Below are 113860 nucleotides of genomic sequence, written 5' to 3' on the forward strand. Positions count from 1 at the left end.
GGCAGACGCGCATCGCCGCTGCCGGACTGCGTCCAGCCAGCCGGCACCGGCGCCTCGGGACGCTCGTAGGCAGGCATGAGACTACAGCCAGACAGCACGGAAACCAGCAGCGCAGCCGCCAGGCTGCGGGAATGAAGCATTGTTGCGGGCATCATGCGCCCTCCTTGGGAGTGTGACCAATCTCGCGTGCGCCATGGTGCATGGCCGCGCGCTCCTCTGCCGACATGCCCTCCTCGGCTTCCGCCAGGATGCCGTCGACCGATTCAGCCGTAAAACCTGCCTCGGCCGCATGGGCCGCAAAACGCTCCTGCTGCCGCTTGCTGCCCTTGAAGATGGAGCGTACCACCACGAAGAATGTCGGCACGAAGAATACGGCCAATAGCGTGCCCACGATCATGCCGGACATCACTGCGGTGCCAATCTCGCGCTGGCTGGCCGAGCTGGCGCCGGTGGCCAGCACCAGCGGCAACACGCCCAGAATGAAAGCCAGCGAGGTCATCACGATCGGGCGGAAACGCAGGTGCGCCGCAGCCAGCGCCGCTTCCATCGGGCTCTTGCCCTGGGCCTGCAAGTCCTTGGCAAACTCCACGATCAGGATGGCGTTCTTCGCCGACAGGCCGATGATGGTCACCAGACCCACCTGGAAGTACACGTCATTGACCATGCCGCGCGCGCTCACGCCCAGCAGCACCCCCAGCACGCCCAGCGGCACCACCAGAATCACCGAGAACGGAATCGACCAGCTCTCGTATAGCGCAGCCAGGCACAGGAACACCGCCAGAATGGCAAAGCCGTACAGCAGCACCGCCTGGGCGCCGGCCATCTTTTCCTCGCGGGACTGGCCCGTCCACTCGAAACCGAAGCCCGGCGGCAGCTTGCTGGCCAGCATTTCCATTTCGGCCATGGCCTCGCCCGTGCTGTAGCCCGGAGCGGCGCTGCCGGCAATCCGCATGGCCGGGTAGCCGTTATAGCGGATGGACTGCATCGGGCCGGTAATCCAGCGCGTGGTCGCCACCGCCGACAGCGGCACGGCCTGGCCGCGGCTGTTGGTCACCGTGAGCTTGAGGATATCCTCGGGTTGCATGCGCGCGGCCGCCTCTGCCTGCACCACCACCCGCTGCATGCGGCCGGCGTTGGGGAAATCGTTCACATACTGCGAGCCCAGCGCCGTGCCGATGGCTGCGTTGATGGCGCCCACGCTCACGCCCTGCGCCAGCGCGCGTTCGCGGTCGATGTCCACCTGCAGCTGCTGTGCATCTTCCAGCCCGTCCGGACGCACGCCCGCCAGCACCTTGCTCTGCATCGCCATACCAAGCAGCTGATTGCGCGCCTGCATCAGCGCAGCGTGGCCGTTGTCGGCGCGGTCCTGCAGACGGAAGGTAAAGCCGGAAGCCGAACCCAGTTCCGGAATCGCTGGCGGCGTCACCGCAAACACGAAGGCATCACGGATCTGGCTGAGTGCGCCCATGGCACGACCGGCAATCGCTTCCGCGCCTGCCTTGCGCTCGGACCAGTCCTTGAGCGTGACGAAGGCCAGCGCCGCATTCTGCCCGCGACCGGCAAAGCTGAAGCCCAGCACGCTCACCATGGTCTTCACCTCCGGCTGCTTGAGCATGAAGCCTTCCACTTCCTGCATCACGTTGCGCGTACGCTCCTGCGTGGCACCCGGCGGCAACTGCACGTTCACGATCAGGTTGCCCTGATCCTCCTGCGGGAGGAAGCCCGTCGGCAGGCGCATGAACAGCAGCGCCACCACCGCAATCAGCACGGCATAAATCACCATCATCCGCCCGCTGCGGCGCAGCAGCCTGGCTACCCAGCCCTCGTAGCCCTTGGCGGTGCGCGCAAAGCGCTTGTTGAACCAGCCGAAAAAGCCCTTTCTCTCCTCATGGTGTCCGGCCGCCACCGGCTTCAGCAGCGTCGCGCACAGCGCAGGCGTCAGCGACAGCGCCAGGAACGCCGAGAATGCAATCGACACGGCCATCACCGCCGAGAACTGCCGGTAGATGTTGCCGATGGAGCCGGCAAAGAAGGCCAGCGGCACGAACACCGCGATCAGCACCACCGTCACGCCCACGATGGCGCCGGAAATCTGCGACATGGCCTTGCGCGTGGCCTGCAATGGCGGCAGGCCCTCGTGGCTCATGATGCGTTCCACGTTCTCCACCACCACGATGGCATCGTCCACTACGATACCGATCACCAGCACCATGCCGAACATGGTCAGCACGTTGATCGAGAAACCCATGGCGAGCAGCGCACCGAACGTGCCCAGCAGCGCCACCGGCACCACGATCGTCGGAATGATCGTATAGCGGATATTCTGCAGAAACAGGAGCATCACCAGAAACACCAGCGCCACGGCTTCGAGCAGGGTATGCACCACCTTGGTAATGGAAATCTCGATGAACTCCGAGCTGTCATACGGCACGGTCCAGCTCATGCCCTGGGGAAAGAAGCGCTGCAGTTCGGCCATGCGCTGCTTGACCGCCTTGGCCGATGCCAGCGCGTTGCCCGAGGGCGCCAGCTGCACGCCGATACCCACGGCAGCCTTGCCGTTCAGGCGCGCCGAGGTGGCGTACTGCTGCGACCCCAGTTCGATGCGGGCAACATCCTTCAGGCGCACCGCTGCACCATCTCCACTGGCACGCAGGATGATGTTGCCGAACTGCTCCGGCGTTGCCAGCTGGCCCGGTACCACCACCGTGGCACTCATGCTCACGCCCTCGATATTGGGCAGGTCGCCCAATGCGCCGGCAGACACCTGGGCGTTCTGCTCGCGGATGGCATTGGCCACGTCGGCCGTCCCCAGATTGAAGCCCTGCAGCTTGGCCGGATCCACCCAGATGCGCATGGCGCGTTCGGCACCGAACAGCTGCGCCTGGCCAATGCCGGGCAGACGCTGAATTTCGGGCAGCACGTTGCGTGCCGCATAGTCCGTCATGGCGTCCAGATGCGCGTTCGGATCGTTGGACGACAGCATCACGAACATCAGGAAGTTCGAGCGCGCCTTGTCCACGCGCACGCCGTTCTGCACCACCACCGAGGGCAGGCGCGGCTGCGCCCGGCTCAGGCGGTTCTGCACGTCCACCTGCGCCAGGTCGGCATTGGTGCCGGGCTCGAAACTGAGCGTCACCGAGCCCGTGCCGTCGGCCTGCGAGACCGACTCCATATACGCCAGACCCGGCGTCCCGTTCATTTCACGCTCGATCACGGACAGCACGCTGTCGTCCATGGTCTGGGCCGACGCCCCCGGATAGACGGTGTTGATGACGATGGTCGGCGGTGCTACCGCCGGATACTGCGCAATCGGCAGCTGCGTGATGGACAGTGCGCCCAGCACGATGATGAAAAGCGCAATCACCCACGCAAAAATGGGGCGGTCGATAAAGAACTTGGCCATGGTCTGTCGTCCCCGCTATCAGGAACGCGGAGCGCTGGCACCGGAGGCGGCACCAGCAGGCGCGGGAGCCGCACTGGCCCCGGCAGCCGGGCCGGAAGCCGCAGCACTGGCAACGCCGGAGGCCGTGCCCGCAGGCGCCGAGGCCGCGCCGGCCGGTGCAGCGGCACCCGGTGCCTGCCACGGCACCGCCTTCACCTTCTGCATGCCCGGGCGCAGCTTCATCACGCCATCGACAATCACCTGCTCACCCGGCTGCAGGCCGGACAGGATGATCCACTGGCTGCCCTGTGCCGGGCCGACCTTCACCGGGCGCGGACCAAAGCTGCCATCGGGCTTGACCACCAGCACCGTATCGCCGGCGTTGCCGCGCGTCACCGCCTGCTGCGGCAGCAGCATCACGTTGTCCATGCGCGCCTGCTCGATCTGCACGCGCACATACAGGCCCGGCAGCAGCAGGCCCTCGGGGTTGGGCACCTCGGCGCGCAGGTTCACCTGGCCGGTCGCCTGGTCCACCGTCACGTCGGTGAACAGCAGGCGCGCGCGGTGTGCGTACACGCTGCCATCCTCCAGCAGCACGTTCACCTCGGGATTGGCCCCCACGCCGGTGGCACCCGCCGCCGTGCGCAGCTTGAGCAGCTCGCTGGCGGACTGGGTGAAATTCACCACCATCGGATTGGTCTGCTGGATCACGGCCAGCTGGGTGCCCTCGGTGGCACTGACCATCGCCCCCTCGGTCACCAGCGCCTTGCCGATGCGGCCGGAAATCGGCGCCGTCACACGCGCGTAGCCCAGGTTGATATTGGCGGTACGCACCGCTGCCTGGGCCGCCTGCACTTCGGCACGCGAAGCCTTCTCGGCAGCCAGCGCATTGTCATATTCCTGCTTGCTGATTGCATTGGCCGCTGCCAGCGGGGCAAAGCGGCGCGCCTGGGCACTGGTCTGACCCAGCGATGCCTGGGCGCGCGCCAGGCTGGCGCGTGCACTCTGCAGCGCCGCCTGGTAGGGCGCACTGTCAATCTGGAACAGCGGTTGCCCCGCGTTCACCCAACCTCCTTCGGTAAACAGGCGACGCTGTACCACCCCGGTGGCACGCGCACGCACCTGCGCAATACGGAACGCTTCCAGGCGGCCCGGCAGCTCGGTCAACACCGGCTGACTACCCGGCTGCACCACCACCACGCCCACGGTGGGCGGCGGAGCGCCTGCGCCCTGCGGGCCCGCTGCAGCCGGATCATTTTTTCCACAGGCCACCAGCAGCAGCGCGCTGCCCAGCACCAGGGCGGGCACGCGCAGGCGCGCACCGTTGATGAATGTCGGTTGGTTCTTCTTCATGCTTGATCCGTATCGGTATCGAATTAGATGCTGCGAAAGCCGCCGAACGGCTTGCAGACGGTATTGCCCCTCCTGCTCCCGGAGGCCGCAACAAAATCCCGGTGGTATGTGCATTGTGCGTGCAAACCGCGGCAGGGCCGCAGAAAAACAACGCAAAAGGGGTCAGCATCTGACCCCGTCTTCTTCTGCACAATAGCGCCGGCAAATTATACATACACACTTGTATGTTTCTACTGCCTCAATGCTAAAATGCCCCTTTGCCAACCCCGGCAATTGTTGCCGTTCCCCCATTTTTCTGTACCGTGAAAAGAACCCGCGAGGAAGCCCTGCAGACCCGTCAGGCCCTGCTTGACGCCGCCTTGGAAGTATTCCATGCGCGCGGCGTGGCCCGCGCCTCGCTGGACGAAATCGCGCGGACCGCCGGCGTCACGCGCGGCGCGCTCTACTGGCACTTCCGCAACAAGGAAGACCTGTTCGACGCCCTGTGCCAGCTGCACTTCGCCGAAATCCGCGCCAAGCTCTTCTGCGAGGACGGCGCCATCAACCCGCAGGCCTGGAACATCCTGATCGACTCCTGCATCGCCTATTACCGGCGTCTGGCCGATGACCCTGCCTTGTGCAAGTTCGCCGCGGTGCTGCATCTCAAGTGCGAGGCCACCCCGGGCAACGAAGGCATTCTGCGCGTTCTGGCCAGCCATCGCGATATCTGGCGCCAGCACATGCGCAGCGCCATCCAGTCCGGCCAGCACCACGGCATGCTGCCGGCCGATCTGGATCCGGATCTGGCCCAGGCCGCCCTCATGTCCAGCCTGTTCGGCCTCACCGCGCTGTGGCTGTCCGAACCGCAGCGGCTCGACCTGCGCAACTGCGCCGAAACCCTGGTGCGCACCTGGGCCGGCATGTTGTCGCACAGCCCCCATTTGCGCCGTCCTCTCTGATATCCTCTGCTCCGGTTGCACACAAGGCGCGCCGCGGTACTACAATCCGCGCTCTGTTGCAGCCATCCGCGATAACGGCAAGGAGAGAGGTTTCATGAAACACACCATCACCACCCTGCAGAAGATGAAGGCAGAAGGCAACAAGATTGCCATGCTGACCTGCTACGACGCCAGCTTCGCCAGCCTGATGAGCCAGTGCGGCGTGGACATGCTGCTGGTGGGCGATTCGCTCGGCATGGTGGTGCAGGGTGCCGGCAGCACGCTGCCCGTCACCCTGGACGACATGGTCTACCACACGCGCTGCGTGGCGCGCGGCGCCGGCAATGCGCTGGTGCTGGCCGACCTGCCCTTCGGCAGCTACCAGCAGAGCAAGGAGCAGGCCTTTGCCAGCTCGGTCGCGCTGATGCAGGCCGGTGCCGAAATGGTCAAGCTCGAAGGCGGCGCCTTCATGGCTGAAACCATTGCCTTCCTGGTGGCGCGCGGCATTCCGGTGTGCGCGCATATCGGCCTCACGCCCCAGTCCGTCAACACCCTGGGCGGCTACCGCGTGCAGGGTCGCGACGACATCCAGGCCGCGCTGCTGCTGCAGGATGCCCGCATCCTGACCGAAGCCGGCGCGCACATGCTGCTGATGGAGATGGTGCCCGCCGCGCTGGCTGGCGAAGTCTCGCGCAGCATTGCCGTGCCCACCATCGGCATCGGCGCCGGCCCCGACACCGACGGCCAGGTGCTGGTGGTGCATGACATGCTGGATGTGTACCCCGGCAAGAAGGCCCGCTTCGTCAAGAACTTCATGGCCGAGGCTGGCACGATCCAGAACGCCGTGACACACTACGTGCAGCAGGTCAAGGCCGGCTCCTTCCCTGCACCCGAGCATTGCTACTGATCTGATCCCCACGGAGGTCTTTCATGCAGATCCTGACCACAGTCGCCGAGTTGCGCGCCTGGCGCAAGCAGGCTGGCCATGTCGCCTTTGTGCCCACCATGGGCAACCTGCATTCGGGCCACATTGCGCTCTGCCATGAAGCGCGCAAACAGGCCACGACCCAAGGCGGCCAGGTGATCGTCTCGATCTTCGTCAACCCGATCCAGTTCGGCCCCAACGAAGACCTGAGCAAGTACCCGCGCACCTTCGATGCCGACTGCGACAAGCTGCGCGCCGCCGGCGTCGATGCGGTGTTTCACCCCGGCGTGGAAGACCTGTACCCGCACGGGCCGCAGCAGTACTTCGTCGAGCCCCCCGAGCTGCAGAGCCGCCTGTGCGGCGAATTCCGGCCGGGGCACTTCCGCGGCGTGGCCACGGTGGTCACCAAACTGTTCAACCTGGTGCAGCCCGACGTGGCCATCTTCGGCAAGAAGGATTACCAGCAGCTCAAGGTGATCGAAGGCATGGTGCGCGACCTGAACATGCCGGTCGAGATTGTCGGCATCGACACCGAACGCGCCGAGGACGGACTGGCGCTCTCCTCGCGCAACGGCTACCTGAGCGAACGCGAACGCGCCGAAGCGCCGCAGTTGCGCCGCACGCTGGAGGGCATCCGTTCCGCCGTGGAAGGCGGCGAACGCAACTATGCTGCCCTCTGCGCCAACGCCAGCAGCATCCTGGATGCGCGTGGCTGGAAAACCGACTACATCGTCATCGCCAATCGCGGCGACCTGCTGCCCGCCACGGCGGACGACCGCGCGCTGGTGGTACTTGCCGCGTCACAACTGGGCCGCGCACGCCTGATCGACAACCTCGAGATCGACGCCTGAACCAGCACAAAAAAGGCGACTGCCTGAACCCTCCTCGACAGGAAGGGCTCAGGCAGTCGCCTTTTGCATGGGGTTTGGCCGCCGCTGGCAGCCGCGCCCATCAACCCTGGTGCGGACGCTTGCCGGGGTTCTTCTTGCTGCGGGTGTGGGAGCCGCGCTCCAGGCTGCTGCGCTGGCCAGCGCCAATCTTGACGCGGGGTGCGCCCGGCAGCGGCTTGGTGGCTTTGCGGTCGGCTTCGGTAACGATCTTGTTGCCCATGATGGAGTCCTGTCCTGAAATTATGTTGGTGTGAAACTTTCCATTTTACTGCATCAGGCAAGTTATCGCCATGCCTGCGCAAAAAACAGGCATGCATTGTTTCCGTCACCTCTTCGCGCGGCCTGTCACGCACAGGCGCTAGACTGGAGTCGGCCCATTCCATCCCAGCCCGCCATGACTCCTCTCCCTTCCGAAGCTGATCACGCCCTTGCCCTCGACGCCGAATGGCTTGCCGCTCTCGGCATCGGCAGCCTGCTGCCCCGCTCGCTCAGCCAGTGGGAGCCGCTGGTGCTCGAAGGCCTGGCCCGCTTCCTCAACGCCCTGCCCGCTGCCCGTATCGAGGCTCTGGTGCAGGCCCAGTTCCAGCTCGGCCTGGACGCTCCGCTGCCCGCACGCATCACCACCCTGCTGCTGCAATGCCCCACGCTGCACAAGCTGGGGCAGGTACTGGCACGGCAGAAGCACCTGCCGCAGGAGCTGCGCGACCAGTTGCGCCAGCTCGAGTCCACACCGGCGCGCACCGATGCCTCGGTAGTGGCCGCGCTGGTGCATGATCTCCGCACCCTGGTAGCCGGCTCTGCAACACCCGCTCCGGGCCTGCAGATCGATGCCGCTCCGCTGGCCGAAGGCAGCGTGGCCCTGGTGCTGCCCTTCCGCTGGCACGATGCAGACGGCGAGCAGCATGGCGTCTTCAAGGTGCTGCGCCCCGGCGTGGCCCGGCAGCTGGACGAAGAACTCTCCACCCTGCCCGCCATCGCGCAATTCCTGCAACAGCGCGGCGCAGAGCTGCAACTGCCTGCCCTCGATTACGCCGGCACGCTCGACAGCGTGGCCCGCCTGCTGCGCGAAGAAATCCAGCTCGAGCGCGAGCAAACCCACCTGCAGGCCGCGCATGCCTTCTACTCCCGCACGCCCGCCATCCATATTCCGCGCGTGCTGCCCTGGAGCACTTCCTGGGTCACGGCCATGGAGTGCATCCATGGCCAGCCGCTGGCCGAAGCGGACCTGCCTCCGCCCGAGCGCCAGCGCCTGGCCCGTATCGCCATCGATGCCCTGCTGGCACAGCCCTTCTGGTCTCCGGCAGACCCGAGCCTGTTCCATGGCGACCTGCATGGCGGCAACCTGATGCTCACCGAGCAGGGCCGGCTGGCCGTGCTGGACTGGGCCCTGATCGCCCCCATGCCCAAGTCCGCGCGCGAAGCCGTGGTGGCCGCCATGATCGGCGGCATCACGCTGGATGCTGCACAGGTACGCAGCGCCGTGGCACGCCTCGGCAACATCCCGCCGGACGACCCTGCCCTGATAGCGCATGTGGAGCAGGCCCTGAACCGTCTGGTGCGCCCCGCCACCGCCCAGGCTGCCTTCCCTTCACCTGCTGCACACCCTGTTGCGCCGCACCTGCGCTTCCCGCACGCGACTCTGCCGCATCTTGCGCTGTCGCCCTTCCCCGTTCCGCAACTGGCCGGTTTCGACTGGCTGCTCGGCCTGCTCGATCAGCTCGCACTCGACGGCCATATCCAGGTCGATCCCAGCCTGTCGCTGTTCCGCAAGACCTGGCTCTCGCTCGCCGGCGTGCTGGCGGACCTGGGCGGCGAAGTCTCGCCCGATCTGCCGCTGATCCAGCGCGGCCTGGCGCAACTGCTGGCCGAATGGCCGCGCCGCACGCTGGCCGGCCCGCGGGACGCCAGCGCGCTGGGCACCCATGTCTCCAATGCCCAGCTGGCCGGTGCGCTGATGTCCGCCAGCCTCAGCGGCTGGCAGTGGGCCTGGCGCACAGGAGCCCTGTTCTGGTCCGCCGCATCACCGCCATCGGATCAAGCGAGTACACCCACGCCCGCCGCTCCCCCTGACATCCGGACTTCCCCCTAAAGCCTTCCCATTCCCCTTCGCACCCCTGCCAGCCAAAAACCATGCTCTTTCGTGCGAATTGCCCTCTTTCGCAAAATCAGGATTTATTGATGAAAGCACTCCGATGACAGCAACCCGTCTGGAACATGATCTGCTCGGCGACCGCGAGGTCCCCGCTTCCGCCTACTACGGCGTCCACACCCTGCGCGCGCAGGAAAACTTCCAGATTTCAGGGGTCACGGTAGCCACCATGCCCGAACTGATCGTGGCGCTGGCTGCCGTCAAGGCCGCCGCTGCCAAGGCCAACAACGAACTCGGCCTGCTGCCCAAGAACCAGTGCGACGCCATCGTTGCCGCCTGCGCCGAAATCCGCAGCGGCGCGCTGCATGACCAGTTCGTGGTCGACGTGATCCAGGGCGGCGCCGGCACCTCCACCAACATGAACGCCAACGAGGTCGTCTGCAACCGCGCGCTCGAACTGATGGGCCACCAGCGCGGCGAATACCAGTACCTGCACCCCAACGAGCAGGTCAACATGGCGCAAAGCACCAACGACGTCTACCCCACCGCCATCCGCATTGCCACCTGCTTCGCCATCAAGAGCCTGCTGGCAGCCATGGCGCACCTGCGCGACACCTTCGCCGCAAAAGCGGAAGAATTCTCCGGCCTGCTCAAGATCGGCCGCACCCAGCTGCAGGATGCCGTGCCCATGACGCTGGGCCAGGAATTCTCCACCTACGCCGTCATGCTCGAGGAAGACATGGCGCGCCTGATCCGCGTCGAAGTGCTGGTTCGCGAAATCAACCTGGGCGCGACCGCCATCGGCACCGGCATCACGGCCCACCCCGAATACGCCGCCAAGGCCCTGCACCACCTGCGCGAGATCACCGGCCTGGACCTGTCCACCGCCCCCAACCTGATCGAGGCCACGCAGGACTGCGGCGACTTCGTGCAGCTCTCCGGCGTGCTCAAGCGCATCGCCGTCAAGATCTCCAAGATCTGCAACGACCTGCGCCTGCTCTCCAGCGGCCCGCGCGCCGGCTTCGGCGAGATCAACCTGCCGCCCATGCAGGCCGGCTCCTCCATCATGCCCGGCAAGGTCAACCCGGTGATCCCCGAAGTGGTCAACCAGGTCGCCTTCGAAGTGTTCGGCAACGACGTCACCGTCACCTTCGCGGCCGAGGGCGGCCAATTGCAGCTCAACGCTTTCGAGCCCGTCATCATGAACGCCCTGTCGCGCAGTCTCACGCTGCTCACCACCGGCTGCATGACGCTGGCCGACCGCTGCGTGGCCGGCATCACCGCCAACGAGGAACGCCTGCGCGAGAATATCGAGCGCTCCATCGCCCTGGTGACCGCACTCAACCCCATCATCGGCTACAAGCAGGCCACCGACATCGCCACCGAAGCCTTCACCCACGGCCGCAACGTGCGCGACATCGTGCTGCAGAAGCAGCTGATGTCCGAAGAGGAGCTGAACGAGGCGCTGCGCCACGAGATGCTCACGCAGCCGCGCGAATACGCGAAGAAGCTGGGCTGACACACCGACGCAGCGCCCAACAAGAAACCCGCGCTCGCAAGAGTCGCGGGTTTCCTGTTTTGGGCAGTTGCCGATTACTGGATCAGCGGCACACCCGTCTTGGACTGCACTTCCTCGAAGGTCACTTCCGGCGCCAGTTCCAGCACCTTCAGACCTTCCGGCGTCACGTCGAACACGCCCAGGTCGGTGATGATCATGTCCACCACGCCCACGCCGGTCAGCGGCAGCGTGCACTCGGGCAGGATCTTCAGGTCGGTAGTGCCGTCCTTCTTGCGCGCCACGTGCTCCATCAGCACGATCACACGCTTCACTCCGGCCACCAGGTCCATGGCGCCGCCCATGCCCTTGACCATCTTGCCCGGAATCATCCAGTTGGCCAGGTCACCCTTGGCCGTCACCTGCATGGCGCCCAGGATGGACAGGTTGATCTTGCCGCCACGAATCATGGCGAAAGACTGGTCGCTGCCGAAAATGGAAGAGCCCTTCAGCGTCGTCACGGTCTGCTTGCCGGCGTTGATCAGGTCGGCGTCCACCTCGTCTTCGGACGGGAACGGGCCGATGCCCAGCATGCCGTTCTCGCTCTGCAGCCACACTTCCTTGTCGTGCGGCACGTGGTTGGCCACCAGCGTGGGAATGCCGATACCGAGGTTCACATAGAAGCCGTCCTGCAGCTCCTGGGCTGCGCGCGCAGCCATTTGGTCTTGGGTCCAAGCCATGATGATGTCTCCTGAATTGCTTTACTTGTGATCGCGGATGGTGCGCTTCTCGATGCGCTTTTCGGGCGTGGGGTTGTGCACGATGCGGTGCACGTAGATGCCGGGCAGGTGCACGTCATCGGGAGCGATTTCGCCGTTGGCCACGATGCGCTCGACTTCCACGATGCAGATCTTGCCGGCGGTGGCAGCAGCCGGGTTGAAGTTGCGCGCCGTCAGGTTGAAACGGAGGTTGCCGCTGCGGTCGGCCACGTCGGCCTTGATCAGCGACACCTCGGGGAACAGGCCATGCTCCATCACATAGGTTTCACCGTTGAACTCGCGCAGTTCCTTGCCTTCGGCCACCAGCGTGCCCACGCCGGTCTTGGTGAAGAAGGCCGGGATGCCGGCGCCGCCCGCGCGCAGCTTCTCGGCCAGCGTGCCCTGCGGCGTAAATTCCAGTTCCAGTTCGCCGGCCAGGTACTGGCGCTCGAACTCCTTGTTCTCACCCACGTAGGAGGAGATCATCTTCTTGATCTGGCGCGTTTCCAGCAGCTTGCCCAGGCCAAAGCCGTCCACGCCGGCGTTGTTGGAGATGACGGTCAGATCCTTCACGCCGCTGGCGCACAGGGCGTCGATCAGCGCTTCGGGGATGCCGCACAGGCCGAAGCCGCCCACGGCCAGCAGCTGGCCATCCTTCACCACGCCCTTGAGCGCTTCTTCAGCGCTCGGATAAATCTTGTTCACGCTTGTCTCCTGATTTGAGTTGAGGTTTGGAAAGCATTACGATACTACGTATTGAACTACGTAGTATTGCGTAATGGACACCCCTGATCTGCCCCCGGCCAATGCCGACTACCGCTGGGCTTTCGAGCTGGCACCCATCGGGCTGATTCTGTCACGCGACCGTGTCATTGTCGATTGCAACCAGCAAGTGTGTACCCTGTTTGACACCGACCGCGAAACCCTGATCGGCCAGACCTTCGCCATCCTCTATCCGAGCGTGGACGAGTACCACCGCACCGGCGAACGCATCGCCCAGCCGCTGATGAAGCACGGCAGCTACCGCGACGAGCGCATCATGCGCCGCGTCGGCGGCCGCTGTGCCGGGCAGATGTTCTGGTGCCGTGTATCGGGCCGCGCGCTCGACCGGCTGCACCCGCACGCCGCCGGCATCTGGAGCTTCGAGGACATCGACAGCCGCCCGCCCCCTGCCGCGGAAGGCAGCACCCTCACCCCGCGTGAGCGCGAAGTGGCCAGCCAGCTGCTGCACGGCCTCACCTCCAAGGAAATCGGCCGCATCCTCGGCCTGAGTCACCGCACCGTGGAGATCCATCGCGCCAGCCTGATGCGCAAGTACTGCACCGCCACCACCGCCGCGCTGGTGCAGAAACTGCTGGCAGGCATGCCGTGAATGCCTGCACTCCGGTTGCTCGTTCTTGACCAAGGCAATTCCGGTCACACCTGCTGCCACCTGACACCAGGCGCCCCTTGGCATTGCCTGCCCCAAATTGACGTAAACGGCAAGTCGGGGAAGTCCTCCGCAAGCTCCTCCATCCCTGCGCCCTATGATCGGATTCCTCCGAAAGACAAAGACGCATGACCCCCGACCGCTACCCCCACCCTCCACTCGAGAACCTGCCCGAGGACATTCGCACCGCCATCCTCGCGGTGCAGGAAAAATCCGGTTTCGTCCCCAACGTGTTCCTGGCGCTGGCGCGCCGCCCGGCCGAATGGCGCGCCTTCTTCGCCTACCACGACGCCCTGATGGACCCTGCCAGCGTGGGCCGCAGCAGCAACCTGAGCAAGGGCGACCGCGAGATGATCGTCACCGTCACCAGCGCCGCCAACCAGTGCCTGTACTGCGTGGTGGCGCACGGCGCGCTGCTGCGCATCTTCGAGAAGAAGCCGCTGGTGGCCGACCAGGTCGCCGTCAACTATCGCAAGGCCGACATCACGCCGCGCCAGCGCGCCATCCTCGACTTTGCGATGAAGGTCTGCACCGCCTCGCATACCGTGGAAGACGCCGACTTCGACGCCCTGCATGCGCACGGCCTGGACGACGACGACATCTGGGACATCGCCGGCATCACGGCCTTCTTCGGCATGAGCAACCGTATCGCCAGCTTCGCCGGCATGATGCCCAACCCCGAGTTCTACCTGCTGGGCCGCACGCCGCGCAAGCCGAAGGCCGACGCCTGAGCCGGTGGCAGGCCCGCCGGGCCGTGCCTGGTAGCGCCCTCCCGGATTACGCCGGTTGCTGCTCCGGCAGTGCCTGGTTCAGGAGCTCCAGCACCCACTGCGGCAGGCGCACCGATTTCTGCGCCGCGTAGTTCACCCACACCATGGTGCAGCCGCCATCGGCCACGATCCTGCCGGGCTGGTCGGTGCGCTCCATGGTCATCCATACGTCGCATGAGCTGCGCCCCACGTTGCTGATGTACTGGCGGATCAGCAAATCGCCCGGGTACTCGACCTGGCTGAAGAAGTTGCAGAACACGTTGACCACCACCGGCCCCTCGCCGCCCTCCACCATGCTGCGACCGCCTTCGGTCAGCCAGCGCACGCGCGCCTCCTCGAAATAGCGGAAGTACACGGTGTTGTTGATATGGCCCAGCGCATCCATGTCTCCCCAGCGGATCGGCATGGTGGTGACGTGCACCGGTTTCTTGTCTTCAGGCAGCAGCAGTTTCATGGGAACTTCGTGATGAGAAAAGGAAATCGGAAAAGCCCGGCAATAGTTTACGTTAACGTAAACTGCAAAAAGGTTGCAGGCCAGCGACTGGATTTGTCCATTTTTGCAGCGCAACATCGGTCTTGCAGGCAATTCTCTCTACAATCAGATACAGCCATACTGCCCGTCGGGTTGTTTGCGCACGCCCGGTTTATTTCCGCAAGCGCCATTGTGCCCCAGGAGAGCCGTGTCGCGCAGGCATTTGCACTGCCCCGGCCTGCATCCGCAGCAGTACCCTTTCCTAGTGATCTGGAGACTATCCATGACCCCTCAACAAATCCTCGAACAGTACGGCCCGCGCGAATCCATGGAATACGACGTGGTGATCGTGGGCGGCGGCCCTGCCGGCCTGTCCACCGCCATCCGCCTGAAGCAGCTGGCTGCAGAAAAAGGCACCGACGTGTCCGTGGTCGTGCTCGAGAAAGGCTCCGAGCCCGGCGCGCACATCCTCTCCGGCGCCACCTTCGACCCGCGCGCCCTCAATGAACTGATCCCCGACTGGAAGGAAAAGGGCGCTCCGCTGAACCAGCCCGTGGTGGCCGACACCTTCCTGCAGCTCACCGAGAAGGGCGCCAGCCGCATGCCCAACTTCATGCTGCCCAAGTGCTTCGACAACCACGGCAACTACATCATCAGCCTGGCCGACCTCACCCGCTGGCTGGCCCAGCAGGCCGAAGCGCTGGAAGTGGAAATCTTCCCCGGCTTCGCCGCTGCCGAAGTGCTGTTCAACGAAGACGGCTCCGTCAAGGGCGTGGCCACCGGCAACATGGGCATCAACAAGGAAGGCGAGCCCACCGAGAACTTCCAGCTCGGCATGGAACTGCATGCCAAGTACACCATCTTCGCCGAAGGCTGCCGCGGCCACCTGGGCAAGCAGATGATCGAGCGCTTCAAGCTCGACGCCGGCAAGGATCCGCAGGCCTACGGCATCGGCATCAAGGAACTGTGGGAAGTCGATCCTTCCAAGCACGAACCGGGTCTGGTGCTGCACACCGCCGGCTGGCCGCTGGACGCCGACACCTACGGCGGCTCCTTCATGTACCACATGGCCGACAACAAGGTCATCGTCGGTTTCGTGGTCGGCCTGGACTACCAGAACCCCTGGCTGAGCCCGTTCGAGGAATTCCAGCGCTTCAAGACGCACCCCAACATCAAGTGGTACTTCACCGACAAGGACGGCAACGTCAACGCCAAGCGCCTCGAGTACGGCGCGCGCGCCATCACGGCCGGCGGCCTGCTGTCGCTGCCCAAATTCGTGTTCCCGGGTGCCGCCCTGGTGGGTGACGACGCCGGCTTCCTCAACGCCAGCCGCATCAAGGGCAGCCACGCCGCCATCAAGACCGGCGCCATGGCCGCCGAGGCTGCCTACGAGGCCATCACCTCCGGCCGCCAGCACGACGAACTGAGCGCCTACACCGCCGCCTTCGAGAACAGCTGGCTGTACGACGAACTGAACAAGTCGCGCAACTTCAAGTACTGGTTCCACAAGGGCCGTGACGTCGCCACCATCATGACCGGTATCGAGCAAAAGCTGTTCGGCGGCAACATGCCCTGGACCGTGCACCGCACGCACCCCGACCACGCCGCGCTCAAGCCGGCGGCCGAGTGCCCGAAGATCGACTATCCGAAACCGGACGGCAAGCTCACCTTCGACCGCCTGAGCAGCGTGTTCATTGCCAACGTCAGCCATGAGGAAAACCAGCCGGCCCACCTCACGCTGAAAGACCCGAGCGTGCCCGTCAACGTCAACCTGGCCAAGTATGCCGGCCCCGAGGCCCGCTACTGCCCGGCCGGCGTGTACGAGTTCGTCGAGGCCGAAGGCGGTGGCCAGCGCCTGCAGATCAATGCCGCCAACTGCGTGCACTGCAAGACCTGCGACATCAAGGACCCGACCCAGAACATCGTCTGGGTAACGCCGGAAGGCGGCGGCGGCCCGAACTACGGCAGCATGTAAGCGCCCCTGCGCAGCAAAGCCGGCTCCCGGAGCCGGCTTTGTTGTTTCTGGATGAGGGGCCTGCATGGCGGCGCATGCCCCCTGCTGCCCCCGCCACCTGCCAGTTCCACCTCTAGCGGGCCACGAGGGCTCTGGTCCTACGTCTGCGTCCGGCACGGGCCTGCGGCCCCGGCACGCCAGCTGCGCTCCAATGGGTATTCCCAAACAGACCCCAGGAGCAAACTCATGGCTGACATGGACCAACAACCGCGCGAAGACCTCAGCGGAGAAGCCGCCTGCAGGAAGATCCGCGAGCTCGCCAAGGATGCACGCATGTGCATGCTGGTCACCGACGTGACGGACTATCCCGGCGACGTGCGCCCGATGGCGATCCAGAAGGTGGAAGACGACGGCACGTTCTGGTTCCTGAGCTCGGGTGCCAGCGAGAAGAACGGCGACATCGCGCATGATGCGCGGGTGATCCTCACGATACAGAACGACGAGAAATACGAATATCTGGCCCTCTCCGGCGTGGCCTCGGTGCACACCGACCGTGTCACGATCGACAAATACTGGACCGATTACGCCAATGCCTGGTTCGATGGCAAGGACGATCCCCGTATCACCGTCATCTGCGTCAAGCCCGTCGATGGCCACTACTGGCAGACCCATTCGGGCAAGGTCATGTCCTTCATCAAGACGAGCCTGTCTGCCATCACCGGCAGCAAGACCAGCGATGGCGGTGTGGATGGGGATTTGAAGGTGTGAGAGAAATCTTTCGATTAATTAATTCTTAAGTATGATAAATTAAAAGCCGGAGCGGATATATCCGGCTTTTTCTCTTATTTTTTACTATTCAAATCTGTTGTCCATCCACTTGCCACCTGTATACGATATGTATACAATCCATCGTGATCCGCAGCCTCCTTCACAAAGGCCTTGAAGCCTTCTACCAAACTGGCAGCAAGGCAGGCATCCGTCCGGATCATGCCCGGCGTCTGCAGTTGCAGTTGACCTCGCTGGATCATGCCAGCAAACCCGAAGACATGGCCGTACCAGGCTGGAAGTTGCATGCTCTGAAAGGCTCGCTGGCCGGCCATTGGGCCATTACGGTCAATGGCAACTGGCGTCTGACCTTCCGCTTTGTGGGCCAGGACGTCGAACTGGTTGACTATCAGGACTACCATTGACAGGAGAAACAGCAATGGCCCGCATGCACAACCCCGCCCACCCCGGCGCCGTGCTGAAGGAATGGCTGGGGGATGTCAGCGTGACTCAGGCTGCGCTTCGTCTGGGCGTTACGCGCGCCTATCTGTCTCGTATCCTCAACGAGCACGCCGGCATCAGCGCCGACATGGCGCTGCGCCTGGAAGCCCTGCTCGGCACCAGCGCCGATATGTGGATCGGCATGCAGGGTGCCTATGATCTGTGGCAGGCCGAACAGAAGCCCCGACCCAAGATTGTGCCGTTGCATGCGGCTGTTCGGGCGCGTTAAGCCGCCAGTCAAGAGCCCTGCGCTTTCCCGGCCGTGGTGCGGGCAAGCCGGGGCACATTCCTCCCGACCGGCCTTGCCCTTTATAATTGGAATTTCCCACCACGCGGGTTCACTCACCCGCATCTGGCCATGACCACCAAATTCGTCTTCGTCACCGGCGGTGTCGTGTCTTCGCTCGGCAAAGGCATCGCCTCGGCGTCCCTGGCTGCCATTCTCGAATCGCGCGGCCTCAAAGTCACCCTTATCAAGCTCGATCCCTACATCAACGTCGACCCGGGCACCATGAGCCCATTCCAGCACGGCGAGGTGTTCGTCACCGACGACGGCGCCGAAACCGACCTCGACCTGGGCCACTATGAGCGTTTCATTGAAACGCGCATGAAGCAGAGCAACAACTTCACCACCGGCCGCATCTACCAGAGCGTGCTTGAGAAGGAACGCCGCGGCGACTATCTCGGCAAGACGGTGCAGGTGATTCCGCACGTCACCAACGAGATTCAGGAATACATCAAGCGCGGTGCCGGCATCGGCACGGCCGATGCGGTGGATGTGGCCATCGTTGAAATCGGCGGCACCGTGGGCGACATCGAATCCCTGCCCTTCCTGGAAGCCGTGCGCCAGCTGAGCCTGCGCCTGGGCCCCAACATGGCGGCGTTTGTCCATCTCACCTATCTGCCCTACATTGCGGCCGCCGGCGAGCTCAAGACCAAGCCGACCCAGCACACGGTGCAGAAGCTGCGCGAAATCGGCATCCAGCCCGACGCCCTGCTGTGCCGCGCCGACCGCAAGGTGCCGGAAGAGGAACGCGAGAAGATCAGCCTGTTCACCAACGTGCCCGAGTGGGGCGTGATCAGCATGTGGGACGTGGACACCATCTACAAGGTGCCGCGCATGCTGCATGAGCAGGGTCTGGACGGCCTGATCTGCGACAAGTTGCGCATCCACACCCAGCCGGCCAGCCTCAAGCGCTGGGACGATCTGGTGTACGAGTTGCAGCACCCGCAGCACACGGTGCAGGTGGCCATGGTTGGCAAATACGTGGATCTGTCGGACAGCTACAAGTCGCTCAACGAGGCGCTGCGCCATGCCGGCATGAAGAACCACACCAAGGTGGCAATCACCTACCTGGATTCCGAAACACTGACGCCCGCCAACGTGGCCGACCAGCTCAAGCCCTTCGACGCCATTCTGGTGCCGGGCGGCTTCGGCAAGCGCGGCGTGGAAGGCAAGATCGCCGCCGCCCGCTATGCCCGCGAGAACAAGGTGCCCTACCTCGGCATCTGCCTGGGCATGCAGGTGGCCACCATCGAATACGCCCGCCACATGGCCGGCCTGACGGATGCCAACAGTACCGAATTCGAGCCCCACTGCAAGCACCCGGTGATCGCCCTGATCGACGAGTGGCAGGACGCCGAAGGCAACATCCAGACGCGCCATGAAGGCAGCGACCTGGGCGGCACCATGCGCCTGGGCGCGCAGAGCTCCGACGTGGCCGGCGGCACGCTGGCACACAGCATCTACGGCGACGTGGTCACCGAGCGCCACCGCCACCGCTACGAGGCCAACACCCAGTATCTGGACCAGCTGCGCAAGGCTGGCCTGGTGATCTCCGCGCTGACGCAGCGCGAGCACCTGACCGAGATCGTCGAGCTGCCGCAGGACGTGCACCCCTGGTACATGGGCGTGCAGTTCCACCCGGAATTCAAGTCCACGCCGTGGGACGGCCACCCGCTGTTCAACGCCTACATCAAGGCCGCGCTGGAACACCAGCAGGCCGAGGCAACGGCTCCGGCCTGATCCGGCAACACCCGACCTTCCGCACGTTTGGAGCAGCCCCCTGACATGAAACTCTGCAATTTCGATATCGGCCTCGACCAGCCCCTGTTCCTCATCGCCGGCCCCTGCGTGGTCGAGAGCGAGCAGCTGCAGATGGACGTGGCCGGCCAGCTCAAGGAAATGACCGGCAAGCTGGGCATTCCCTTCATCTTCAAGAGCAGCTACGACAAGGCCAACCGCTCCAGCGGCGAGAGCTTCCGTGGTCCGGGCATGGTGGCCGGTCTGGAAATTCTGGCCAAAGTGAAGAAGGAGCTGGACGTGCCGGTGCTGACCGATGTGCACACCGAGACCGAGATCATGGCCGTGGCCGATGTGGTGGACGTGTTGCAGACGCCGGCCTTCCTGTGCCGCCAGACCGATTTCATCCGCGCCGTGGCGCAGTCGGGCAAGCCAGTCAATATCAAGAAGGGCCAGTTCCTCGCGCCGCACGACATGAAGAACGTGATCGACAAGGCGCGTGCGGCGGCGGCCGAAATGGGCCTGCCGACCGACAACTTCATGGCCTGCGAGCGCGGCGCCAGCTTCGGCTACAACAACCTGGTGAGCGACATGCGTTCGCTGGCCATCATGCGCGAGACCGGCGCTCCGGTGGTGTATGACGCCACGCACAGCGTGCAGCTGCCGGGCGGCCAGGGCACCTCCAGCGGCGGCATGCGCGAGATGGTGCCGGTGCTGGCCCGGGCTGCCGTGGCGGTCGGCATTGCCGGCCTGTTCATGGAAACCCACCCCAACCCCGCCTGCGCACTGAGCGACGGCCCCAACGCCGTGCCGCTGCAGCACATGCCCGAGCTGCTCGAGACGCTGCTCGAACTCGACCGCATCACCAAGAAAACTGCCGCCAGCCGCGGCCTGCTCGAAGAGCGCATCCAGCAATTCGGCTGAAGCCCTGTTTAACCATTAGAAAACCCTGCATTAAAAGGACCAACCCATGAGTGCAATCGTTGATATCGTCGGCCGCGAAGTTCTGGACAGCCGTGGCAACCCCACCGTCGAATGCGACGTGCTGCTGGAAAGCGGCGTGATGGGCCGTGCGGCCGTGCCGAGCGGCGCCTCCACCGGCAGCCGCGAGGCGATCGAGCTGCGTGACGGCGACAAGAGCCGCTACCTGGGCAAGGGCGTGCTCAAGGCCGTGGAGCACATCAACACCGAGATCAGCGAAGCCATCCTGGGTCTGGACGCCAGCGAGCAGGCCTTTCTGGACCGCACCCTGATCGAACTGGACGGCACCGACAACAAGAGCCGCCTGGGCGCCAACGCCATGTTGGCCGTGTCCATGGCCGTGGCCCGCGCCGCGGCCGAAGAAGCCGGCATCCCGCTGTACCGCTACTTCGGCGGCATGGGCGGCAAGGACCTGCCGGTGCCGATGATGAACGTCATCAACGGCGGCGCGCACGCCAACAACAACCTCGACCTGCAGGAGTTCATGATCATTCCGGTGGGCGCCCCCTCCTTCCGCGAAGCGCTGCGCTACGGCGCCGAAGTGTTCCACGCGCTGAAGAAGATCATCCACGACAAGGGCATGAGCATTGCCGTGGGCGACGAAGGCGGCTTTGCCCCCAACGTGGACAACCACGAAGCAGCCATCCAGCTGATTCTGCAAGCCATCTCCGACGCCGGCTATACCGCTGGCCAGGACATCGTGCTGGGTCTGGACTGCGCCAGCTCCGAGTTCTACAAGGACGGCAAGTACGTGCTCGAAGGCGAAGGCGGCGTGCAGCTGTCCGCTGAAGAGTGGGCCAATATGCTGGCCACCTGGTGCGACAAGTACCCCATCATCAGCATCGAGGACGGCATGGCCGAAGGCGACTGGGACGGCTGGAAGCTGCTGACCGAGAAGCTGGGCAAGAAGGTGCAACTGGTAGGCGACGACCTGTTCGTGACCAACACCAAGATCCTGCAGGAAGGCATCGAGAAGGACATCGCCAACTCCATCCTGATCAAGATCAACCAGATCGGCACCCTGACCGAGACCTTTGAAGCGATCGAGATGGCCAAGCGCGCCGGCTACACCGCCGTGATCAGCCACCGTTCGGGCGAGACCGAGGACAGCACCATTTCCGACATCGCCGTCGGCACCAACGCCGGCCAGATCAAGACCGGCTCTCTGAGCCGCTCCGACCGCATGGCCAAGTACAACCAGCTGCTGCGCATCGAGGAAGACCTGGGCGACGTGGCTGTGTACCCCGGCCGCAAGGCGTTCTACAATCTGCGCTGATCCGGCTTTAACTGAGGGCTTCCCATGCGCGCCATGCCTGTTTCCCGCGTCGTCACGGTGGTACTGCTGCTGTTGCTGGTCATGCTGCAGTACCAGATCTGGACCGGGCGCGGGAGCGTGCACCGGGTCGCCGTCATGAAGACCGAGCTGGAGCGCCAGCGCGAAGCCAATGCCCAGCTGGAACAGGACATCGCCCGCGTGAAGTCCGAGATTCAGGATCTCAAGGAAGGGGTCGCCACCGTCGAGGAAAAGGCCCGCTACGAGATGGGCATGGTCAAGCCCAACGAGGTGTTCGTGCAGATCGCGCATTGAGCTGCGCGCGTGCCTCGCGAGCCTGTGTCGGTGGTCGGCACAGGCTTTTTTTGTTGCTCTGATCGGGGCTCTGCGCGCCAGTGCTTGCGTGATACTCCCCAGAATATCCGGCAAGCCGTGAGCCCGCTCGCCAACATCGGTCAGTGCAAGGCGTCACTGCCCGGCGGCTGCGCCGCCGCCGGCTTGAACAGCTGCGCCACTTCCACCTTGTCGAACTGGTACTGCCGACCGCAGAATTCGCAGCCCACCTCGATCTGGCCCTGCTCGGCCACGATGGCATCGGCCTCTTCCTTGCCCAGATTGCGCAGCATGGCGGCCACGCGCTCGTGGCTGCAGGTGCATGCGAAGTGCGGCACCGGATCGCTGGAGGACGGCATGAAGCGCAGCAGCTTCTCGTCCCAGAACAGGCGATGCAGGATGGTGTCGATGTCCAGGCCGAGCAACTCGTCCGGCTGCAGGCTTTGCGCCAGGGTGACGATGCGGTTGTAGCTTTCGTCCGCCTCCTCGCGCGCCTCATCGGTCGGGGCTGCGGTGCTGCCGGCCAGGTTCGCTTCGCCTTCCAGCGGCAGACGCTGGATCAGGATGCCTGCCGCCACCTCTTCATTGGCGGCCAGCACCAGCGTGGTGTCGAGCTGCTCGCTCTGGCGCATGTAGTGCTGCAACACGTCGGCGGCATGCAGCAGCGGCGCGCCCTGCTCGTCCGCGAGCGGGACCACGCCCTGGTAGGCCTGCTGTCCCGGCAGGCGGTCCTTCGGATCCAGCGTAATCGCGCACTTGCCGGCACCGTGCTGGTTCACCAGTTGCACCAGGCCGGCACCGGGCGTCACTTCACCCACAATGGAAGCCGTGGCGCGCACGGCCAGGCTGGGCTGCACTTCGGCCACGGCCACCTTCACCGGGCCGTCACCCTGCATCTGCAGGATCAGGGCGCCATTGAACTTGATGTTGGACTGCATCAGCACGGCTGCGGCCGTCATCTCGCCCAGCAGCTGCACCACGGGTGCGGGATAGGGGCCGCTTTCGGTATTGGCAGCGCGGCGCTGCACGACTTCCTGCCAGGCATCGGTCAGGCGCACGGCCACGCCACGCACCGGCAGGCCGTCAAAAAGGAATTTCTGGATCTGGGACATGGGGACCGCCAATCAATCTCTGTGCCGCCCGGGCACACGGCAACCCGCCATCAGGCTGCCCAAAACCCGTAAATGAGGATCAGCCGATCTTCTTCAAGCCTTGTTTGTAGCGGCGTGCGTTGTCGATGTAGTGCTGCGCGCTGTAGCGCAGGCCCTCCATCTGCTCGGGCGTGAGCTGGCGCACCACCTTGGCCGGGCTGCCGATGATCATGCTGCCGTCGGGAAACTCCTTGCCCTCGGTCACCAGCGCACCGGCGCCGACCAGACAGTTGCGGCCGATTTTCGCGCCGTTGAGCACGATGGCGCCAATGCCGATCAGGCTTTCGTCGCCGATGCTGCAGCCGTGCAGCATCACCATGTGGCCTACGGTGACGTTGCGGCCGATGGTGAGCGGCACCCCTTCGTCGGTGTGCAGCACGCTGCCGTCCTGGATGTTGGTGCCGTCTCCGATGGTGATCGGGTCGTTGTCGCCACGCAGCGTGGTGTTGAACCAGATGCTGACGTTCTCGCCCAGGCGCACATCACCCATCACTTCGGCGTTGTCCGCCACCCAGGCGGAGTCGGCAATCTGCGGGGTCTTGTCATCGAGCTGGTAAATGGCCATGGTGTCTGTCTCCGGTCAAATCGTGGGCGGCGCGGGGCGCCTAGAATTCTGGGCATGAGTGTACGCCAAGCTGCCCGTTCTGCCCTGAGTCTGACCGATCCCGCTGCCAAGGTGCAGGCGGTGCTTGCGCTGTGGGCGCAGGCGGCATCGGGGGCGCTTTCCTTCGATCCTTCCGTCAGCGCCGACGTGCTTGCGCGCGCCGCGCCGAGTGACATCCCCGGCCGCCCCGCATTGCCGCAACTGGTGCATCCGCGCGAGGTGGCCCAGCGCAGCGTGCATACGCCGGAAGGCCGCGCTGCGCTGCTGCACGCCGTGGTGCACATCGAGTTCAATGCCATCAACCTGGCGCTGGATGCGGTGTGGCGCTTTGCCGGCATGCCGGAGCAGTTCTACCGCGACTGGCTGCAGGTAGCCCGCGAGGAGGCGGAGCACTTCACCATGCTGCACGAGCATCTGCGGCACATGGGCTGGAAATATGGCGATTTCGTGGCGCACGACGGGCTGTGGGCCATGTGCGAGAAGACGGCGGACGACATCGTGGCACGCATGGCGCTGGTGCCGCGCACGCTGGAGGCACGCGGTCTGGATGCCACGCCACTGATCCAGAAGCGCCTGCGCGCCATCGATGCAGAAGACGCCCAGACCACCGCCACCCTGCTCGACACCATTCTGCGCGACGAAATCGGCCATGTGGCCATCGGCAACCACTGGTACCGCTGGCTGTGCGAACGCGAACGGCTGGATGCGGTGCCGCACTACGGCGTGCTGGTGGAACGCTACGCCGCCCCGCGCCTGAAGCCGCCATTCAACGAGGCGGCGCGCAAGCAGGCCGGATTCAGCCAGGCCGAGCTCGATTACCTGCTGGGCATGGGGGTGTAGGCGAGCAAGGCAGGGCAGGCATCTTCCGTTGATGCACGAGGCACGCGCCCCTGCATCACATTGCGCTGATGGACGTCAGACCACCCGGCGCCACCACAAAGGCGATGGGCACAAATCCGTAACGGACGCAGGCACAATGGGGGCAGACACATCATCACCCTCAGGAGACCCCCCATGACCGACGCCCTGCTTTACGAACAGGACGGTGCCATCGTCACGCTGACGATGAACCGCCCCGATACGCGCAACCCGATTTCCGAACCGGAAATGATCGACGCCTTCGAAGGGGCCGTGCATCGCATCAACAGCGATGCCAGCGTGCGCGTGGTGATCCTGACCGGCGCCGGCAGCGCGTTCTCCTCGGGGGGCAACGTCAAGCACATGCGCGACCGCACCGGCATGTTCGGCGGCACGCCGGCACAGATCCGCAACGGCTACCGCCACGGCATCCAGCGCATTCCGCGCGCCATGTGGGAGCTGGAGGTTCCGGCCATCGCCGCGGTGAACGGCCCGGCCATTGGCGCCGGCTGCGACCTGACCTGCATGTGCGACATCCGCATCGCCTCCACCCGTGCCCAGTTTGCCGAGAGCTTTGCCAAGATCGGCATCATCCCCGGCGATGGCGGTGCCTGGCTGCTGCCGCGCGTGGTCGGCCTGTCGCGCGCCAGCGAGATGGCCTTTACCGGCGAGCCGATCGATGCACAAACGGCGCTGGCCTGGGGCCTGGTGTCGCGCGTGGTGGAGCCCGAGCAGTTGCTGGACAGCGCCCGCCAGCTGGCACAACGCATCGCCGTCAACCCGCCGCAGGCCGTGCGCATGAGCAAGCGCCTGCTGCGCGAAGGCCAGCACATGCGGCTGGACAGCCTGCTGGAACTGTCGGCCGCCATGCAGGCGCTGGCGCACCATACGCAGGATCATGCGGAAGCTGTGGCGGCACTGCTGGAAAAACGTCCCGGTACCTATTCTGGTTCATAAGCCCCGCTCGCGTTCCGCGTCGCACCTTGCTGCCGGTGCGTAGCCGCGCCCTTGCACTCCACCCCGGCAAGGGCGCCATCACTTCGTGCAACCTCGTGCAAAGGTCACTGCCTGTTCCGCTCAACCGCGCGGATGGTGCCTGGCCACCAGTTGCTTGAGCCGCTCGCGCGCCACATGGGTGTAGATGGTGGTGGTGCTGATGTCCGCATGGCCCAGCAGCATCTGCACGGCACGCAGGTCGGCGCCGTGGTTGAGCAGGTGCGTGGCAAAGGCGTGGCGCAAGGTGTGCGGCGACAGGGGCACGCGGATATCGGCCTGCAACGCATACTTGCGCACCAGATGCCAGAACATGGCCCGCGTCATCGCTTCACCCGGATGGGCGCCGCGCACGGTCACGAACACGGCGTCGGTCTGGTGGCCGCCAAGCAGCTCCGATCGCGCCTGCGCCAGGTAGCGCACCAGCCAGTCGTGCGCCACATCACCGAACGGCACCAGCCGCTCCTTGCTGCCCTTGCCGGTAATGCGCAACACACGGTCGTTCAGGCTGATGTGAAACAGCTTGAGCCCGACCAGCTCGCTTACGCGCAGGCCGCTGGCGTACAGCAGCTCCAGCATGGTGCGATCACGCAGGCCCAGCGCGGTGGATACATCCGGCGCCGCCAGCAATGCCTCCACCTGTGCCTCGCTCAGGCTCTTGGGCACGCGCAGCGGCTGCTTGGCCGCCTGCAGGCGCAGGGTTGGGTCCTGCGCAATGTGATGCTCGCGCACGGCCCAGCGGTAATAGCGTTTCAGCACCGTCAGCCGCCGGTTGGCCGTGGTGGCCTTGCTGCCGGTGGTGAACAGGTGACCCTGATACAGGTTGATGGCCGACTCGGAAACGCCATCCAGCGGGCAAGGCGGCGTTTGCTGCTGCAGCCATTGCGCAAACAGCGTCAGGTCGCGCCGGTAGGCCGCCAGCGTGTTGCTGGAGAGGCCGTCTTCCAGCCACAAACCGTCGATGAAGGCATCAACGGCGGCAGCGTCTTGCTCGGGCAGTGGAGAGGGTGCGGGGGTGGCGCGGGGCATCGCCGCATTATGCAGCCGGCAACTGCCGGGGCCGCCATGCGCCAACGCCTTCTCAGACACGGCACAGGGTGTCAGCCTGCCAAACGGTCACGCGGTGGCTCACAACACGCACAACGCACAACGCACAACGCACGCCATCATCCCTGCTGCAATGCCCATTGCACATGCTCGCGCACTGCAACATCAGGGTGCTGCGCGTGCCGGACCAAGGCATCCCGGATGACTGCCTTTTGCGCGTCCGGTGCCTGCCGCAGTGCATTGCCCAATGCCACGGCAATATTGCGCAGCCAGCGCGCATGGCCGATGCGCCGGATCGGGCTGCCTTCGGTGCGCTGAAGGAACTGCGCCTCGCTCCAGCCCCACAGCTCCAGCAATTGCGCCTGCCCCAGCCCGTGTCGTTCGTCAAAGTCCGGCAAGGCATTGCGCCGGGCAAACTTGTTCCAGGGGCACACCAGCTGGCAATCGTCACAGCCGTAGATGCGGTTGCCCAGCAGGGGACGCATCTCCTCGGGGATGCTGCCGGCATGCTCGATGGTCAGGTAGGAGATGCAGCGCCGCGCATCCAGCCGGTACGGTGCCACGATCGCGCCGGTGGGGCAGGCATCGATACAGGCCGTGCACTGACCGCAATGGGCCGGCTCCGGCTCGGTCAGCGGCAGCGGAAAATCCACGTAGATCTCGCCCAGGAAGAAGGTCGATCCCGCATCCCGGCTCAGCACCAGCGTGTGCTTGCCGCGCCAGCCCTGTCCGCTGCGGCTGGCCAGCTCCGCCTCCAGCACCGGTGCCGAATCGGTGAACACGCGATGGCCGAATGGCCCCACCAGCGCGGCAATCTGCTCGCTCAGCTTCTGCAACCGCGCCCGCACCACCTTGTGGTAGTCGCGCCCCCGGGCATAGACGGACACTACCGCCTCGCCGGGTTGCGTCAGGCGCTGCAGCTCACGCTCGCGCCAGTCCGTCTCGGTAGATGCCGGCAGGTAATCCATGCGCGCCGTGATCACGCGCACCGTGCCCGGCACCAGTTCCGCCGGCCGCGCGCGCCGCAGGCCGTGGCTGGCCATGTAGCCCATGCTGCCATGAAACCCAGCCTCCAGCCAGGCCCGCAAGCCCGCCTCGGCACTGGCCAGATCCACATCGGCCACCCCGATGCGGGCAAAACCCAGTGCCTCGGCCTGGCTGCGGATGGTGGACAATAGGGCTTCGGGACTCATGGCGTGGCAGTGTCGTGCAAAATGCGGCAAGCTGCGCGCACAAGGGCTTTCGCGCACACTCGCATACCAACAGGATGATTGTAAAAACCTTGCGCTGGGCCGACGAGGCCGCCACTTCCGCCTTCGCCACGCGACTGGCGCAGCATTGGCTGCAGCACCCGGCCAGCGCCGATCTGGTGATCCTGCTGCACGGCGACCTCGGCGCCGGCAAGACCACGCTGGTGCGCCACCTGCTGCGCGGCCTGGGCGTCACCGGCCGCATCAAGAGCCCGACCTATGCGGTGGTCGAACCCTATGTAACGCCCTGTGTGCAAGTGTGGCATTTTGATTTTTACCGCTTCAGCGACCCGCGGGAATGGGAAGATGCGGGGTTGCGCGACATCTTTGCCACGCCCGGGTTGAAACTGGTCGAATGGCCCGACAAGGCCGCCGGCATGCTGCCGCAGGCCGACTGGGTTCTGCGCCTGCAGACGCTGGGCGACGATGTGCGCGAAGTTGTCATCGAGGCGCCAACCGCCGCTGGCGCCGCTCTCTTGCAGGAAGTTTCATGATCCAACGCAGGCAGCTCGTCCAGATTACCGGCCTGGTGCTCGCAGGCGTGTCGCGCCTGGCCCAGGCCGCCAACCTGGTGGCCGTGCGCATCTGGCCCGCGCCCGAATACACGCGCATCACGCTCGAATCCGACCAGCCGCTCAAGTACACGCAGAACCCGGTCCAGGATCCGCCCCGCCTGGCAGTGGACATCACCGGCCTGACACTGAACCAGACCTTGCGCGATCTGGTCAGCAAGGTGCCTGCCGACGATCCCAACGTGGCACGCATCCGCGTCGGCCAGTACACGCCCGAGATCGTGCGCATCGTGATCGACCTGAAGCAGCCGATTTCGCCGCAGGTGTTCAGCCTGGCGCCGGTGGCCGCCTACAAGAACCGGCTGGTATTCGATCTCTACCCCAACCGCAAGCCGGTCGACACGCTGGAACAGCTGATCACCGAGCGCAGCCGCGAGGAGAGGGTCGCGCAGGCCGCCCCCCCTGCGCCGCCGACACCCGCTGTCCCCCCCCCGCCTTCGTCGGGGCGCGACGTGATTGCCGATTTCCTCGCCGGCCGCGGCCACCGTCAGGAACCGCCGCGCGTGGCCCAGGCCACCCCGCCGCGTCCGCGCCCTGCCGAACGCCCGGCGCCGGCACAGCCCCCCGCCCTGCGCACCGGGCGAAAGACCGACCGCCTGATCATCGTCGCGCTCGATCCCGGCCATGGTGGCGAAGACCCCGGTGCCATCGGCCCGAACGGTACACGCGAAAAGGATGTGGTGCTGCGCATCGCCCAGTTGCTGCGCGACCGCATCAACGGCAGCAGCGTCAACGGCAATCCGATGCGCGCCTTCCTCACGCGCGATGGCGACTATTTCGTGCCGCTGCATGTGCGCGTACAGAAGGCGCGCCGCGTGCAGGCCGACCTGTTCATCAGCATCCATGCCGATGCCTTCATCACGCCGCAGGCCAATGGCTCCAGCGTGTTTGCCCTGAGCAGCCGCGGTGCCAGCAGCAGCGCCGCACGCTGGCTGGCCAACAAGGAAAACGAGGCCGACCTGGTCGGCGGCCTGAACGTGCGCAGCCGCGACACCCTGGTGCAGCATGCGCTGCTCGACATGAGCACCACCGCCCAGATCCGCGACAGCCTGACGCTGGGCAGCGCCATGCTGGGCGAGATCGGCAAGATCAACCGCCTGCACAAGCCACGCGTGGAACAGGCCGGCTTTGCGGTGCTCAAGGCGCCGGACATTCCGAGCGTGCTGGTCGAAACCGCCTTTGTCAGCAACCCCGGCGAGGAAGCCAAGCTGCGCAGCCCTGCCTACCAGCGCTCCATGGCCGATTCGCTGATGCGCGGCATCCAGGGCTACTTCGCCCGCAATCCGCCGCTGGCCCGCAGCCGCGCGGTGTAAGATCGAGGCGCCTGCAACCCGGCGTTGGCGTTACCGGATGCGAGCGCCGCAACCATCCCTTCATGGCGCCCACCACAGCCCGGCACTCCACAGCAAGGCAAACACCAGTTGCAGATGCGCGGTGCGCGCCAGCAACTGATTGTGCCCGCGTGCCGGCGCCTGCCGGACGAAACGCCACATCAGCAGCGCAGCCAGCGGCAATGCCAGCAAGGCCAGCCAGGCTCCCTGCACATCCACCAGCGGCAACAGCAGAAAAGGCAGCACCAGCATGCCCACATACAGCCGGCGACTGCCCTGCAAGCCCAGGCGCACCGCCAGCGTGCGCTTGCCGGCGCGCGCGTCGCTGGCGGCATCGCGCGTGTTGTTCACCAGCATCACGGCCGAGGCAAACGCCCCCATCATGTGGCCCAGCATCCAGGCAGCACCGCTGAGCGTCCCGGTCTGGAGGAAATACGTGCCCAGCACGGCGGCCAGCCCGAAGAACACCCACACGAACACTTCGCCAAAGGCACTGTAGGCGATCGGCCAGGGCCCGGCGGTATACGCCCAGCCGCACAGCAACGCCACCAGCCCGAGCCAGACGATGGGCCAGCCCCCCACCGTGGCCAGCAGCACCCCGAACAGAAACGCCACCCCCAGCGCACCGAAACCGGCGCGCCGTACCTGCTCCGCACGCAGCCAGCCCATGGCCGTGGCGCGCTGCGGCCCGAGCCGGTCCGCGCCATCGGCCCCACGTTCGAAATCTCCCACGTCGTTGAGCAGATTGGTCCCGATCTGGATCAGCATGGCGGCCAGCAGGGTAAGCAGCGCCACGCCGGCCATCCAGCGCCCCCGCTCGCTCCAGGCCAGCGCACAGGCTGCCAGCACCGGGGCCACCGTCACTCCCAGGGTATGCGGGCGGGCAGCCAGTATCCAGGCGCGCCATGCCGGCGGCCGGGCACCGGACAATGCCTGTGCCGATGCCGGTGTCAGCGGCATGGAAGGGGAACCGGGCGAAGGAGAAGGAGTTCCAGAAGGAGGAGCCATAGGCCCATTGTAGGGAAGCTTGCTCCGCCTTCGTTCAACCCGGCTCAGCGCATGGCAAACAGCTCCTGATGGAAATTGGCATCCTGCAGCCCTCTGGCGCCCAGATCGGCCCGCAGGGCCTGACCAAAGCCCGCCGGCCCGCAAAACCAGAAGCTGGCCTGCTGCCATTGCGGCACGGCGGCACAGATGCGCTCGGCGTTGAGCCAGCCATCGCGCGCATCCACCAGCACATGCAGTTTCACGCCGGCAGCCTGCGCATCGGCCTGAAGCAGGGCAATCGCGTCCTCATCGTAATCCGCCGTGGTATGGAACAGGTCGATCGTCACCGGCCGCTCCCCGCGGTCACGCGCCAGCTGTTGCATGCGGGCAATGAATGGCGTGATGCCGATGCCTGCACCAATCCATATCTGGCGCGGCTTGTCGTCATCAAAAGTGAAGCAGCCATACGGCCCCTCCACCGTCACGGCATCCCCCTCGTGCAGCACCTGATGCAGCTGCGCCGTGTGATCGCCCAGTGCCTTGGTCACGAACACGATGGTCTGCTGCGCAGGATCCCAGGAAGAAGCGATGGTATAGGGATGGGCCGCGTCATGCGCTCCCTGCACGAAGGCAAACTGGCCGGCTGCATGCCCTTTCCAGCCCGGCTGCAGGCGAACATGGGTGCGCAGCACACGCAGCGGCTCGAAATAGCGCAGGGATTCGATGGTGCCATGCACCTTGCGCCCCGCACCCACGCGGCCCAGCAGCACCAGCACCGCAGAGACCACGCCAGCCACCAGCAGTACCGCCATGGCCCAGCCGACCGGCTGCGACCAGTAGTCATACTTGAGCAGCACGAACGTATGCCATGCCAGCACCAGATACGCAACGGCCAGCCACTTGTGCGTGCGTACAAACCAGTGATACGGAAAGCGCTTCACGAGGGCCAGCACCATCAGCACCAGCGCGGCATAGAAGGCCCACTCGCCCAGCGACTCGGCCAGCCCGCGTTGCGAGCGCAGCCATTGCTCCAGCGTCAGGATCTGATCCGGGCCGCCACGGTACTGCTGCCCGCCGCCGCTGCGCACCGGCCGCTCCAGCCAGCCCCAGCCCACCATCCACTTGGTGCCCTGCGCCCACCACCAGTGCAGCACGCTGGTCACCAGCGCCGTGATACCCAGCCACTTGTGCAAGCGGTACATCTTGTCGAGTCCGTCCAGCGGACGCTCCAGCCAACGGGGGCGGATCGCCAGCACCATGGACAGGCTCATGGCGCCAAAGGCGATCACGCCGCTGTACTGCATGAACACGGTACGGAAAGGAAAGTACCCCCACGGTTCGGGAAACAGCGTGTCTGCCATCAGCCACAAGCCGGTCAGCAGCACCAGGCTGCCCCACAACGCCATGCTTATCCGTTTCATTGCATGCATCCTTTTGTCTATGTTCTTGACTCTTCCAGTTTAGCCAAGCAGCATGAAGAGTTGCTGAAAAGCCTGATCGCGGGCCCATGGATTGGCAAAATACGGCTCTCGTGCTAAAACACGAACCATATATAAAATCAGGAGTTGCAATGACTAGCTGCAAACCTGCTTCACCTTTGTCAACGGCGGCGGCCAACGCTTTCCCCCGACGCGCCATGCTCCGTGGCAGCCTGGCGCTGCTTGCGGGCGCCAGTCTGCTGGCCGGCTGCGGTTCGGCGCCGCGCAGCACCCGCACCAGCCAGCGCCGCCGAACCGGAACTGGCGGCACGGGCGCGCTGCGCACCAGCACGCCGGAACTGGCGGTGGTCAACCCGGTGCAGATTGACGCCACCCTGCGCGAAGAGGCCGTGGCCCGCGCCATGCTGGCCGTGAACGTGCCTTACAGCTACGGGGGCAACACGCTCGAAGGCGGTTTCGACTGCAGCGGCCTGGTGCAGTACGTCTTCAGCGGCTTTGCCGGCCGCGCCCTGCCGCGCAGCACGGCCCAATGGGCACGCGCCAGCCTGCCGCGCGACGTCGGCCAGCTGCAGCGCGGCGACCTGGTGTTCTTCAATACGTCGGGAGCCTCGTTCTCGCACATGGGCATCTACATCGGCAACCGCCAGTTCATCCATGCCCCCTCCAGCGGCGGCGTGGTGCGCACCGACCGCATCGACAGCAGCTACTTTGCCCCGCGCTTCGATGGCGGGCGTACCGTTTTCCTGTAGGGCCGGCAGGGGCTGGCAAACACGAATTTGTAACAGCCCCCCTTGAAACCCGCGCCAACACCCTTATCATTAGCACTCGTCGCGGTCGAGTGCTAACAGCCCGACGCGCACGGGCGCCAGCGCTCTTGCCTGGCACCTCCGATTATTTTGCGCTTATCCGTTTTATCTTCCAAGGAGATTCCATGAACCTGCGTCCCCTGCACGATCGCGTGATCGTCAAGCGTCTGGAAAACGAAACCAAGACTGCCTCCGGCATCGTGATTCCCGATGCAGCCACCGAGAAGCCCGACCAGGGCGAAGTGCTGGCTGTCGGTCCCGGCAAACGCAACGACAAGGGCGAGCAAATGGCCCTGAACGTGAAAGTGGGCGACCGCGTGCTGTTCGGCAAGTACAGCGGCCAGTCCGTCAAGGTCAACGGCGAAGAACTGCTGGTGATGAAGGAAGACGACCTGTTCGCCGTGGTCGAGCAGTAATCCCCTTCCCCCGCACAACGCAACACTGAATATCTGGAGATTTTGAAAAATGGCAGCTAAAGACGTAGTTTTCGGCTCTGACGCCCGCGCCCGCATGGTCGAAGGCGTGAACATCCTGGCCAACGCAGTCAAGACCACCCTGGGCCCGAAAGGCCGCAACGTGGTGCTCGAGCGCTCCTTCGGCGCCCCCACCGTGACCAAGGACGGCGTGTCCGTGGCCAAGGAAATCGAGCTGAAGGACAAGCTGATGAACATGGGCGCCCAGATGGTCAAGGAAGTCGCTTCCAAGACCTCTGACAACGCCGGTGACGGCACCACCACCGCTACCGTGCTGGCCCAGGCCATCGTGCGCGAAGGCATGAAGTACGTGGCCGCCGGCATGAACCCGATGGACCTCAAGCGCGGCATCGACAAGGCTGTCGCCGCTCTGGTCGAGCAGCTCAAGGCCGCTTCCAAGCCCACCACCACCTCCAAGGAAATCGCCCAGGTCGGTTCCATCTCCGCCAACTCCGACGAATCCATCGGCCAGATCATCGCTGACGCCATGGACAAGGTCGGCAAGGAAGGCGTGATCACCGTGGAAGACGGCAAGTCCCTGCAGAACGAGCTGGACGTCGTCGAGGGCATGCAGTTCGACCGCGGCTACCTGTCTCCCTACTTCATCAACAACCCCGAGAAGCAGGTTGCCAACCTCGAGAACCCCTTCGTGCTGCTGTTCGACAAGAAGATCAGCAACATCCGCGACCTGCTGCCCGTGCTGGAAGCCGTGGCCAAGGCCGGCCGTCCGCTGCTGATCATCGCTGAAGACGTCGATGGCGAAGCGCTGGCTACCCTGGTGGTCAACACCATCCGCGGCATCCTGAAGGTCGTGGCCGTCAAGGCTCCGGGCTTCGGCGACCGTCGCAAGGCCATGCTGGAAGACATCGCCATCCTGACCGGCGGCAAGGTGATCGCCGAGGAAGTGGGCTTGTCCCTGGAGAAAGTCACGCTGGCCGACCTGGGCCAGGCCAAGACGATCGAAGTGGGCAAGGAAAACACCACCATCATCGACGGCGCCGGCGCTGCTGCCGACATCGAGGCACGCGTCAAGCAGATCCGCATCCAGATCGAAGAGGCGACCTCCGACTACGACCGCGAGAAGCTGCAGGAACGCGTGGCCAAGCTGGCTGGCGGCGTGGCCGTGATCAAGGTTGGCGCTGCCACCGAAGTCGAGATGAAGGAGAAGAAGGCCCGCGTGGAAGACGCCCTGCACGCTACCCGCGCTGCCGTGGAAGAAGGCATCGTGGCCGGTGGTGGCGTGGCTCTGCTGCGCGCCCGCGCTGCCGTGGGTACCGTCCAGACTGACAACCACGACCAGGATTCCGGCGTCAAGCTGGTGTTCAAGGCCATCGAGGCTCCGCTGCGCGAAATCGTGGCCAACGCCGGCGACGAGCCGAGCGTGGTGGTGAACAAGGTGCTGGAAGGCGAAGGCAATTTCGGCTTCAACGCTGCCAACCACACCTACGGCGACATGATCGAGATGGGTATCCTGGATCCCACCAAGGTGACCCGTACCGCCCTGCAGAACGCTGCATCCGTGGCCAGCCTGATGCTGACCACCGAGTGCATGGTTGCAGAAATGCCGAAGGAAGATGCACCGGCCATGCCTGACATGGGCGGCATGGGTGGCATGGGCGGCATGATGTAATCAGCCGCACAGGCTCGGGCAAGGTCTTGCGCCTTGCCCTCCCTGTCAAACGAAACCCGCAGAGCGCAAGCCCTGCGGGTTTTTTGTTGGCCGTTTCACGGCGTGTGGCTGCTACCCGGCGCTTTCCGGCACAGGGCGGGCCAGCACCTCCAGCGCATCCGTGAGCAAATCCACCCACTGGCTTTCATAGCGGATCCCGCCTCGCAGCACCACATGCTGCAGCGCGGCGCCACGCTCTGCCGGCGCCCCACCCGGAAAGTCCCGCGCTTCGATCTCCCGGTACTGCGCCAGCTTGTCCTGATGCAGGGCCAGATGCCGGCGGATTTCGTCTTCCAGCCCGGTCGGGCCCACAATGGCTTCGGCACGCAGGCGCACCAGCAGGGCATCGCGCAGCACCGTGGGCTCCTCGGGCAGCCTCAGCCAGTCCCGCAGGGCCTCGCGGCCGGCCGGCAGGATGCGGTAGGCGCGCTTGCGCCCGCGCGTCGGCTCCTCGGGCAGGGATTCGATCCAGCCGGCCTCTTCCAGCCGCGCCAGTTCCCGGTAGATCTGCTGATGGGATGCGTGCCAGAAATGACCGATGGAACGGTCGAAACGCGAAGCCAGATCCGACCCCGATGCGGGCCGTTCCAGCAAGGCCGTGAGCAATGCGTGTGGAAGCGACATGGGGCCCAGTGTACCGCCGCGCCCTCCTCGGGATAACCCGATGCATTCTTTATGCAACCAGTTGCATAATCGACCCATCCGCATCTGACACTGGACCGAGACCTCATGCAAAGCCCTGCCCCGCACTATCCCCACCTGCTCGCCCCGCTCGACCTGGGCTTTACCACCCTGCGCAACCGCGTGCTGATGGGCTCCATGCACGTCGGGCTGGAAGAAGTCGACAACGGTTTCGAGCGCATGGCCGCGTTCTACGCCGAACGCGCGCGCGGCGAGGCAGGCCTGATCGTCACCGGTGGCATCGCCCCCAACGAGCGCGCCCGCCCCATGCCGGGCGGCGCCATGCTCACCACCGAGGAAGAGGCGGAGCAGCACCGCATCGTCACCCGGGCCGTGCATGCCGAAGGCGGCAAGATTGCCATGCAGATCCTGCATTTCGGCCGCTATGCCTACCATCCGGACATGGTCGCGCCCAGCGCGCTCAAGAGCCCGATCACGCCTTTCACGCCGCACGCGCTCACCGGCGACGAGGTGGAGCAGACCATCGCCGACTTCGTCCGCTGCGCCGCACTGGCGCAGCACGCCGGTTACGACGGCGTGGAGATCATGGGCAGCGAGGGCTACCTCATCAACGAATTCATCGCCCTGCGCACCAACCAGCGCACCGACGAATGGGGCGGCAGCTACGCCAACCGCATCCGCTTCCCGGTGGAGATCGTGCGCCGCGTGCGCGAGCGCGTGGGCCCCAATTTCATCATCATCTACCGCCTGTCCATGCTGGATCTGGTGGAAGGCGGCTCCACGCTGGAAGAAGTGATCCAGCTGGCGCAGGCCGTCGAGGCCGCGGGCGCCACCATCATCAACACCGGCATTGGCTGGCACGAGGCCCGCATCCCCACCATCGCCACCAGCGTGCCGCGCGGGGCCTTTGCCTGGGTGACGCAGAAGCTCATGGGCCATGTCAAGGTGCCGCTGGTGGCCACCAACCGCATCAACACGCCGGAACTGGCCGAACAGTTGCTGGCCGACGGGGTGTGCAACATGGTGTCGATGGCGCGCCCCTTCCTGGCCGATGCGCAATTCGTGCAGAAGGCGCGTGCCAGCCGCGCCGCCGACATCAACACCTGCATCGGCTGCAACCAGGCCTGCCTGGATCACACCTTCGCCGGTAAGGTCACCTCCTGCCTCGTCAACCCGCGTGCCTGCCACGAGACGCTGCTCAAGGTCGAGCCGGCTGCCTCCCTCCGGCGCGTTGCCGTGGTCGGCGCCGGCCCGGCCGGGCTGGCCTTTGCCACCACCGCGGCCGAGCGCGGCCACCAGGTCACCCTGTTCGATGCGGCTGCCGAAATCGGCGGCCAGTTCAACATCGCCAAGAAGGTGCCGGGCAAGGAGGAGTTCCACGAAACCCTGCGCTACTTCGGCCGCCGCGTGGCCCAGACCGGCGTGCATCTGCGTCTGAACACCCGCGTGAGCGCCGCCGAGCTGCATGGCTTCGACGACGTGGTACTGGCCACCGGCATTCATCCGCGCAAGCCGGACATTCCCGGCATCGATCATCCCAAGGTACTGAGCTATCTGGACGTGCTGCGCGATGGCAAGCCCGTCGGACAGCGGGTGGCGGTGATCGGCGCGGGTGGCATCGGCTTTGATGTGAGCGAATACCTGGCCCATGGCGGCGCACACGCCGCAGACGCGGCCAGCGTACCCGCCGCGCCCTTCTATGCCGAATGGGGGGTGGATACCAGCTACGCCCGGGCCGGCGGAATCGCCGAGCCGCATCCCCCCGCCTCTCCCCGCCAGATCTGGCTGCTGCAGCGCAAGACCAGCAAGGTCGGCGACGGCCTCGGCAAGACCACCGGCTGGATCCACCGCGCCTCGCTCAAGAGCCGCCACGTGAAGATGGTGGCCGGTGCCAGCTACGAGCGCATCGACGATGCCGGCCTGCACATCACGGTCGACGGCCAGCCGCAGCTGCTGGAGGTAGACAACGTGGTGATCTGCGCCGGCCAGGAACCGCAGCGCGAACTGCTGGCAGCCTGCCTCGCCGTCGGCCAGCGCGTGCACCTGATCGGCGGCGCCGACGTGGCCGCCGAACTCGACGCCAAGCGCGCCATCAAGCAAGGCACCGAACTGGCTGCCTCCCTCGAAACCGCAACCCCGTTTACCGATCCGACCATGCCCACGACCCAGACCAACGACTTCTTTACCCTGAGCGTCCAGAACGCGGTGGCACACCTGCAATTCAACCGCCCGGACCGCCTCAACGCCATGAGCCTGCCGTTCTATCCGGCGCTGCGCGATGCGGTGCGTGCGCTGGACGCCGAAGGCCAGGTGCGCGCGATGGTGATCAGTTCCACTGGCAAGCACTTCTGCGCCGGCATGTCACTGGAGACCTTTGCCAGCAGTGAGGGGCACGCCTTTGCAGTCAACACGCCTCGCGAGCGGCAGCGCTTCCAGCACATGCTGGAGCAGCTCATGGACTGCTTCACTGCGCTCGAACAGGTGCGCTTTCCGGTCATCGCGGCCGTGCAGGGCGGCTGCATCGGCGCCGGTCTGGATCTGGTCGCCGCCTGCGACATCCGCGTCTGTACCGCGGATGCCTTCTTCGCCCTGCAGGAAACGCAGATCGGCATGGTGGCCGACCTGGGCGTGCTGCAACGCCTGCCCAAGATCATTCCCGAAGGCGTGGTGCGCCAGATGGCCTACACCAGCGAGCGCCTGCCCGCCGGACGCGCCCTGAGCGCCGGCCTGGTCAACGCCGTGCTGCCCGACACCGCCGAACTGATCCACCACGCGCTGACGCTGGCACAGAACATCGCCGCCAAGTCCCCCATGGCCGTGGCCGGCAGCAAGGCCGCCATCACCTACGCCCGCGATCACGGCACGGCAGAAGCGCTGCACCACATGGCGGTGCTGCAGAGCGCCTGCTTCGATCCCGCCGAAATGGCCGAGGCAATTACCGCCTGGCAAGGCAAGCGGGACGGGGAATTCGCGCCGCTGAAGAGCATCGTCCCGCTGCAGAACGCTGCGCCGGCCGCGGCAACACAGGCGCAAGCCGGCGCAAGTGCCACGGCCCAACCCGCAGCAACCGCCAAGGCGGCTGCCCCGGCCGCTCAGACTGGCCCCGGCCTTTCGGTCCAGTCGCTCGTCAAGGAACTGCTGGCCAATGCCCAGGCCCAGGCCGTGCTCGAGCAACACCTGCCCGGCTTTGCCCAGCACCCGCAACTGGCTATGGCCAAGGGCATGCCGCTGGTGACCGTGGCCAAGTTTTCAGGGGGCCTGATCACCGAGGAACTGCTGGCCCAGGTCGACACGGCGCTCAAGGCGCTGGGCTGAGCCTGACGCTGGCGGGGCGCTTCAGCGCGGCATCATCACGACGATGGCGCCCAGCGCCAGCAGTACGCCCAGCAGGTTCAGCTTGCTGAGCGGCTCGCGAAAGGCCATGGCCCCCACCAGCGTGCCCAGCACGATCACGCCCATGTTCATCGCCGAGAACACCAGCGCCGGATTGCCCGGCAGGCTCTGGTGCGCGCGGATGTAGGTGTAGATGTTGGCGAAATTGAGTGCGCCCAGCAGAATGCCGGTCAGCAGGTGCCCCAGGCCCCAGCGCGTCTTGTTCGCTGCCAGGTACAGCAGCATCAGCACGCCGGCCAGTACAAAGGCCGCCAGCAGTCCACCCGAGAAGGCCGCGCCCGCCTTGGCCATCTGCTTGAACAGCACGTCGATCACGCCATAGCCGAACAGCACCACCAACGGCCACAACCAGGTGCCGCCCTTGCCCGCCCCGCCTTTGGAGGGCTTCCACAGCAGACACAGGAGCGCCGCAAACGCCAGCCCCACGCCCAGCATTTTCTGTTCGGTGAGCTGCTCGCCAAAGATGAGAAAGGCCGACAGCAGCGGAATGATGAGCGACAGGCGCTGCGCCGCATCGGTCCGCACGATGCCCGCGGCATGCACCGACCTGGCCAGCGCCAGGAAAATCGTCGGCAGCAGCACACCGAGCGCCAGAAAGATCCCCACCGGCTGGCCCGGACTCATCAGCTTGCCCAGATCCGGCCTGAGCAGCACGACGCAGAGCGTGGACGCCACCACATAGTTCATGAAGATGGCCTGGCGTGCATCCAGCCCCCTGCTGCGCCCGGCCTTCAGCAAGACCCCCACGGACACGCTGCACACCACGCTCGTGCCCAGAAACATCAATCCAGTTGCCAGTGACATGGAAATCCCCCGAAATCATCTGCCGCGCATCCGGGGCATTCCGGATGCGCGACGCCTGCCCGGCATTATCAAAACAACCTGCCCCGAAACCGCCTTTCTGACGAAAAAATCGTTTTTCAGCGCCATTTGCGCGTTGCCGGTAAATGCCGCGTGTTGAGCAGCTGTTGAGCCAAAAATAAAGGCAGATGCGCACAACGTGCCGCATCTGCCTGCATCTTTGCTGCGCCGCCAGGTGACCGGAATCAAGCAGGCGGTGTCCTGCGGGCCCCGATCAGGCCAGCTTCATCTTCTTCGCTTCTTCCAGCAGTTCGTCGCGGAACTTGGGATGCGCGATGGCGATCAGCGCCTTCACGCGCTCGCGTGCGGTCTTGCCGCGCAGCTGGGCCACGCCATACTCGGTCACCACGTAGTTCACATCGTTCTTGCTGGTGGTCACGAAGGTACCGTTCGCCAGCGTGGGAGTGATGCGGGAAATGGTGTCGTTCTTGGCAGTAGACGGCGTCACGATGAAGGACTTGCCGCCCCTGGAACGGTTGGCCGCACGCACGAAGTCGGCTTGGCCGCCCGTGCCGGAGTAGGCGCGCCAGCCCTGGGATTCGGAGCCGCACTGGCCGGCAAAGTCGATCGCCATGGTGGCGTTGATGGAGATCAGGTCGTCGTTCTGGCCGGCCAGATACGGATCGTTGGTGAAGTCCACCGGATGCATTTCCATCATCGGGTTGCGATCCATGAACTTGTACAGCTTGTCCGAACCCAGCGCGAAGGTGGCCAGCATCTTGCCCGGCAGGTAGTTCTTTTTGCGGTTGGTTACCACGCCAGCTTCCACCAGCGTCATGATGCCGTCACCGATCATCTCGGTGTGCACGCCCAGATCCTTCTTGTGCGTGAGCTGCATCACCACGGCGTCCGGAATGGCACCGTAGCCGATCTGCAGCGTGGCACCGTCCGGGATCATGTCGGCCACGTATTTGCCGATGGCTTCCTGCACCGGGCCGATGGTGGGCAGGCCTACGGTGCTGACCGGAGTCTCGTCCTCGACGATGGCGGTCACGTCGGAAATGTGCACATGGCAGTTGCCATAGGAGAACGGCACGTTGGGGTTCACTTCAAACACCACCGCACGCGCCTTCCTGATGGCAGCCATGGTGTAGTCGGTGCCCAGGCTGACGGAGAAGTAGCCGTGGTTGTCCATGGGAGAGACCAGCGCAAACACCACGTCGGCGGGCATCTGGTTGTTCTCGTACAGCATGGGCATTTCGGAGAAATAGTTGGGGATGTAGTCCCCCCAGCCGCCGTCCACCGCGTTGCGCGTGTGGCCGCTCAGGAAGTAGGCCACGGGACGCACGTTCTCGGCGGTTTCCGGATCGAAATAGTCGAACTTGCGCACCGGCAGGATCTGCGACACCTTCACGTCGCGGAAGTTGCGGCGCTGCTCGGAAAGGGCCGTCATCAGGGCCGGAGGCTCGCCCACGCCAGTAGGCACCACCACCGTGTTTCCGTTGTGCACCAAGCCCACGGCATCGGCGGCAGACATGCGTTTTTCTTGGTATTGAGTCTGGAAAGACATTCTTGCTCCTGTGTTTCGTACGTGCTAGATCAGGGATTATCCTAGCCTGCTATCCTACTATGCAATCCTGGTGACGGGCGAATTCAGTAGCCCTGAAAGGGTAACGCTCATACAAAAAACCACGCGCGTACACAAGGCGTACGCGCGTGGCTGTCCGGGGGAAAAAGCCGCGTCAGGCGAGCTTGTTGGAACGGCGCCAGATGCCCATGGCCGCAGCATCCTTGATCAGCTGGTCACGGAAGTCCGGATGCGCGATGTTGATCAGCGCTTCGGCACGCTGCCAGGTCGACTTGCCCTTCATCTGGGCGTAGCCGAACTCGGTCACCACGTAGTGCACCAGCGAACGCGGGCAGGTCACGATGGAGCCGGGCGACAGTGTGGGCACGATGCGCGAAGCCATGGTGCCGTCCTTCTGCTTGTAGGTGGAGCCGATGCAGATCAGGCCCTTGCCACCTTCCGAGTTGAAGGCGCCCAGAATGAAGTCGAGCTGGCCACCGGTGCCGGAAATCTGGCGCGTACCGGAAGACTCGCTCGACACCTGCGTGAACAGGTCCACCTCGATGGCATTGTTGATCGCGAACACCTTCGGGTTGCGGCCGATCACGCAGGGATCGTTGGTGTAGTCCACCGGGTAGATGGCGGCTGCCGGGTTGTTGTCGAGGAAGTCGTACAGCTTCTGCGAACCCATGGCAAAGGTGTACACCATCTTGCCCTGGTCAATACCCTTGTTCTTGCCGGTGATGCGGCCGGCCTCGTACATGTCGACATAGGAGTCGGCCAGCATCTCGGTGTGCACGCCCAGGTCCTTCAGGTCGCTGTGCGCGATCATGGAGCCCACGATATTGGGCAGCGCGCCAATGCCCAACTGGATGGTGGCACCGTCCTCGAGCAGCTGCATCACGTGCTTGGCGATGCCCATGTCGGCCTCGCTGGCCTGGGTTTCGGGCAGCTGCACCAGCGGCGTGTTGGGGCCCTCGATCACCATGTCGATTTCGGAAATGTGGATGCCCTCGTCACGGCCACCCAGGCAGCGCGGCACCGTGGTGTTGACTTCCAGAATCGCCTTCTTCGCCTTGCGCAGATAATCCGGCGTCATCGAGCAGCTGGTCGAGAAGTTGAAGAAACCGTTGGCATCCATGGGAGTGACCTGGGCCACCGCCACGTCCGGGCTCTCGTACAGGCGCACTGCCTTCGGGCCCTGGTGGTAGGAGAAGGGAATGTAGCTTGCCAGGCCGCGCTCGGCGTACTTGCGGCCCAGACCGGAGAAGTGCCAGTCGTTCCAGATGAAGGATTCGCGGGCCGGATCAGCCTCGACGCAGGCCAGCGGCTTCAGGCGCGTGGTGGTGATCAGGTTCACATCCTGCAGTTCGCTGCAGCGTGCGGCCAGCGCCGCGTCGAATGCCTCGACGTTCTGCGCGAACTCGCCGACAAATACCGTGTCGCCCGACTTCACCACGGCGGCCGCCACTTCGGCGGAGACATGCTTTTGTTGATACAGATTTTGCTCGTTCATTCCCATGGTCAACCCCTCCATTACAACTAGTAGGATTTTACCATTGTCAATAGGGGAATTCGCCAGCAAAGCCGCACCGGCACACCATGAATCCCGGGGTGGTCATGCCCCGGGCACGGGACGCCCCCACACACTGGCTCCCCCGGTCGATTTGGCATAATCGCAAGATGCCGTGGACACTGCATGTCCGGCATCACCTCACAAGGAATTCCCCGTGCCCGCCTACCGTTCCAAGACTTCCACGCATGGCCGCAACATGGCCGGCGCCCGCGCCCTGTGGCGCGCCACCGGCATGACCGACGCCGACTTCGGCAAGCCGATCATCGCCATCGCCAACTCCTTCACCCAATTCGTTCCCGGCCACGTGCACCTGCACGACCTGGGCCAGTTGGTGGCACGCGAAATCGAGGCGGCCGGCGGCATCGCCAAGGAATTCAACACCATCGCCATCGACGACGGCATTGCCATGGGCCACAGCGGCATGCTGTACAGCCTGCCCAGCCGCGACCTGATCGCCGACAGCGTGGAATACATGGTCAACGCACATTGCGCCGACGCGCTGGTCTGCATCAGCAACTGCGACAAGATCACCCCCGGCATGCTGATGGCCGCCATGCGCCTGAACATCCCGACCATCTTTGTCTCCGGTGGTCCGATGGAAGCCGGCAAGGTCATCGCCATTGCCGACGGCAACAAGGTCGAACGCAAGCTGGACCTGATCGACGCCATGATCGAGGCCGGCGACAGCAGCGTCTCCGACGAGACCGTGGCCCAGGTCGAGCGCAGCGCCTGCCCCACCTGCGGCTCCTGCTCCGGCATGTTCACCGCCAACTCCATGAACTGCCTGACCGAGGCGCTGGGCCTGTCGCTGCCCGGCAATGGCTCGCTGGTGGCCACCCATGCGCAGCGCAAAGAGTTGTTCCTCGAAGCCGGCCGCGTCGCCGTGGAACTGGCGCGCCGCTACTACGAGCAGGATGACGCCAGCGTGCTGCCGCGCAGCATCGCCACCAAGGCCGCATTCGAGAACGCCATGAGCCTGGACATCGCCATGGGCGGCTCCACCAACACCATCCTGCACCTGCTAGCCGCCGCCAGCGAAGCCGGCGTGGACTTCAAGATGGCCGATGTCGACCGCCTGAGCCGCGTCGTTCCGTGCCTGTGCAAGGTGGCACCGGCCACACAGAAGTACCATATGGAAGATGTGCACCGCGCCGGCGGCGTGATGGCCATCCTGGGCGAACTGGACCGTGCCGGCCTGATGCAGACCGGCGTCAGCACGGTGCACGCACCCACGCTGAAGGACGCCCTGCAGCAGTGGGACGTGATGCAGACCGCCGAAGGCAGCGCGGCGCACCAGCGCTTTGTTGCGGCACCGGGCGGCATCCGCACCACGCAGGCCTTCAGCCAGAGCCGCGTCTACCCCAAACTGGACGTGGACCGTGCCGAAGGCTGCATCCGCGACAAGGAACACGCCTACTCGCTGGAAGGCGGGCTGGCCGTGCTGTTCGGCAACCTGGCCGAGCGCGGCTGCGTGGTCAAGACTGCCGGCGTCGATGAAAGCATCTGGAAGTTCAACGGCCGCGCCCGCGTGTTCGAAAGCCAGGACGCCGCGGTCGAAGCCATCCTGGGCGACCAGGTGGTGGCCGGCGACGTGGTGGTGATCCGCTACGAAGGCCCCAAGGGCGGCCCGGGCATGCAGGAAATGCTCTACCCCACCAGCTACCTCAAGTCCAAGCACCTGGGCAAGGCCTGCGCGCTGCTCACCGACGGCCGCTTCTCCGGCGGCACCTCGGGCCTGTCCATCGGCCACGCCTCGCCCGAAGCGGCCGAGGGCGGCACCATCGGCCTGGTGGAAGAAGGCGACACCATCGAGATCGACATCCCGAACCGCCGCATCCACCTGGCCGTGAGCGACGAGGTGCTGGCCCAGCGCCGCGCCGCCATGGAAGCCCGCGGCAAGCAGGCCTGGAAGCCGGTCAACCGCGACCGCACGGTGTCCGCCGCGCTGCGTGCATACGCCGCGATGACGACCAGCGCCGATACCGGTGCGGTGCGTGACGTGTCGCAAGTGGAGCGCTGAGCAACGCTCAAACCTATGAACCTGCAGGCGGCGGAGTGCCGCCTGCAGCTCCCTTCAAAACCTGACGATGCGCCCATCCGACTACGCGCGGCTGCTCCTGCTGGGCGCCATCTGGGGATTCAGCTTCCTGTTCATGCGCATGGTGGCGCCGGTCATCGGCGCCATCCCTACCGCGTTCTTCCGGGTGCTGTTTGCCTCGCTCGGACTCATCGTGATCCTGCTGGCCTTGCGCACGCGCTGGGATTTCCGGGGCAAGCTGCGCCAGACGCTGCTGCTGGGCGCCATCAACTCGGGCGTTCCCTTCCTGATGTACACCCTGGCGGCACGCCTGCTGCCGGCCGGGTATTCGGCCATCTTCAATGCCACCGCACCGCTCATGGGCGTGCTCATCGGCGCCCTGTTCTTCCATGAAGCTGCCACGGCGCGCAAGCTGATCGGGGTGACCGTGGGCCTGGCCGGCGTCACCCTGCTGACTGCGGTGGGGCCGGTTGCCATGGGCTGGCCGGAACTGCTGGGGGCACTGGCCTGCCTGGTCGCAACCAGCTGCTACGGGATTTCGGGCTTTCTCACCCAGCGCTGGATTCACGAGCGCGGTGGCCTCAACCCAAAACTGGTAGCCACGGGCAGCCAGTTCGGGGCCACCCTGCTGTTGCTGCCGTTCTTTGCGGCTTCCGCCACGCTCGCGCCACCGCCGAGCTGGGGCAACCCGTCACTCTGGCTGGCACTGGCCGCGCTGGGCCTGCTCTGCACCGCCTGGGCCTACATCCTCTTCTTCCGCCTGATGGAGAATATCGGCCCGGTACGCTCCCTCACTGTCACCTTTCTGGTACCCGCTTTCGGCGTCCTCTGGGGCGTCCTCTTCCTGGGCGAGCAGGTGTCCTGGGCGCATCTGGCGGGAGGCGGCATGATCGGCCTGGCCCTGTGGCTGGTGGTGTCGCATCCGGGGCAGAAAGCGGCACGCCCCTGACAAGCTGGCTGCGACCTTCCAGGGCGATTGCAGAAAAGACAAGGCCCACCGAAGTGGGCCTTGCAGGAATGCCGGAGGCAGTCAGTCAGTCAGTATCAGCTGTTGGGCTTCTTCAATGCCTGACCGTGCTCGTCACCGGCCTCGATGGAAGCAGTGTCGTCGGCAATGATGCTCAGGTCGCGCTTGCTGCGCTGCGCCGCGTTCGGGCGCTCGATCAGCCAGTACAGCGTCAGGCCGATCACCACGGCGTACACGGTGGCCTTGGCATCGGGCATGGCCAGCGTCACGGCCACGATACCGGCCACGCCGCGCTCGGCGGAGTTCTTCAGTTCTTCCATGCCCACCATGATGCAGATGTAGGCCGTCAGCACCAGCGTCAGCGACAGGGCAATCGGCAGCACGGGCTTGAACACCGACACCAGCGGCAGCATGAAGATGGCCAGCAGGCCGGTGATCCAGAAGGTACCGCCACCGGAATAGATGGAGTCCATCGCCTTGCGGCCCAGGGCGTAGCGCTCGGCCACGGTGGCGTGTGCCGCCGTCCACAGCGGGCCGGCCAGACCCGGCCACGGAGCCAGCAGGGCATGCAGGCCGTTGCGCAGCGCGGTCACGATGTGCACGCGGGTCACGTCCAGTTCGATCTTCTCGTCCTGGCGAAGGTGGTCCACGCGCTTGCACAGGGCAAAGCCGACCAGGATGTCACCGAAGGCGATCACGTAGGCGATGATGGCGGTGGGAATGGCCAGCAGGAACATGTCGGCGCTGGGCATGCCGGTGTTGTAGACGAGGTAGTTCATCATCAGCGCGAAGTTCGGCTCGGTGATGCCCCACTCGATGTCGGGCAGCGGGTACTCGCTCACCGCCCAGCCGATGCCCATGGCGATCAGCATGCCGGGGATCATGCCGAAGTTCGAGATCATCTTGGCGAAACGGTTGGTTTCGACGATGTGCTTGAACGACAGCGAGAACAGGATATAGGCCGACACGATGGAGCCGATCAACAGGGAGATCGGGGTTGCGTCGATGCGGCCGCCGGTCTTCAGCTCACCCATCATGGCGGCGATACCGGCACCGATGATGATGCCGGACTTCAGCGAGTTCGGAATCAGCGTCACCAGCTTGTTGCCCAGGCCGGTCAGGCCCAGCACCAGGAAGATGATGAACACTTCAAGCTGCAGCGCGAACATGGCGCGCACGGCCTCCGGGCCGGGTTCGAAGTTCTGCAGGTAGAGCAGCACGACCGGAATTGCCGGCGTGATCCAGCCCGGCACCAGCGGCACGCCCATCAGGGCCGGCAGCAGGTAGCCGACACCGGCCACCACACAGAAGGCCAGCGCCGCCTCGTACGGCATGGCCAGGTACTTCATCAGCAGCGGAATCATGCCGAGGCTGACGACAAACATGAACAGGCCCTGCACCATTTCGGGGAATTCCCAGCGGTAGTGGATGAAGGGCAATCGGATCTTGAAGGGGCCGGCTTTCCAGAACGGGTGTTCGGTGCCGTATTCGCGTTGAATGGCCATGGGTATCTAATTGTTAAAAGAGTGACAAACACAGGGTTTATACCAATTACTCAGCAAAAACACTGATAGGGTTTACCCTAGTGCGGTATTGCCATGGATTTGTCATCGATCTGTCGCAAGATACCATTGCTTACACCATTCTTACCGGATGCGACACAATCGGACTAGTCTGACAGCGCCCTCTTCTTTCTGCCGGCATACTGCGAAAGACCACCATCCCCAAGGAATTGTTCCCATGCTGATCGCTGCCCCCCAGCCCCTCTCCGCTGCGCCTCGCAGGCATTTTCTGGCAGCCGCCTGCCTGTCCGTGATGTTGGCTGCCTGCGGCGGCGGAGGTGGCGGCAGCGGTAGCAGCGAGCCCCCTGGCAACCTGGGAGACCTGCGTGACGCACAAGCCATCAACACGTTGACAGCAGCCAGCATTTCGCAGGCTGCAGCACAGCCGGACAGCTGGTTCAAAGGCCTTGCGGCACGCTACGATGTCAAGACCTATCGCCTGAATTACATTACCTCGGATGCTGCGGGACGCAAGCTGCTTGCCTCGGGGCTGCTGAGCGTACCGGTCAAACCGGACGGCGCATCCAGCCCCGTCCTCAGTTATCAGCATGCCACCATCTTCCGCAACGCCGAGGCGCCGTCGCAGAACGTGGTAGCGTCCGAACCGCCAGCGCAACTGGCCGCACAGGGCTATATCGTGGTCGCGGCAGATTACATCGGCTTTGGTTCTTCGTTCGGCACACAGCATCCCTACATGGAAGCCACTCCGACGGCACGCGCGGTGGTCGACATGCTGCAAGCCAGCCGCGCATGGCAATCGCAGAACCAGGTCCGGGACAACGGGCAGCTGTTCATGATGGGCTATTCCGAAGGCGGCTACGCCACCATGGCCGCCCACCGTCTGATCCAGCAGACCGGCGGGTCCATGCTGGGCAGCCTGAAGGCGGCGGTTCCGGGCGCTGGGCCGTATGATGTCAAGGCCGCACTGGACGGCCTGCTGGAGCAGACCGTGGCAAAGTACCCGGAGCTGCAAGGGATTGTCACCCCTGAAAACCTGAGCCAGCTCGGCGACACCACACGCAAGCGCCTGCGCCAGCTGATGGTGCTGGTGCTGCTGCACAACAATCAGGGGGATGTGGTGTTCCGTGTCGATGGCATCGACCGCTATCTGGCGGGGGACCTGGACGGCCTGGCCAGATACAACAGCGTGCACCTGGGCTGGGCGCCGACCGCGCCGGTCTACCTGTTCCACGGCAAGGATGACAAGACCGTGCCCTATGCAGCCTCCACCTCCGCACTGCAGGCACTGCGGCAGCAAGGGGCGACGGCCGTGTCACTCACCGATTGCACGGCCAGCCCTGCGGACCACCTCCCTTGCGTGCCGGAATACCTGCGCTTTGCCCTGGACAGGATGGGCGCGCTGGCGCAGAACCTTTAAGCACAGTCGGGCAGGGGATGCCTCAGGCCATCTCCAGCCAGATCGTGACCGGCCCGTCATTGACCAGGGCCACCTGCATGTCGGCCGCGAAAATCCCGGTGGCGACCTCGGGATGGAGCTTTCGGGCCTGCGCCACGGTGTAGTCATACAGCGCCTGCCCCAGCGCCGCAGGCGCTGCGCCGGTAAAACTGGGCCGGTTTCCCCCGCTGCAATCCGCAGCCAGCGTGAACTGGCTGACCAGCAGCAGTCCGCCCGCCGTGCTAGCGCCATCCAGATCCTGCACGCTGCGGTTCATCTTTCCCGCAGCATCGCTGAAAATCCGCAGTTTGAGGATCTTGGCCAGCAGCCGGTCGGCCACGGCCTCGGTATCCTGCGGTTCGGCGCACAGCAGCACCAGCAAGCCGGGGCCGATCTGCCCCGTCACGGCGCCATCGACCGTGACGCTGGCTTCACGCACCCGTTGCAGCAAGGCTTTCATGCGTCGGTGCCTTCCGCGGTCGTGGCACGCGCCAGCACGGCCTCGCGCAGCATGGGCAGGCCCTCCACGCCCCAGAACACCTCCGGAGTGCCGCCCTCCTCTTCCGGCAGCAGCACGCAGGTGGGCACGCCGAAAACGCCGTGCGCAATGGCCGCCTCGCCAATGGCGAACAATTCCTGCTTCACTTCCGAGTCAGCCGGATCCCGCACGGCCGGCAGGTCTCGCACCAACTCCTGCCACACTGCTTCGCGCAGGGCCGGATCATCGGCATCACGGCCGCCCTGCCAGATCGCATCGAACAGCGTTTCGCACACATGGCGGCCGGGCTGCCCCTGCGGGCTGGCGGCCAGCGCCATGCGCAACCAGGGGATGGACGAAAACGGATGGCTCGCCGGCAGGGCAAACTCCAGTCCCTGTTCGCGCGCCAGCCAGCCGGCATGGCGAAACAGCCATTCGCGCTTGGGCGGCAGGCTCACCGGAACGGGCGTGCCATGCGCTTTCAGCAGCGCTCCCAGCACCAGCGGCCGATACACCATCTGGTAGGGCAGACCAAACAGCGTGCGCGGCAAGGCATGGAAGGCCACATAGGCGTAGGGCGAGACGAAATCGAAATAAAAGTGGATGACAGGCATGGCGGCAGAACTCCTCAGCGTGGCACGGCGGCCTGGCTGCGCGCCATCAGCGCCTGCCAGATCGCTTTCTTCTCGTCCTCGTCCAGCACCGACCAGTGGGCGATTTCATCCAGCGTGCGCCAGCACCCGCGGCACTGGCCGCTGGCCGGATCGATCTGGCAGACGTTGATGCAGGGGGACGGGACTTGCGGCATGGCGAGCGCACAGGCGATGCGCTCCGCGAGCTTGCGGCTTTCTGCCGCCCGGTTGGATACGGAGGAACTGGGCATGGACGCATTATCCAGGCAAAAGAAAGGGCCACCCCGTGGCCCCCGGAAAGCTCCCGTACCCGCTCAGGCGCAAGCGGCCGACGCGCGCTTGGTCAGCAGCGCGCGCGCCACGCGCGAGCCGGACGGACGGCCCAGGAAGTCGCTGATCATCTGGCCGGCGTCAATCAGCTTGTCCAGGTCGATGCCGGTATCGATACCCATGCCGTGCAGCATGTAGACCACGTCCTCGGTCGCCACGTTGCCCGTGGCGCCCTTGGCGTAGGGGCAGCCGCCCAGGCCGGCCACAGATGTTTCATGCTGCCACACGCCCATCTGCACCGCAGCCAGCGTATTGGCCAGTGCCTGGCCGTAGGTGTCGTGGAAGTGGCCGCTGATCTGGTCCACGCTGAAGTGCTTGAGCGTAGCCTCGATGGCACGCTGCACCTTGAGCGGGGTGCCGACGCCGATGGTGTCGGCCACGGCCACCTGCTGCACGCCGATGTTCTTCAGCAGGCCGGCCAGGTATTCCACGCGCTCGGGCGCAATCTCGCCCTCGTAGGGGCAGCCCACGGTGCAGCTCATGGCGGCACGCACTTTCATGCCCGCCGCCAGCGCGGCCTCGACCACCGGAGCGAAACGCTCGATGCTCTCGGCGATGGAGCAGTTGATGTTCTTCTGGCTGAAGGCCTCGCTGGCCGCACCGAACACGGTCACTTCATCCGGCCGGGTCAGCACGGCTGCCTCATAGCCCTTCATGTTCGGCACCAGCACCGAGTAGACCACGCCCGGCTTGCGCTGGATCGCGTTCATCACCTCGGTGTTGTCGCCCATCTGCGGTACCCACTTGGGGCTGACGAAGCTGGTGGTTTCCAGCTTGGTCACGCCGGCATCCACCAGGCGATGGATCAGGTCCACCTTGATGTCGGTCGGCACGGTCTGCTTTTCGTTCTGCAGGCCGTCGCGCGGACCGAGTTCGATGATCTGGGCCTTGGTCGGCAGGGACATGCTCATCGTGCTGCTCCTTTACGCCGACTTCAGGGTCAGCAGTTCATCGCCGTCCTGCACCTGGTCGCCCGGGGCAAACAGCAGTTCGACCACTTCGCCATCGGCCGGTGCGGAGATAGTGTGCTCCATTTTCATGGCCTCCATCACCGCCAGCGGCTGGCCCTTGGTGACCTTGTCGCCGGCCTTGACGGCGAAGGACACCACCTTGCCCGGCATCGGCGCCGTCAGGCGGCCACCCTCGCCACCCTCGCCGGAGTGGAACAGGGAGTCGACCACGGTAATTTGACTGGAGCCACGCTGGCTGAACACGTTCAGTTCCTCGCCATCCAGCCAGGCCTGCAGCACCTGGCGGTCTTCGCCGTAGCGCACGTCCATGCGGCCGTCATCGCGCTCTTCCACGATCAGCGGGCCTTCGGTCAGGATTTCGGGGCGCAGCGTGCCGTCCGGCTTGCTGATCACGATGTAGTAGCTGCCGTCGTGCTCGTAGCGCAGGTCTGCCTGCAGCGGCTGGTCGCGGTACATCAGCTGGAACTGGCGGCTGAAACCGCCATAGGCGCGCCAGCCGTCGCGGCGGCTGAACGGGTCCTTGCCCTGCAGCTGCTTGTTCTCGTTGAAGATGCGGTGGCCGATGGCGGCTGCCACGCTCATGGGCATGCCCAGGCTGTCCTGGCCGAACAGCACGTCGGCTTCGCGCGGAATCAGCGCGGTATCGAGCCTGGCCTGGCTGAAGGACTCGGTGGCCAGGATCTGGCGCAGGAACTGCACGTTGGTGGTCAGACCGACGATACGCATATGCGCCAGCGCGCCGTCCAGGCGGGCCAGCGCCTGCTCGCGGTCGGCACCCCAGACGATCAGCTTGGCGATCATGGAGTCGTAGAACGGGCTGATGGCATCGCCTTCACGCACGCCGGAGTCCACGCGCGCGTCAGCACGTTCGAAGGTCACGCTCCATTCGGGCGTGCGGTACACCTTCAGCGTGCCGGTCACCGGCAGGAAGTTGTTCTCGGGATTCTCGGCGTTGATACGTGCCTCGATGGCGTGGCCCTTGATCTGCAGCTCTTCCTGCGTCTTGGGCAGTTTTTCGCCGGAGGCGACGCGCAGCTGCCACTCGACCAGGTCGGTGCCGGTGATGGCTTCGGTCACCGGGTGCTCCACCTGGAGGCGGGTGTTCATTTCCATGAAGTAGAACTTCATCTCTTCCGGCTTGTCGTAGCCACCCGGCTGCTCGACGATGAATTCCACCGTGCCGGCGCCCACGTAGTTCACCGCGCGGGCGGCGGCCACGGCGGCCTCGCCCATCTGCTTGCGCAGCTCGGGCGTCATGCCGGGAGCGGGCGCTTCTTCCAGCACCTTCTGGTGGCGGCGCTGCACGGAACAGTCACGCTCGAACAGGTACACGTAGTTGCCATGCGTATCGCCAAATACCTGGATCTCGATGTGGCGCGGACGCAGCACATATTTCTCGACCAGCACGGCGTCATCACCGAAGCTGTTGATGGCTTCGCGCTTGCAGGATTCGAGCGCAGCGGCGAAATCTTCGGCCTTCTCGACCAGACGCATGCCCTTGCCACCGCCACCGGCGCTGGCCTTGATCAGCACGGGGTAGCCGATGCGGTCGGCTTCCTTCTTCAGCAGTTCGGGATCCTGATCGGCACCGTGGTAGCCCGGCACCAGCGGCACGCCGGCCTGCTCCATCAGGCGCTTGGATTCGGCTTTCAGGCCCATGGCCAGAATGGCGGAGGCGGGCGGGCCGATGAACACCAGGCCGGCATCGGCACAGGCCTGGGCAAATTCCTCGTTCTCGCTCAGGAAACCATAGCCCGGGTGGATCGCCTGGGCGCCCTTGGCCTTGGCAGCATCGATGATGCGCTGCCATTGCAGGTAGCTGTCCTTGGGCGCGCTGCCCCCCACGTGCACGGCCTCGTTGCACAGCTGCACGTGCTTGGAGCGGGCATCGGCATCGGAATACACCGCCACCGTCTGCACGCCCATGCGGCGCGCCGTGGAAGCCACGCGGCAGGCAATTTCGCCGCGGTTGGCAATCAGGATTTTCTTGAACATCACAGTCTCCTTGGTATCTATTGTCGGGATCAAGCGGCCGTCAGGGTGACGGCGCCGGCTCCGCCCCGAACCATGTTTTCAAACGGCGAATGGCGGCGCGCAGAAAGCGCACCAGAAGAATCGTTACGAGCACCATCAGCACCACGGCCACCAGCAGCACCACGCCAAAGATGACGGGCTGGTTGACCGCAAGCCAGACGATGCCGACCACCAGCCCGTCCTCGAACAGGCTGGCCGCCACGTTGCTGAAAGGCTCGGGCGAAGTATTGATGGCAGCGCGCGTGGTGGTCTTGGCGGCCTGGCTGGTGGCAGCCAGGGTACCGCCCAGAATGGTGGCCACCAGCGTCATGGTGCCGCCATCGGCTCCGAACACGCTGCCGGCCAGCGCGGCGCCGGCGGGAATGCGGATCACGCTGTTGGCCAGATCCCAGACACTGTCCAGCCCCGGGATCTTGTCGGCAAAGAACTCCATGAACAGCATGAAGCCGCTGGCGGCGAGCACGACCGGACTTTGCAGCATGTGCATGCTCTCGGGCAGTGGCACCCAGCCCAACAGGCCGATCAGGCCGGTGATGAACACCACCGCGTACAAGCGGAAGCCGCTGGCCCAGCCAAGCGCGCCGGCCAGCGCCAGCATGCCTGCCATGTCCATGCGGCCAAGGGCCTGACCCGCGACATCTCCCGCTGCATGCCCCGCACCGCTCATGGCAACGCCGGCCTGCTGCAGGTAGGGCAGCAACTGCTGCCACCATTGCATGAGGGTTTCCGTCATGGCTTCCTCCTCCCGGACTCCGCAGCACGGCCCTGCGCCTGCTCTATGGGGAGCAGGGTCACAGCCGTGGAAATGCGGATGAAGTTCATGAGGATCTCAGGCATGGCAGCGCGGCAGGACGCTCAGTCCTTTTTCTCGAGCCAGGACGGCTTGCGCTTCTGCAGGAAGCTCTGCACGCCCTCGCGGCCCTCTTCGCTGGCACGGATGTCGGCAATGCCGGCCACCGTGTCTGCGATCAGTTCGGGGGTGATTTCCTGTTCGGCCACGTCCTGCACCAGCTGCTTGCAGGCCTTGACGGCCGCCGGACTGGCCATGCACAGGGCCTTGGCGATCTCTGCCACCTTGGCGTCGAGTTGCTCGGCCGTGACCAGTTCGTGCACGAAGCCGATGCGGTGCGCTTCCTTGGCATCAAAGCGTTCGGCCGTGAGGAAGTAGCGGTGCGAGGCGCGCGGGCCCATGGCACGGATCACGTAAGGGCTGATGGTGGCCGGGATCAGGCCGAGCTTGACTTCGCTCAGGCAGTAGTTGGCGGTGTCCACGCTGACCACCATGTCGCAGGCAGCCACCAGACCCATGCCGCCGGCATAGACGTCGCCCTGCACGCGGGCAATGGTCGGCTTGGGGCAGGTATAGATCACGCGCAGCATCTCGGCCAGCTTGCCCGCGTCGGCGAGGTTCTCGTCGCGCGTGTAGTCGGCCATGCGGCGCATCCAGTTCAGGTCGGCGCCGGCGCAAAAGGCCGGGCCTTCGGCCGCCAGTACCACGCAGCGCACGTCGGCGTTGTTGCCGATGTCGGTGAAAGCCTGGGTCAGCTCGGCGATGACTTCATCGTTGAAGGCATTGCGCACGTCCGGACGGCTCAGCGTGAGGGTGGCCACATGGCCTTCGATGGTGGTCACGAGTGCGGTCATGAATCAAACTCCGTCTTGTCGTTATGACTGGCTGCCGCGGCCGGTGCGCGCTGCACGCAGGCCGTGGCGATCCAGGAAGCTGGCCACGCGGGGCTGCCAGATTCCCGGAAAATGGGTAAACAGGGCATGGCCGTCGGCGCCCACGCGCCCCACGTCCACAAACTCGCCGGTGCCGCCGATGCGGCTGTAGGCGTCGAACCACTGCTTCGGTACAGTGGCACCGAAATAGCGGTCGTTGCTGGCATAGAGCCAGAGTGTCGGCACCCGCACGGCGGTGCCGAAACTGCGCAGCTGCTGCGCCAGCGGAAAGGTGGAACAGGGTTGGCCAGGGCGCAGCCTGGAATCACCTCCGGCTCCGCCAGACACATTCACCACCGCCTGCAGGCCAGCCGGCTTGCGCGCCGCAACTGCCAGCGCAACGATGCCGCCATAGGAGTGGCCCACCAGCACGGTGCGGTCCTGCGCTATCGCGGGGCGCTTGCGCACCGCCTCGAGCACGGCCAGAGTCTGGTCGGCCGCAGCCTGGAAGCCCGGGCCGAACTCGCGCCGCTCGCAGTTGCCGGAAGCCTCCACATCGCGCCCGCCGGTCACGCCGTAGCCGATGCGCGTAGGCACCGCCACCACGTAACCGCGCTTGACGAAGAAGTCGACCGCTGCCGAGAAGCGGGCCCGGCCCATGTCCGCCTTGGCCGCGCTGTCGGCCGGACGGCCGTGCAGGATGACGGCGACCGGTGCCACGCCCTTGCGCGCATCGTCGCGGAACAGCGAGGTGCGGACCAGCCGCGTTTCGCTCTGGCCGTAACGGTCCTGAACGGTGACCGGCACCTCCAGCCGCTCCTCCTGCAGGCGCGCCTGCGCACTGGCCGCCACGGCGGCCAGCGTTGCAAGAAGGAACAGCTTGCGCAGCACGGCCCGTCCTGCGTCTTACATGCGGAAGATACCGAACTTCGGCTCTTCGATCGGGGCGTTGTACGCTGCGCTCAGGCCCAGGGCCAGCATGCGGCGCGTGTCGGCCGGATCGATGATGCCGTCGTCCCACAGGCGAGCGGTAGCGTAGTAGGGGTGGCCCTGCTCTTCGTACTGCTGGCGGATCGGGGCCTTGAAGGCCTCCTCTTCCTCGGCAGACCAGGTGCCGCCCTTGGCCTCGATGCCATCACGGCGCACGGTAGCCAGCACACCAGCCGCCTGCTCGCCGCCCATCACGGAGATGCGGGCATTCGGCCACATCCACAGGAAGCGCGGGCTGTAGGCGCGGCCGCACATGCCGTAGTTGCCGGCGCCGAAGGAGCCGCCGATCACCACGGTGAACTTGGGCACGTTGGCAGTGGCCACCGCCGTCACCATCTTGGCGCCGTGGCGGGCAATGCCCTCGTTCTCGTACTTGCGGCCGACCATGAAGCCGGTAATGTTCTGCAGGAACACCAGCGGGATCTTGCGGTGGCAGCACAGCTCGATGAAATGGGCGCCCTTCTGTGCGCTCTCGCCGAACAGAATGCCGTTGTTGGCAATGATGCCGACCTTCATGCCCTCGATGCGGGCAAAGCCGCACACCAGCGTGGTGCCGAAGCGGGCCTTGAATTCGTCCAGTTCGGAGTCATCCACGATACGGGCAATCACTTCGCGCACGTCAAACGGTTTGCGCGTGTCGGTCGGGATGATGCCGTAGAGTTCCTTGGCGTCGTAGCGCGGCGGCTTGGGCTCGGCGTACTGCGGCAGGTCGGCTTTCTGGTGGTTCAGGTTGTCCACGATGCTGCGCGCCAGCGACAGCGCGTGCATGTCGTTCTGCGCCAGGTGGTCGGCCACGCCGGACAGGCGGGTGTGCACATCGCCACCGCCCAGGTCTTCGGCCGTCACCACCTCACCGGTGGCCGCCTTCACCAGCGGCGGGCCGCCCAGGAAAATCGTGCCCTGGTTCTTGACGATGATGGTCTCGTCGCTCATGGCCGGCACGTAGGCGCCACCGGCGGTGCATGACCCCATCACCACGGCGATCTGGGCGATGCCCTGGGCGCTCAGGTTGGCCTGGTTGTAGAAGATGCGGCCGAAGTGGTCGCGGTCCGGGAACACATCGTCCTGGTTGGGCAGGTTGGCACCGCCGCTGTCCACCAGATAGATACACGGCAGGTGGTTCTGCTGGGCGATTTCCTGCGCACGCAGGTGCTTCTTCACCGTCATCGGGTAGTAGGTGCCGCCCTTGACGGTGGCGTCGTTGCAGACGATCAGGCAGTCCACGCCGGAGACGCGGCCGATGCCGGTGATCACGCCCGCGCCGGGAGCGGAATCGCTGCCGTCACGGTCGGGGTACATGTTCATGGCGGCCAGCGGCGACAGTTCCAGGAAGGGCGTGCCGGGGTCGAGCAGCATCTCGACGCGCTGGCGCGGCAGCAGCTTGCCGCGGGCCACGTGCTTGTCACGGGCTGCCTCGGGGCCGCCCAGCGCCACGCGCTCGACGTGCTGGCGCAGGTCGTCCACAACGGCCTGCATGGCTGCAGCGTTGGCCTGGAATTCGGCCGAGCGCGCATTGAGTTTGGATTGGATAACGGGCATGGTGCAATCTCCTTGTGCGCAGGGCGCGCGCTGGCGCCCCGCTGACTTCTCGTATTCTGTGCGGCCGGCAACACAGCGCCGGCCTGGCCGATCAGGCCGTCTTGGCTTCGTGCAGGCCCAGCTCTTCCTTCATCGCGTCGCGAATCTTGAACTTCTGGATCTTGCCGGTGACCGTCATCGGGAATTCCTCGACGAAGCGCAGGTACTTGGGCACCTTGTAGTGGGCGATCTGGCCCTTGCAGAATTCGCGGATCTGCTCTTCGTCCAGCTTCTGGCCGGGCTTGGCGATGATCCACGCGCACAGCTCCTCGCCGTAGCGCTCGTCGGGCACGCCGACCACCTGCACGTCCTGCACCTTGGGATGGCGGTACAGGAATTCCTCGATCTCGCGCGGGTAGACGTTCTCGCCGCCGCGGATCACCATGTCCTTGATGCGGCCGACGATGTTGACGTAGCCCTGCTCGTCCATGGTGGCCAGGTCGCCGGTGTGCATCCAGCCTTCTTCGTCCACGGCTTCCTTGGTCTTGGCTTCATCGCCCCAGTAGCCGTGCATGACGGAGTAGCCGCGCGTGCACAATTCGCCGGAGGTGCCGCAGGCCACGGTCTCGCCGCTCTCGGGATCGACGATCTTCACTTCCAGATTGGGCTGCACCAGACCGACGGTGGAAACGCGGCGGTCCAGCGGGGTATCGACGCTGGACTGGCAGCTCACCGGGCTGGTTTCGGTCATGCCGTAGGCGATGGTGACCTGGCTCATGTGCATTTCGCTCACGACGCGCTTCATCACCTCGATCGGGCAGGGAGAACCGGCCATGATGCCGGTGCGCAGCGTGGACAGGTCGAAATCCTTGAATTGCGGGTGGTCCAGTTCGGCGATGAACATGGTGGGCACGCCATGCAGCGCCGTGCATTTCTCGTCCTGCACGGTCTGCAGCACCAGCAGCGGGTCGAACGCATCGTTGGGGTAGACCACGCAGGCGCCGTGCGTCATGCAGGCCAGGTTGCTCATCACCATGCCGAAGCAGTGGTACAGCGGCACCGGGCAGCACAGGCGGTCCTTGTCGGTCAGCTCGATGCACTCGCCGACGAACCAGCCGTTGTTCAGGATGTTGCGGTGCGTGAGCGTGGCGCCCTTGGGGAAGCCGGTGGTGCCGCTGGTGAACTGGATGTTGATCGGGTCGGTGTTCTTCAGCGTCTTCTGCACGGCCGCGACCTGCGGATCGAGCTGGTCGCCGGTGGCAATCCATTCGGAGAAGCGCTGCATGCCGGGGATCTCATCGCCCTGGCCGGCCACGTCGATCCAGACGATGCGGCGCAGCGAGGGCATGCGGGAAATGGCCAGCATGCCAGGGTGGCACTTGGGCAGTTCGGGCGCCAGTTCCTGCAGCATGCCGACATAGTTGCTGGTCTTGAAGCTGGGCATGACGATGATGGCCTTGCAGCCCACCTTGTTCACCGCATACTCCACCTCGGCCACACGGTAGGCCGGGTTGATGTTGACCAGCACCACGCCGATCTTGGCGGTAGCCACCTGCACCAGCAACCATTCGGCGTTGTTGTGCGACCAGATGCCGACGCGGTCGCCCTTCTGCAGGCCGCTCTTGAGCATGGCGCTGGCCAGTTGCGTGGCCTTGAGCTGGAGCTGGTGGTAGGTGTAGCGGATACCCTGGTGACGGCTCACCAGCACTTCGTGATCGGGATATTTGGCAACCACGCCATCAAAGTGATCGCCGATGGTGACTTCGAGCAGGGGCTTGTCGGTGTCACCCTTGTCATAGCTGTTGGGCAGCGGCGCGTTGGGGGATTGCACCACGTGGTGTTGCGGAATATCTTTGGCGTCCATCGTTGTCTCCTGAGGTTTTGACCAGTTGTTCAGTGCAGCGCCGATGACGCTCGTGCCCCATCCTGCACGCTGCACTCCTATGAAACTTGTCGAGCTCCGGGGGCACCGTCTTGTGTGCGGTACTTGCCGGCGCCGGGCATGGCTTCGCCCGGCGGCCCGTCTGCAGGTTGAACATACCCTGTCTTCTTGACGGTTAAATTACGTTGACGTAAACGTCAATACCGCGATTGTGCCAGCAAATCAGCGCCAGTGCAGCGCAACGTCATCGAGTTTTGCAACGACCTGCTGTGCGCCGGCAGACAGCAGTTGTTCCGGCGACACAACGGGATTACCCGGAAGGCACAGTCCGCACACCGTGGCACCGGCGGCCACGCCGGCACGCACGCCGGTGACGGTGTCCTCGATCACCAGGCATTGGTCCGGCGCGACCTGCAGCCGGTCCATGGCTGCCAGATAGACATCGGGATGGGGCTTGCTGCGCGGCATGTCGTGGCCGCTGAAGATCCGCCCATCAAACCAGGGCAGCAGGCCGGTGTGGGAGAGCTGCAGGCCGATCTTGTCGCGATCGGCGCCCGAAACGCAGGCGATCTGGCCACCCGTGAGCGCATGGGCCTGCCGCACCAGTTCGGCGGCGCCGGGAATGGCCTGCAGATGCGCGCGCAGGGCCACGTCGCGCCGCGCCCAGAAACTGTGCAGCCACTCGGTGGTGAAAGGCTGGCCGGTTTCCCGCTCAATGCGGGCTGCCTCGTCCTTCGTGGCCTTGCCGACGAAGAGCTGCATGCACTCCTGCAATGTCATGCGCCAGCCGCGTTCTTCCAGCATGTCGCGCAGCACGCCCATGGTAAGCGGCTCGCTGTCGACCAGCACGCCGTCGCAGTCGAACAGGACGGCAGCGAAACGGATGCGCGGGGGATTCACAGCATGTCTCCATCGACGTAATACCAGCGCAACACGCCCTGATCGTCTGCCTCTCGCACAAAACGGCTGCGCTCATGCAGGCGGATGGCGCGGCCCTGCAGGCGCGAACGGGCGACGAACTCGACCTCGGCATGGGTGGCATCGATGATGCGATGCTGGCGCACTTCCAGGCCCAGCCATTTCAGGCCGGGCTCGAAATCCAGCTCGGCGGGACGGGTGGAGGCATGCCAGGTGGCCAGCAGGTAGTCGGCACGCTGCTGCACGAAGGCGGTGTAGCGCGAGCGCATGAGGGATTCGGCATCGGGGGCCGGAGTGTTCCAGTCAGCCAAATAGCGCTGGCAACAGTCGCCGACTACCAACGCAGTTAGTTTTCCAGCATGACGCCCACATGGACATAGGAGTCGCTTTCCTTGATCTGTGCTCACTGAATTCCTATCGATCATGACCCTGGTCATTCAGCAGCACGTAGCTGCAGTTCAAATCGGCTCGGACGACCTGTGAGCAGCGTACACCCCACCACATCAACCTGTCCCATATAAACAAAATCGGAATGGTGCTTTTCACGATAGAAGAGATGAATCTCATCACCCTGCCGTTGAGCACACTGCATACGCTCTTCAGCGAAGTGATCGTTTGGCCCCTCCCAATGCAGCACCGCTCCTACCAAATAATCGCGGTACTGCTCAGACGAGCTCTGCTTATCTTGCGTGACAAACAGAATGATCTTGTTATCGCCCTTAGGAGTCACAACGCCACGCGCAATGGCCTGATAGCTTCGATAGCCCCAAAGGCTCGCTAACTCTTTACGCGAGTAATGCTGATTCGGAACGATTCTGGCAAACGACACCATTAGCTTTCCCCCTTGCAGGCATTCTATCGGTCACCACGCAAAGCCACCCGAAGCAAAGAGGGCACAGCGAAACTACACGCACAAAAAAAACCCTTCCACGTACAACGTGAAAGGGCTATCCCTCACGACGCAGAATGCTTACAGCGAACGCGTAATGATGATCTTCTGCACATCACTCGTGCCCTCGTAGATCTGGCACACGCGCACGTCGCGGTAGATACGCTCCACCGGGAAGTCGGCCGTCACGCCGTAACCACCCAGGGTCTGGATCGCCACGGAGCAGACCTTTTCGGCCGTTTCGCTGGCGAACAGCTTGGCCATGGCGGCTTCGCGCAGGCAGGGCTTGCCGGCGTCGCGCAGGCTGGCTGCATGCCAGATCAGCTGGCGTGCGGCCTCGAGCTGCGTGGCGCAGTCGGCCAGACGGAAGGCCACAGCCTGGTGCTCGATGATCGGCACGCCGAAGGCTTCACGCTCCTTGGCGTACTGCACGGCAAAGTCCAGCGCGCTGCGGGCCATGCCTACGCTCTGCGAGGCGATGCCGATGCGGCCGCCTTCCAGCGCGGACAGGGCAATCTTGTAGCCCTCGCCTTCCTGGCCGATCAGGTTCTCGGCGGGAATGCGGCAGTTGTCGAACAGAATCTGCGCCGTGTCGCTGCTGTGCTGGCCCAGCTTGTTCTCCAGGCTGGCCACTTTCCAGCCGGGGTTGTCGGTGCTCACCATGAAGGCGCTCAGGCCCTTCTTGCCGGCGTTCTTGTCGGTGACGGCAATCACCACGGCCGCCTGACCGTTCTTGCCGCTGGTGATGAACTGCTTGGTGCCGTTGATGACGTATTCGTCGCCTTCCTTCACCGCGGTGGTGCGGATGGCGGAAGCATCGGAGCCCACGTGCGGCTCGGTCAGGCAGAAGGCGCCGAGGATGTCGCCGCGGGCAGCGGGCACCAGCCATTGCTGCTTCTGCGCCTCGTTGCCGTACTTCATCAGGATGGCGTTGTAGGGGCAGTTGGTCACGGAGATGGCCGTGCTGGTGCCGCCGTCACCGGCCGCGATTTCTTCCAGCACCAGGGCCAGCGTGACATAGTCCAGACCGGCGCCGCCGTATTCTTCCGGCACGCAAATGCCATAGGCACCCAGCTCGGCCAGGCCCTTGTGCGCTTCCTTGGGGAAGCTGTGCTCCTTGTCCCACTTGGCGGCGTTCGGCCACAGCTGTTCCTGGGCAAAGGCGCGTACCGCTTCGCGGATCATCTCCTGGTCTTGTGTCAGTAGCATGGGGATTCCTTATTGATTTTTTGAAAACAAACGGTCGTGATGCCGAGGGCAGCCTGCATCACCATGTATCGTAAGCGACGCCATCGCGATGGACAAAATGTCCCGATGATGACAATGTGATTTGCGTCAAGTTCCGCCGCAGTGCGGCAGCACTGTCCTCTGCCGACAACGGGGCCGAGGGGCCGCCCATGTCGGTGCGGACCCAGCCCGGATCCAGGCAGACCATGGCCGCGCGCGGATAGCTGTGGCGCGCCGAAGCCACCGCCATGTTCAGCGCTGCCTTGCTCACGCGATACAGCCACCAATCGCTATCGGCGGCCTGCGTGATGTTGCCGAGCCCGCTGGAAATGAACCCGAACACGCCGCCCTGTCCGTTGCGCCCCGCCTCGACCAGGGGCGCCACCTGCGGGATCACCTGCATGGCACCCAGCACATTGGTGTGCATCACACGGTCGAAATCGTTTTGCGTGGGCGGGCTGGTGGCATCGGCGCGGTGGCCGACGCCAGCCACGTAGATGGCCACATCCACCGACTCGCCATCGAGCTGCCAGGCCAGGCCGCTGACGCTGGCCGGCTTGGCCACGTCCACGCGCAGGATCTGCTGCACACCCGCCTGGTGCAGGTGTTCGGCGCCGGCATCGCTGCGTGCCGTGGCAATGACACGGTCGCCGGCCGCCGCATACTGGCGCGCCAGTTCCAGGCCGATGCCGCGCGAGGCGCCGATGATGACGATGGTGGACATGGGAGGGCTCACGCAAGGCGGGCATGCCGCAGCATGCCCGCCCGTTCTGGTTCTGACCGGAATTACACCAGTTCCAGACAGACGGAAGTGCCTTCGCCGCCGCCGATGCACAGCGTGGCCAGGCCCTTCTTCAGGCCGCGCGCCTTCAGGGCGTGGATCAGCGTGACCATGATGCGGGCACCGGAAGCACCGATGGGGTGACCCAGGGCGCAGGCGCCGCCGTTGACGTTGACCTTGTCGTGCGGCACGTTCAGTTCCTTCATCAGGGCCATGGGCACCACGGCGAAGGCTTCGTTCACTTCCCACAGGTCCACATCCTCGACTTTCCAGCCGGCTTTTTCCAGGGCCTTCTGGCTGGAGTACACGGGAGCGGTGGTGAACCAGTTCGGTTCCTGCGCAAAGGTGGCCGAGCTGACGATGCGGGCCAGCGGCTTGCAGCCCAGTTCCTTGGCCTTGCTCTCGGTCATCAGCACGATGGCGGCAGCGCCGTCGTTGATGCTGGAGCTGGCGGCGGCGGTGATGGTGCCATCCTTCTTGAAGGCGGGCTTGAGCGTGGGGATCTTGTCGATCTTGATCTTGCCCGGACCTTCGTCGGTGTCGACCACGCGCTCGCCCTTGCGGTCGGCCACGGTCACGGCAGCGATCTCGTCCTTGAAGGCGCCGGCGGCGATGGCGTCCTGTGCGCGCTGCACGCTGGCCATGGCGAACTTGTCCTGGTCTTCACGGGTGAAGTTGTACTTCTCGGCGCACTCTTCGCCGAAGGTCCCCATGCTGCGGCCGGCTTCGTAGGCGTCTTCCAGGCCGTCCAGCATCATGTGGTCATACACCTTGTCGTGGCCGATGCGGTAGCCGCCACGGGCCTTCTTCAGCAGATAGGGGGCGTTGGTCATGCTTTCCATGCCGCCGGCCACCATGATGTCGGCGTTGCCGGCAGCGAGGGTGTCGGCCGCCATCATGACGGTCTTCATGGCGGAGCCGCACACCTTGTGCACGGTGACAGCGCCGGTGGACTTGGGCAGGCCGGCCTTGATCACGGCCTGGCGTGCGGGAGCCTGGCCCTGGCCAGCCATCAGCACGTTGCCGAAATACACTTCGTCGACCTGCTCGGGCTTGATGCCGGCCTGCTCGACAGCGGCCTTGATGGCCACGGCGCCCAGATCGCTCGCCGCCAGATTGGCGAAATCGCTCTGGAACGAGCCCATGGGGGTGCGCTTGGCGCCAACGATGACAATGGATTCAGCCATTTCAAGTTCTCCTGAGGTTAGGTTAACGGGTCTTGCGCTCGAAGCGCTTGTCTTGTTCATACGGGAACACGTCCAGCACTTCGCCGCGCTGGATGCGCTCCTTGTGCGCCTGCCAGAACTGCGAATCCAGCAGGTCGGCATGGTGTTTCATGAAAACCTCGCGCACGGCATCATTGCCGAGCAGGAAGGGACCGAAGGTTTCCGGAAACACGTCCTTGGGGCCGACGCTGTACCAGATTTCTCCGGACATTTCATCTTCCTCGTTGCGCGGTGCCGGCACCTTGCGGAAGTTGCAGTCGGTGATGTACTCAATCTCATCGTAGTCGTAGAAAACGACCTTGCCATGACGGGTGACGCCGAAGTTCTTCCAGAGCATGTCGCCAGGGAAGATGTTCGCAGCCACCAGATCCTTGATCGCATTGCCGTATTCGACCACCGCATGCTCCATCTGGTGACGCGAGCGACTGGTTTCCATGCCGGCGTCGAAGGCTTCCTGCAGGTACATGTTGAGCGGGATCATGCGGCGCTCAATGTAGATGTGCCTGAAAATCACCTCTTCCTCGCCATCGTCGTCGAGATCGGCGATTTCCATCTGGCTCGGGGCGAACTTGCGGATCTCCTCGATCAGGTCCTCGTCGAAGCGGTCACGCGGGAAGGCGATGTTGCGGAATTCGAGCGTGTCGGCCATGCGGCCGACACGGTCGTGGTGCTTCACCAGACGGTACTTGGACTCGATCAGCTCGCGCGTGGTTTCCTTCTGCGGCGGATAGTAGTCCTTGATGATCTTGAACACGTAGGGGAAGGACGGCAGGTCGAACACCAGCATCACCATGCCCTTGATGCCGGGGGCAATGCGGAAGTTGTCGGTGCTGTGCAGCAGGTGGAACAGGAAGTCGCGGTAGAACAGCGTCTTGCCCTGCTTGGCCAGCCCCAGTGCGTTGTAGATTTCGGCGCGCGGCATGCCGGGCATGAGGCTGCGCAGGAACTGCACGTAGGCGCTCGGCACTTCCATGTCGACCATGAAGTAGGCGCGCGAGAAGCTGAACAGCGCGCGCATGTCGTTCTCGCCGTGCAGCACGGCATCGATGTAGAGCTTGCCCTCGTGGTTGAACAGGATGGGCAGCGAGAACGCCACTTCGCGGTAGCTGTTGACGATCTTGCCCACCACGTAGGCACCCTTGTTGCGGTAGAACAGGCTGCTGAGCACCTGGATCTGGAAATTGGCACGCAGCTTGACGTCGCCGATCTGGTGCTTGAGCACCTCGACCACGCGGGTGATGTCACGCTCCAGGTCTTCGTAGGGAACGTGCAGGTTGTAGTCGGTGAGGATGGTGCGGATCGCGTCGTGCAGCTGCTCGAACTTGGGATAGTAGGCACGGAACGACGGGTGCAGCACGTCTTCCTGACACTCGATGTACTCGGTGCTGATGGCCGGCAGGATGAACAGGAAGTCGTTCCTGAAGTGGCTGTGGTGCAGGATGGTGGTGGTGACCGAGTTGAAGAAGGTTTCGGCCAGCTCGGGCTGGTGATGGTTCACCAGCAAGCCGATGTAGAACAGCTTGACCTGCTGCCACACATTCATGGGCAGCTCGTGGGCACGGAATTCGCGCTCGAGCCGCATGATGCATTCGTCCACCCGCAGGTCGTAGAACTCGATGCGGTCCCGCTGGGCGCGCTGTTGCGCGTGCCAGTCCTGCGTCTCGAAGCGGTGCTTGGCACGCCCCGATTCGGAACGGAACAGGCGATAGTGACGGTCGAAACCGTCCAGCATCGCCCTGGCAATTTCATACGCCTCAGGTGCGTCCAGTCGTTGGGGGAACATCGTGTCTCCGTGCATTTATGGTGGTTGTATTAACCTTCCATTATGCGCAGTATCGGCTGTCCCAGCTCTCCAGTGCCTGCTTGTAGACGGGCAGCAATTCATCATTGCCGCCACAGGTCATGCGCATGTCGTTCACCAGGCCGTCGCTGATGCCGTAGACCCAGCCGTGCAGGGTCACATCCTGGCCACGGCTCCAGGCATCCTTCATGACGGTGGTCTGCGCCACGTTGACCACCTGCTCGATGGCATTGAGTTCGCACAGCGCATCGAGCTTGCGCGCCTCGGGTACGCGCTGCATGCGCTTGAAGTGGCGGTCGGCCACGTCGCGCACATGGCGCAGCCAGTTGTCGGCCAGGCCCACGCGCAGGTCGAACAGCGCCGCCTTGACGCCGCCGCAGCCATAATGGCCCACCACCATCAGGTGCTTGACCTTGAGCTGGTCCACCGCGTACTGGATGGTGGACAGGCAGTTCAGATCGGTCGGAACCACCACGTTGGCCACGTTGCGATGCACGAACACCTCGCCCGGAGCCAGACCGGTGATCTGGTTGGCCGGCACGCGACTGTCGGAACAGCCGATCCACATGTATTCGGGATTCTGCTGTTCCATCAGGCCGGTGAAGAAGCCGGGACGCTTCTTTTCCATTTCGGCTGCCCACTGACGGTTGGCCTCGAACAGGTTTTCCAGCTTGTCGCGTGCGGGTAAGGTGGGGGTATCGTTCATCGCAGTCCGGTTCAGAGAAAAATGGCCGCAGTGCCTTGCAGCAGCTGCGCCATGAAGGGGGAAAAATTACATGGTTTCGGCGAACAGCTCGCGGCCGATCAGCATGCGGCGGATTTCGCTGGTGCCGGCGCCGATTTCGTACAGCTTGGCATCGCGCCACAGGCGACCCAGCGGGTATTCGTTGATGTAGCCGTTGCCGCCGAAGATCTGGATGCCGTCGCCGGCCATCTTGGTAGCCATCTCGGCCGTCCACAGGATGACGGAGGCGCAGTCCTTGCGCACCTGGCGGGCGTGGCCGCCACCTAGGGAATCCAGGTTCTTGCCGATGGTGTACAGGAAGGAACGGCCGGCCTGCAGCACGGTGTACATGTCTGCCACCTTGCCCTGGATCAGCTGGAATTCGCCGATGGACTGGCCGAACTGCTTGCGGTCGTGGATGTAGGGCACCACGTTGTCCATCACGGCCTGCATGATGCCGACCGGGCCGGCAGCCAGCACGGCACGCTCGTAGTCCAGACCGCTCATCAGCACCTTCACGCCACCGTTGAGTTCGCCCAGGATGTTCTCGGCCGGGACTTCCACGTCCTGGAACACCATCTCGCCGGTGTGGCTGCCGCGCATGCCCAGCTTGTCCAGCTTCTGGGCGGTGGAGAAGCCCTTCATGCCCTTCTCGACCACGAAGGCGGTGATGCCGCGCGCGCCCAGCTCGGGCTCGGTCTTGGCATAGACCACCATGGTGTCGGCGTCGGGGCCGTTGGTGATCCACATCTTGCTGCCGTTGAGCAGGTAGTAGCCGCCCTTGTCCTCGGCCTTGAGCTTCATGCTCACCACGTCGGAGCCGGCACCCGGCTCGGACATGGCCAGCGCACCGATGTGCTCGCCGCTGCACAGCTTGGGCAGGTATTTCTGCTTCTGTGCCTCGTTGCCGTTGCGCTTGATCTGGTTCACGCACAGGTTGGAGTGCGCGCCGTAGGACAGGCCGATGGAGGCGCTGGCGCGGCTGATTTCTTCCAGCGCGATCATGTGCGCCAGGTAGCCCATGTTGGTGCCGCCGTATTCTTCGGGCACGGTCATGCCCAGCACGCCCAGCTCGCCAAACTTCTGCCACAGGTCCATCGGGAACTGGTCGGTACGGTCGGCTTCGGCCGCGCGCGGGGCGATTTCAGCCTGGGCGAAGGTGTAGACGGCGTCGCGCAGTGCGTCGATGTCTTCGCCAAGCTGGAAGTTGAGTCCGGGCATGTTGCTCATGAAATGTCTCCTGTGGGTTCTCTATGGTTGGTAGGAATGATCCGGCAGATTATATGACGTTGACGTAAACGTCAATGACAACTTGCTGACAGCCGCACACTGCCCTGCAGCTTCGGTATATCACTTTTTGATGGCACGTTCGTTGCCGGCATTCATCATGCGATTGAGCAGCGTGCGGGCTTCCTTCTCGTGGGCCTTGACCTCCTCGAGGTTGGCCTGGATTTCTCCCAGCTGGATTTCGAGCTGGCGGCGGTGCGTGGCCAGGGTGTCGAGATACAGACGCATCTGCGGCAGCGTGTCGCGCGGGCTGTCGTACAGGTCGATGATCTGCTTGGCCTCGCTCAGGCTGAAGCCCAGGCGCTTGGCACGCAGCGTGAGCTTGAGTCGGGTCCGGTCGCGCGGGGTATAGACCCGCACACGGCGCCCTTCGCCGGTGCGCTGCGGCTGCAGCAGCCCCATGTCCTCATAGAAGCGGATGGCACGCGTGGTCAGGTCGAACTCCTTGGCCAGATCACTGATGGAATAGGTTACCCCTGTAGCCACGAACTGTCTCCCGAAGATGTGGGTGGGATGCCATACAAAAAGGCATGCTCACGATGTTGTTTTTGCATCGGATATTGTAGGGCCGCCGCTGCCCGCAGGGGAGAAAACAGGCGCCTGCGCTCTGCTACCGGTCTGCATGAAAGGCTTGCATTTAACTGAATTATTCAATGAATTCATCAGCTTATCATGCGGGCATTCGGCAAATCCACCACAAAATTGTTGCCATGGTGTCCAGATGCAGTTATTCTCGGCCGTCATGAAAAACACATTCCTTATCAAGAACAGGAGTGATGTGCTGCGTACCTTGTGCCTGGCCGCCGGCCTCGGCATGAGCAGCATGCTGCTGGGAACGGCCTGGGCACAGCCCGCCGAAGCCCTCTCCACTCCCCGGATTTCCGCCCGGCCGGCCGCTCCCGCCGGCGAGCCCTTCTCCTCCACCCCGCAGGCCGAGCCGGAGGTGTTTTCGGAAACAGCCCAGCCGGCAGTGGCCATGCCCGCCGCGCCCAGCTTCTCCCGGGATGCCCGCGTGGCCCAGGAAGGCAAGCGCAAGAGCCGTCGCAACAGCCAGCGCCCCGCCTATGCCGCGCCTGAAGTGGCCGACATCGGCCCAGGCATCGGCAAGCCGACCGAACTGCTGGCTGACGCCGAGGGCGCCTCGTTCCAGCAGGGCAAGGCTTCCTGGTATGGCGATCAGTTCCACAACCGCCTGACGGCCAATGGCGAGCGCTACAACATGAATGCCATGACGGCGGCGCACAAGACGCTGCCTTTCGGCACCATGGTGCTGGTGAAAAGCCCGGATACCGGCAAGTCGGTGATGGTGCGCATCAACGACCGTGGTCCCTACGTGCATGGCCGCATCATCGACCTGAGCCGCGCCGCAGCCACCAAGCTGGGCGTGAAGAACCACGGCGTGTACCGCGTGATGCTGTACAAGACGCGCAAGGACGGCAAGCTGCAGCGCATTGCGCAAGGCACGGAAAGCTGAGCCTTCCCGCCGCCCTCCCCGATCAAGCCCTGCCGATGCAGGGCTTTTTCGTGGGCCTTACGCCGCCAGCCACACCGGCAGGCGGCAGGCCTTGAGCTGCTGGCGCAGCAGGCGATAGTCGGGCAGGATGGATTCGACCAGTTGCCAGAAGCGCGCACTGTGGTTCATTTCTCGCAGGTGGCACAGCTCGTGCACCACCACGTAATCGATCAGCTCCGGGGCAAAGTGCAGCAGGCCCCAGTGCAGGCGAATGACGCCGCGTGCCGTGGCACTGCCCCAGCGCGTGCGGGCACTGCTGAGATGCAGCGACTGGCAGCGCACGCCCAGCAGGGGCGAGAAATGGTCGATGCGCTGCGCGAAATGCTCCAGCGCCTGCTCGCGGAACCAGCGCTGCACGCTGTGGCTGATTTGCCGGGGCTCGGTGCCCGGCGGCAGCGGCACCGCAAGTACCAGATCGGTACCGAGGGCCAGGTGCGCCGCCGGGCTCCGGCGCGGACGCGCGCCGGCAGGCTCTGTCAGGACCAGGGGCAAAGCGCCGCCCAGATAGGGCAGCAGCATGCCATGCTGCCAGTGCAGCACGTTCTGCTGGCGTGCGGGGTGCGAGGGATGGTGTTCGCGCAGCTTGCGCACGATCCAGGCGGCCTTGCGTTGCAGGATCAGTTCCACCTGGGCCAGCGGCAGGCCGCCCGGGGCGGTGACGACCAGCCCCTGGTCGGTGATGCGCATGCCCACGCTGCGCCGGCGTGCGCGTTGCAGCAGGTAGTGCACCATCTCGCCCTGCAGCAACAGCTGGCCGCTGGGCGCGGGATGCTGCAGCAGCGGAGGCGTCTGTGCGTCGGGCGACGCATGCAGCAGGGGCGAGGACAACACGGCGTGCCGCACGACAGGCAATGACGGCGCTCAGGCCGCCAGGGTGCCCTGTCCCGGAGGCACCTGGACCCCGGGATCCTCGGGCTGCGGCTCCTGCCCGATCAGGTAATGGGCAAAGGCCAGCAGGTCGGGATGCTTGATGGTGTGCTGCGGGAAGGCCTCGTCCAGCGGACGGTCCAGCCATTGCTCGCCCTCGCCGGTACACACCAGATGCGGGATGCAGCCGGCGGCAGCGGCCGCCTGCACATCGCGCAGGGCGTCACCCACACCGTGCACTTCGGACAGCTCCACCCCGTAGCGCTCGCCGATTTCCTGGAACAGGCCGGGCGCGGGCTTGCGGCAGTTGCAGGCTTCTTCCGGGCTGTGCGGGCAGAAGAACACGGCATCGATGCGCGCGCCCACGGCCGCCAGCTGCTTGTGCATGACGGCGTGGATGGCATGCAGCGTGGCCACGTCCATCACGCCGCGACCCACGGCCGGCTGGTTGCTGGCCACCACCACATGCCAGCCGCTGCGGTTGAGCAGCGCAATCGCCTCCAGCGCGCCGGGCACCGGCTCCCACTCCTCCGGTTCCTTGATGTAGCCCTCGCGGAAGACATTCAGCGTACCATCACGGTCGATGATGACAAGCTTGAGGTTGTTCTTGTTGCGACGGACCATGGCGTTTCTCCTGCTGGTGCGGCTACCGGCCTCAGACGGCCAGGCGGGCCAGATCCGCGACGCGGTTCATGGCATTGTGCAGCAGCTTGAGCAGGCCCTGACGGTTCATGCGCAACGCCGCATCTTCGGCGTTGACCATCACGTCGTCGAAGAAGGCATCCACCGGAGCGCGCAGCGCCGCCAGCGTCTGCAGGGAATCGGTGTAGCGGCCGGCGTCGAAGTGGGCATCAGCCTCGGGCACGATGCGGTTGACGGCGGCGAACAGGTCCTTCTCGGCCTGCTCCTGCAGCAGCATCTCGCTGACGTGGGCATCGACCACCTGGCCGGCATCGCCGGCTTTTTTCAGGATGTTGCCGATGCGCTTGTTGGCAGCGGCCAGCGCCTGCGCCTCGGGCAGCGCGGCGAAGGCACGCACGGCCTCGAGGCGACGCGGGATTTCGCCCCAGGGCGGACGCACGGCAACCACGGCATCGGCTTCCTGGGCCGTAAAGCCCAGATCGCGCAGGTAGCCGCTGATGCGCTCGTAGATAAAGGCCTGCAGTTGCTGGTTGCTGGTTTCGGCCTCGGGCAGCAGGGTGCCGAAAGTGCCGGCGGCGGCGGCCAGCAGGTCGTCCAGCTTGAGCGGCAACTGCTTCTCGATCAGGATGCGGATCACGCCCAGGGCGTGGCGACGCAGCGCGAAGGGATCCTTGTCGCCGGTGGGCAGATTGCCGATGCCGAACATGCCGACCAGGGTTTCGAGCTTGTCGGCCAGCGCCAGCACGGTGCCGGTGTGGTTGCGCGGCAGCGCATCGCCGGCGAAACGCGGCTTGTAGTGGTCCTCGATGGCGATGGCGACGCCGTCGCGCAGGCCTTCGTGGCGGGCGTAGTAGTTGCCCATGGTGCCCTGCAGCTCGGGGAACTCGCCCACCATGTCGGTCAGCAGGTCGGTCTTGGCCAGTTGCGCGGCTTGCTGTACCTTGCTGTCGAGCACGTCGTATTCGTCCTTGGCCTCGACCGTGTAGGGGTGCGTGGCCAGACGAAGCTGGTTGACGATGGCGTGGGCGATGCCGCGCACGCGCTCGCTGCGCTCGCCCTGCGTGCCCAGCTTGTTGTGGTACACGACCTTGGCCAGGCCGGGGATGCGGTCTTCCAGCTTCTTCTTGCGATCCTGATCGAAGAAGAACTTGGCATCGGCCAGGCGCGGGCGCACCACGCGCTCGTTGCCGCCGATGACGGCGCTGGCATCGTCCGGACGGATGTTGCTGACGACCAGGAACTGGTTGGTCAGCTTGCCTTCGGCATCCAGCAGCGGGAAGTATTTCTGGTTGGCCTTCATGGTCAGGATCAGGCATTCCTGCGGCACGTCGAGGAATTCCTTTTCGAATGCGCAGGTGAGCACGTGCGGGCGTTCGACCAGGGCGGTGACTTCGTCGAGCAGGGCTTCGTCGCTGATGGGGGCGCAGCCGCCGCCAATCCTGGCGGCCGCTGCACCGAGCTGGCTGGCGATCTCGGCCTTGCGCTCATCGAAGCTGGCGATGACGGCGCCCTGCTCGCGCAGCGTGGCGGCGTAGCTGTCGGCATCGGGAATCACGACCGGATCCACCTGCGCCTCGAAACGGTGACCGCGCGTGCTGTTGCCGGCACGCAGGCCCAGCGCCTTGACCGGCACCACGGTGCTGCCGTGCAAGGCCACCAGACCGTGCGCCGGGCGCACGAACTGCACGCTGCTCCAGCCGGGCAATTCGCAGTCGGTCTCGAGCTGATACGTCATCACCTTGGGGATCGGCAGTTTGGCGATGGCCTCTTCCAGCGCCTTCTGCAGGCCGGTGTCGAGGACGGCGCCGTCGACGATGCTGTCGTAGAACAGGGCTTCGGTCTTGCCGTCCTGCTGGCGCTTGAGCTGCGGCACCACGCTGGCGTCGGCACCGATGGCCTGCAGCTTCTTGAGCAGGGCCGGCGTGGGCTTGCCTTCCGCATCCAGGCCGACGCTGACCGGCATCAGCTTGAGCTGCACCGGCTTGTCGGCCGCCTTGGCGGCGACGCGCGTGATGTGGGCCGCCAGGCGGCGCGGGCTGGCAAACGGGGTGACGACGCTGTCGCCATTGGCCAGACCCTGCGCGCGCAGCGAGGCCAGCAGGGAATCGGCGAAGGATTCGCCCAGCTTTTTCAGGGCCTTGGGCGGCAGTTCTTCAACAAACAGTTCGACGAGAAGGTTGGGGGTAGTCATGGGGTTCTTTCTCAGGCGGCCTTCTTGTCCAGGGTCTTGTCGATTTGCGCGACCCATTCGCGCGGCGCCATCGGGAAACCGAGGCGTTCGCGGCTTTCGTAATAGGCCTGCGCTACGGCGCGCGCCAGGTTGCGGATGCGGCCGATGTAGGCGGCACGCTCGGTGACGCTGATGGCACCACGGGCATCCAGCAGGTTGAAGGTGTGCGCGGCCTTGAGCACCTGCTCGTAGGCCGGCAGTGCGAGTTGCTGCTCCATCAGGTACTTGGCCTGCTTCTCGTGCGCGGCAAAGGCGGTGAACAGGAAATCCGCATCGCTGTGCTCGAAGTTGTAGGTGGACTGCTCCACCTCGTTCTGGTGGTAGACGTCGCCGTAGCTGAGCGTGTCGGTCCACTTGAGGTTGTAGACGTTGTCCACGCCCTGCAGGTACATGGCCAGGCGCTCCAGGCCGTAGGTGATCTCGCCGGTGGCGGGCTTGCAGTCGATGCCGCCCACCTGCTGGAAGTAGGTGAACTGGGTGACTTCCATGCCGTTGAGCCAGACCTCCCATCCCAGACCCCAGGCGCCCAGCGTGGGGTTCTCCCAGTCGTCCTCGACGAAGCGAATGTCGTTCTTCTTCAGGTCGAAGCCGAGCGCTTCCAGGCTGCCCAGATAGAGCTCGAGGATATTGGACGGGGCCGGCTTGAGCACGACCTGGTACTGGTAGTAGTGCTGCAGGCGGTTGGGGTTGTTGCCATAGCGGCCGTCCTTGGGACGGCGGCTGGGCTGCACGTAGGCGGCCTTCCAGGGTTCGGGGCCGATAGCGCGCAGGAAGGTGGCGGTGTGGCTGGTGCCGGCGCCGACCTCCATGTCATAGGGTTGGAGCAGCGCGCAGCCCTGGGCGTCCCAGTATTGTTGCAGCTTGAGGATGATTTGTTGGAAGGTCAGCATTGCGTTCTAAACGTGCCCAAGCAGGGGCACTTTCTCCATTCTGCCCAACGAGGGGCGTTTTTCCCGGGACAGGAACTTCGCGCATTTGCCCAACCAGGGGCATTTCTTCTGCGGGACTCTATGGATTTTAAGGGGGATTCCCGGCAGCCAGCCTCCGCGCATGGCGAATGCTGCCGGAGAGCGCAGGCGGGTGGCGCCCTCCTCCGCGGCTCGCTGGTCAGCGCCTGCGCGTTCCCAGCAGCAGCACACCGGCCGCCAGCAGGCCCAGCAGCCACAGCGGCGCCAGCCCCAGACGCGCCGCCCACCAGGCAAAAGGCGTGACGCCTTCGCGCCCCTGTACCTCGCCGGCCAGCACGGCACGCTGCAGGCGCGGCAGTTCCTGCTGCACATGACCCGCATGGTCGATGATGGCGGTGGCGCCGGTATTGGTGGCACGCAGCATGGGCCGGCCCAGTTCGAGGGCGCGCATGCGGCTGATGTGGCGGTGCTGGTCGATCGCCACCGTGTCGCCGAACCAGGCGATGTTGCTGACGTTGACCAGCACGGTAGGCGCCACCCCGCCCTCGCCGAAGCTGGCGGCCAGTTCCTCGCCGAACAGGTCTTCGTAGCAGATGTTGGGCTGGATGCGCTGGTCCTGCCAGAGCAGGCGCGGCTGGCTGAGCGCGCCGCGCTGGAAGTTGCCCAGGGGCATCTGCATCAGGTCGACGAACCACTGAAAGCCAAAGGGGATGAATTCGCCGAAGGGCACCAGATGGTGCTTGGCGTAGCTGTATTCGGGCAGCGCCGCGGGGGGCAGCGCCAGTTCGGCCTGCCGGGTGCCGCCGATGGTGCGCACGCCACCGGGCGCCATGCCGACCACGGCATTGGCGTAGCCGGTGTCGGCATTGCCGGCCGGCATGCCCAGCAGCGCAGCCTGCCCGCCCTGGCCGAAGCGCTGCTGCAGCGCCTGCCAGTAGTCGGGCGGCAGTTGCTGGGGCAGCATGGGCAGTGCGGTTTCGGGGATCACCACCAGGTCGGAGCGGGAGGCGCCCAGCTGTTCGCCATACCACTGCAGCGCCACCAGTACGCCGCCGTTGGGCTGGAACTTCTCGTTCTGCGGGATGTTGCCCTGCAGCAGTTCCACGCGCAGCGGACGTTCGCCGGCGGCGCGCGTCAGGCCGGGATTGACCATCTGCTGCAGCACCAGCCCGAGGCCGACGGTGCCGAGTGCCAGCACCAGCGTGCCGCGCGGCGTGGCCGGGGTGGCGCGACGCGGCATGCGGCCGGTGCGCAGCTTCCACAGCATCTGCCCCAGCCCGGCAGCGAACCAGGCCGCGACGAAGCCGATGCCGTACACCCCCAGCCAGGGAGCAAAACCCGCCAGTGGGCCGTCGACGTGCGCATAGCCCGCAGCGCCCCACGGAAATCCGGTAAACAGCACGCCGCGGCACAGCTCTGCCAGCAGCCAGAGCGCCGCGAACAGCAGGCCGCCCCAGGGACGGAAGGGATGCGCGCTGCGCCAGGCGAGCCAGAGGCCGGCTGCCAGCGCGTAATACAGCGAGAGCCCGGCCGCCAGCAGCAGCACGGCGCCTCCGGCCAGCCAGGGCGGCATGCCGCCATAGGTGTGCATGGACACATACAGCCACCAGAAGGTGGCGCACAGCCAGGCCAGGGCAAACAGCCAGCCACGCAGAAAGCCCGCCCGGAAGGCGCGCCGACGCGAAGCACCGCCCGGCACGGGCTGGCCGATCAGCCAGACAGCGCCCGCCAGCGCCAGCAGCTGCAGCCACCACTGAGCCTGCCCGCTCCAGGGCCAGGCGACGCTGCCGGCATGCAGCATACCGGCCAGCATCAGCGAAGGCGCGAGCAGCCAGGCCCACAGGCCGGCTGCAGCCGATGTTGAAGGTTCTGCAGGCGCTGCCGGCGATGCAGTGGCAGCGCGCACGGCGCCTGCCTGGTTTTCAGGCTGCATCGGTCGCCACGGCCGGTGTGACCTTGAACCAGCGCACTGCCCCGTGCTGGGTGTGCATCACGATGAAGTTCAGGCCGGCCAGCGTGATGTATTCGCCGCGCTTGGGCACATGGCCCATTTCGTGCGCGATCACGCCGCCAATGGTGTCGAAGTTGTCGGCATCTTCCGGATCGCTGGTCTGCACCTCGACCTCGAAGTGCTCGTTGATGCGCTCGATCGGCGTGTCGCCGCTGACGCGGTAACTGCCATCGGCCAGCTTGAAGATGCTGCCCTCTTCCTCCGGCTCGTCGAACTCGTCGTCGATCTCGCCGACGATTTCTTCCAGGATGTCCTCGATGGTGAGCAGGCCGGCCAGACGGCCGAATTCGTCGATCACCATGGCCAAGTGGCTCCGCTTGGCGCGGAACTCGCGCAGCAGGTCGTTCAGGCCCTTGCTTTCGGGAATGAAGAGCGGCGTGCGCAGCAGCACGCGCAGGTTCAGTTCGGGGGCACGCTGCAGCTTGAGCAGGTCCTTGGCCATCAGCACGCCGATGATGTTGTCGCGCTCGCCCTCGTACACCGGGAAGCGCGAATGGGCGGTGGTGATGACGGTGCGCAGCAGCTCCTGGTAGCTCCAGTTGATGTCGAGCAGGTCCATGCGCTTGGCCGGCACCATCACGTCGCCCGCGGTGAGGTTGGCGATGCGGATCACGCCCTCGAGCATGATGCGGCTTTCGGCGCTGATGACCTGGTTGTGCTCGGCCTGGGACAGCGTGTTGTACAGCTCCTCGTGCGAATCGGGGCCCGGGTGCAGGAATTCGGCAATTTTTTGCAGCAGGCCGCGTTTGTCTTCGTGCCCTATGCCGGGCGCAGGCGATGATTCACTCACTGAGCTGTGCACCTATGGTGCGAAAGTTGCAATACATTCAAGCATACACAAAAAAAGGCCATCCCTGATGTCGGGATGGCCCTTGTCGCAAGCGGGCAGCAGACTGTCTGCCACGGCTGTGCAGGCGCGGCGCAAACGTGCTGCGCCCTGCGGATCAGCGCCCGTCCTGGGGACGGCTGGCGTTGGCGCCGGTGCGCAGATCGTGCAGGAAATCCAGGAAGGCCCAGAACTGGCGCACCTGCTGCTTGATGCGGTAGTCGGTACGGGCGACGCTGTCGTCGAGCAGTTCCTCGATGCGGGTGGCCACGGTGGCTTCGGGCAGCACCAGGTGCGCCTCGGATTCGGAGCCGCTGCGTTCGACGATGGCGCCGGCGTTGCGGGCGATCTTCAGCATTGCCTTGTTCTCGGACAGGGCATGGATGAACAGCAGGTGGGCGCCACGGTTGCGGCAGTGCAGGATGGCACGATCGAACAGTTGCTGGCCCAGGCCGCGGCCGCGTTCGGTCTTGTTTACCGAACCGCCGAATTCCGCGCACTCGCGATGCTGCGGATCTTCGGAATAGGCCAGGTGCGCCAGCGCCACCAGTTCCAGGTTGTTCTCGTAGACGCCGTACAGTTCATCGCGCGAGAAATCCAGGCTGTTCACGTAGCGCGTGATCTGCGCATCGTTGGCCATGTAGCCGAAGCGCAGGTAGCGGTCGCGCTCGTCCAGCGCCAGCAGATGGCGCAGGATGCGCTCGCGATGGCGCTCGGGTACTTCGCGGATGGGGGCATCGACGCGCAGCAGCGCCTTGTGCGCCGGCTTGTCGCCGGAGTTCTCGGTGGCGGTCAATTCTTCGGTCATCAGCATGGTCTATGCCTTTCTTCATGGTGGCTGCGCTGGCATGTGGGTTTCTGCCAACAATTGCCTGCACTGATGGGTGCAGCATGAAACTTCGGGCGCAGTATACGGGTTTTCCCTGATGCGATCCAGCACTTTGTTGCACCGCAGCAAATTTGCCGGGCCGGATGTAAAAAAACGTGATCTGTCAAGCACTTGGCGGCTTTTGGCGCTTGCTTTCCAGACCACAAGGCAGCCTCTTGATTACGGCTAACTTACATTTATAACAACAAGATGACAGTTGCGAAAGACGTGTTTTGCACGCCCCTACCCATGCTCGGGAAAACCCTCGATTTCTGCGCGGCAATGGCCGCAGACTCCCCCCTGCAACCGGCCCGCATGACCATCCGCCCCGATCAGAACGCACCAACAACAACGCCTGGAAGCCATAAGGCCATCCGGGCATGGAATCACGCAGGGCGGAGGTGCCGATGGCGCCCCCGCGCAGGCAGCCTCAGTTGCGCTCGGCGTACTGTTTCATCTTGATGGCGGCGGCCAACAGGGCCACGCCACCGAGGGCCTTGATCAGGCCGGAGTGCTGGGAATAGAACTCGCTCAGCTGCCGGCTGATTTCCGGACGCTGGGCCTGGGCCTCGTTCACCACGGATGTGACCTCGTCGGCAGACAGCTGGGCCACATCGGCGGCATCGACCTGGCTGGAGCCGGGCTTGAGCACCTTCTGCAGCACGCCTCCGGCCAGCGCCGTGGCGGCAGCCGGGCCCAGGGCCTGGATGATCTGGTTGATCAGGCCGGCCTGCTGCTGGTTGCTGGACTGGCCGAACATCTGGCCGACCAGGTTGCCGATGGAGGGGGTGTCCTTGGAGTCGAACGCCTCGCGCAGGCCTTGCGACAGCACGTCGGCCGGGGCCTGCTGCAGTTCGTCCACATGCTGGGGCTGCGGCTGGCTGTTCTGGCTGGCGGCATTGACAATCTGGGTGAGGGTATCGAGAAGGCCCATGGAGTGCTCCTTGTTGACTGTGGGGGATGCCTGCGGACCGGAAGCGGCCCGTGCTGTTGCATTATTTGCGCCGTTTCGTGGCAATTACAAGGCAGTCCGCCCGCTTGCTTATCAATGGTTACAACTGCGCGCGGGGCTGGCGGATTGACGGCGCGCAACCCCGGGCAAGGCCATCGGGGATGGTGAAGGGTCTTGCCGCCTTTCCCTGCGACAATAGCGGCCATGACTACTTCCGCCTTTGCACCGCTGTCCAACGACACCTTCCTGCGCGCCTGCCGCGGCCTTGCAACCGATTACACCCCGCTGTGGCTGATGCGCCAGGCCGGACGGTATCTGCCCGAATACCGCGAAACACGCGCCAAGGCAGGCAGTTTCATGGGCCTGGCTACCAATGTGGATTACGCCACGGAAGTGACGCTGCAGCCGCTGGAGCGCTTTCCGCTCGACGCCGCCATCCTGTTCAGCGACATCCTGACGGTGCCCGACGCCATGGGCCTGGGCCTGAGCTTCCAGCTGGGCGAAGGCCCGAAGTTCGAGCGCAATGTGCGCGACGAGGCTGCCGTGAATGCGCTGTCTGTGCCGGACATGGACAAGCTGCGCTATGTCTTTGATGCGGTGACCAGCATCCGCAAGGCGCTGAATGGCCGCGTGCCGCTGATCGGCTTCAGCGGCAGCCCCTGGACGCTGGCCTGCTATATGGTGGAAGGCGGCGGCAGCGATGACTACCGCGCCGTGAAGACGCTGATGTACAGCCGCCCCGATCTGATGCACCGCATCCTCTCGGTGAACGCCGACAGCGTGGCTGCCTACCTGAATGCCCAGATCGACGCCGGGGCGCAGGCCGTGATGGTGTTCGACAGCTGGGGCGGCGTGCTGGCCGATGGCGCCTTCCAGGCCTTCAGCCTGGCCTATACGCAGCGCGTGCTGGGTCAGCTCAAGCGCACCGGCCCGGACGGGCAGGACGTGCCGCGCATCGTGTTCACCAAGGGTGGCGGCCTGTGGCTGTCGCAAATGCAATCGCTGGATTGCGACGTGCTGGGCGTGGACTGGACCGTGAACCTGGGCGCCGCGCGCGAACTGCTCTGGAAGGATGGCAAGGGCAAGGGCCTGCAGGGCAACCTGGATCCCAATGTGCTGTTTGCGCCGCCCGAAGCGGTGCAGGCCGAGGCACGCAAGGTGCTGGACAGCTTCGGCAAGCCCCACCAGGGCGAAGGCCGCGGACCGACGCACATCTTCAACCTGGGCCATGGCATCAGCCAGTTCACGCCGCCGGAGCATGTTGCCGCGCTGGTAGAGACGGTGCACGGCCACTCCCGTGCCATGCGGCAGACCGCTATCTGATCCGGCTACCTGCCACACCCGCTACAGCCCCTTCCGGTTCCTGCCGGCAGGGGCTGTCTGCTTTGGTGTGCATGTACGGCCCGTGTTCCGCGCTACGGCTTGGCGGCCTCCCTTATACCGGGTTTTCGGGCCGTTCCACGCGGACTTGTACACATTTTTTTGCGGGCGGGAGGCAGCCCCGGCACTCCCTACCCGACTGTATGTCCGGGTTATGCAAGCGCACTCCATCCCCTTGATTTTATTCATGAATTCATAACCCGGCGATTTTTCCAAACAAGCTGCAAGCGCTTGATTTATCAAGGATAAGCCGGGTTGCGCACGGACTATGCACAAAGTTATCCACAGATTGCTGCACAACCCCGATATTCCCTGTGGTGACAAGTGCTTAGCGCCGGATGATGGTGGGAAGCTTCAGCAATCGCCCGGATCTTGCCCTTGACAGACCGGGAATTGGAAGGTCCGGAAACCCCTGAAATCTGGGGCTGTTCGGGCCCCTCACTGTTTACTTGTACACACCTTGCGTGGCAGTGCCCATGTTCCATCGGCAATTTTCAGGCCGCCCTGCAGAGTGCGGAAATCTTTCGCTAAACCGTTGATTTTGTTTGAATTCACGAAAATGCCTTATTTATGGGCAAGCTGTTGGAAGCCTTGCCCATCAAGGCTTTGGCGCATCCGTCCCAAAGCCATCCACAAAGTTATCCACAGTTCGTGTGGGCAGGAGATCATCCCCGCCAAAAGCCTTGTTTCATGCGGTTTCCAACAGGGCCCCCGCTGGAACCCGCATGCACGCTGGCTTGCAGCGCGGACCGGGCTGTAGGCCTTGTCTGACAAGGCTTGCAGCGGATGACTGGATGGAAAGACAGGGTTTTTTGCGGCCAAAACCGCAAATGTCACGCAACAGACATGCAGTTGTCCCCAGTCAGGCAACTGCAAACCAGGCAGGCGGGCGCAAGCGCACGGGTTGCCTGGCGCATTCCGTAAGTACTTGATTTTTAAAAGAACATCGGAAATGCCCGTTTTTCCGGCAGCCTGTACAAAGCCTTGCCCCACGCGGGTTTAGCGCACCCGTCCCAAAGTCGCCCACAAAGTTGTCCACAGACGCTGTGGGAATGTGGAAATCCCCGCTAGCCTTGCCGGCGCACGCGGAAGGCGCAGCTGATGCGGGGACCCACGCTGTCGCGCGTCTTGGGAATGCCGTGCTCGTGCGTGATCTGCGACGCATGGCTCATGGCCAGCACGCTGCCCGGCTCGAGGCAGACTCTTAGCGGACGATGGCTGCCGTCCTTGGCGCGCAGCAGCATGTCACGCGCATGCCCGAGCGAAACCAGCACGATGGGCTGGCCGGGGGCCAGGTTGTGCAGGCGATCGTTGTGCATGGCCACGCTATCCTGTCCATTGCGGTAGAGGTTGAAACCGACGTGGGTAAATGGCGCCGGAACCAGCTCCTGCGCCAGTTGCAGCGCGCCCAGTACGGCGGGAATGACACAGGCTTCGGCCACAGGCAGGCTGGCGTGCAGGCGAGGCACGTCCAGCATGCGCTCGTACATCTGGCGCCGTTCTTGCTGCCAGGGCACCGCTTCGAGCAATTGCCGGAACCAGGCCTGCTGCTGCTCCGCCGAAAGGCGCGGCGGCCAGTAGCGCATGCCCTCTTCCGCACCGGGAATCAGCGTCAGCGGCTCGGCAGCGAACAGGCTGCCCTGGACAAGCCCGCACGAGGAGGATGGCGAGGAAACAAGGGAGAAGCGCTGCATGGGACTACCTGTCAACGGCCCGGGCTTTTGGAGACAGCTGGCAAAGGCCTTAAATACTGTATTTACATACAGTATATTTCCGTTCCCGATGCTCCGCAATCCCCTGCCACGGCAAGCTGCCCCTTTTTCACGCAGCGTCTTGAAGGCCACGGCTGGCGCGGCTTTCGACAGTTGTCCCTGCGCAGGCCCACATACTTGTCCACAGGATGTGTGGGTAGTTCGACACATTGGCCGCTGCGGAGCGGCGGCGCCGAACGGTTACAGTGCTGGCTATGGATTCTGCCCACCCTGCCGAGACGGCGCCTGCCCTGCCAGGCGGCAGCCTGCATGTGCTTCCGGTACTCGTCGCCTTGCCCGCGCACAGCCCGCTGTCGGCCACTCCCCTGCATTACACGCATAGCGAGCCGCTGCCTGCGGGAACGCTGGTGCGGGTGCCGCTGGGCGCGCGCGCCGTGCTGGGCGTGGTGTGGGACGATGTGCCGCTGCCGCAGCAGGAAGGGCTGCAACTGCGGCCGCTGCTGGAGGCGTTCGCCGCCCTGCCCCCGCTGGATACCGGCTGGCGCCGGCTGGTCGGCTTCACGGCGCACTATTACCAGCGCAGCATGGGCGAAGTGGCCCTGTCGGCGCTGCCGCCGCAACTGCGCGATCTGGATGGCACGCAACTGGCGCGCCGGCTCCGGAAGCTGGCTGCCGGCAAGGCCGCAGAAGCCGGCGCGGCAAGCAGCGCGCTGCCGCTGACGGAACAGCAACACGCCGCCCTGGAAACCCTGCTCAAGCCTTTCCCATCCGGCAAGGCCCCCCGCCCCTGCCTGCTGTTCGGCAGCACCGGCAGCGGCAAGACGGAGGTCTACCTGCAGGCCGTTGCCCGCACACTGGAGCAGGATCCTGCCGCCCAGGTGCTGGTGATGGTGCCCGAGATCAATCTCACGCCGCAACTCGAGCAGCGCTTTGCCGACCGCTTTCCGGCCGAGCGCATCGCTGCCATGCACAGCGGCCTGACGCCGGCGCAACGCCTGCAGGGCTGGCTGGCGGCGCATACCGGTCAGGCGCGCATCGTGCTGGGCACACGCATGGCGGTACTGGCCTCGCTGCCGGGCCTGCGCCTGATCGTGGTGGACGAGGAACACGATCCCAGCTACAAGCAGCAGGAAGGCGCGCGCTATTCGGCGCGGGATCTGGCGATCTACCGCGCCCACCATGCGCAGGCGCGCATCCTGCTGGGATCGGCCACGCCCTCGCTGGAGAGCTGGCACCAGAGCCGCCCGCCCGGCGATGGCGATGCCGGGGGGCGCTACCTGCGCCTGGCCATGCCGGCGCGCATCGGTGCTGCGCCGCTGCCGCGCGTGCGCCTGATCGACATGAACCACCAGCCGCGCCGCTGTGTGTTCAGCCCGCAATTGCTGGAGGCCATGGCCGGGCGCGCCGCCCGCGGCGAGCAAAGCATGGTGCTGCTGAACCGCCGCGGCTACGCCCCGGTGCTGCACTGCGCCGATTGCGGCTGGAAGAGCGAGTGCCCGCACTGCAGCGCCTACCGCGTGTTCCACAAGATCGACCGCACGCTGCGCTGCCACCACTGCGGTTTTACCGAGCGCGTGCCGCGCGCCTGCCCTTCCTGCGGCAATCTGGATGTGCAGACGCTGGGCCAGGGCACGGAACAGCTGGAGGAAGCCCTGGCGGCCGAGCTCCGTTCCCTGGCCCGGCCGGATGGCAGCCCGCTCGTGATCGCGCGCATCGACGCCGACACCACGCGCCATGCGGGCAGCCTGGAGCAGCAGCTGGCGCGCGTGCACAGCGGCGATGTGGACGTGCTGGTGGGCACGCAGATGATTGCCAAGGGGCATGATTTCCGCCGCATCACGCTGGTGGCGGCACTCAACCCGGACACCGCCCTGTTCAGCAGCGACTTCCGGGCGCCGGAGCGGCTGTTCAGCCTGCTGCTGCAGGCCGGGGGGCGCGCCGGGCGCGATGCCGCCATCGGCAGCACCAGCGAGCTGTGGGTGCAGACGCGCTTTCCCGCCCATGCACTGTTTGGCGCGCTGCAACGGCACGACTACCCGGCCTTTGCCGCACAGCAGCTGGAAGAGCGCGCTGCCGCCGGCATGCCGCCCTTCAGCTACCAGGCGCTGGTACGCGCCGAAAGCCGCGAACAGCAGGCGGCGCAGGACTTTCTCAATGCGGCCGGTGCCGCCGCGGCGGATCTGCCCGAAGCGGCCGAAGTGTTCTGCTACCCCGCCATCCCGATGACGCCCCAGCGCGTGGCCAATCGGGAGCGTGCGCAGATGCTGCTGGAAAGCGGCAATCGCACGGCCCTGCAGCGCTTCCTGCCGCAGCTGGCACACCAACTGCATGCCGGGCGTACGCGCGCCATCCTGCGCTGGGCGATTGACGTGGATCCGCTGGGCATATGACCGGTGCTGTAACATGACTGCCACATTGTTGCCCCTCCGCATGCCTTTCTGCCGACCATGACGATCCACCAGCACCACACCACCCTGCAAGACATCCGGTCCCCCAAGCGCGAGCTTTACCCGCCGATCGAGCCCTTCCGGACCGGCATGCTGGATACCGGCGACGGGCACCAAGTGTACTGGGAACTGGTGGGCAATCCTGCCGGCACACCGGCGGTATTCCTGCACGGCGGGCCGGGCGCCGGCTGCAACCCGAACCACCGCCGCCTGTTCGATCCGGAAAAGTACTGCGTGCTGCTGTTCGACCAGCGCGGCTGCGGCCGCTCCACGCCGCATGCCAGCCTGGAGAACAACACCACCTGGCACCTGGTGAGCGACATCGAGCGCCTGCGCAGCATGCTGGGCGCGGAGAAGTGGCTGGTATTCGGCGGCTCCTGGGGCAGCACGCTGGCACTGGCCTATGCGGAAGAGTTTCCCGGGCATGTGAGCGCGCTGGTGCTGCGCGGCATCTTCACGCTGCGCCAGCATGAAATCGACTGGTTCTACCAGGCCGGCGCCTCCTACCTGTTTCCCGATTTGTGGGAGGAGTATCTGGCGCCCATTCCGCAAGAGGAGCGCGACGACATGGTAGGCGCCTACCACCGCCGCCTCACCGGCGATGACGAGGCCACGCGCCTGCAGGCGGCGCAGGCCTGGGCCACCTGGGAAGGCCGCACCATTTCGCTGCTGCCCACCGCGGCGGCCGAGGCCTTCGCCAATCCGCATTTCGCGCTGGCATTCGCGCGCATCGAGAACCACTTCTTCACCCATGGCGGCTTTCTGGATGAAGGCCAGCTGATCGCGCATGTGGATCGTCTGAAGGACATTCCCGCCGTCATCGTGCAGGGCCGCTATGACGTCTGCACCCCGGCCACCACGGCCTGGGATCTGTACCAGGCCTGGTCGCGCGTGAATCCGCAGGTGGAACTGCACTGGGTGGGTGATGCCGGCCATGCCGTGACGGAGCCCGGCATCCAGGAGCAGTTGCTGGCCGCTACCGACCGCTTTGCCTGAAGCCCTTGCCCCCTGTCCGGAACACGCTATGCTGTCCGTGGACGCAAGCGCTGCTGCGCACCGGGAATATCCCGGCACGCGGCCCGGCGGCATGCCGGACTGGCGCGACTACACTCTGTCTGTGCAGGACTACACGACCGCCGCCCGGCGCCGGCTTAGACTGCACTGGCAGGCTCTGTCCTGACCCATACCAACCAGAGGAGATATCAGACATGACACGTATTGCCTTCCGCACTGCCCTGATGGCTGCCGCCCTCGCCGCCTCGTTTGGCGTTTCCGCCCAAAGTGCACCGCCGAGCGAAAGCGGCGCACGCAAGGGCTACCAGTCCGCCGGTGCGCACGAAGCGGCTGCCGCGCGCGGCGCTCCGGGCCAGTTGACGACCGAACCCGTGAGCGAATATGCCGCCAACGCCCTGGCCCGCTGCGCCCCGCTGCCCGCCGGCTTCAAGGAAGCCTGTGAAGAGCGCGTGCGTGGCGCCGGCGACCGCGTCGGCAGCGTGCAGGGTGGCGGCATCCTGCGCAGCAGCGAAACCACCGCTCCGCTGAGCAGCATGGGCGATACCCTGCCGCCGCAGGCCTCTCCCGCTGCCATTGCTGCTGCCGAAAAGCCGGTAGCCGTCAAGGCTGGCCCCAAGGCCAAGAAGGCCGTGAAGGGCAAGAACACCGGCTACAAGAAGGGCGTGCGCAAGCAGGTGCACAAGTCCACCACGCAGATGAATCCGGAGGCCATTTCCACCTCCACCAAACCGGCTAACGCCAAGCCCTGAATGGCATAAAACCAGGTCATGAACCACGCTGGTTCATGTACCTGCCGCCCGGTTGTTCACGCACCGGGCAATAAAAAGGCTCGCAACTGCGAGCCTTTTTCCGTTCCGCCCCGTGCAATCAGGCGGGCAGCGCGACCAGCGGATTGCCGAACATCGGATCATCCTGCTTCGAGTCCAGCGCCTTCTGCAGATCCAGTCCCAGCGCCCGGGCAATCCCTGCGCCGTAGGCCGGATCGCAGGCATGGCAGTTGCGGATGTGGCGGAACTTGATGAATTCCGGCGCGTCGCCCAGGGCGCGGGCCGTGTTGCCGAACAGCGCCTCCTGCTGCTCCGGCGTCATCAGCTGGAACAGCTTGCGCGGCTGCTCGAAGTAGTTGCTGTCGTCCTCGTGGTAGCTCCAGTGCGCAGCGTTGCCGGTCAGCTTGAGGGGCGGTTCCTGGAAATCGGGCTGGCTTTGCCACTGTCCGAAGCTGTTGGGCTCGTAATGCGGCAGGCTGCCGTAGTTGCCATCGACACGACCGAGACCGTCGCGGTGGTTGCTGTGCACCGGGCAGCGCGCCTGGTTGACCGGAATCTGGTGGTAGTTGGTGCCCAGGCGGTAACGCTGCGCGTCCGCGTAGTTGAACAGGCGTGCCTGCAGCATGCGGTCCGGGCTGGCGCCGATGCCGGGCACCAGATTGCTTGGCGCAAAGGCGCTCTGCTCCACGTCGGCGAAAAAGTTGTCCGGATTGCGGTTGAGTTCGAACTCACCCACCTCGATCAGCGGGTAGTCGCCCTTGTACCAGACCTTGGTCAGGTCGAACGGATGCAGGCGGTACTTCTCGGCATCCGCTTCGGGCATGATCTGCACGTACATGGTCCACTTGGGGAAGTCGCCACGCTCGATGGCCTCGTACAGGTCCTTCTGGTGGCTTTCGCGGTCGCGGCCCACCAGCTCAGCGGCTTCGGCATCGGTCAGATTCTTGATGCCCTGCTGGGTGCGGAAGTGCATCTTGACCCAGAAGCGCTCGCCGTCCTTGTTCCAGAAGCTGTAGGTGTGCGAGCTGAAACCGTGCATATGGCGGTAGCTGGCGGGAATGCCGCGATCGCTCATCACCACGGTGACCTGGTGCAGCGCCTCGGGCACCAGCGTCCACCAGTCCCAGTTGTTCTGCGCGCTGCGCATGTTGGTGCGCGGATCGCGCTTGACGGCCTTGTTCAGATCCGGGAACTGGCGCGGATCGCGGATGAAGAACACCGGCGTGTTGTTGCCGACCATGTCCCAGTTGCCCTCTTCCGTGTAGAACTTCAGGGCAAAGCCGCGGATGTCACGCTCGGCATCAGCCGCGCCGCGCTCGCCGGCCACGGTGGTGAAGCGGGCGAACATCTCGGTCTTCTTGCCGACTTCGCTGAAGATGGCGGCGCGCGTGTAACGGGTGATGTCTTTCGTCACGGTGAAGGTGCCGAAGGCGCCGGAGCCCTTGGCGTGCATGCGGCGCTCCGGGATCACCTCGCGCACGAAATTGGCCAGCTTTTCCTGCAGCCACACGTCCTGTGCCAGCAGCGGGCCGCGCGGGCCGGCGGTGAGGCTGTCGCGGTTGGTAGGAACAGGGGCGCCGAAGTCGGTGGTCAAATGGGTGACGGGGCACTTGGATTGCATGACGGATTCCTCCTTGATGTGGGTCTGGAACAGGTGCGAAAGCTCAGAGATGGGCGCCATAGGCCTCTGCCATGGCAGCAAGGCGGTGCATCCAGTCCTGCCGCCATGACGACGCGCCAAGCGCAGGAAGCGGGCCAGAAGAATGGATGGTGGCGGACATGACGGAACCTCCGGTGTATTTCGCCGAGTTCTGCAGCAGCCCCATGCCGCTGCAAACCGGCGATGGGTTTACTGTAGTTTTTATCTATCAAATCATCAATGCAATAGTATTTATTTGATTAATAGGAATTTCCAATGCTTCAGCTCATCCAGCTGGCCACCAGCGTGAAGCTGCCGAACGCAAGCACGGTGGTGAGCAGGATGATGCGGGCGATGCGTGCCGTATCGGCCCCGAAGCGCTCGGCCAGCAGCGAGACGTTGCTGGCGCTGGGCAGTGCGGCGGCCATGGTCATCACGGTGATCACCGCATCGCTCAGGGGCAGGCCCACTGCCTGTCCGGCCTTGCCCATGCCGAAGGCCAGCAGCGGGTGCAGCACCAGCTTGAACAGGGCCACCGGCCACACGCCACTCCAGCCGCCTTGCCCCTGACGGCCCTGCCCCGCCACCATGTTGGCACGCGCCAGCACGGCGCCGATGGTGAACAGCGCCACCGGCGACGCAGCATTGCCGAGCAGCGCCACCGTCTTGTCGAGTGCGGCAGGCAGATGCAGGCCCGTGGCCGACGCCAGAGCGCCCAGCACCATGGACCAAGCCATCGGATTGCCGAGCACGCTGCGCAAGGCCTTGCCCAAGGCCAGCCGCAGACGGCGGGACGGGGGCAGCGTGGCCGTTTCGGCATCGCCATCCAGCCGCGACAGCGCAATGCAGACCGAAGAGGTCACCACCATATCCGCCGCCAGCAGCACGATGATGGGGCCGGTCGCCACCTCGCCCAGCAGCGCGACCAGCATCGGCACACCCATGAAGCCCACGTTGGGAAAGGTCGCCACCAGCGCGCCCAGGGCGGCGTCGTTCCAGCCAATGCGGCCGCGTTTGGTCACCACGATGGTCAGCGTGATCATGATGGCCGCTACCAGCAGATAGACGCTGAGCAGCGCCGTGTCGAGCAGCTCGGCGATTGGCGTCTGCGCGCTGTAGCGGTAGAGCATGGCCGGCAGCGCGAAGTACAGCACGAAGCTGTTCAGGCCCGGAATGGCCGCCAGCGGCAGCATCTCGCGCCGCGCCGCCACATAGCCGCACAGCACCAGTGCAAAAAACGGAAAAGTCACTCCGAGGATGGCCAGCACGCCTTGTCTCCCTGCTTGTTCTTGTGGGTTCCAGATGCACATGCTAGCGCCAACGAGCCGGTGTTGCGGGGCTTGCAGCAAAGATCAAGCCCTGCCGCCTGCCCGCACGGGATCGGCTACACTAGACCGCAATCTGGCGCCCTTTTGCGGTGCCCGCCTCCAAACCCGCTGCGGCGGGTTTTTTGCTTGATCCCCTTTGCAGTTTCCCCTGAGCCCATGTCCGCCGGCCTGAACGTCTCCCAGCAAGAAGCAGTCAACTACCTGCACGGCCCCTGCCTGGTGCTGGCCGGTGCCGGCTCGGGCAAGACACGCGTGATCACGCACAAGATCGCGCGCCTGATCCAGGCCGGCTGCGAGCCCAGGCGCATCGCCGCCATCACCTTCACCAACAAGGCCGCCGCCGAAATGCGCGAACGCGCCAAGGGGCTGATCGGCAAGGCGGCCAAGGACGTGATCATCTGCACCTTCCACGCGCTCGGCGTGCGCATGCTGCGCGAGGATGGCGCGGCGCTTGGCCTGAAGGCACAGTTCAGCATCCTGGACAGCGATGACGTGCTGGCCCTGCTCAAGGACTGCGGCGGCACCACCGACGCCGCCGTAGCGCGCCAGTGGCAGTGGACCATCAGCCTGTGGAAGAACCAGGGCCTGAACGCCGACACCGCGCTGGCCCAGTGCACCGTGGGCAATGACGAGCACCGCAGCGCCGCCATGGTGATGAAGCTCTACCAGGAGCGCCTCACGGCCTACCAGAGCGTGGATTTCGACGACCTGATCGGCCTGCCGCTCAAGCTGCTGCAGAACCACTCCGACGTGCGCGAAAAATGGCAGAAGGCGCTCGGCCACGTGCTGGTGGACGAATACCAGGACACCAACGCCACCCAGTACGAACTGCTCAAGCTGCTGGTCGGCTGGCCCGACAAAGCCGATGCGCGCTTCACCGCCGTGGGCGATGATGACCAGAGCATCTACGGCTGGCGCGGCGCCACGCTGGACAATCTGCGCAAGCTGCCGGTAGATTTTCCCAGCCTCAAGGTGATCAAGCTGGAGCAGAACTACCGCTCCACCGGCACCATTCTGGAAGCCGCCAACAACGTGATCGGCCCCAACCCCAAGCTGTTCCCCAAGAAGCTGTGGAGCGCGCTGGGCGATGGCGAGCCGGTGCGCGTGGTCGATGCCGACAACGAGGAGCACGAGGCCGAGCGCGTAGTGGCGCGCATCCAGAGCCTGCGCGCCAACTCGGCGCACAAGGAGTTCAAGGATTTTGCCGTGCTCTACCGTGCCAACCACCAGAGTCGCCTGCTGGAAACCGCGCTGCGCCGCGCGCAGATTCCGTACAAGGTCTCGGGCGGCACCAGCTTTTTCGATCGCGCCGAGATCAAGGACCTGTGCGCCTGGTTCCGCCTGCTGGCCAACCAGGACGATGACCCAGCCTTCCTGCGCGCCATCACCTCGCCCAAGCGCGGCATCGGCCACACCACGCTGCAGCAACTGGGCGAGTTTGCCGGCAAGTACAAGATCAGCATGTTCGAGGCCCTGTTCAGCGCCTCGCTGGCGGCCGCCCTGCCCAAGCGTGCGGTGGACGGCCTGCACGAGTTCGGCCGCTACCTGAACGAGCTGGAATTCCGTGCCAAGTCCACCACCGGCGCCGAGGCGGCCAGGGAATTCCTGGCCAACTGGCTCAAGGAAATCCACTTCGAGAAATACCTGTACGACAGCGAGGACAGCGAGAAGATCGCCGCAGCGCGCTGGAACAACGTGCTGGAATTCTGCGACTGGATGGCGCAGCGCTGCGGCGGCGTGATCGAGGATGTGGCCGGTGTCACCACGCAAAGCGAAATCCGCAGCATGCTGGAAATCGCGCAGAACGTGGCGCTGCTCTCCACCATCAGCGAGCGCGAGCAGGATCAGAACGTGGTCACGCTGTCCACGCTGCATGCCTCCAAGGGACTGGAATGGCCGCATGTGATGCTGGTGGGGGTGACGGAGGGCATGCTGCCGTTCCGGGTGGAGGATGCCGAAGGTGACAGCGAGGGCCTGCTGCAGCGTATCCAGGAAGAACGCCGGCTGATGTATGTGGGCATCACGCGCGCGCAGCGCTCGCTTGCCGTGAGCTGGCCAAAAAAGCGCAAGAAGGGCCGCGACATCGTCGCTACCTCGCCGAGCCGCTTCATCAAGGAAATGGCGCTGGACAAGGCGACCGTGAAGGAAGATCCGCGCGAGAAGCTGAAGGCGTTGCGGGCGGAGTTTGCGAAGAAGGCCGCGGCGAGCGGGGCCAGCAAGTCGCAGAACTGACGACCTGACGACGTTCTTCACGATCAGCGCTTGAGCCGGGCCGAGCTGAAGAGCATCTCCCTGACCGAAGCAGCCGACTCAAAACCGCTTGTTACCTCGACCAAGCGACTGTAATCTCCATCACAACGCGTACTTTCAAGCCCCTGCCAGCCACAGCGCAAACGGCTAGCCGGCGCGCCCTCTCACAGCATCAGCACACTACACCCCGTAGTCTGTCGCGCCTCCAGCGTGCGGTGCGCCTCCTGCACATCGGTCAGCGCAAAACGCTGGTCGATGTGGATCTTCACATCGCCGCTTTCCACCGCGGCGAACAGGTCATCGGCCATGGCCTGCGTCGCTTCGCGGCCGCGCATGTGCATGAACAGGGTCTGGCGCGTGAGGTAGAGGCAGCCCTTCTGCGCCAGCAGCGCCGGCGCCACCGGCGGCACCGGGCCGGAAGCGTTGCCGAAGCTCACCATCAGGCCGAAGGGCATCAGGCAGTCCAGCGAGCCCTCGAAGGTGTCCTTGCCGACCGAGTCGTAGACCACTTTCACGCCCGCACCGCCCGTGATTTCGCGCACGCGCTCGGCAAAGTTTTCCTTGCGGTAGTTGATGGCATGGGCAGCCCCGTTGGCCAGCGCCAGCGCGCATTTTTCGTCGCTGCCTGCAGTGGCGATCAGCTGCAGGCCCATGGCGCGCGCCCACTGGCAGGCGATCAGGCCGACACCGCCGGCGGCGGCGTGGAACAGGATGAAATCGCCCGCCACCACTTCGTGCTGGCCGCGCACGCGGCGCAGCAGGTACTGCGCGGTCAGGCCCTTGAGCATCATGGCGGCGCCCACGTCAAAGCCGAGCCCATCGGGCAGGCGGCACACGGTGTCGGCCGGCAAAGTGCGGGCATCGGCATAGCTGCCCGGCGTGGCGGCCACGTAGGCCACACGCTCGCCCGGCTGCAGGTGCGTCACGCCGCTGCCGACGGCATCGACCACGCCCGCCGCTTCCATGCCCAGCGTGGCCGGCATGGGCAGCGGATAGAGGCCGGTGCGGTGGTACACATCGATGAAGTTCAGGCCCACGGCACGGTGCGCCACGCGCACCTCGCCCGGCCCCGGCTCGGGCACCTCGATCTGGCGCAGCTGCATGGCTTCGGGGCCGCCGGGAGCGTCGATCTGGATGGCGCGGCTGGTCAGTACGGGCATGGGGTTCTCCTTGAAATCCGGTGTTGCTTTCCCACCGCATCCTAGCCGCTTTCCGCTTGCCCCTGCGCCGGTGCCATCCCGCATTTCTTGCTACAGTGATGCCCCATATGTCTTCCCCTACCCCATCGGCCAGCAGTGGCCTGACTCCACGCGCCGCGCTGATGCTGGTACTGCCCCCCTTGCTGTGGGCAGGCAATGCGGTGGTCGGCCGCGCAGTCACCGACCTGATTCCGCCAGTCACCTTCAACCTGGTGCGCTGGGCACTGGCGGCACTGATCCTGCTTCCCATGGCCTGGCAGACACTGCGCCCGAGCAGCCCGCTGTGGACACACTGGAAGCGCTATTCCATCCTCGGCCTGCTGGGCATCGGCTGCTACAACATGTTCCAGTACATGGCGCTGAAAACCTCCACGCCGGTGAACGTGACGCTGGTGGCCAGCAGCATGCCGCTGTGGATGATGCTGATCGGCCGCCTGTTCTACGATGCCCCGATCACGCGCTACAAGCTGGGCGGCGCCGTGCTGTCGCTGGCGGGGGTGCTGTTCGTGCTGTCACGGGGCACCTGGAACAACCTGCTGCAACTGCAGCTGGTGATTGGCGATCTGTACATGGTGGCGGCGACGATCGCCTGGTCGCTCTACAGCTGGATGCTGCTGCATACGCGCGAACCGGCAACCGTGCGTGCCAGGTGGCAGGCCTTCGTGCTGGCGCAGGTGGTGTTCGGGCTGGCCTGGTCGGGCGTATTTACCGGAGTGGAGTGGGCGCTGCAGCCGCATCTGCATATCGATTGGAGCCCGAAGCTGCTCGGTGCGCTGGCCTATGTGGCGATCGGCCCGGCCGTGCTGGCCTATGCGTTCTGGAGCCGCGGCGTGCAGATGGTGGGGCCGACGGTGGCGGGGTTCTTCGTCAACCTCACGCCGCTGTTCGCAGCCATCCTCTCGGCCCTGTTCCTGGGCGACATGCCGGCCTGGTACCACGCGGTGGCATTCACGTTGATTGTGGCGGGGATTCTGGTTTCCTCGCGGCAGCGATAACCAGCCAAGGCTGACGTGCACACCCGACCCAAAGCAACAAGGGCCGGAGATTTCCGGCCCTTGTTGCTTTGATGGATGCTGCGCGTACTTACGGGCGCACCACGATGCTGTTGCGCACCGACTTCACGCCGCTGGTCATGCGTGCCAGTTCCTCGGCGCGGTCCTTCTCGGCCTGCGTCTTGGCAAAGCCGGTCAGCTGCACCTCGCCATTGAGCGTTTCCACCTTGATGGCGGCGGCGGACACCAGGCGGTCCTCGATGAAGCGTGCGCGGATGGCCGTGGAGATGGCGGCGTCATCGATATACGCGCCCACGGTCTGCTGGTCGCGCGCCACCGAGCAGCCGGTGGCCGTCAGGGTCATGACGCCGGTGATGGCCGCGATGGTGATGAGTTTGGCGGATGCTTTCATGAGAGGCTCCAGTCTTGTTTGAAGGTCAACACATGCCGGCCATGGGGCCGACACCGCCGCCGCTGCGTCTGTGACGCCCAGGTTGCGGTTGGATGTCATCTTCAGGCATGACCGTGCACCGGCCTGTCGGAAGCCTCAGGGGATGGCTGTGGGAGCCTGCCTACAGCCTGCTTTCAGAAAGTGCCGGGATAAGCGCCGCCGTCGAGCAGGATGTTCTGCCCGGTCAGATACCCCGCCTGCTGGCTGCACAGGAAGGCGCAGACGGCGCCGAACTCCGCCGGCGAGCCGAAGCGCTGCGCCGGAATGCTGGCCTGCTGCGCCGCGCGCACCGCATCCTCGCTGTTGCCGCTCTCGCCGGCGATGCCGGCAAAGGTGCTGGCCAGACGATCGGTATCGAACTTGCCGGGCAGCAGGTTGTTGAGCGTGACATTGCGCGACGCCAGTTCGGGACTGCGCGCCAGGCCTGCGACAAAGCCGGTCAGGCCACTGCGCGCGCCGTTGGAGAGGCCGAGGATATCGATCGGCGCCTTCACCGCGCTGCTGGTGATGTTGACAATGCGGCCGAAGTCGCGCTCGGCCATGCCATCGATGGTGGCGCGGATCAGGGCGATCGGCGTGAGCATATTGGCATCCACCGCCTGCATCCACATGTCGCGGTCCCAGTCGCGGAAGTCGCCTACCGGCGGGCCGCCGGCGTTGGTGACCACGATGTCGAAGCTGTCGTGCTGGGCAAAGACCTGCTGGCGGCCGTACTCGCTGGTCACGTCTGCGGCCAGTGCCAGCACCTGCGGCGTGCTGCCACGATAGTCCTGCGCCAGCTCGCGCAGCTCCTTCGCAGCCTCGGCCAGTACGTCCGGGCGGCGCGCCACCACCAGCACGTTCACGCCCTCCTGCACCAGCGCCGCGGCGCAGCCGAAACCCAGCCCCCGGCTGGCGCCGCACACCAGCGCCCACTTGCCTGCAATGCCCAGATCCATGTCCGTCTCCTTGGTTCGTATTGTTCAGCGTTTCAGCCAGGTCACGGCAAACACCCCGGCCAGTACCAGCACTGTACCCGCCAGCACCCAGCCGGTAAATGGTTCGTCCAGCAGCAGCGCGCCCATGGCGATGGTGGCCATGGGCCCGACCATGCCCACCTGCGAGGCCAGCCCGGAACCGATGCGCTCCACGGCCCGCATCACCAGCCAGACCGGCAGCACCGTGCAGGCGATCGCATTGAGCAGCGACAGCCACAGTACCGGCTCGGGCACCAGCGCCGCCGACAAGGGCCGCATCGCCACGAACTGCAGCAGGCAGAATCCCGCCGCCACACTGGATGCCAGCCCCACCAGCCGCAGCGAGCCCAGCCGTTGCACCATGCGCCCGCTGCCGACCAGATAGATGGCGTAGCTGAGCGCGCTGGCAAACACCAGCGCCGCGCCAAGCAGGGTGCGCGCCCCGTCCCAGCGCACCTCGTGCGCAAACACCAGCAGCACGCCGGCGTAGCTCAATGCCATCGCGGCCCACTGGCCCCGGCCCACCGGCTTGCGCGTGAGCAGCCAGCCCAGCAGCAGCACCAGCGTGGGATTGAGGTAGAGAATCAGCCGCTCCAGCGAGGCGCTGATGTATTGCAGGCCGACGAAATCCAGATAGCTGGCCAGGTAATAGCCGCTGAAACCCAGCAGCAACACCCCGCCCCAGTCCCTGCGCGTGAGAGGCTGCGCGCCGGGCCGGCGGCCCGCCCACCAGGCCATCAGCAGGAATACCGGCAGCGCCAGCAGCATGCGGTACATCAGCAGCGTGATGGCATCCACCTGCCAGCGATAGGCCAGCTTGACGATGATGGCCTTGCCGCTGAAGCTGATGGCGCCTAGCATGGCCAGGCCGATGCCGGAGTACAACAGGCGACGCTGCTGCGCCTGGCTGTCGGCAGTGGAACGGTTCTCAACCGTCATCGTTACCGCCGCACCAGCGGACGCAGCGCGTTCAGCCACTTGTTGGCCGGCAGGCCCCAGCGTTCGCGGATGATGTCGGCGCGCTGCTCCCACACGGCGCGACTCGGGCGGCTGGCCGTGCGCTGCGCCAGCACCACGGTGTTGCCTTCGCGCGTGGGTTTGAAGGCCCAGAGCGCCTCGTCGCCAAAGGCCGCTGCAATGCGCTCCACGCTCTGGTCGAAGCTGCTGCTGCGGCCGAACAGGTTCACCGTCATGATGCCGTCCGGCGTGAGCAGGTTGCGGCAGTCCTGGTAGAAATCGGCGTCGTCCAGCACCGGGGCGGCAGCCTCGTGGTCGTACAGGTCTACCTGCAGCGCATCGATCGCGCCCTGCCACTCGGGCTGGCGGATTTCGCGGCTGGCATCGGCCAGCACCACATTCAGCGTTGCATTGTTGTCCGGCAGGCGGAACCACTGGCGGCAGGCGGCATACACCACCGGGTTGAGTTCGATGCAGGAGGTGAGCAATTCCATGCGCTGGTGGGTGAAGCGCGTCAGGCTGGCGGCACCCAGGCCGAGCTGCATGGCGTGGCGCTCGGGCACGCTGTCCGGGTCCATGAACAGCAGCCAGGCCATCATGCGCTGGATGTACTCCAGCTCCAGTACCAGCGGATCGTCCAGCCGCATGGCGCCCTGGATCCATTCCGTGCCCAGGTGCAGGTAGCGGCACTCGCCGTCTTCGGTGAAGTTGACGGGCGGCAGCTCGCCGGACGCGGGGGGGGATGCTCGGGAACGTTTCTTGGCCATGGCGAGGATTGTAAGAGGCCGCCCCCGCGGCGCCCGGATCAGATGAAGCCGAGCACCTTCCACCACAGCGTACCCACCGTCAGCCAGATCAGCAGGTTGACCACGCTCATCACGAAACCGGTGCGCCACCATTCACCCAGGGTGGCGTAGCCGGAGCCGAAAATCACCGGTGCCGTCCCCGTGGCGTAATGCGTCAGCGTCATCATGATGTTGGACGCCGCCGCCATGATCAGCGCCCACGCCATGGGCGGCGCTCCCAGTGCCAGGCCGGCAGCATAGAAGGCGGCAAACATGCCGGTGATGTGCGCCGTGGTGCTGGCAAACATGTAATGCGCATACAGGTAGGCCAGCAGCAGCAAGGTACTCGCGCCTTCCCAGCCCAGGCCCAGCGCCCCGATCCCGTCCTTCAGGCTGCCGGAGAACCAGGCCACCAGCCCCAGCTTGTTGAGGAAGTCGGCCATCATCACCAGCGCGCCGAACCAGATGATGGTGTCCCAGGCGCTCTTTTCCTTGAGCACGTCATCCCATTCCAGCACGCCGGTCAGCAGCAGCAGCGACAGGCCGATGAAGGCCGTGGTGGTCGGATCGACCGCATACTGCTTGCCGAACAGCATGGCCGGCACGCCCGCCCACAGGAACAGCAGCAGGGCAAAAATGGCCACCATGATTTTTTCGCCGCGCTGCATGGCACCCAGTTCACGCAGCTTGCCACGGGCAAACTCGGTGGCGTTGGGCGTGTTGGTGATCTCGGGCTTGTTCATCCAGTACACCACCAGCGGCATCACCAGCAGCGCCACCAGACCAGGCAGCAGCATGCTCAGCGCCCACTGGCTCCAGCTCAGGTGAATCTGGCTGCCGGTGGCCTTGGCGATCAGGTCCACCACCAGCGGGTTGGGTGCGGTGGCGGTGATGAACATGGCCGAGGTGATCGGGTTGGTCTGGTAGTTGGTCAGCGCCAGATAGCGTCCGATGCGGCCTTGCGTGCCATTCTCCGGCTTGGAGTCGAAACTGTCGGCAATGGCACGCATGATCGGGTGGATGATGCCGCCGCCACGCGCCGTGTTGCTGGGCGTGACCGGCGCGATCACCAGTTCGCTCAACGCCAGCGCATAGCCGATGCCCAGCGTCTTCTTGCCGAACAGCGAGATGAACCAGTAGCCGATGCGCGCCCCCAGGCCGGTCTTGATCAGGCCGCGCGAAATCATGATGGAAATGCCGATCAGCCAGATCAGCGAGTTGGACATGGCCGAGAGGGCATCGCGGATCAGGTCGGCGGGCGTGGACGGCTTCCTGGCTTCTGGCTTGACTACCGGCTTGGCTGCAGCCGCCGATGCCGGTGCAGCCGGAGAAGCGCTGGCGGCCGGGGCCTGGGCCGTTGCCGGCAAAGACGCCACCGTGGCCGTCTTCGCGGCAGCAGCGGATGCACCCGCGACTGGTGCCGGCCCGGCTGCGCTGGCAGCTGTTGCCGCAACCGGCGCAGTCACCGCCGGTTTGGCAGCCCCCTCGTTCCCGGTGACTCCCGAGACGGCCACCAGCGTGATCGCCACGATGGACAGGGCGCCGATCGGCATGGCCTTGCCGATGATGGCAGCAATCGTTGCAACAAACAGCGCGAGCAGATGCCAGGCGTTTTCAGTTACCCCTTCGGGCACCGGAATCACGAACCAGATCAGCAATCCAAGCGCCACAGCGATCAGCATCGGGATGCGTTTGAAACCCATAACCGTTCCCCAGAGTTGCCATGCCAATCGATTGTGGCACTATCCCCCGGCACGCTTCCACATTTTTTTTGCAGCCATCCGAGAAGTTTTTTTCACGCAACCCCGTGCGCCTGCAGCACCTCGCGCCAGGCCTGCAGCTTGCGCTCGAACGTCCAGCTGGCGTTGGCCGGACTGGTGGAAGGCAGCTTGTACACCGGCAGGCCCAGCGACTGCGTGTGCTTGTGATGCCGCCAGCTTTCTCCGCCGTTGTGCGCAATGGCCTGCAGTTGCGGACAGCGCAACTGCAGCGCTGCAAAGTCATTCACCACGGCATTGCGGATGGCGCTGTCCAGACTGCCGGCGCGCTCGCAGCACGCATACACGTCCCAGATGCCCAGGCCGTGCGCCTGCGCGGCCTGGCAGCGTTGCACATAATCCATCTGCGGCAGCGGCTCGTTCCACAGCGTGCCCAGAATGCGCCAGAAATGGTTTTGCGGATGCGCGTAATACTGCTGCAGCTGCAGCGAGCGCACGCCGGGAAAGCTGCCAAGCACCAGCACCCGCGCCGTGACATCGATCACAGGAGCCAGTCCTTTCAGCGGCGTTGCGGCCGCTTCGGACGATCTAGTCCTTACCATGCAGCAGCGTGCAGGCTCTGGCCTGCCTTCCTCATTTTCCGGAGCACGCTCATGAACATCAATCTGGACAACGTATCAACCTTCATCGCCACGCAAGGCGTGGACATCGGCCTGAAAATCATCGGTGCGATTGTGGCATGGATCGTCGGCCGCTGGCTGATCAGCCTGGCCGTGGGACTGGTCGGCAAGGGGCTGGACCGCGCCGGCAAGCTCGATCCGACGCTGGTGAAGTATCTCAAGTCCATCCTGTCGGTGCTGCTGACCATCGTGCTGATCCTGGCCATTCTGGGCCTGTTCGGCGTGGAGACTACCTCGTTTGCCGCCCTGCTGGCTGGCGCCGGCCTGGCCATCGGCACAGCCTGGGGCGGGCTGCTGGCGCATTTTGCCGCCGGCGTGTTCATGCAGGTGCTGCGTCCCTACAAGGTCGGCGATTTCGTGCAGGCTGGCGGCGTGACCGGCACCGTCACCGAGCTGGGCCTGTTCACCACCACCATCGTCACCCCCGACAACGTGGCCACCATGGTGGGCAACAACAAGATCTTCTCGGACAACATCCAGAACTTCAGCACACTACCGGTGCGCCGCGTGGACTGCGTGGCCAAGGTCGCGAACGGCGTGGACGTGCAGGACGCCATCGCGCGCCTGCGCCCGGTGATTGCCGCGCTCCCCAACGTCGTGCAAGCGCCGGCACCGGACATCGAGATCCTCGAGTTCACCCCCGAAGGCCCCAAGCTGTGCGTGCGCCCCTACACCAACAACCAGCACTACTGGCAGGTGTATTTCGACACGCACAAGGCCATTGTCGATACCTTCGGCGCGGCCGGCTATCCGATACCGGAGACGCCGATGAGCTACCGCGGCCTGCCGCTGCCAGCCGCTGCCCCGGTGCAGGCCTGAGGCAGGTTTTCACCCCGCGCAAAGCCGCCAGCTCGCCGCTGGCGGCTTTTTTCATCCGGAATGCGTCATGCGTGCTGCAAACGCTGCAGCCCCGGCAGCACGGCCAGGGCATTGCGACCGGTCTGCTCCTGCACCTCGGCCAGCGGCATGCCACGCAATTGCGCCAGGGTCTGCGCGATACCGGGAATCTCGGCCGGCGTGTTGCGCGCCTGCGGCTTGCCCACCGCGCGCTCCTCCGCCGTCACGTACAGCCAGTGCGGCGCGATATCGGGCGCATCGGTTTCGAGCACGATGCTGTCCAGCGGCAGCCCGGTGGCCAGTGCACGCAGCCGCGTGGCCCGCTCGAAGGTCACAGCCCCGCCAAAGCCCAGCTTGCAGCCCAGCCCGATGAACGCATCGGCCTGCTGCCGGCTGCCGACAAAGGCATGCGCAATGCCCCCGGGCGGCGTCACCTGCCGCAATTGCCCGAGCACGGCGTCGACCGAGCGGCGCGAGTGCAGCAGCACCGGCAGGTCAAAGCGGCGCGCGAGTTTCAGCTGCTCGTGCAGAAAGAATGCCTGCTTGTCGCGCATGGCCGGTGTTTCCAGCCCCGGCACGAAAAAGTCCAGGCCGATCTCGCCGACCGCCACCAGATGCGGATCGTCCTGCGCGGCCTGCAAGGCCTGCTCCAGCACCTGCAGATCGTCCTCCTGGGCCGTGGGCACGCACATGGGATGGATGCCCAGCCCGTAGCCATCGCCCCAGCGCCGCGCCAGCCGCTGCACGGCGGCCAGATTGTCCACGGCAACGGCGGGAATCACGCACAGCCCGACACCGGCGTCGCGGGCACGGGCGCGCACCGCATCGCGGTCGGGCGCGAACGCGACATCATCGAGGTGGCAATGGGTGTCGATCCAGGGAATCATGGCAAATCGGGAGCGCTGCCGGCACGGTCTGCGGGGTGCGGGGGAGCCATGTGGAACCAGCGCTTGCGCACCTGCTCGCCAGCGGCCTCGCGGGCGGCTGCCGCATCAGGGCACTTGCCATCGCCACGGCCGGTAAAGCCCCCGGAAGGAGCACACAGGTAGGTTCCCTGCGCGTCATACAGTTCATTGAAACGGTCGCAGCAGCCGGCCTGGATTTCGTAGACCGTGCGCCCCTGATACGGCCACTCCCACACCGCAATCACGGAGGGGTTGCGCTCATCGGCATTGACGCGCGCCAGATGCGACGGCAGCCAGGGCGGCAAATCGGCCAATCCCGAAGCGCCGGGATGCACGCAGCCTGCCAGTGTGCCCGCGCCCGCCAGCACACCCGCACTGGCCACCAACCACGCCAAACGCCTGAATCCCGAGTTGCGCATGACTTTCTCCCTGGTGCAGCCGGCGTGCCGTCAGGCGGCCTGCGGCAGCATCGGCATCAGCTGCCCGCGATCCATGCGGAACTGGCGGTCGCAGCGCGCGGCCAATTGTTCGTCGTGCGTGACGAGCACAAACGCCGTGTTGTGGTCGCGTGCCAGCTGGAGCATCAGACCGAATACCTGTTCGGCCGTGTTGCGATCCAGGTTGCCGGTCGGCTCGTCGGCCAGCACGCAGGCAGGTCGCGTCACCAGTGCGCGCGCAATTGCCACGCGCTGGCGCTCGCCACCGGAGAGCTCGGCCGGACGGTGCTCGGCACGTTCGCCCAGTCCCACCTGCGCCAGCATGTCCAGCGCCAGCTTGCGCGCCTCGGGCCGGCCCATGCGGCGCACCCACAGCGGCATGGCCACGTTTTCGGCGGCGGTGAACTCCGGGAGCAAATGGTGAAACTGGTAGACAAAGCCCAGATGCGCATTGCGCAACTCGCCCTGCTGCGCCAGCGACAGGCGCGACAGCTCCTTGCCCATGATGTGCACGGTGCCGCTGGTCGGCGCATCCAGCCCGCCCAGCATATGCAGCAGCGTGCTCTTGCCGGAACCGGACGCACCGACGATGGCAACCGTCTCGCCGGCCTGCACCGCCAGATCCACCCCGCGCAGCACCGTCAGATCGATATTCTTGCCCTCGTGGAAGCGCTTGGTCAGACCGCTGGCCTGCAGCACCGGGCCGTTGTGGACAGCATTATTCATAGCGCAGCGCCTCCGCCGGGTTCACACGGCTGGCGCGCCAGCTCGGATACAGGGTGGCCAGGAAGGCCAGAATCAGCGACACCACCACGATCGGCACGATATCGCTCGCCTCAGGATCGCTCGGCATCTTGCTGATCAGGTAGATGTCCTGCGGCAGGAAGGAGGTCTGCAGCAGGTTCTCGATGAAGGGCACGATCACGTCGATATTGAAGGCGATCAGCAGGCCCAGCGCCAGGCCCGACAGCGTGCCGATTATGCCCGCCGTGGCACCCTGCACCATGAAGATGCGCATGATGCTGCGCGGCGAGGCGCCCAGCGTGCGCAGGATGGCGATGTCGGCGCGCTTGTCCTGCACGCTCATCACCAGCGTGCTCACCAGGTTGAAGGCCGCCACGGCGACGATCAGCGTCAGGATGATGAACATCATGCGTTTTTCCACCTGCACGGCTGCAAACCAGCTGCGGTTCTGCTGCGTCCAGTCGCTGATGCGGTACTGGCCGTCGAGCGCGTTGCCGATCTGGCCGGCCACGATGGGCGCCTGGTTCAGGTCGCGGATCTTCAGGCGCACGCCGCTCGGCCCTTCCAGCTGGAAGATGCGCGCCGCATCCTGCACGTGCAGCATCACCATGCCGGCGTCGAATTCGTAATGGCCCGAGTCGAAGGTGCCGACGACCGTCACCTGCTTCAGCCGCGGCATCACGCCCGCCGGCGTGACCTGGCCGCTCGGCGCCACCAGCGTCACCTTGTCGCCCGGCTGCACGCCCAGCGCGCGCGCCAGCTGCACGCCCAGCACGGCGCCGAAGCTGCCCGGCTGCAGTTGCTTGAGCACTTCCTGATTGCTGGCCGCCACGTTAGCCACCTGCGGCTCCAGCTCGGGCTCGATACCACGCACCAGCACGCCGCGCATGTCCTCGCCATGCGCGATCAGCGACTGGCCGTTGACGAAGGGCGCGGCGCCCACCACCTCGGGCTGCGTCTTCACGCGCTGCAGCAGGCCCGGCACGTCCTGCAGGCCGCTGCCGTCCACGCTCATCACTTCGATGTGCGAGACCACGCCCAGCATGCGGTCACGCACTTCCTTCTGGAAGCCGTTCATGACCGACAACACGATGATCAGCGCCGCAACGCCCAGCGCAATGCCGACGATGGACGCTGCCGAAATAAAGGAGATGAACCCGTTGCGGCGGGTGGAGCGGCCCGCGCGTGTGTAGCGCCAGCCCAGCAATAGTTCGTACGGAGTCTGCATGTGTTCTTGGTTGTATGCCTCGCCTGTTGAGTCCCCGGAATGCCATGGCACACCGGAGCGAAGACTATTGTGGCATGCCGCATTCCCCCTCCCCTGTGAGCAGGCATGCAAGGTTGCAACATATCGTCAGGCTACACTTGGCCTGTCGCGGACTTTTCCCTGAGCCATGCACTTTTCGCCCGATTCCCTGAGCCAGCGCAGCCTGCGCAGCGTCTGGCACCCCTGCACCCAGATGAAACAGCACGAGAAGCTGCCGCCGCTTGCCATCGTGCGCGGCGAAGGCGCCTGGTTGCAGGACGAAAACGGCGACCGCTATCTGGACGGCATCAGCAGCTGGTGGGTCAATCTGTTCGGCCATGCCAACCCGCGCATCAATGCGGCACTGATCGACCAGCTCGGCAAGCTCGAGCACGCGATGATTTCCGGCTGCACCCATGCGCCGGTGGTGGAACTGTCCGAGCGCCTGGCCACGCTCACCGAGCACCAGCTCGGCCATGCCTTCTATGGCTCGGATGGGGCCTCGGCGGTGGAGATCGCCCTCAAGATGAGCGCGCACTACTGGCGCAACAAGGGTCTGCCGGACAAGCACCGCTTCGTCTATCTGGAAAAAAGCTACCACGGCGAAACCCTGGGCGCGCTCAGCGTGACCGACGTGGACGTGTTCCGCCATGCCTACCATCCGCTGCTGCAGCATGCCTTCATGGCCCCCAGCCCGGATGCGCGCAGCGCCGAAACTCCGGCCAAGGCCGCCTGCCATGCCATCCAGGCCATGGATGCGCTGCTGACCGAACACGCCGGCGAGATCGCCGCCGTCATCGTCGAGCCGCTGGTGCAGTGCGCCACCGGCATGGCCATGCACGATCCCTCCTACCTGCAGCAGCTGCGCATTCTGTGCGACCGCCACCAGGTACACCTGATCGCCGACGAGATTGCCGTGGGCTGCGGCCGCACCGGCAGCTTCTTCGCCTGCGAACAGGCCGGCATCTGGCCGGACTTCCTCTGCCTGTCCAAGGGCATTACCGGCGGCTACCTGCCGCTGTCGCTGGTGCTCACGCGCGATGCCATCTACCAGGCCTTCTACGACGACGACGTGCGGATGGGCTTTCTGCACTCGCACTCCTACACCGGCAACCCGCTGGCCTGCCGCGCCGCACTGGCCTGCCTGGACATCTTCGAGAATGACGACGTACTGTGCATGAACGAGCTGCTGGCAGAGCGGCTGGACAATGCGCTGCAACCGCTGGCCAGCCACGGCGCGGTGCGCCATGCGCGGCGCCAGGGCCTGATCTGGGCCTTCGATGTGGATCCGCAAGCCATCCCGGCGATTTCTGCCGACGATGCCGCAGACGGCATGGCGGGCGGCAGCTTCGCCCAGCGCTACCACCTCGCGGCACGCCGCCACGGCCTGCTGCTGCGCCCGATCGGTCACACGCTCTACATGATGCCCCCCTACATCCTGAACCACAGCGAAGTGACGCACCTGGCGCAGGGGGCGCTCGCTAGCCTGAACGATGTGCTGAAACCGGCGTAACAACGAAATGGCCCGGCCAGTAGCAAGCAATCCTGCCCAGCTTGGCATAAGCCCTGCCATCGGCCCCTTGCTGATCGCGAACGCCCTCCGCATATTGCAACAGACACGTAACACCGCCCAGCGCAGCGGTGCGGCTTTACACATAAAGTCCAAGGCCTTCTACAATAGAAGTCAATTGTCGTCGCGTGGCCGGTTGGCCGGCACGGCAGGCCTGTGTTCCGCCGTCTGTTCCCTGCCTCCATGTCCGCTGCTCTTGCCCACCATCTGATCGTTCCCTTTGCTTCGGCCAGCTCCCCAGGCTGCCAGCAGGCCCTGCAGCAGCTCTCGCTGGGCAATCTGCCGGCCCTGCTCGACCGCCTGCAGGCCGATCCGGTATGGGAATGCGACGAGTACAGCTACAGCACGCCGCATGAGCACAAGCTGGCCGAAGCGTTGGCCTGGCCGCAAGAACTCTGCCTTGACGGCCAGATGCCCTGGGCCGCGCACACCGCGCGCCTGCTCGGGGTGGCTTCCAAGCTGCCCATGGCTTGGGGCCTGGTCACGCTGTGCCACTGGCAAATCCATGCCGACCATGTCACCATGGCGCACCCGGCCGAACTGGCGCTCAAGCCGGAAGAGGCACACAGCCTGTGCGAATCCATGCAGCCCTGGTTTGCCGAAGAAGGCCTGCATCTGGTCGAGCTGCCGGTGGACAAATCCGGCATCGTGCAATGGCTGGCCCATGGCCGCATGCTCGAGAACCTGCGCACCGCCTCGCTCGATCGCGTCTGCGGCCGCAACGTCGAGAGCTGGATGCCGACCTCCACCCGCGCCAGCACCAGCCCCACGGCCGCCCGCGCCGCGCCGCTGCAGCGCCTGCAAAGCGAAATGCAGATGCTGCTCTACACCCATCCGGTGAACGAACGCCGCCTGGCGCACAACGAACTGCCGGTCAACTCGTTCTGGGTCAGTGGCGCCGGCATTCTGCCGACCGAAGTGCCGGTACTGCCCGAGGCCGAGGACGCCCTGCAGCCGCACCTGCTGCGCCAGCTCGTCACCCCGGCCCAGCGTGAGGACTGGCAGGCCTGGCTCACCGCCTGGAAGTGGCTGGACGAGGCCGTGTTCGGCCCGCTGCTGCAGCGCCACAAGGAAGGCAAGGTGCAGCGCCTGCGCATCACCCTGTGCAGCGAACGCCGCGCCATGACCTGGAATGCGGCCCCCGTTTCCCTGCTCCAGAAAGCCGGCCGCGCACTGCGCCCCAGCCGCGCCAGCACGCTCCTCAAGGCCCTGTAAGCCATGCGCCTGATCGAGCGCGACGTGCCGCCGCGCGCCCGCTGGGCACTCGAGCAAGGCGGCCTGCACCCCCTGCTGGCCCAGCTCTACGCGGCCCGCGGCGTAACCCAGCCGTCCGAACTGGACGATGCGCTGACGCACCTGCTGCCGCCCACCGAGTTGCGTGGCACCAGCGAGGCGGCGCGCCTGCTGGCCGATGCCATGGCCGCCGGCAAATCCATCTGCATCGTGGCCGACTACGACTGCGACGGTGCCACTGCCTGCGCGGTCGCCGTGCGCGGCCTGCGCCTGCTCGGCGCGCGCCAGGTCGGCTATCTGGTGCCCGACCGCGTAGTCGACGGCTACGGCCTGACCGCGCCGATTGCCGAGCGCGTGCGTGCCACCGGCGCCGATGTGCTGGTCACGGTGGACAACGGCATCGCCAGCGTGGACGGCGTGCGCCAGGCCCATGCACTCGGGCTGCAGGTGCTGGTGACCGACCACCATCTGCCCGGCCCGCAACTGCCCGACGCCGATGTCATCGTCAACCCCAATCACCCGGACTGCCGTTTTCCCAGCAAGGCACTGGCCGGCGTGGGCGTCATGTTCTATGTGCTGCTGGCCCTGCGCGCCGAACTGCGCGCACGCGGTGCTTTTGCCGACGGCCAGCAGCCCCGCCTGGATACGCTGCTGCCGCTGGTCGCCCTCGGTACCGTGGCCGACGTGGTGCGGCTGGATGCCAACAACCGCCGCATCGTGGCGCAGGGCCTGCGCCGCGTGCGTGCCGGTGCCATGCCGGCCGGCATGCGCGCGCTGTTCCAGGTGTCCGGACGTCCCTGGCAGACTGCCTCCACCTTCGATTTCGGATTTGCGCTCGGCCCGCGCATCAACGCCGCAGGCCGCCTGTCCGACATGACGCTGGGCATCGAATGCCTGCTCGCCGACGATGCCTTGCGCGCCACCGAACTGGCGCAGCAGCTCGAAGCCATCAACCGCGAGCGCCGCAGCATCGAGGACGGCATGGGCGCGCAGGCCTTCACGCTGACCGAGAAGCTGCAGGCCACGCTGCAGGAGCCTCCGGCCGCGCTCAGCGTGTTCGACGACAGCTTCCACGAAGGCGTGGTCGGCATCGTCGCCTCGCGCCTGAAGGACCGGCTGCACCGCCCCACCTTCGTGTTTGCCGCCAGTGCGGCGCCCGGCATGGAGCATCTGCTGAAAGGCTCGGGGCGCTCGATTGCGGGCTTCCATCTGCGCGATGCACTCGATCTGGTGGCCAAGCGCCATCCGGAAGTGCTGCAGAAGTTCGGCGGCCACGCCATGGCGGCGGGCTGCACCATTGCACGCGAGCACCTGGAGGTGTTCAAGCAGGCGCTGGCACAAGTCGCCGAGGAGTGGCTGGATGCCGCCACGCTGCAGCGCACGCTGGAAACCGATGGCGCGCTGCCGGCCCGGTTCCGACGCACCGATGTGGCCGCCAGCCTGCAGCAGGCCGTCTGGGGCCAGGGCTTTGCCGCACCCGTGTTCAGCGAGGAGATGGAGGTGCTCCAGCAACGCCTGGTGGGCGAGCGCCACCTGAAACTGCAGCTGCGCCACCACGGCGAAACCGTGGACGGCATCTGGTTCGGCCGCAGCGAGCCGCTGCCGGCGCGGGCGCATCTGGCCTACCGGCTGGACATCAACAGCTGGCAGGGGCGCGAGAGCGTGCAGTTCGTGGTGGAAGGGATGGCGGACTGACGGCTGCCGCACGGGCTACGCATGTGCCTGACGGCTCTCCGGCCATCTGGTCAGCCCTGCAGCCAGGTCAGCCCTCCAGCCAGGCCGTTCCCACTACGCAGCTGGCAGCAGGATGCCAGCGCAAGCGCCGGCTGGACAAATCGAATGTCGCCACTGTCACCAGCGGCCCACCCACCTGCGCAGCGGCGTAGGCCATCAGCGCCACCTCCTGCACATGCACGGATACGGGAGGCAGCATGTCCAACACCGCCAGATTGGGCAGCAAGTCAGCCAGCAACCAGGATTCACGATACAGACCCAGCGTCACGTGCGGCAGGTAATCATCCAGGTGCTGCAAGGCCGGATCGAGCGCCAGCGCCGTCCGCAGCGCATCCAGCTCGCCAGCGTGGCGCACCACCAGGAAAGGGGCCGTGGCAAAAGTCCCCACTCGACCCACCTCGATCTCGAACGGCCCCAAGCCCGCCCCTGACAGCCCCTGCATGTGCCTGTGCAACGCAGCCCGGGGGCAGGCATCGGCCGAGGCTCCCTCTGGATCGGCCACCTTCGGCGTTCCGTCTTCGGCATGCCGGAATCCGCCCGCCTCCTGCTGCACGGGAAAGCCGCACAGTCCCAGCGTCACATGCGGCTGGCGGCGATAGCCATCGAGCAACCAGGGCGCCAGCTGCCGCTGCGCTCGAGTGAACGATGGTCGCAGCTCCGGTACGTCGACATCCAGCGCCCACAGCAGAAACCACGGACGTCCGCGATGCCAGGCCGAAAAATCACCGCATACATTGCGCTGCAGACGCACTGGACGCCCTGTCTCGCCCCGCGCGCGCAAGCCCGTCGCCGCGTCAACCACCCTGCGCCAGCCAGTACAAGCCGCCCGCAAGAACCGCCAGGTTCAACAACACCGTCAACCAGAACACGATGCGGAACGGCGGCTTGAGCGTCTTGTGCCGGAACAGCTGCTGCGCCAGCCAGGCGCCGGGCCAGCCGCCGAGCAGCCCCAGCAGATGCAGAAAGCTCTCGGGAATGCGCTGCTTTCCCGCGCGCGCCGCGGCCTTGTCCCAGGCGTAGGCAATGAAGGCACACAGGCTGGCGGATACGTACACCACGACCAGCCAGCGGGCCAGCGTCATGCGCGGCCCACCTTGTCCATCAGCCGGCGGAACACGCTCGGCGAGACGAACACATCCACCTCGCCACCGAGCGTGGCGATCTCGCGCACATAGGTGCTGCTGACGAACTGGTACTGCACGCTCGGCGTGAGGAACACGGTCTCCACTTCCGGCATCAGGTGGCGGTTCATGCCGGCGAGCTGGAATTCGTAGTCGAAGTCGGTCACGGCGCGCAGCCCGCGCACCATGGCCTTGCCGCCGCGCGCCACCACGAAATCACGCAGCAGGCCGTCATAGGCTTCCACTGTCACATTGCCGTACTTGGCCACCGCCTCGCGCACCATGTCCAGCCGCTCGTTCAGGTCGAACATGGGTTTCTTGTGGTGGCCGGCCGCCACCGCCACGATCAGATGATCGAACAGCTGCGAGGCGCGGCGCACCAGCTCCTCGTGCCCCAGCGTGAGCGGGTCGAAGGTGCCGGGGTAGATGGCGGTGATCCTGGTCATGGTGTCTCCTGCAATGAATCGGGGGTTTGTGGGGCTGCGCACGGGGCGCCGGCAATCAGTCCTGCATGGTGATGGCGCTCAGGCGGGCTGCAGCAGGTGCGCATGCACCTGGCCGGCCTTGAGATGGCGCCAGCGCTGCCAGCCGAGCCCGGCCAGTTCCTCCGGCTTCCATTCACGGCCGGCCTCGAGATACAGATAGCCTCCCGCGCGCAGCACCGGCAACGCGGCCTGCAGGGCCTTGGCATACCAGTCGGCGTCGAACGGAGGATCGAGCAGGACAAGGTCGATGCTGCCGGGCCGGCGCGCCGCCTCGTGCAGCACGGCCAGTGCATCACCCTGGCGCACCTGCACGGCATCGGCGCCCAGCAGCTCCTTCAGTTCGCGCAACTGGCGCACCAGCGCGGCATGCTGCTCCACCAGCAGCACGCTGGCGGCGCCGCGCGAGGCGGCCTCCAGGCCCAGGGCACCGGTACCGGCGCACAGGTCGATGCAGTGCCAGCCGCCAAGGTCCTGGCCCAGCCAGTTGAACAGCGTTTCGCGCACGCGGTCGGGCGTGGGGCGCAGGCCGGGCGGCACGCCCGGGCCGGCCGCCACCGGCAGCAGACGACGGCGCCACTGGCCGCCGACAATGCGGACCTGGCCGGCTGCGCGCGCTGGCGCCTGACCCGGTTTTTTCCCCGTGCCGGCCGCTGATGCGCGCCCTCCGGGAGCAAATTTGGCAGGATGCGCAACGCCTTTCGCCCCCGCTTCGGCGGCATCTGGCTCGGCATGCGGCGACTGCGCCTGGCTGCGCAGGCGTTTTTCGATGGCTGACAATGACAGGCTGGAACGTCCCATGGCGGAAATCATAGGATAAAAAGGGGGTTTCGCCGGATATCTTGCGGGCTGTCATGTGCCCGACCCATGCACTTCGTACAATGAGGGAGTTGCCCGCCTTGCGCCCACTCCACTCTGCCATGTTCAGCTTCTTCAAGAAAAAACCTGCCGCCCCCGAATCCCCTGTCGAAACCCCCGTTGCCGAGGCAGCGCCGGAGACGACTGCGGAGACGGGCGTGCAGGCTGCGCCCGAAGCTCCGGCAACCGAACAGGTCCCCGCCTCCGGTGGCTGGCTCAACCGCCTGCGCCGCAGTTTCGGGGGCGACGAAGCAAGCCCGGCCAGTGCCGACGCCCCGGCCGCCTCCGGCGAACTACCGCTGGCCGAGCAGGCCCTGATCCAGGCGCTGCAGCACGATGCCATGGACAGCAGTTTCGCCGCGCTGGAGCCCACGCCCATCGACGAAGCCGCCCTGACCGAAGCCGCCCTCGCGGCTACACCGGAAGAAGCCGACGATGTGCCAGCCAGCAGCAAGTCGCCGGCGCCGCGCCACGCCGAACAGGCACCTGCCGCCACTCCCGAGGCGCAAACGCCCGCCGCGGCATCGGCATCGGCATCGGCATCCGCAGACGAGCCGGTCGCCGACGACGAAGCGGCTGCAGCTGACACCGCCACCCGCGCCGGCTGGTTCAACCGCCTCAAGACCGGTCTGCGCCGCACCGGCAGCAGCATCACCACCGTCTTTACCGGCACCCGAATCGACGAGGAACTCTACGAAGACCTCGAGGCCGCCCTGCTCATGGCCGATGCCGGCGTGCAGGCCACCGAATACCTGCTGGAAGACCTCAAGCGCCGCGTCAAGGCCGCCAAGGCCACCGATCCGGCGCAGGTGCGCACCCTGCTGACCGATGCCATTGCCGAACTGCTGCAGCCGCTGGAAAAGCAACTGGTGATCGGCGAGCACACGCCCACCGTGATCATGGTGGCTGGCGTCAACGGCGCCGGCAAGACCACCTCCATCGGCAAACTCACCAAGCACCTGAGCGACCACCGGCAAAGCGTGCTGCTGGCTGCTGCCGACACCTTCCGTGCCGCTGCCCGCGAGCAGCTCGCCATCTGGGCCGACCGCAACACGGTCGAGATCGTCAGCAACGCCGGTGGGGACCCGGCGGCCCTGAGCTTCGATGCCGTCGCCGCTGGCCGCGCGCGCGGCAAGAACGTGGTGCTGGTCGATACTGCCGGCCGCCTGCCCACCCAGCTGCACCTGATGGACGAGCTCAAGAAGATCCGCCGCACCATCACCAAGGCCTACGTCACCGCACCGCACGAGGTGCTGCTGGTGATCGACGGCAACACCGGCCAGAACGCGCTGGCACAGGTCAAGGCGTTCGACGACGCACTGGAACTGACCGGCCTGATCGTGACCAAGCTCGACGGCACCGCCAAGGGCGGCGTGCTGTGCGCGATTGCGCGCGAGAAACCGGTTCCGGTGTATTTCGTCGGTGTGGGCGAAAAACTGGAAGACCTGGAAACCTTCAATGCGCGCGAATTTGCGCAGGCGCTGCTGGGTTGAGCGGCATTTCCCGGAGCTGTCGCGCATCCGGGGCAGTGTCCTACGCCGCGTGGAGGGCCCAGGCATCAGAATGTGCAACAAGGCGTAGAAGCATTTGCCCCGATGGCTCTCGCAATTCTGCGACAGCCCCTGATTTGTTACAGGTTTTCCCGGCAGATTTAGCACTCGACTTTCAGGAGTGCTAATATCTTTCGCCAATGAGGAACATCTCGGCAAGAGATGTATCCAATACCCTGAAAGGAGTGAAGACACATGGCTGATAGGGCTGTTGCCTCCACCAAGACCCAAGACATTGCCATTGCCCCCAACTGGTCGGCAGTGGCCACCTTGCCCGCACTGGGCAATCTTGACGCGTACATCAGCGCGGTCAACCGCATGCCCATGCTCACGCCCGAGCAGGAGCATGACTACGCCAAGAAACTGAAAGACCACAACGACCTGGACGCCGCCGGTCGCCTCATCATGTCGCACCTGCGTCTGGTGGTGGCCGTGTCGCGCCAGTACCTGGGCTATGGCCTGCCGCACGGCGACCTGATCCAGGAAGGCAACATCGGCCTGATGAAAGCCGTCAAGCGCTTCGATCCGGATCAGGGCGTGCGCCTGGTGAGCTACGCCATGCACTGGATCAAGGCCGAGATCCACGAGTACATCCTGAAGAACTGGCGCATGGTCAAGGTCGCCACGACCAAGGCGCAGCGCAAGCTGTTCTTCAACCTGCGCAGCAAGAAGCAGGGCTTCAAGGCCATCGCCGGCCTGGACGATGCGGCCATGCACCGCGACACGCTCACCGAGCAGGAAATCGACATCATCGCGAAAGACCTCAACGTCAAGCGCGAGGAAGTGATGGAGATGGAAACGCGCATGAGCGGCGGCGATGTGCTGCTCGATCCGGCTCCCAGCGATGACGGCGAGCAGGCCTTCGGCCCGATCGCCTACCTGAGCGATGCCAGCCACGAGCCCACCGCCATGCTGGAAGCCCAGCAACGCGACGTGATGGCCACCGACGGCATCGCCGCCGCGCTCGACACGCTCGACCCGCGCAGCCGCCGCATCGTGGAACAGCGCTGGCTGGCCGTGAACGACGACGGCTCCGGCGGCATGACGCTGCACGAACTGGCCGCCGAGTACGGCGTGAGCGCCGAGCGCATCCGCCAGATCGAGTCGGCGGCCATGAAGAAGATGAAGACGGCGCTGGTGGAGTATGCCTGAGCCCTAGGCGCCTGACAGCCTGTGGGGCCGCTCGGATGAGCGGCCTTTTTCATGGGTGCTGCAGGATACGCGGCCACAGCGATTGCGGAATCCGGCCCGGAACGTCACTCTGCGCCA

104 protein-coding genes and 2 pseudogenes (1 of these 106 cut by a window edge) are annotated in these 113860 nt (G+C 65.2%); 41 read left to right on the forward strand and 65 right to left on the reverse strand.

The window, feature by feature from the left end:
- The 3 genes in view from KKQ75_RS07930 to KKQ75_RS07940 are tightly spaced (at most 18 nt apart) and all read right to left on the reverse strand, a layout consistent with a single transcriptional unit that may run on beyond the window.
- On the reverse strand, nt 1–155 hold the beginning of the coding sequence (locus tag KKQ75_RS07930; protein WP_250131036.1) for an efflux transporter outer membrane subunit. Its footprint begins 1294 nt before the window's first position; only the first 155 of its 1449 coding nucleotides appear in the window; the start codon lies at nt 153–155; its stop codon lies off the left edge, out of view.
- The gene (locus tag KKQ75_RS07935) at nt 152–3403 is read right to left on the reverse strand and encodes an efflux RND transporter permease subunit (protein WP_213361388.1); all 3252 of its coding nucleotides are present in this window, start codon (nt 3401–3403) and stop codon (nt 152–154) included. The genes KKQ75_RS07930 and KKQ75_RS07935 overlap by 4 nt, the downstream gene beginning before the upstream one ends.
- Nucleotides 3404–3421: 18 nt before the next feature.
- Nucleotides 3422–4735, reverse strand: a complete 1314-nt coding sequence (locus KKQ75_RS07940) for an efflux RND transporter periplasmic adaptor subunit (protein ID WP_213361389.1) — start codon at nt 4733–4735, stop codon at nt 3422–3424.
- Between the two features lie 302 nt (nt 4736–5037).
- On the opposite strand from KKQ75_RS07940, the gene KKQ75_RS07945 reads away from it, so the two are divergent.
- The 3 genes from KKQ75_RS07945 to panC all read left to right on the forward strand — a co-directional run bounded on the left by KKQ75_RS07945 (nt 5038) and on the right by panC (nt 7428).
- A complete protein-coding gene (locus KKQ75_RS07945) occupies nt 5038–5673 on the forward strand; it encodes a TetR family transcriptional regulator (RefSeq protein WP_213361390.1) in 636 nt (211 codons plus the stop codon).
- 94 nt (nt 5674–5767) lie between these two features.
- Nucleotides 5768–6559, forward strand: coding sequence for a 3-methyl-2-oxobutanoate hydroxymethyltransferase (panB, locus tag KKQ75_RS07950; RefSeq protein ID WP_213361391.1), 792 nt, complete (start codon nt 5768–5770; stop codon nt 6557–6559).
- Between the two features lie 23 nt (nt 6560–6582).
- Nucleotides 6583–7428 (forward strand): pantoate--beta-alanine ligase, encoded by an 846-nt coding sequence (gene panC, locus KKQ75_RS07955; RefSeq protein WP_213361392.1) that lies wholly within the window; start codon nt 6583–6585, stop codon nt 7426–7428.
- A gap of 100 nt (nt 7429–7528) precedes the next feature.
- Here the strand turns inward: panC and KKQ75_RS07960 are convergent, their stop codons facing one another.
- Nucleotides 7529–7687 carry a hypothetical protein gene (locus tag KKQ75_RS07960; RefSeq protein ID WP_213361393.1) on the reverse strand — a complete coding sequence of 53 codons (159 nt, stop codon included), beginning with the start codon at nt 7685–7687 and terminating at the stop codon, nt 7529–7531.
- A 174-nt stretch (nt 7688–7861) separates the two neighbouring features.
- Between KKQ75_RS07960 and KKQ75_RS07965 the strand changes: the two genes are divergently transcribed.
- Together KKQ75_RS07965 and aspA are read left to right on the forward strand one after the other, a co-directional pair.
- Nucleotides 7862–9556, forward strand: a complete 1695-nt coding sequence (locus tag KKQ75_RS07965) for an AarF/UbiB family protein (RefSeq protein WP_213361394.1) — start codon at nt 7862–7864, stop codon at nt 9554–9556.
- A gap of 103 nt (nt 9557–9659) precedes the next feature.
- Complete coding sequence (aspA, locus tag KKQ75_RS07970) at nt 9660–11075, forward strand: aspartate ammonia-lyase (protein ID WP_213361395.1); 1416 nt, start codon at nt 9660–9662, stop codon at nt 11073–11075.
- Nucleotides 11076–11149: 74 nt separating this feature from the next.
- Here the strand turns inward: aspA and KKQ75_RS07975 are convergent, their stop codons facing one another.
- Together KKQ75_RS07975 and KKQ75_RS07980 are read right to left on the reverse strand one after the other, a co-directional pair.
- Nucleotides 11150–11791, reverse strand: a complete 642-nt coding sequence (locus KKQ75_RS07975; RefSeq protein ID WP_213361397.1) for a CoA transferase subunit B — start codon at nt 11789–11791, stop codon at nt 11150–11152.
- 21 nt (nt 11792–11812) lie between these two features.
- Complete coding sequence (locus KKQ75_RS07980) at nt 11813–12514, reverse strand: CoA transferase subunit A (RefSeq protein WP_213361399.1); 702 nt, start codon at nt 12512–12514, stop codon at nt 11813–11815.
- Nucleotides 12515–12587: 73 nt separating this feature from the next.
- Here KKQ75_RS07980 and KKQ75_RS07985 point away from each other — a divergent pair, with 73 nt between their 5' ends.
- Nucleotides 12588–13181 carry a LuxR C-terminal-related transcriptional regulator gene (locus KKQ75_RS07985; RefSeq protein ID WP_213361401.1) on the forward strand — a complete coding sequence of 198 codons (594 nt, stop codon included), beginning with the start codon at nt 12588–12590 and terminating at the stop codon, nt 13179–13181.
- A gap of 185 nt (nt 13182–13366) precedes the next feature.
- Entirely contained in the window at nt 13367–13969 is a 603-nt protein-coding gene (locus KKQ75_RS07990) for a peroxidase-related enzyme (RefSeq protein WP_213361402.1), read from the forward strand.
- A gap of 46 nt (nt 13970–14015) precedes the next feature.
- Here KKQ75_RS07990 and KKQ75_RS07995 read toward each other — a convergent pair whose 3' ends face one another.
- Complete coding sequence (locus tag KKQ75_RS07995) at nt 14016–14462, reverse strand: acyl-CoA thioesterase (RefSeq protein ID WP_213361403.1); 447 nt, start codon at nt 14460–14462, stop codon at nt 14016–14018.
- A 301-nt stretch (nt 14463–14763) separates the two neighbouring features.
- Here KKQ75_RS07995 and KKQ75_RS08000 point away from each other — a divergent pair, with 301 nt between their 5' ends.
- From KKQ75_RS08000 to ftsB, 8 genes are all read left to right on the forward strand, one after another.
- Entirely contained in the window at nt 14764–16455 is a 1692-nt protein-coding gene (locus tag KKQ75_RS08000; RefSeq protein ID WP_213361404.1) for an electron transfer flavoprotein-ubiquinone oxidoreductase, read from the forward strand.
- A 225-nt stretch (nt 16456–16680) separates the two neighbouring features.
- The gene (locus tag KKQ75_RS08005) at nt 16681–17202 is read left to right on the forward strand and encodes a pyridoxamine 5'-phosphate oxidase family protein (RefSeq protein WP_213361405.1); all 522 of its coding nucleotides are present in this window, start codon (nt 16681–16683) and stop codon (nt 17200–17202) included.
- Nucleotides 17203–17345: 143 nt separating this feature from the next.
- Entirely contained in the window at nt 17346–17624 is a 279-nt protein-coding gene (locus KKQ75_RS08010; RefSeq protein ID WP_213361406.1) for a type II toxin-antitoxin system RelE/ParE family toxin, read from the forward strand.
- A gap of 14 nt (nt 17625–17638) precedes the next feature.
- A complete protein-coding gene (locus KKQ75_RS08015) occupies nt 17639–17929 on the forward strand; it encodes a HigA family addiction module antitoxin (protein WP_213361407.1) in 291 nt (96 codons plus the stop codon).
- A 129-nt stretch (nt 17930–18058) separates the two neighbouring features.
- Nucleotides 18059–19726 carry a CTP synthase gene (locus tag KKQ75_RS08020; RefSeq protein ID WP_213361408.1) on the forward strand — a complete coding sequence of 556 codons (1668 nt, stop codon included), beginning with the start codon at nt 18059–18061 and terminating at the stop codon, nt 19724–19726.
- 45 nt (nt 19727–19771) lie between these two features.
- Nucleotides 19772–20647: a 3-deoxy-8-phosphooctulonate synthase gene (kdsA, locus tag KKQ75_RS08025; RefSeq protein ID WP_213361409.1), complete on the forward strand. Its 876-nt coding sequence runs from the start codon at nt 19772–19774 to the stop codon at nt 20645–20647.
- Between the two features lie 46 nt (nt 20648–20693).
- Nucleotides 20694–21980, forward strand: coding sequence for a phosphopyruvate hydratase (eno, locus tag KKQ75_RS08030; RefSeq protein ID WP_213361410.1), 1287 nt, complete (start codon nt 20694–20696; stop codon nt 21978–21980).
- A gap of 24 nt (nt 21981–22004) precedes the next feature.
- Nucleotides 22005–22292, forward strand: coding sequence for a cell division protein FtsB (ftsB, locus tag KKQ75_RS08035; protein WP_250131037.1), 288 nt, complete (start codon nt 22005–22007; stop codon nt 22290–22292).
- Nucleotides 22293–22432: 140 nt separating this feature from the next.
- On the opposite strand, the gene KKQ75_RS08040 is transcribed toward ftsB, so the two are convergent.
- Entirely contained in the window at nt 22433–23422 is a 990-nt protein-coding gene (locus tag KKQ75_RS08040) for an Hsp33 family molecular chaperone HslO (protein ID WP_213361412.1), read from the reverse strand.
- Between the two features lie 79 nt (nt 23423–23501).
- A complete protein-coding gene (locus tag KKQ75_RS08045) occupies nt 23502–24026 on the reverse strand; it encodes a gamma carbonic anhydrase family protein (RefSeq protein ID WP_213361414.1) in 525 nt (174 codons plus the stop codon).
- 54 nt (nt 24027–24080) lie between these two features.
- On the opposite strand from KKQ75_RS08045, the gene KKQ75_RS08050 reads away from it, so the two are divergent.
- The gene (locus tag KKQ75_RS08050; protein ID WP_213361415.1) at nt 24081–24905 is read left to right on the forward strand and encodes a ferritin-like domain-containing protein; all 825 of its coding nucleotides are present in this window, start codon (nt 24081–24083) and stop codon (nt 24903–24905) included.
- A gap of 174 nt (nt 24906–25079) precedes the next feature.
- Nucleotides 25080–25880: a crotonase/enoyl-CoA hydratase family protein gene (locus KKQ75_RS08055; protein WP_213361416.1), complete on the forward strand. Its 801-nt coding sequence runs from the start codon at nt 25080–25082 to the stop codon at nt 25878–25880.
- A 120-nt stretch (nt 25881–26000) separates the two neighbouring features.
- Here KKQ75_RS08055 and xerD read toward each other — a convergent pair whose 3' ends face one another.
- Nucleotides 26001–26945 (reverse strand): site-specific tyrosine recombinase XerD, encoded by a 945-nt coding sequence (gene xerD / locus KKQ75_RS08060; RefSeq protein ID WP_213361417.1) that lies wholly within the window; start codon nt 26943–26945, stop codon nt 26001–26003.
- Nucleotides 26946–27082: 137 nt separating this feature from the next.
- Nucleotides 27083–28156 carry a tRNA epoxyqueuosine(34) reductase QueG gene (gene queG / locus KKQ75_RS08065; protein ID WP_213361418.1) on the reverse strand — a complete coding sequence of 358 codons (1074 nt, stop codon included), beginning with the start codon at nt 28154–28156 and terminating at the stop codon, nt 27083–27085.
- A 74-nt stretch (nt 28157–28230) separates the two neighbouring features.
- Here queG and tsaE point away from each other — a divergent pair, with 74 nt between their 5' ends.
- Together tsaE and KKQ75_RS08075 are read left to right on the forward strand one after the other, a co-directional pair.
- Nucleotides 28231–28707, forward strand: a complete 477-nt coding sequence (gene tsaE / locus KKQ75_RS08070) for a tRNA (adenosine(37)-N6)-threonylcarbamoyltransferase complex ATPase subunit type 1 TsaE (protein WP_213361419.1) — start codon at nt 28231–28233, stop codon at nt 28705–28707.
- Nucleotides 28704–30098, forward strand: coding sequence for an N-acetylmuramoyl-L-alanine amidase (locus KKQ75_RS08075; protein ID WP_213361421.1), 1395 nt, complete (start codon nt 28704–28706; stop codon nt 30096–30098). Before tsaE ends, KKQ75_RS08075 begins: the two co-directional genes overlap by 4 nt.
- A 60-nt stretch (nt 30099–30158) precedes the next feature.
- On the opposite strand, the gene KKQ75_RS08080 is transcribed toward KKQ75_RS08075, so the two are convergent.
- Together KKQ75_RS08080 and KKQ75_RS08085 are read right to left on the reverse strand one after the other, a co-directional pair.
- Entirely contained in the window at nt 30159–31076 is a 918-nt protein-coding gene (locus KKQ75_RS08080) for a 1,4-dihydroxy-2-naphthoate polyprenyltransferase (RefSeq protein ID WP_213361423.1), read from the reverse strand.
- A gap of 92 nt (nt 31077–31168) precedes the next feature.
- A complete protein-coding gene (locus KKQ75_RS08085; protein WP_213361425.1) occupies nt 31169–32524 on the reverse strand; it encodes a ferredoxin reductase family protein in 1356 nt (451 codons plus the stop codon).
- Between the two features lie 215 nt (nt 32525–32739).
- Between KKQ75_RS08085 and KKQ75_RS08090 the strand changes: the two genes are divergently transcribed.
- The 3 genes from KKQ75_RS08090 to groL all read left to right on the forward strand — a co-directional run bounded on the left by KKQ75_RS08090 (nt 32740) and on the right by groL (nt 35451).
- The gene (locus KKQ75_RS08090) at nt 32740–33291 is read left to right on the forward strand and encodes a C40 family peptidase (protein ID WP_250131038.1); all 552 of its coding nucleotides are present in this window, start codon (nt 32740–32742) and stop codon (nt 33289–33291) included.
- A 182-nt stretch (nt 33292–33473) separates the two neighbouring features.
- Complete coding sequence (gene groES, locus KKQ75_RS08095; RefSeq protein ID WP_213361427.1) at nt 33474–33764, forward strand: co-chaperone GroES; 291 nt, start codon at nt 33474–33476, stop codon at nt 33762–33764.
- 49 nt (nt 33765–33813) lie between these two features.
- Nucleotides 33814–35451, forward strand: a complete 1638-nt coding sequence (groL, locus tag KKQ75_RS08100) for a chaperonin GroEL (RefSeq protein WP_213361428.1) — start codon at nt 33814–33816, stop codon at nt 35449–35451.
- Nucleotides 35452–35562: 111 nt separating this feature from the next.
- On the opposite strand, the gene KKQ75_RS08105 is transcribed toward groL, so the two are convergent.
- Nucleotides 35563–36114, reverse strand: coding sequence for a PadR family transcriptional regulator (locus tag KKQ75_RS08105; RefSeq protein ID WP_213361429.1), 552 nt, complete (start codon nt 36112–36114; stop codon nt 35563–35565).
- A gap of 105 nt (nt 36115–36219) precedes the next feature.
- On the opposite strand from KKQ75_RS08105, the pseudogene KKQ75_RS13065 reads away from it, so the two are divergent.
- Together KKQ75_RS13065 and KKQ75_RS13070 are read left to right on the forward strand one after the other, a co-directional pair.
- A pseudogene (locus KKQ75_RS13065) lies at nt 36220–38256 on the forward strand (FAD-dependent oxidoreductase); the annotation flags it as partial.
- Between the two features lie 84 nt (nt 38257–38340).
- Nucleotides 38341–39447: pseudogene (locus KKQ75_RS13070) on the forward strand (enoyl-CoA hydratase-related protein); the annotation flags it as partial.
- Nucleotides 39448–39468: 21 nt separating this feature from the next.
- Here KKQ75_RS13070 and KKQ75_RS08115 read toward each other — a convergent pair.
- Nucleotides 39469–40323: an EamA family transporter gene (locus KKQ75_RS08115; protein WP_213362721.1), complete on the reverse strand. Its 855-nt coding sequence runs from the start codon at nt 40321–40323 to the stop codon at nt 39469–39471.
- Here KKQ75_RS08115 and KKQ75_RS08120 point away from each other — a divergent pair.
- Entirely contained in the window at nt 40211–40486 is a 276-nt protein-coding gene (locus KKQ75_RS08120; RefSeq protein ID WP_213362831.1) for a hypothetical protein, read from the forward strand. The genes KKQ75_RS08115 and KKQ75_RS08120 overlap by 113 nt on opposite strands.
- 114 nt (nt 40487–40600) lie before the next feature.
- Here KKQ75_RS08120 and KKQ75_RS08125 read toward each other — a convergent pair whose 3' ends face one another.
- Both KKQ75_RS08125 and KKQ75_RS08130 read right to left on the reverse strand, forming a co-directional pair.
- Nucleotides 40601–41896 carry an acetyl-CoA hydrolase/transferase family protein gene (locus KKQ75_RS08125; protein ID WP_213361432.1) on the reverse strand — a complete coding sequence of 432 codons (1296 nt, stop codon included), beginning with the start codon at nt 41894–41896 and terminating at the stop codon, nt 40601–40603.
- Nucleotides 41897–42068: 172 nt separating this feature from the next.
- Entirely contained in the window at nt 42069–43415 is a 1347-nt protein-coding gene (locus KKQ75_RS08130) for an acetyl-CoA hydrolase/transferase family protein (protein ID WP_213361434.1), read from the reverse strand.
- Nucleotides 43416–43623: 208 nt separating this feature from the next.
- Here KKQ75_RS08130 and ilvD point away from each other — a divergent pair, with 208 nt between their 5' ends.
- Nucleotides 43624–45489 (forward strand): dihydroxy-acid dehydratase, encoded by a 1866-nt coding sequence (ilvD, locus tag KKQ75_RS08135; protein WP_213361436.1) that lies wholly within the window; start codon nt 43624–43626, stop codon nt 45487–45489.
- Nucleotides 45490–45556: 67 nt separating this feature from the next.
- Nucleotides 45557–46456: a DMT family transporter gene (locus KKQ75_RS08140; protein WP_213361438.1), complete on the forward strand. Its 900-nt coding sequence runs from the start codon at nt 45557–45559 to the stop codon at nt 46454–46456.
- Between the two features lie 95 nt (nt 46457–46551).
- On the opposite strand, the gene KKQ75_RS08145 is transcribed toward KKQ75_RS08140, so the two are convergent.
- Entirely contained in the window at nt 46552–47979 is a 1428-nt protein-coding gene (locus tag KKQ75_RS08145) for a solute carrier family 23 protein (protein WP_213361440.1), read from the reverse strand.
- 235 nt (nt 47980–48214) lie between these two features.
- On the opposite strand from KKQ75_RS08145, the gene KKQ75_RS08150 reads away from it, so the two are divergent.
- The gene (locus tag KKQ75_RS08150; protein ID WP_213361442.1) at nt 48215–49414 is read left to right on the forward strand and encodes an alpha/beta hydrolase family protein; all 1200 of its coding nucleotides are present in this window, start codon (nt 48215–48217) and stop codon (nt 49412–49414) included.
- Nucleotides 49415–49436: 22 nt separating this feature from the next.
- On the opposite strand, the gene dtd is transcribed toward KKQ75_RS08150, so the two are convergent.
- The 21 genes from dtd to KKQ75_RS08255 form a co-directional block, all read right to left on the reverse strand.
- The gene (gene dtd / locus KKQ75_RS08155) at nt 49437–49892 is read right to left on the reverse strand and encodes a D-aminoacyl-tRNA deacylase (protein ID WP_213361444.1); all 456 of its coding nucleotides are present in this window, start codon (nt 49890–49892) and stop codon (nt 49437–49439) included.
- Nucleotides 49889–50524 (reverse strand): DsbA family protein, encoded by a 636-nt coding sequence (locus KKQ75_RS08160; RefSeq protein WP_213361445.1) that lies wholly within the window; start codon nt 50522–50524, stop codon nt 49889–49891. Before KKQ75_RS08160 ends, dtd begins: the two co-directional genes overlap by 4 nt.
- 14 nt (nt 50525–50538) lie before the next feature.
- Nucleotides 50539–50793 carry a DUF1289 domain-containing protein gene (locus KKQ75_RS08165; protein ID WP_213361446.1) on the reverse strand — a complete coding sequence of 85 codons (255 nt, stop codon included), beginning with the start codon at nt 50791–50793 and terminating at the stop codon, nt 50539–50541.
- A 63-nt stretch (nt 50794–50856) separates the two neighbouring features.
- Nucleotides 50857–51777, reverse strand: coding sequence for a hydroxymethylglutaryl-CoA lyase (locus KKQ75_RS08170; RefSeq protein ID WP_213362722.1), 921 nt, complete (start codon nt 51775–51777; stop codon nt 50857–50859).
- An 18-nt stretch (nt 51778–51795) separates the two neighbouring features.
- Nucleotides 51796–53838 (reverse strand): acetyl/propionyl/methylcrotonyl-CoA carboxylase subunit alpha, encoded by a 2043-nt coding sequence (locus KKQ75_RS08175; RefSeq protein WP_213361447.1) that lies wholly within the window; start codon nt 53836–53838, stop codon nt 51796–51798.
- A gap of 40 nt (nt 53839–53878) precedes the next feature.
- Nucleotides 53879–54610 carry a DUF4126 domain-containing protein gene (locus tag KKQ75_RS08180; RefSeq protein WP_250131039.1) on the reverse strand — a complete coding sequence of 244 codons (732 nt, stop codon included), beginning with the start codon at nt 54608–54610 and terminating at the stop codon, nt 53879–53881.
- A gap of 122 nt (nt 54611–54732) precedes the next feature.
- A complete protein-coding gene (locus KKQ75_RS08185) occupies nt 54733–55521 on the reverse strand; it encodes an enoyl-CoA hydratase/isomerase family protein (RefSeq protein ID WP_213361448.1) in 789 nt (262 codons plus the stop codon).
- 21 nt (nt 55522–55542) lie between these two features.
- Nucleotides 55543–56430 carry an alpha/beta hydrolase family protein gene (locus KKQ75_RS08190; protein ID WP_213361449.1) on the reverse strand — a complete coding sequence of 296 codons (888 nt, stop codon included), beginning with the start codon at nt 56428–56430 and terminating at the stop codon, nt 55543–55545.
- Between the two features lie 15 nt (nt 56431–56445).
- The gene (locus KKQ75_RS08195; RefSeq protein ID WP_213361450.1) at nt 56446–58068 is read right to left on the reverse strand and encodes a carboxyl transferase domain-containing protein; all 1623 of its coding nucleotides are present in this window, start codon (nt 58066–58068) and stop codon (nt 56446–56448) included.
- 91 nt (nt 58069–58159) lie between these two features.
- A complete protein-coding gene (locus KKQ75_RS08200; protein WP_213361452.1) occupies nt 58160–59911 on the reverse strand; it encodes an AMP-binding protein in 1752 nt (583 codons plus the stop codon).
- A 240-nt stretch (nt 59912–60151) separates the two neighbouring features.
- Entirely contained in the window at nt 60152–60829 is a 678-nt protein-coding gene (locus tag KKQ75_RS08205; protein ID WP_250131040.1) for an HAD family hydrolase, read from the reverse strand.
- Nucleotides 60826–61284, reverse strand: a complete 459-nt coding sequence (locus tag KKQ75_RS08210; protein WP_434087723.1) for a YchJ family protein — start codon at nt 61282–61284, stop codon at nt 60826–60828. Before KKQ75_RS08210 ends, KKQ75_RS08205 begins: the two co-directional genes overlap by 4 nt.
- On the reverse strand, nt 61281–61679 hold the full coding sequence (locus tag KKQ75_RS08215) for a DUF3427 domain-containing protein (protein ID WP_213361455.1): 399 nt from the start codon (nt 61677–61679) through the stop codon (nt 61281–61283). Before KKQ75_RS08215 ends, KKQ75_RS08210 begins: the two co-directional genes overlap by 4 nt.
- A 138-nt stretch (nt 61680–61817) precedes the next feature.
- Nucleotides 61818–62945, reverse strand: a complete 1128-nt coding sequence (locus KKQ75_RS08220; RefSeq protein WP_091813238.1) for an acyl-CoA dehydrogenase family protein — start codon at nt 62943–62945, stop codon at nt 61818–61820.
- A 58-nt stretch (nt 62946–63003) separates the two neighbouring features.
- Nucleotides 63004–63687, reverse strand: coding sequence for an SDR family oxidoreductase (locus tag KKQ75_RS08225; protein WP_213361456.1), 684 nt, complete (start codon nt 63685–63687; stop codon nt 63004–63006).
- 62 nt (nt 63688–63749) lie between these two features.
- Complete coding sequence (locus tag KKQ75_RS08230; protein WP_213361457.1) at nt 63750–64931, reverse strand: acetyl-CoA C-acyltransferase; 1182 nt, start codon at nt 64929–64931, stop codon at nt 63750–63752.
- A 22-nt stretch (nt 64932–64953) separates the two neighbouring features.
- Nucleotides 64954–66753, reverse strand: a complete 1800-nt coding sequence (aceK, locus tag KKQ75_RS08235) for a bifunctional isocitrate dehydrogenase kinase/phosphatase (RefSeq protein ID WP_213361458.1) — start codon at nt 66751–66753, stop codon at nt 64954–64956.
- 40 nt (nt 66754–66793) lie between these two features.
- Complete coding sequence (gene can, locus KKQ75_RS08240) at nt 66794–67477, reverse strand: carbonate dehydratase (RefSeq protein WP_213361459.1); 684 nt, start codon at nt 67475–67477, stop codon at nt 66794–66796.
- A 66-nt stretch (nt 67478–67543) separates the two neighbouring features.
- Nucleotides 67544–68725, reverse strand: coding sequence for an isovaleryl-CoA dehydrogenase (locus tag KKQ75_RS08245; protein ID WP_213361460.1), 1182 nt, complete (start codon nt 68723–68725; stop codon nt 67544–67546).
- Nucleotides 68726–68845: 120 nt separating this feature from the next.
- Entirely contained in the window at nt 68846–69268 is a 423-nt protein-coding gene (locus KKQ75_RS08250; protein WP_213361461.1) for a MerR family transcriptional regulator, read from the reverse strand.
- 48 nt (nt 69269–69316) lie between these two features.
- Nucleotides 69317–69526 carry a hypothetical protein gene (locus KKQ75_RS08255; protein WP_213361462.1) on the reverse strand — a complete coding sequence of 70 codons (210 nt, stop codon included), beginning with the start codon at nt 69524–69526 and terminating at the stop codon, nt 69317–69319.
- On the opposite strand from KKQ75_RS08255, the gene KKQ75_RS13140 reads away from it, so the two are divergent.
- Nucleotides 69525–70256: a septal ring lytic transglycosylase RlpA family protein gene (locus KKQ75_RS13140; RefSeq protein ID WP_284069727.1), complete on the forward strand. Its 732-nt coding sequence runs from the start codon at nt 69525–69527 to the stop codon at nt 70254–70256. The genes KKQ75_RS08255 and KKQ75_RS13140 overlap by 2 nt on opposite strands.
- 57 nt (nt 70257–70313) lie before the next feature.
- On the opposite strand, the gene KKQ75_RS08265 is transcribed toward KKQ75_RS13140, so the two are convergent.
- The 8 genes from KKQ75_RS08265 to KKQ75_RS08300 all read right to left on the reverse strand — a co-directional run bounded on the left by KKQ75_RS08265 (nt 70314) and on the right by KKQ75_RS08300 (nt 79581).
- Complete coding sequence (locus KKQ75_RS08265; protein WP_213361463.1) at nt 70314–71126, reverse strand: M48 family metallopeptidase; 813 nt, start codon at nt 71124–71126, stop codon at nt 70314–70316.
- A 30-nt stretch (nt 71127–71156) separates the two neighbouring features.
- Nucleotides 71157–71786 (reverse strand): D-glycero-beta-D-manno-heptose 1,7-bisphosphate 7-phosphatase, encoded by a 630-nt coding sequence (gene gmhB, locus KKQ75_RS08270; protein WP_213361464.1) that lies wholly within the window; start codon nt 71784–71786, stop codon nt 71157–71159.
- Nucleotides 71787–71817: 31 nt separating this feature from the next.
- Entirely contained in the window at nt 71818–73995 is a 2178-nt protein-coding gene (glyS, locus tag KKQ75_RS08275) for a glycine--tRNA ligase subunit beta (protein WP_213361465.1), read from the reverse strand.
- A gap of 11 nt (nt 73996–74006) precedes the next feature.
- Complete coding sequence (glyQ, locus tag KKQ75_RS08280) at nt 74007–74924, reverse strand: glycine--tRNA ligase subunit alpha (RefSeq protein WP_213361466.1); 918 nt, start codon at nt 74922–74924, stop codon at nt 74007–74009.
- A gap of 217 nt (nt 74925–75141) precedes the next feature.
- Nucleotides 75142–76755 (reverse strand): apolipoprotein N-acyltransferase, encoded by a 1614-nt coding sequence (lnt, locus tag KKQ75_RS08285; protein ID WP_213362727.1) that lies wholly within the window; start codon nt 76753–76755, stop codon nt 75142–75144.
- Between the two features lie 109 nt (nt 76756–76864).
- Entirely contained in the window at nt 76865–77743 is an 879-nt protein-coding gene (locus KKQ75_RS08290) for an HlyC/CorC family transporter (protein ID WP_213361467.1), read from the reverse strand.
- Nucleotides 77744–77897: 154 nt separating this feature from the next.
- The gene (locus KKQ75_RS08295) at nt 77898–78593 is read right to left on the reverse strand and encodes a GNAT family N-acetyltransferase (RefSeq protein ID WP_213361469.1); all 696 of its coding nucleotides are present in this window, start codon (nt 78591–78593) and stop codon (nt 77898–77900) included.
- Between the two features lie 484 nt (nt 78594–79077).
- Nucleotides 79078–79581 (reverse strand): hypothetical protein, encoded by a 504-nt coding sequence (locus KKQ75_RS08300; protein WP_213361471.1) that lies wholly within the window; start codon nt 79579–79581, stop codon nt 79078–79080.
- Nucleotides 79582–79803: 222 nt separating this feature from the next.
- On the opposite strand from KKQ75_RS08300, the gene hemE reads away from it, so the two are divergent.
- Entirely contained in the window at nt 79804–80922 is a 1119-nt protein-coding gene (gene hemE / locus KKQ75_RS08305) for a uroporphyrinogen decarboxylase (RefSeq protein WP_213361473.1), read from the forward strand.
- A 1124-nt stretch (nt 80923–82046) separates the two neighbouring features.
- Here the strand turns inward: hemE and KKQ75_RS08310 are convergent.
- Complete coding sequence (locus KKQ75_RS08310) at nt 82047–82673, reverse strand: alpha-ketoglutarate-dependent dioxygenase AlkB (protein WP_213361474.1); 627 nt, start codon at nt 82671–82673, stop codon at nt 82047–82049.
- Nucleotides 82674–82945: 272 nt separating this feature from the next.
- Between KKQ75_RS08310 and priA the strand changes: the two genes are divergently transcribed.
- The 3 genes from priA to KKQ75_RS08325 all read left to right on the forward strand — a co-directional run bounded on the left by priA (nt 82946) and on the right by KKQ75_RS08325 (nt 86901).
- Nucleotides 82946–85081: a replication restart helicase PriA gene (gene priA / locus KKQ75_RS08315; RefSeq protein WP_213361475.1), complete on the forward strand. Its 2136-nt coding sequence runs from the start codon at nt 82946–82948 to the stop codon at nt 85079–85081.
- Nucleotides 85082–85138: 57 nt separating this feature from the next.
- Complete coding sequence (gene pip / locus KKQ75_RS08320) at nt 85139–86134, forward strand: prolyl aminopeptidase (protein WP_213361476.1); 996 nt, start codon at nt 85139–85141, stop codon at nt 86132–86134.
- Nucleotides 86135–86346: 212 nt separating this feature from the next.
- Nucleotides 86347–86901, forward strand: coding sequence for a hypothetical protein (locus KKQ75_RS08325; protein WP_213361477.1), 555 nt, complete (start codon nt 86347–86349; stop codon nt 86899–86901).
- 118 nt (nt 86902–87019) lie between these two features.
- On the opposite strand, the gene KKQ75_RS08330 is transcribed toward KKQ75_RS08325, so the two are convergent.
- Together KKQ75_RS08330 and KKQ75_RS08335 are read right to left on the reverse strand one after the other, a co-directional pair.
- Entirely contained in the window at nt 87020–88540 is a 1521-nt protein-coding gene (locus tag KKQ75_RS08330; protein WP_213361478.1) for a catalase, read from the reverse strand.
- Nucleotides 88541–88839: 299 nt separating this feature from the next.
- Nucleotides 88840–89826: an AEC family transporter gene (locus KKQ75_RS08335; protein ID WP_213361479.1), complete on the reverse strand. Its 987-nt coding sequence runs from the start codon at nt 89824–89826 to the stop codon at nt 88840–88842.
- Between the two features lie 216 nt (nt 89827–90042).
- Here KKQ75_RS08335 and KKQ75_RS08340 point away from each other — a divergent pair, with 216 nt between their 5' ends.
- The gene (locus KKQ75_RS08340) at nt 90043–92118 is read left to right on the forward strand and encodes an ATP-dependent helicase (RefSeq protein ID WP_213361481.1); all 2076 of its coding nucleotides are present in this window, start codon (nt 90043–90045) and stop codon (nt 92116–92118) included.
- A 182-nt stretch (nt 92119–92300) separates the two neighbouring features.
- Here KKQ75_RS08340 and KKQ75_RS08345 read toward each other — a convergent pair whose 3' ends face one another.
- Nucleotides 92301–93296 carry a quinone oxidoreductase family protein gene (locus tag KKQ75_RS08345; protein WP_213361483.1) on the reverse strand — a complete coding sequence of 332 codons (996 nt, stop codon included), beginning with the start codon at nt 93294–93296 and terminating at the stop codon, nt 92301–92303.
- A gap of 98 nt (nt 93297–93394) precedes the next feature.
- On the opposite strand from KKQ75_RS08345, the gene KKQ75_RS08350 reads away from it, so the two are divergent.
- Nucleotides 93395–94330: a DMT family transporter gene (locus KKQ75_RS08350; RefSeq protein ID WP_371687112.1), complete on the forward strand. Its 936-nt coding sequence runs from the start codon at nt 93395–93397 to the stop codon at nt 94328–94330.
- An 88-nt stretch (nt 94331–94418) separates the two neighbouring features.
- On the opposite strand, the gene KKQ75_RS08355 is transcribed toward KKQ75_RS08350, so the two are convergent.
- The 6 genes from KKQ75_RS08355 to KKQ75_RS08380 form a co-directional block, all read right to left on the reverse strand.
- Entirely contained in the window at nt 94419–94739 is a 321-nt protein-coding gene (locus tag KKQ75_RS08355) for a BON domain-containing protein (RefSeq protein WP_213361486.1), read from the reverse strand.
- A 173-nt stretch (nt 94740–94912) separates the two neighbouring features.
- Nucleotides 94913–95716, reverse strand: coding sequence for an SDR family oxidoreductase (locus KKQ75_RS08360; RefSeq protein ID WP_213361487.1), 804 nt, complete (start codon nt 95714–95716; stop codon nt 94913–94915).
- Between the two features lie 24 nt (nt 95717–95740).
- A complete protein-coding gene (locus tag KKQ75_RS08365) occupies nt 95741–96673 on the reverse strand; it encodes a DMT family transporter (protein ID WP_213361488.1) in 933 nt (310 codons plus the stop codon).
- A gap of 2 nt (nt 96674–96675) precedes the next feature.
- Nucleotides 96676–97458, reverse strand: a complete 783-nt coding sequence (locus tag KKQ75_RS08370) for a spermidine synthase (protein ID WP_213361489.1) — start codon at nt 97456–97458, stop codon at nt 96676–96678.
- 38 nt (nt 97459–97496) lie between these two features.
- Nucleotides 97497–99179 (reverse strand): DASS family sodium-coupled anion symporter, encoded by a 1683-nt coding sequence (locus KKQ75_RS08375; protein WP_213361490.1) that lies wholly within the window; start codon nt 99177–99179, stop codon nt 97497–97499.
- 92 nt (nt 99180–99271) lie between these two features.
- Nucleotides 99272–99796 (reverse strand): DNA-deoxyinosine glycosylase, encoded by a 525-nt coding sequence (locus KKQ75_RS08380; protein WP_213361491.1) that lies wholly within the window; start codon nt 99794–99796, stop codon nt 99272–99274.
- 51 nt (nt 99797–99847) lie between these two features.
- On the opposite strand from KKQ75_RS08380, the gene KKQ75_RS08385 reads away from it, so the two are divergent.
- On the forward strand, nt 99848–100693 hold the full coding sequence (locus tag KKQ75_RS08385; RefSeq protein WP_371687109.1) for a mechanosensitive ion channel family protein: 846 nt from the start codon (nt 99848–99850) through the stop codon (nt 100691–100693).
- 65 nt (nt 100694–100758) lie between these two features.
- Here the strand turns inward: KKQ75_RS08385 and KKQ75_RS08390 are convergent, their stop codons facing one another.
- The 4 genes from KKQ75_RS08390 to KKQ75_RS08405 are packed head-to-tail and all read right to left on the reverse strand — an operon-like array spanning nt 100759 to nt 104025.
- On the reverse strand, nt 100759–101598 hold the full coding sequence (locus KKQ75_RS08390) for a TatD family hydrolase (RefSeq protein ID WP_213361492.1): 840 nt from the start codon (nt 101596–101598) through the stop codon (nt 100759–100761).
- Nucleotides 101595–102035, reverse strand: coding sequence for a DUF6970 domain-containing protein (locus KKQ75_RS08395; RefSeq protein WP_213361494.1), 441 nt, complete (start codon nt 102033–102035; stop codon nt 101595–101597). Before KKQ75_RS08395 ends, KKQ75_RS08390 begins: the two co-directional genes overlap by 4 nt.
- A gap of 30 nt (nt 102036–102065) precedes the next feature.
- Nucleotides 102066–102779, reverse strand: a complete 714-nt coding sequence (gene lolD, locus KKQ75_RS08400; protein WP_213361495.1) for a lipoprotein-releasing ABC transporter ATP-binding protein LolD — start codon at nt 102777–102779, stop codon at nt 102066–102068.
- Complete coding sequence (locus KKQ75_RS08405) at nt 102772–104025, reverse strand: lipoprotein-releasing ABC transporter permease subunit (protein WP_213361496.1); 1254 nt, start codon at nt 104023–104025, stop codon at nt 102772–102774. The genes lolD and KKQ75_RS08405 overlap by 8 nt, the downstream gene beginning before the upstream one ends.
- A gap of 166 nt (nt 104026–104191) precedes the next feature.
- On the opposite strand from KKQ75_RS08405, the gene bioA reads away from it, so the two are divergent.
- The 3 genes from bioA to recJ all read left to right on the forward strand — a co-directional run bounded on the left by bioA (nt 104192) and on the right by recJ (nt 108541).
- On the forward strand, nt 104192–105556 hold the full coding sequence (bioA, locus tag KKQ75_RS08410) for an adenosylmethionine--8-amino-7-oxononanoate transaminase (protein ID WP_213361497.1): 1365 nt from the start codon (nt 104192–104194) through the stop codon (nt 105554–105556).
- 240 nt (nt 105557–105796) lie between these two features.
- Nucleotides 105797–106828 (forward strand): phosphoglycerate mutase, encoded by a 1032-nt coding sequence (locus KKQ75_RS08415; RefSeq protein ID WP_213361498.1) that lies wholly within the window; start codon nt 105797–105799, stop codon nt 106826–106828.
- Nucleotides 106829–106831: 3 nt separating this feature from the next.
- Entirely contained in the window at nt 106832–108541 is a 1710-nt protein-coding gene (gene recJ / locus KKQ75_RS08420; RefSeq protein ID WP_213361499.1) for a single-stranded-DNA-specific exonuclease RecJ, read from the forward strand.
- A gap of 67 nt (nt 108542–108608) precedes the next feature.
- On the opposite strand, the gene KKQ75_RS08425 is transcribed toward recJ, so the two are convergent.
- From KKQ75_RS08425 to rsmD, 4 genes are all read right to left on the reverse strand, one after another.
- Nucleotides 108609–109331, reverse strand: coding sequence for a 2'-5' RNA ligase family protein (locus tag KKQ75_RS08425; RefSeq protein WP_213361500.1), 723 nt, complete (start codon nt 109329–109331; stop codon nt 108609–108611).
- Nucleotides 109332–109374: 43 nt separating this feature from the next.
- Nucleotides 109375–109662: a DUF1294 domain-containing protein gene (locus KKQ75_RS08430; RefSeq protein WP_213361501.1), complete on the reverse strand. Its 288-nt coding sequence runs from the start codon at nt 109660–109662 to the stop codon at nt 109375–109377.
- Nucleotides 109659–110147: a pantetheine-phosphate adenylyltransferase gene (coaD, locus tag KKQ75_RS08435; RefSeq protein WP_213361503.1), complete on the reverse strand. Its 489-nt coding sequence runs from the start codon at nt 110145–110147 to the stop codon at nt 109659–109661. The genes KKQ75_RS08430 and coaD overlap by 4 nt, the downstream gene beginning before the upstream one ends.
- A gap of 78 nt (nt 110148–110225) precedes the next feature.
- Nucleotides 110226–110984, reverse strand: a complete 759-nt coding sequence (rsmD, locus tag KKQ75_RS08440) for a 16S rRNA (guanine(966)-N(2))-methyltransferase RsmD (protein WP_213361505.1) — start codon at nt 110982–110984, stop codon at nt 110226–110228.
- 398 nt (nt 110985–111382) lie between these two features.
- On the opposite strand from rsmD, the gene ftsY reads away from it, so the two are divergent.
- A complete protein-coding gene (gene ftsY / locus KKQ75_RS08445; RefSeq protein ID WP_213362729.1) occupies nt 111383–112534 on the forward strand; it encodes a signal recognition particle-docking protein FtsY in 1152 nt (383 codons plus the stop codon).
- Nucleotides 112535–112786: 252 nt separating this feature from the next.
- On the forward strand, nt 112787–113743 hold the full coding sequence (rpoH, locus tag KKQ75_RS08450) for an RNA polymerase sigma factor RpoH (RefSeq protein WP_250131041.1): 957 nt from the start codon (nt 112787–112789) through the stop codon (nt 113741–113743).
- Nucleotides 113744–113860 lie beyond the last annotated feature (117 nt).

Origin of the sequence: Brachymonas denitrificans, assembly GCF_907163135.1 — a bacterium.
GTDB classification, from domain to species: Bacteria; Pseudomonadota; Gammaproteobacteria; order Burkholderiales; family Burkholderiaceae_C; genus Brachymonas; species Brachymonas denitrificans_A.

Coding starts and splice junctions, on each gene's coding strand:
- KKQ75_RS07965 (WP_213361394.1), top strand. CDS start 7,862: ATGACTCCTCTCCCTTCCGAAGCTGATCACGCCCTTGCCCTCGACGCC.
- KKQ75_RS08210 (WP_434087723.1), bottom strand. CDS start 61,284: ATGACCAGGGTCATGATCGATAGGAATTCAGTGAGCACAGATCAAGGA.
- KKQ75_RS08200 (WP_213361452.1), bottom strand. CDS start 59,911: ATGGACGCCAAAGATATTCCGCAACACCACGTGGTGCAATCCCCCAAC.
- KKQ75_RS07935 (WP_213361388.1), bottom strand. CDS start 3,403: ATGGCCAAGTTCTTTATCGACCGCCCCATTTTTGCGTGGGTGATTGCG.
- hemE (WP_213361473.1), top strand. CDS start 79,804: ATGACTACTTCCGCCTTTGCACCGCTGTCCAACGACACCTTCCTGCGC.
- KKQ75_RS08300 (WP_213361471.1), bottom strand. CDS start 79,581: ATGGGCCTTCTCGATACCCTCACCCAGATTGTCAATGCCGCCAGCCAG.
- aspA (WP_213361395.1), top strand. CDS start 9,660: ATGACAGCAACCCGTCTGGAACATGATCTGCTCGGCGACCGCGAGGTC.
- KKQ75_RS08180 (WP_250131039.1), bottom strand. CDS start 54,610: ATGACGGAAACCCTCATGCAATGGTGGCAGCAGTTGCTGCCCTACCTG.
- KKQ75_RS08415 (WP_213361498.1), top strand. CDS start 105,797: ATGTCCGCTGCTCTTGCCCACCATCTGATCGTTCCCTTTGCTTCGGCC.
- pip (WP_213361476.1), top strand. CDS start 85,139: ATGACGATCCACCAGCACCACACCACCCTGCAAGACATCCGGTCCCCC.
- recJ (WP_213361499.1), top strand. CDS start 106,832: ATGCGCCTGATCGAGCGCGACGTGCCGCCGCGCGCCCGCTGGGCACTC.
- priA (WP_213361475.1), top strand. CDS start 82,946: ATGGATTCTGCCCACCCTGCCGAGACGGCGCCTGCCCTGCCAGGCGGC.
- glyS (WP_213361465.1), bottom strand. CDS start 73,995: ATGACTACCCCCAACCTTCTCGTCGAACTGTTTGTTGAAGAACTGCCG.
- lolD (WP_213361495.1), bottom strand. CDS start 102,779: ATGAATAATGCTGTCCACAACGGCCCGGTGCTGCAGGCCAGCGGTCTG.
- KKQ75_RS08045 (WP_213361414.1), bottom strand. CDS start 24,026: ATGGCCATTTACCAGCTCGATGACAAGACCCCGCAGATTGCCGACTCC.
- coaD (WP_213361503.1), bottom strand. CDS start 110,147: ATGACCAGGATCACCGCCATCTACCCCGGCACCTTCGACCCGCTCACG.
- KKQ75_RS08215 (WP_213361455.1), bottom strand. CDS start 61,679: ATGGTGTCGTTTGCCAGAATCGTTCCGAATCAGCATTACTCGCGTAAA.
- KKQ75_RS08370 (WP_213361489.1), bottom strand. CDS start 97,458: ATGGCCAAGAAACGTTCCCGAGCATCCCCCCCCGCGTCCGGCGAGCTG.
- KKQ75_RS08325 (WP_213361477.1), top strand. CDS start 86,347: ATGACACGTATTGCCTTCCGCACTGCCCTGATGGCTGCCGCCCTCGCC.
- bioA (WP_213361497.1), top strand. CDS start 104,192: ATGCACTTTTCGCCCGATTCCCTGAGCCAGCGCAGCCTGCGCAGCGTC.
- rsmD (WP_213361505.1), bottom strand. CDS start 110,984: ATGGGACGTTCCAGCCTGTCATTGTCAGCCATCGAAAAACGCCTGCGC.
- KKQ75_RS08430 (WP_213361501.1), bottom strand. CDS start 109,662: ATGACGCTGGCCCGCTGGCTGGTCGTGGTGTACGTATCCGCCAGCCTG.
- aceK (WP_213361458.1), bottom strand. CDS start 66,753: ATGTTCCCCCAACGACTGGACGCACCTGAGGCGTATGAAATTGCCAGG.
- KKQ75_RS08005 (WP_213361405.1), top strand. CDS start 16,681: ATGGCTGACATGGACCAACAACCGCGCGAAGACCTCAGCGGAGAAGCC.
- KKQ75_RS13140 (WP_284069727.1), top strand. CDS start 69,525: ATGAAAAACACATTCCTTATCAAGAACAGGAGTGATGTGCTGCGTACC.
- tsaE (WP_213361419.1), top strand. CDS start 28,231: ATGATTGTAAAAACCTTGCGCTGGGCCGACGAGGCCGCCACTTCCGCC.
- kdsA (WP_213361409.1), top strand. CDS start 19,772: ATGAAACTCTGCAATTTCGATATCGGCCTCGACCAGCCCCTGTTCCTC.
- ftsY (WP_213362729.1), top strand. CDS start 111,383: ATGGACAGCAGTTTCGCCGCGCTGGAGCCCACGCCCATCGACGAAGCC.
- glyQ (WP_213361466.1), bottom strand. CDS start 74,924: ATGCTGACCTTCCAACAAATCATCCTCAAGCTGCAACAATACTGGGAC.
- xerD (WP_213361417.1), bottom strand. CDS start 26,945: ATGCCCCGCGCCACCCCCGCACCCTCTCCACTGCCCGAGCAAGACGCT.
- KKQ75_RS08055 (WP_213361416.1), top strand. CDS start 25,080: ATGACCGACGCCCTGCTTTACGAACAGGACGGTGCCATCGTCACGCTG.
- groL (WP_213361428.1), top strand. CDS start 33,814: ATGGCAGCTAAAGACGTAGTTTTCGGCTCTGACGCCCGCGCCCGCATG.
- KKQ75_RS08175 (WP_213361447.1), bottom strand. CDS start 53,838: ATGTTCAAGAAAATCCTGATTGCCAACCGCGGCGAAATTGCCTGCCGC.
- KKQ75_RS07960 (WP_213361393.1), bottom strand. CDS start 7,687: ATGGGCAACAAGATCGTTACCGAAGCCGACCGCAAAGCCACCAAGCCG.
- KKQ75_RS08395 (WP_213361494.1), bottom strand. CDS start 102,035: ATGCGCAACTCGGGATTCAGGCGTTTGGCGTGGTTGGTGGCCAGTGCG.
- KKQ75_RS08355 (WP_213361486.1), bottom strand. CDS start 94,739: ATGAAAGCATCCGCCAAACTCATCACCATCGCGGCCATCACCGGCGTC.
- KKQ75_RS08225 (WP_213361456.1), bottom strand. CDS start 63,687: ATGTCCACCATCGTCATCATCGGCGCCTCGCGCGGCATCGGCCTGGAA.
- groES (WP_213361427.1), top strand. CDS start 33,474: ATGAACCTGCGTCCCCTGCACGATCGCGTGATCGTCAAGCGTCTGGAA.
- KKQ75_RS08140 (WP_213361438.1), top strand. CDS start 45,557: ATGCGCCCATCCGACTACGCGCGGCTGCTCCTGCTGGGCGCCATCTGG.
- KKQ75_RS08405 (WP_213361496.1), bottom strand. CDS start 104,025: ATGCAGACTCCGTACGAACTATTGCTGGGCTGGCGCTACACACGCGCG.
- KKQ75_RS08000 (WP_213361404.1), top strand. CDS start 14,764: ATGACCCCTCAACAAATCCTCGAACAGTACGGCCCGCGCGAATCCATG.
- eno (WP_213361410.1), top strand. CDS start 20,694: ATGAGTGCAATCGTTGATATCGTCGGCCGCGAAGTTCTGGACAGCCGT.
- KKQ75_RS07985 (WP_213361401.1), top strand. CDS start 12,588: ATGGACACCCCTGATCTGCCCCCGGCCAATGCCGACTACCGCTGGGCT.
- KKQ75_RS08165 (WP_213361446.1), bottom strand. CDS start 50,793: ATGCCCAGTTCCTCCGTATCCAACCGGGCGGCAGAAAGCCGCAAGCTC.
- KKQ75_RS08170 (WP_213362722.1), bottom strand. CDS start 51,777: ATGTCCCTGCCGACCAAGGCCCAGATCATCGAACTCGGTCCGCGCGAC.
- KKQ75_RS08015 (WP_213361407.1), top strand. CDS start 17,639: ATGGCCCGCATGCACAACCCCGCCCACCCCGGCGCCGTGCTGAAGGAA.
- KKQ75_RS08125 (WP_213361432.1), bottom strand. CDS start 41,896: ATGTCTTTCCAGACTCAATACCAAGAAAAACGCATGTCTGCCGCCGAT.
- dtd (WP_213361444.1), bottom strand. CDS start 49,892: ATGAAAGCCTTGCTGCAACGGGTGCGTGAAGCCAGCGTCACGGTCGAT.
- KKQ75_RS08040 (WP_213361412.1), bottom strand. CDS start 23,422: ATGTCCCAGATCCAGAAATTCCTTTTTGACGGCCTGCCGGTGCGTGGC.
- KKQ75_RS08385 (WP_371687109.1), top strand. CDS start 99,848: ATGAACATCAATCTGGACAACGTATCAACCTTCATCGCCACGCAAGGC.
- queG (WP_213361418.1), bottom strand. CDS start 28,156: ATGAGTCCCGAAGCCCTATTGTCCACCATCCGCAGCCAGGCCGAGGCA.
- KKQ75_RS07940 (WP_213361389.1), bottom strand. CDS start 4,735: ATGAAGAAGAACCAACCGACATTCATCAACGGTGCGCGCCTGCGCGTG.
- KKQ75_RS07990 (WP_213361402.1), top strand. CDS start 13,367: ATGACCCCCGACCGCTACCCCCACCCTCCACTCGAGAACCTGCCCGAG.
- KKQ75_RS08020 (WP_213361408.1), top strand. CDS start 18,059: ATGACCACCAAATTCGTCTTCGTCACCGGCGGTGTCGTGTCTTCGCTC.
- KKQ75_RS08230 (WP_213361457.1), bottom strand. CDS start 64,931: ATGGCTGAATCCATTGTCATCGTTGGCGCCAAGCGCACCCCCATGGGC.
- KKQ75_RS08380 (WP_213361491.1), bottom strand. CDS start 99,796: ATGGTAAGGACTAGATCGTCCGAAGCGGCCGCAACGCCGCTGAAAGGA.
- KKQ75_RS08160 (WP_213361445.1), bottom strand. CDS start 50,524: ATGCCTGTCATCCACTTTTATTTCGATTTCGTCTCGCCCTACGCCTAT.
- KKQ75_RS08120 (WP_213362831.1), top strand. CDS start 40,211: ATGAAGATGGCCTGGCGTGCATCCAGCCCCCTGCTGCGCCCGGCCTTC.
- panB (WP_213361391.1), top strand. CDS start 5,768: ATGAAACACACCATCACCACCCTGCAGAAGATGAAGGCAGAAGGCAAC.
- KKQ75_RS08350 (WP_371687112.1), top strand. CDS start 93,395: ATGCCCCATATGTCTTCCCCTACCCCATCGGCCAGCAGTGGCCTGACT.
- KKQ75_RS08130 (WP_213361434.1), bottom strand. CDS start 43,415: ATGGGAATGAACGAGCAAAATCTGTATCAACAAAAGCATGTCTCCGCC.
- KKQ75_RS08365 (WP_213361488.1), bottom strand. CDS start 96,673: ATGACGGTTGAGAACCGTTCCACTGCCGACAGCCAGGCGCAGCAGCGT.
- KKQ75_RS08220 (WP_091813238.1), bottom strand. CDS start 62,945: ATGCTACTGACACAAGACCAGGAGATGATCCGCGAAGCGGTACGCGCC.
- KKQ75_RS08080 (WP_213361423.1), bottom strand. CDS start 31,076: ATGCCGCTGACACCGGCATCGGCACAGGCATTGTCCGGTGCCCGGCCG.
- KKQ75_RS08295 (WP_213361469.1), bottom strand. CDS start 78,593: ATGCTGATGACCGAAGAATTGACCGCCACCGAGAACTCCGGCGACAAG.
- can (WP_213361459.1), bottom strand. CDS start 67,477: ATGAACGATACCCCCACCTTACCCGCACGCGACAAGCTGGAAAACCTG.
- KKQ75_RS08330 (WP_213361478.1), bottom strand. CDS start 88,540: ATGCAATCCAAGTGCCCCGTCACCCATTTGACCACCGACTTCGGCGCC.
- KKQ75_RS08090 (WP_250131038.1), top strand. CDS start 32,740: ATGCTCCGTGGCAGCCTGGCGCTGCTTGCGGGCGCCAGTCTGCTGGCC.
- lnt (WP_213362727.1), bottom strand. CDS start 76,755: ATGCTGGCCGGTATGCTGCATGCCGGCAGCGTCGCCTGGCCCTGGAGC.
- KKQ75_RS08145 (WP_213361440.1), bottom strand. CDS start 47,979: ATGGCCATTCAACGCGAATACGGCACCGAACACCCGTTCTGGAAAGCC.
- KKQ75_RS08105 (WP_213361429.1), bottom strand. CDS start 36,114: ATGTCGCTTCCACACGCATTGCTCACGGCCTTGCTGGAACGGCCCGCA.
- ftsB (WP_250131037.1), top strand. CDS start 22,005: ATGCGCGCCATGCCTGTTTCCCGCGTCGTCACGGTGGTACTGCTGCTG.
- KKQ75_RS07995 (WP_213361403.1), bottom strand. CDS start 14,462: ATGAAACTGCTGCTGCCTGAAGACAAGAAACCGGTGCACGTCACCACC.
- KKQ75_RS07975 (WP_213361397.1), bottom strand. CDS start 11,791: ATGGCTTGGACCCAAGACCAAATGGCTGCGCGCGCAGCCCAGGAGCTG.
- KKQ75_RS08340 (WP_213361481.1), top strand. CDS start 90,043: ATGTCCGCCGGCCTGAACGTCTCCCAGCAAGAAGCAGTCAACTACCTG.
- KKQ75_RS08345 (WP_213361483.1), bottom strand. CDS start 93,296: ATGCCCGTACTGACCAGCCGCGCCATCCAGATCGACGCTCCCGGCGGC.
- KKQ75_RS08310 (WP_213361474.1), bottom strand. CDS start 82,673: ATGCAGCGCTTCTCCCTTGTTTCCTCGCCATCCTCCTCGTGCGGGCTT.
- KKQ75_RS08075 (WP_213361421.1), top strand. CDS start 28,704: ATGATCCAACGCAGGCAGCTCGTCCAGATTACCGGCCTGGTGCTCGCA.
- KKQ75_RS08375 (WP_213361490.1), bottom strand. CDS start 99,179: ATGGGTTTCAAACGCATCCCGATGCTGATCGCTGTGGCGCTTGGATTG.
- rpoH (WP_250131041.1), top strand. CDS start 112,787: ATGGCTGATAGGGCTGTTGCCTCCACCAAGACCCAAGACATTGCCATT.
- KKQ75_RS08150 (WP_213361442.1), top strand. CDS start 48,215: ATGCTGATCGCTGCCCCCCAGCCCCTCTCCGCTGCGCCTCGCAGGCAT.
- KKQ75_RS08255 (WP_213361462.1), bottom strand. CDS start 69,526: ATGACGGCCGAGAATAACTGCATCTGGACACCATGGCAACAATTTTGT.
- KKQ75_RS08195 (WP_213361450.1), bottom strand. CDS start 58,068: ATGCCCGTTATCCAATCCAAACTCAATGCGCGCTCGGCCGAATTCCAG.
- panC (WP_213361392.1), top strand. CDS start 6,583: ATGCAGATCCTGACCACAGTCGCCGAGTTGCGCGCCTGGCGCAAGCAG.
- KKQ75_RS08360 (WP_213361487.1), bottom strand. CDS start 95,716: ATGGATCTGGGCATTGCAGGCAAGTGGGCGCTGGTGTGCGGCGCCAGC.
- KKQ75_RS08050 (WP_213361415.1), top strand. CDS start 24,081: ATGAGTGTACGCCAAGCTGCCCGTTCTGCCCTGAGTCTGACCGATCCC.
- KKQ75_RS08390 (WP_213361492.1), bottom strand. CDS start 101,598: ATGATTCCCTGGATCGACACCCATTGCCACCTCGATGATGTCGCGTTC.
- KKQ75_RS08185 (WP_213361448.1), bottom strand. CDS start 55,521: ATGACCGCACTCGTGACCACCATCGAAGGCCATGTGGCCACCCTCACG.
- KKQ75_RS08085 (WP_213361425.1), bottom strand. CDS start 32,524: ATGAAACGGATAAGCATGGCGTTGTGGGGCAGCCTGGTGCTGCTGACC.
- KKQ75_RS08245 (WP_213361460.1), bottom strand. CDS start 68,725: ATGAGCAACATGCCCGGACTCAACTTCCAGCTTGGCGAAGACATCGAC.
- gmhB (WP_213361464.1), bottom strand. CDS start 71,786: ATGGTCCGTCGCAACAAGAACAACCTCAAGCTTGTCATCATCGACCGT.